The 102,375-nt window shown below is 45.4% G+C and carries 98 protein-coding genes, 2 tRNA genes and 1 pseudogene; 65 read left to right on the top strand and 36 right to left on the bottom strand.

Features of this window, described 5'->3' with window-relative positions:
- Positions 1-144: 144 nt before the first annotated feature.
- From MSG38_RS12050 to lolB, 6 genes are all read right to left on the bottom strand, one after another.
- Positions 145-221 (bottom strand) — tRNA-Met (locus tag MSG38_RS12050).
- Between the two features lie 280 nt (positions 222-501).
- Positions 502-1,593, bottom strand: coding sequence for a redox-regulated ATPase YchF (ychF, locus tag MSG38_RS12045; RefSeq protein WP_010439159.1), 1,092 nt, complete (start codon positions 1,591-1,593; stop codon positions 502-504).
- A gap of 10 nt (positions 1,594-1,603) precedes the next feature.
- Positions 1,604-2,194, bottom strand: a complete 591-nt coding sequence (pth, locus tag MSG38_RS12040; protein ID WP_004739815.1) for an aminoacyl-tRNA hydrolase — start codon at positions 2,192-2,194, stop codon at positions 1,604-1,606.
- Positions 2,195-2,402: 208 nt separating this feature from the next.
- Positions 2,403-3,347 carry a ribose-phosphate pyrophosphokinase gene (locus MSG38_RS12035; RefSeq protein WP_004739814.1) on the bottom strand — a complete coding sequence of 315 codons (945 nt, stop codon included), beginning with the start codon at positions 3,345-3,347 and terminating at the stop codon, positions 2,403-2,405.
- Between the two features lie 27 nt (positions 3,348-3,374).
- Positions 3,375-4,250 carry a 4-(cytidine 5'-diphospho)-2-C-methyl-D-erythritol kinase gene (gene ispE / locus MSG38_RS12030; protein ID WP_248401926.1) on the bottom strand — a complete coding sequence of 292 codons (876 nt, stop codon included), beginning with the start codon at positions 4,248-4,250 and terminating at the stop codon, positions 3,375-3,377.
- Positions 4,247-4,894, bottom strand: coding sequence for a lipoprotein insertase outer membrane protein LolB (gene lolB, locus MSG38_RS12025; protein ID WP_248401925.1), 648 nt, complete (start codon positions 4,892-4,894; stop codon positions 4,247-4,249). The genes ispE and lolB overlap by 4 nt, the downstream gene beginning before the upstream one ends.
- A gap of 160 nt (positions 4,895-5,054) precedes the next feature.
- On the opposite strand from lolB, the gene hemA reads away from it, so the two are divergent.
- The 8 genes from hemA to ybaK all read left to right on the top strand — a co-directional run bounded on the left by hemA (position 5,055) and on the right by ybaK (position 13,279).
- The gene (gene hemA / locus MSG38_RS12020; protein WP_248401924.1) at positions 5,055-6,314 is read left to right on the top strand and encodes a glutamyl-tRNA reductase; all 1,260 of its coding nucleotides are present in this window, start codon (positions 5,055-5,057) and stop codon (positions 6,312-6,314) included.
- A 28-nt stretch (positions 6,315-6,342) separates the two neighbouring features.
- Entirely contained in the window at positions 6,343-7,431 is a 1,089-nt protein-coding gene (gene prfA, locus MSG38_RS12015) for a peptide chain release factor 1 (protein ID WP_019821589.1), read from the top strand.
- Positions 7,432-7,436: 5 nt separating this feature from the next.
- On the top strand, positions 7,437-8,297 hold the full coding sequence (gene prmC / locus MSG38_RS12010; protein WP_248401923.1) for a peptide chain release factor N(5)-glutamine methyltransferase: 861 nt from the start codon (positions 7,437-7,439) through the stop codon (positions 8,295-8,297).
- A 173-nt stretch (positions 8,298-8,470) separates the two neighbouring features.
- On the top strand, positions 8,471-8,854 hold the full coding sequence (locus MSG38_RS12005; RefSeq protein ID WP_009848726.1) for a SirB2 family protein: 384 nt from the start codon (positions 8,471-8,473) through the stop codon (positions 8,852-8,854).
- Between the two features lie 27 nt (positions 8,855-8,881).
- Positions 8,882-9,691 (top strand): SirB1 family protein, encoded by an 810-nt coding sequence (locus tag MSG38_RS12000; RefSeq protein WP_248401922.1) that lies wholly within the window; start codon positions 8,882-8,884, stop codon positions 9,689-9,691.
- 22 nt (positions 9,692-9,713) lie between these two features.
- On the top strand, positions 9,714-10,568 hold the full coding sequence (kdsA, locus tag MSG38_RS11995; protein ID WP_017069619.1) for a 3-deoxy-8-phosphooctulonate synthase: 855 nt from the start codon (positions 9,714-9,716) through the stop codon (positions 10,566-10,568).
- Positions 10,569-11,025: 457 nt separating this feature from the next.
- Entirely contained in the window at positions 11,026-12,687 is a 1,662-nt protein-coding gene (ushA, locus tag MSG38_RS11990) for a bifunctional UDP-sugar hydrolase/5'-nucleotidase UshA (RefSeq protein WP_248401921.1), read from the top strand.
- Positions 12,688-12,805: 118 nt separating this feature from the next.
- On the top strand, positions 12,806-13,279 hold the full coding sequence (gene ybaK, locus MSG38_RS11985; protein WP_248401920.1) for a Cys-tRNA(Pro) deacylase: 474 nt from the start codon (positions 12,806-12,808) through the stop codon (positions 13,277-13,279).
- A 106-nt stretch (positions 13,280-13,385) separates the two neighbouring features.
- On the opposite strand, the gene rluF is transcribed toward ybaK, so the two are convergent.
- The 3 genes from rluF to MSG38_RS11970 all read right to left on the bottom strand — a co-directional run bounded on the left by rluF (position 13,386) and on the right by MSG38_RS11970 (position 15,588).
- Positions 13,386-14,519 (bottom strand): 23S rRNA pseudouridine(2604) synthase RluF, encoded by a 1,134-nt coding sequence (rluF, locus tag MSG38_RS11980; RefSeq protein ID WP_248337274.1) that lies wholly within the window; start codon positions 14,517-14,519, stop codon positions 13,386-13,388.
- A gap of 176 nt (positions 14,520-14,695) precedes the next feature.
- Positions 14,696-15,277, bottom strand: a complete 582-nt coding sequence (smrA, locus tag MSG38_RS11975) for a DNA endonuclease SmrA (protein WP_017076135.1) — start codon at positions 15,275-15,277, stop codon at positions 14,696-14,698.
- 170 nt (positions 15,278-15,447) lie between these two features.
- Complete coding sequence (locus MSG38_RS11970; protein WP_017062321.1) at positions 15,448-15,588, bottom strand: DUF3149 domain-containing protein; 141 nt, start codon at positions 15,586-15,588, stop codon at positions 15,448-15,450.
- 255 nt (positions 15,589-15,843) lie between these two features.
- Here MSG38_RS11970 and MSG38_RS11965 point away from each other — a divergent pair.
- A tRNA-Pro gene (locus MSG38_RS11965) sits at positions 15,844-15,920 on the top strand.
- 393 nt (positions 15,921-16,313) lie between these two features.
- Here MSG38_RS11965 and MSG38_RS11960 read toward each other — a convergent pair.
- Both MSG38_RS11960 and MSG38_RS11955 read right to left on the bottom strand, forming a co-directional pair.
- A complete protein-coding gene (locus MSG38_RS11960) occupies positions 16,314-16,736 on the bottom strand; it encodes a hypothetical protein (RefSeq protein WP_050633625.1) in 423 nt (140 codons plus the stop codon).
- A 122-nt stretch (positions 16,737-16,858) separates the two neighbouring features.
- Entirely contained in the window at positions 16,859-17,746 is an 888-nt protein-coding gene (locus MSG38_RS11955) for a TraB/GumN family protein (RefSeq protein WP_248401919.1), read from the bottom strand.
- Between the two features lie 406 nt (positions 17,747-18,152).
- Here MSG38_RS11955 and MSG38_RS11950 point away from each other — a divergent pair, with 406 nt between their 5' ends.
- Together MSG38_RS11950 and MSG38_RS11945 are read left to right on the top strand one after the other, a co-directional pair.
- Positions 18,153-20,804: a beta-N-acetylhexosaminidase gene (locus tag MSG38_RS11950; RefSeq protein ID WP_050646263.1), complete on the top strand. Its 2,652-nt coding sequence runs from the start codon at positions 18,153-18,155 to the stop codon at positions 20,802-20,804.
- A gap of 536 nt (positions 20,805-21,340) precedes the next feature.
- Positions 21,341-21,997 carry an oligogalacturonate-specific porin KdgM family protein gene (locus MSG38_RS11945; RefSeq protein WP_086714017.1) on the top strand — a complete coding sequence of 219 codons (657 nt, stop codon included), beginning with the start codon at positions 21,341-21,343 and terminating at the stop codon, positions 21,995-21,997.
- A 246-nt stretch (positions 21,998-22,243) separates the two neighbouring features.
- Here MSG38_RS11945 and MSG38_RS11940 read toward each other — a convergent pair whose 3' ends face one another.
- Positions 22,244-22,684 carry a DUF411 domain-containing protein gene (locus MSG38_RS11940; RefSeq protein ID WP_017060536.1) on the bottom strand — a complete coding sequence of 147 codons (441 nt, stop codon included), beginning with the start codon at positions 22,682-22,684 and terminating at the stop codon, positions 22,244-22,246.
- Positions 22,674-25,481, bottom strand: a complete 2,808-nt coding sequence (locus tag MSG38_RS11935) for a heavy metal translocating P-type ATPase (RefSeq protein WP_248401918.1) — start codon at positions 25,479-25,481, stop codon at positions 22,674-22,676. Before MSG38_RS11935 ends, MSG38_RS11940 begins: the two co-directional genes overlap by 11 nt.
- Before the next feature lie 288 nt (positions 25,482-25,769).
- Between MSG38_RS11935 and gltX the strand changes: the two genes are divergently transcribed.
- Positions 25,770-27,197 carry a glutamate--tRNA ligase gene (gene gltX / locus MSG38_RS11930; RefSeq protein WP_017069020.1) on the top strand — a complete coding sequence of 476 codons (1,428 nt, stop codon included), beginning with the start codon at positions 25,770-25,772 and terminating at the stop codon, positions 27,195-27,197.
- A gap of 89 nt (positions 27,198-27,286) precedes the next feature.
- Here the strand turns inward: gltX and MSG38_RS11925 are convergent, their stop codons facing one another.
- From MSG38_RS11925 to MSG38_RS11840, 18 genes are all read right to left on the bottom strand, one after another.
- Positions 27,287-27,751 carry an Sbal_3080 family lipoprotein gene (locus MSG38_RS11925; protein WP_048609587.1) on the bottom strand — a complete coding sequence of 155 codons (465 nt, stop codon included), beginning with the start codon at positions 27,749-27,751 and terminating at the stop codon, positions 27,287-27,289.
- 8 nt (positions 27,752-27,759) lie between these two features.
- Positions 27,760-28,983 carry a beta-ketoacyl-ACP synthase gene (locus MSG38_RS11920; protein WP_048611281.1) on the bottom strand — a complete coding sequence of 408 codons (1,224 nt, stop codon included), beginning with the start codon at positions 28,981-28,983 and terminating at the stop codon, positions 27,760-27,762.
- Entirely contained in the window at positions 28,980-29,705 is a 726-nt protein-coding gene (locus tag MSG38_RS11915; RefSeq protein WP_248369630.1) for a 3-ketoacyl-ACP reductase FabG2, read from the bottom strand. The genes MSG38_RS11920 and MSG38_RS11915 overlap by 4 nt, the downstream gene beginning before the upstream one ends.
- Complete coding sequence (locus MSG38_RS11910; protein WP_248369628.1) at positions 29,702-30,166, bottom strand: hotdog family protein; 465 nt, start codon at positions 30,164-30,166, stop codon at positions 29,702-29,704. The genes MSG38_RS11915 and MSG38_RS11910 overlap by 4 nt, the downstream gene beginning before the upstream one ends.
- Positions 30,159-31,358 carry a beta-ketoacyl-[acyl-carrier-protein] synthase family protein gene (locus tag MSG38_RS11905; protein ID WP_248369626.1) on the bottom strand — a complete coding sequence of 400 codons (1,200 nt, stop codon included), beginning with the start codon at positions 31,356-31,358 and terminating at the stop codon, positions 30,159-30,161. Before MSG38_RS11905 ends, MSG38_RS11910 begins: the two co-directional genes overlap by 8 nt.
- 5 nt (positions 31,359-31,363) lie before the next feature.
- Positions 31,364-31,987 (bottom strand): DUF3261 domain-containing protein, encoded by a 624-nt coding sequence (locus MSG38_RS11900; protein WP_248369624.1) that lies wholly within the window; start codon positions 31,985-31,987, stop codon positions 31,364-31,366.
- A complete protein-coding gene (locus MSG38_RS11895) occupies positions 31,984-34,356 on the bottom strand; it encodes an MMPL family transporter (RefSeq protein ID WP_248401917.1) in 2,373 nt (790 codons plus the stop codon). Before MSG38_RS11895 ends, MSG38_RS11900 begins: the two co-directional genes overlap by 4 nt.
- On the bottom strand, positions 34,328-35,014 hold the full coding sequence (locus MSG38_RS11890; protein ID WP_248401916.1) for an outer membrane lipoprotein carrier protein LolA: 687 nt from the start codon (positions 35,012-35,014) through the stop codon (positions 34,328-34,330). Before MSG38_RS11890 ends, MSG38_RS11895 begins: the two co-directional genes overlap by 29 nt.
- Positions 35,001-35,528, bottom strand: coding sequence for an acyl-CoA thioesterase (locus MSG38_RS11885; protein ID WP_248401915.1), 528 nt, complete (start codon positions 35,526-35,528; stop codon positions 35,001-35,003). The genes MSG38_RS11890 and MSG38_RS11885 overlap by 14 nt, the downstream gene beginning before the upstream one ends.
- A 55-nt stretch (positions 35,529-35,583) precedes the next feature.
- Positions 35,584-37,131: an aromatic amino acid ammonia-lyase gene (locus MSG38_RS11880; RefSeq protein WP_248401914.1), complete on the bottom strand. Its 1,548-nt coding sequence runs from the start codon at positions 37,129-37,131 to the stop codon at positions 35,584-35,586.
- Complete coding sequence (locus tag MSG38_RS11875; protein WP_248401913.1) at positions 37,109-38,911, bottom strand: glycosyltransferase family 2 protein; 1,803 nt, start codon at positions 38,909-38,911, stop codon at positions 37,109-37,111. Before MSG38_RS11875 ends, MSG38_RS11880 begins: the two co-directional genes overlap by 23 nt.
- Positions 38,904-39,266 (bottom strand): 3-hydroxyacyl-ACP dehydratase, encoded by a 363-nt coding sequence (locus MSG38_RS11870; protein WP_248401912.1) that lies wholly within the window; start codon positions 39,264-39,266, stop codon positions 38,904-38,906. The genes MSG38_RS11875 and MSG38_RS11870 overlap by 8 nt, the downstream gene beginning before the upstream one ends.
- Positions 39,267-39,355: 89 nt before the next feature.
- Positions 39,356-40,744 (bottom strand): AMP-binding protein, encoded by a 1,389-nt coding sequence (locus MSG38_RS11865; protein ID WP_248401911.1) that lies wholly within the window; start codon positions 40,742-40,744, stop codon positions 39,356-39,358.
- 6 nt (positions 40,745-40,750) lie between these two features.
- On the bottom strand, positions 40,751-41,308 hold the full coding sequence (locus tag MSG38_RS11860) for a septation protein IspZ (RefSeq protein WP_248401910.1): 558 nt from the start codon (positions 41,306-41,308) through the stop codon (positions 40,751-40,753).
- Entirely contained in the window at positions 41,308-41,565 is a 258-nt protein-coding gene (locus MSG38_RS11855) for an acyl carrier protein (RefSeq protein ID WP_102449223.1), read from the bottom strand. Before MSG38_RS11855 ends, MSG38_RS11860 begins: the two co-directional genes overlap by 1 nt.
- A gap of 10 nt (positions 41,566-41,575) precedes the next feature.
- On the bottom strand, positions 41,576-41,836 hold the full coding sequence (locus tag MSG38_RS11850; RefSeq protein ID WP_004736154.1) for a phosphopantetheine-binding protein: 261 nt from the start codon (positions 41,834-41,836) through the stop codon (positions 41,576-41,578).
- A 105-nt stretch (positions 41,837-41,941) separates the two neighbouring features.
- The gene (locus MSG38_RS11845) at positions 41,942-42,712 is read right to left on the bottom strand and encodes a lysophospholipid acyltransferase family protein (protein ID WP_248401909.1); all 771 of its coding nucleotides are present in this window, start codon (positions 42,710-42,712) and stop codon (positions 41,942-41,944) included.
- Positions 42,709-43,458 (bottom strand): beta-ketoacyl synthase chain length factor, encoded by a 750-nt coding sequence (locus tag MSG38_RS11840; RefSeq protein ID WP_248401908.1) that lies wholly within the window; start codon positions 43,456-43,458, stop codon positions 42,709-42,711. Before MSG38_RS11840 ends, MSG38_RS11845 begins: the two co-directional genes overlap by 4 nt.
- Before the next feature lie 72 nt (positions 43,459-43,530).
- On the opposite strand from MSG38_RS11840, the gene MSG38_RS11835 reads away from it, so the two are divergent.
- The 3 genes from MSG38_RS11835 to MSG38_RS11825 are packed head-to-tail and all read left to right on the top strand — an operon-like array spanning position 43,531 to position 46,288.
- Complete coding sequence (locus MSG38_RS11835) at positions 43,531-43,920, top strand: hypothetical protein (RefSeq protein WP_017084503.1); 390 nt, start codon at positions 43,531-43,533, stop codon at positions 43,918-43,920.
- 28 nt (positions 43,921-43,948) lie between these two features.
- Complete coding sequence (locus tag MSG38_RS11830) at positions 43,949-45,022, top strand: methyltransferase (protein ID WP_108111600.1); 1,074 nt, start codon at positions 43,949-43,951, stop codon at positions 45,020-45,022.
- Positions 45,023-45,046: 24 nt separating this feature from the next.
- Positions 45,047-46,288, top strand: a complete 1,242-nt coding sequence (locus MSG38_RS11825; RefSeq protein ID WP_248401907.1) for an NAD(P)/FAD-dependent oxidoreductase — start codon at positions 45,047-45,049, stop codon at positions 46,286-46,288.
- Positions 46,289-46,416: 128 nt separating this feature from the next.
- On the opposite strand, the gene MSG38_RS11820 is transcribed toward MSG38_RS11825, so the two are convergent.
- Together MSG38_RS11820 and MSG38_RS11815 are read right to left on the bottom strand one after the other, a co-directional pair.
- Entirely contained in the window at positions 46,417-46,923 is a 507-nt protein-coding gene (locus tag MSG38_RS11820; RefSeq protein WP_048611319.1) for a hypothetical protein, read from the bottom strand.
- A 139-nt stretch (positions 46,924-47,062) separates the two neighbouring features.
- Complete coding sequence (locus MSG38_RS11815; protein WP_048615749.1) at positions 47,063-48,196, bottom strand: flagellar assembly protein FlgT; 1,134 nt, start codon at positions 48,194-48,196, stop codon at positions 47,063-47,065.
- Between the two features lie 192 nt (positions 48,197-48,388).
- Here MSG38_RS11815 and MSG38_RS11810 point away from each other — a divergent pair, with 192 nt between their 5' ends.
- Both MSG38_RS11810 and flgP read left to right on the top strand, forming a co-directional pair.
- Positions 48,389-49,024: a FlgO family outer membrane protein gene (locus MSG38_RS11810; protein WP_017064137.1), complete on the top strand. Its 636-nt coding sequence runs from the start codon at positions 48,389-48,391 to the stop codon at positions 49,022-49,024.
- 9 nt (positions 49,025-49,033) lie between these two features.
- Positions 49,034-49,465 carry a flagellar assembly lipoprotein FlgP gene (gene flgP / locus MSG38_RS11805; protein WP_017062265.1) on the top strand — a complete coding sequence of 144 codons (432 nt, stop codon included), beginning with the start codon at positions 49,034-49,036 and terminating at the stop codon, positions 49,463-49,465.
- A gap of 319 nt (positions 49,466-49,784) precedes the next feature.
- Here flgP and flgN read toward each other — a convergent pair whose 3' ends face one another.
- The 3 genes from flgN to flgA all read right to left on the bottom strand — a co-directional run bounded on the left by flgN (position 49,785) and on the right by flgA (position 51,519).
- On the bottom strand, positions 49,785-50,210 hold the full coding sequence (gene flgN / locus MSG38_RS11800; RefSeq protein ID WP_017064136.1) for a flagellar export chaperone FlgN: 426 nt from the start codon (positions 50,208-50,210) through the stop codon (positions 49,785-49,787).
- A gap of 66 nt (positions 50,211-50,276) precedes the next feature.
- Positions 50,277-50,594: a flagellar biosynthesis anti-sigma factor FlgM gene (gene flgM, locus MSG38_RS11795; RefSeq protein WP_017062263.1), complete on the bottom strand. Its 318-nt coding sequence runs from the start codon at positions 50,592-50,594 to the stop codon at positions 50,277-50,279.
- A gap of 178 nt (positions 50,595-50,772) precedes the next feature.
- Positions 50,773-51,519 (bottom strand): flagellar basal body P-ring formation chaperone FlgA, encoded by a 747-nt coding sequence (gene flgA, locus MSG38_RS11790; RefSeq protein WP_048611324.1) that lies wholly within the window; start codon positions 51,517-51,519, stop codon positions 50,773-50,775.
- A 77-nt stretch (positions 51,520-51,596) separates the two neighbouring features.
- Here flgA and MSG38_RS11785 point away from each other — a divergent pair, with 77 nt between their 5' ends.
- From MSG38_RS11785 to MSG38_RS11550, 48 genes and pseudogenes are all read left to right on the top strand, one after another.
- On the top strand, positions 51,597-52,523 hold the full coding sequence (locus MSG38_RS11785) for a chemotaxis protein CheV (RefSeq protein ID WP_019825285.1): 927 nt from the start codon (positions 51,597-51,599) through the stop codon (positions 52,521-52,523).
- A gap of 11 nt (positions 52,524-52,534) precedes the next feature.
- Positions 52,535-53,362 carry a protein-glutamate O-methyltransferase gene (locus tag MSG38_RS11780; RefSeq protein WP_004736174.1) on the top strand — a complete coding sequence of 276 codons (828 nt, stop codon included), beginning with the start codon at positions 52,535-52,537 and terminating at the stop codon, positions 53,360-53,362.
- 255 nt (positions 53,363-53,617) lie between these two features.
- The gene (gene flgB / locus MSG38_RS11775; protein WP_004736175.1) at positions 53,618-54,013 is read left to right on the top strand and encodes a flagellar basal body rod protein FlgB; all 396 of its coding nucleotides are present in this window, start codon (positions 53,618-53,620) and stop codon (positions 54,011-54,013) included.
- Positions 54,014-54,017: 4 nt separating this feature from the next.
- Positions 54,018-54,431, top strand: coding sequence for a flagellar basal body rod protein FlgC (gene flgC / locus MSG38_RS11770; protein ID WP_017631739.1), 414 nt, complete (start codon positions 54,018-54,020; stop codon positions 54,429-54,431).
- Positions 54,432-54,448: 17 nt separating this feature from the next.
- The gene (flgD, locus tag MSG38_RS11765; RefSeq protein WP_010439286.1) at positions 54,449-55,162 is read left to right on the top strand and encodes a flagellar hook assembly protein FlgD; all 714 of its coding nucleotides are present in this window, start codon (positions 54,449-54,451) and stop codon (positions 55,160-55,162) included.
- Positions 55,163-55,211: 49 nt separating this feature from the next.
- On the top strand, positions 55,212-56,516 hold the full coding sequence (gene flgE / locus MSG38_RS11760; RefSeq protein ID WP_017062260.1) for a flagellar hook protein FlgE: 1,305 nt from the start codon (positions 55,212-55,214) through the stop codon (positions 56,514-56,516).
- 253 nt (positions 56,517-56,769) lie between these two features.
- A complete protein-coding gene (locus MSG38_RS11755; protein WP_019825277.1) occupies positions 56,770-57,519 on the top strand; it encodes a flagellar basal body rod protein FlgF in 750 nt (249 codons plus the stop codon).
- A gap of 21 nt (positions 57,520-57,540) precedes the next feature.
- Positions 57,541-58,329, top strand: coding sequence for a flagellar basal-body rod protein FlgG (gene flgG, locus MSG38_RS11750; RefSeq protein ID WP_017062259.1), 789 nt, complete (start codon positions 57,541-57,543; stop codon positions 58,327-58,329).
- 88 nt (positions 58,330-58,417) lie between these two features.
- Positions 58,418-59,194: a flagellar basal body L-ring protein FlgH gene (gene flgH, locus MSG38_RS11745; RefSeq protein ID WP_017064132.1), complete on the top strand. Its 777-nt coding sequence runs from the start codon at positions 58,418-58,420 to the stop codon at positions 59,192-59,194.
- Positions 59,195-59,288: 94 nt separating this feature from the next.
- Entirely contained in the window at positions 59,289-60,380 is a 1,092-nt protein-coding gene (locus tag MSG38_RS11740; protein WP_048615751.1) for a flagellar basal body P-ring protein FlgI, read from the top strand.
- 11 nt (positions 60,381-60,391) lie between these two features.
- Positions 60,392-61,333, top strand: coding sequence for a flagellar assembly peptidoglycan hydrolase FlgJ (gene flgJ, locus MSG38_RS11735; RefSeq protein WP_059021215.1), 942 nt, complete (start codon positions 60,392-60,394; stop codon positions 61,331-61,333).
- A gap of 209 nt (positions 61,334-61,542) precedes the next feature.
- A complete protein-coding gene (gene flgK / locus MSG38_RS11730; RefSeq protein WP_048609562.1) occupies positions 61,543-63,423 on the top strand; it encodes a flagellar hook-associated protein FlgK in 1,881 nt (626 codons plus the stop codon).
- A 9-nt stretch (positions 63,424-63,432) separates the two neighbouring features.
- Positions 63,433-64,623 (top strand): flagellar hook-associated protein FlgL, encoded by a 1,191-nt coding sequence (gene flgL / locus MSG38_RS11725; RefSeq protein WP_248401906.1) that lies wholly within the window; start codon positions 63,433-63,435, stop codon positions 64,621-64,623.
- Positions 64,624-65,046: 423 nt separating this feature from the next.
- Positions 65,047-66,183 carry a flagellin gene (locus tag MSG38_RS11720; RefSeq protein WP_086774084.1) on the top strand — a complete coding sequence of 379 codons (1,137 nt, stop codon included), beginning with the start codon at positions 65,047-65,049 and terminating at the stop codon, positions 66,181-66,183.
- A 648-nt stretch (positions 66,184-66,831) separates the two neighbouring features.
- Positions 66,832-67,965, top strand: coding sequence for a flagellin (locus tag MSG38_RS11715; RefSeq protein ID WP_048606522.1), 1,134 nt, complete (start codon positions 66,832-66,834; stop codon positions 67,963-67,965).
- 646 nt (positions 67,966-68,611) lie between these two features.
- Entirely contained in the window at positions 68,612-69,742 is a 1,131-nt protein-coding gene (locus MSG38_RS11710) for a flagellin (RefSeq protein ID WP_048607820.1), read from the top strand.
- 81 nt (positions 69,743-69,823) lie between these two features.
- A complete protein-coding gene (gene flaG, locus MSG38_RS11705; RefSeq protein ID WP_248401905.1) occupies positions 69,824-70,249 on the top strand; it encodes a flagellar protein FlaG in 426 nt (141 codons plus the stop codon).
- A 22-nt stretch (positions 70,250-70,271) separates the two neighbouring features.
- Positions 70,272-72,299: a flagellar filament capping protein FliD gene (gene fliD, locus MSG38_RS11700; RefSeq protein WP_248401904.1), complete on the top strand. Its 2,028-nt coding sequence runs from the start codon at positions 70,272-70,274 to the stop codon at positions 72,297-72,299.
- Between the two features lie 3 nt (positions 72,300-72,302).
- Positions 72,303-72,608 (top strand): flagellar protein FliT, encoded by a 306-nt coding sequence (locus tag MSG38_RS11695; protein WP_248401903.1) that lies wholly within the window; start codon positions 72,303-72,305, stop codon positions 72,606-72,608.
- Positions 72,609-72,620: 12 nt separating this feature from the next.
- Positions 72,621-73,031 carry a flagellar export chaperone FliS gene (gene fliS, locus MSG38_RS11690; protein ID WP_004736194.1) on the top strand — a complete coding sequence of 137 codons (411 nt, stop codon included), beginning with the start codon at positions 72,621-72,623 and terminating at the stop codon, positions 73,029-73,031.
- Between the two features lie 228 nt (positions 73,032-73,259).
- Positions 73,260-74,726: a sigma-54 dependent transcriptional regulator gene (locus tag MSG38_RS11685; RefSeq protein WP_017064122.1), complete on the top strand. Its 1,467-nt coding sequence runs from the start codon at positions 73,260-73,262 to the stop codon at positions 74,724-74,726.
- Between the two features lie 184 nt (positions 74,727-74,910).
- A complete protein-coding gene (locus tag MSG38_RS11680) occupies positions 74,911-75,951 on the top strand; it encodes an ATP-binding protein (protein WP_048616105.1) in 1,041 nt (346 codons plus the stop codon).
- Positions 75,952-75,984: 33 nt separating this feature from the next.
- Positions 75,985-77,394, top strand: coding sequence for a sigma-54 dependent transcriptional regulator (locus MSG38_RS11675; protein ID WP_017060685.1), 1,410 nt, complete (start codon positions 75,985-75,987; stop codon positions 77,392-77,394).
- A 132-nt stretch (positions 77,395-77,526) separates the two neighbouring features.
- On the top strand, positions 77,527-77,838 hold the full coding sequence (fliE, locus tag MSG38_RS11670; protein ID WP_017060684.1) for a flagellar hook-basal body complex protein FliE: 312 nt from the start codon (positions 77,527-77,529) through the stop codon (positions 77,836-77,838).
- Positions 77,839-77,854: 16 nt separating this feature from the next.
- The gene (gene fliF, locus MSG38_RS11665) at positions 77,855-79,597 is read left to right on the top strand and encodes a flagellar basal-body MS-ring/collar protein FliF (RefSeq protein WP_017060683.1); all 1,743 of its coding nucleotides are present in this window, start codon (positions 77,855-77,857) and stop codon (positions 79,595-79,597) included.
- Positions 79,590-80,651 (top strand): flagellar motor switch protein FliG, encoded by a 1,062-nt coding sequence (gene fliG, locus MSG38_RS11660; protein ID WP_017060682.1) that lies wholly within the window; start codon positions 79,590-79,592, stop codon positions 80,649-80,651. The genes fliF and fliG overlap by 8 nt, the downstream gene beginning before the upstream one ends.
- 125 nt (positions 80,652-80,776) lie before the next feature.
- A complete protein-coding gene (gene fliH, locus MSG38_RS11655; protein WP_017060681.1) occupies positions 80,777-81,577 on the top strand; it encodes a flagellar assembly protein FliH in 801 nt (266 codons plus the stop codon).
- The gene (gene fliI / locus MSG38_RS11650) at positions 81,577-82,896 is read left to right on the top strand and encodes a flagellar protein export ATPase FliI (protein WP_017060680.1); all 1,320 of its coding nucleotides are present in this window, start codon (positions 81,577-81,579) and stop codon (positions 82,894-82,896) included. Before fliH ends, fliI begins: the two co-directional genes overlap by 1 nt.
- A 19-nt stretch (positions 82,897-82,915) precedes the next feature.
- Positions 82,916-83,353 carry a flagellar export protein FliJ gene (fliJ, locus tag MSG38_RS11645; RefSeq protein WP_061039271.1) on the top strand — a complete coding sequence of 146 codons (438 nt, stop codon included), beginning with the start codon at positions 82,916-82,918 and terminating at the stop codon, positions 83,351-83,353.
- Positions 83,354-83,535: 182 nt separating this feature from the next.
- Positions 83,536-85,665, top strand: a complete 2,130-nt coding sequence (locus MSG38_RS11640; RefSeq protein ID WP_248401902.1) for a flagellar hook-length control protein FliK — start codon at positions 83,536-83,538, stop codon at positions 85,663-85,665.
- Between the two features lie 70 nt (positions 85,666-85,735).
- On the top strand, positions 85,736-86,224 hold the full coding sequence (fliL, locus tag MSG38_RS11635) for a flagellar basal body-associated protein FliL (protein WP_050621056.1): 489 nt from the start codon (positions 85,736-85,738) through the stop codon (positions 86,222-86,224).
- Positions 86,225-86,231: 7 nt separating this feature from the next.
- Complete coding sequence (fliM, locus tag MSG38_RS11630) at positions 86,232-87,275, top strand: flagellar motor switch protein FliM (RefSeq protein ID WP_017631770.1); 1,044 nt, start codon at positions 86,232-86,234, stop codon at positions 87,273-87,275.
- A 29-nt stretch (positions 87,276-87,304) separates the two neighbouring features.
- Complete coding sequence (gene fliN / locus MSG38_RS11625; RefSeq protein ID WP_004739851.1) at positions 87,305-87,715, top strand: flagellar motor switch protein FliN; 411 nt, start codon at positions 87,305-87,307, stop codon at positions 87,713-87,715.
- Positions 87,715-88,155 carry a flagellar biosynthetic protein FliO gene (gene fliO / locus MSG38_RS11620; RefSeq protein WP_102250119.1) on the top strand — a complete coding sequence of 147 codons (441 nt, stop codon included), beginning with the start codon at positions 87,715-87,717 and terminating at the stop codon, positions 88,153-88,155. The genes fliN and fliO overlap by 1 nt, the downstream gene beginning before the upstream one ends.
- Positions 88,142-89,071, top strand: coding sequence for a flagellar type III secretion system pore protein FliP (gene fliP, locus MSG38_RS11615; RefSeq protein ID WP_081090241.1), 930 nt, complete (start codon positions 88,142-88,144; stop codon positions 89,069-89,071). Before fliO ends, fliP begins: the two co-directional genes overlap by 14 nt.
- Positions 89,072-89,082: 11 nt before the next feature.
- Positions 89,083-89,352 carry a flagellar biosynthesis protein FliQ gene (gene fliQ, locus MSG38_RS11610; protein ID WP_029235191.1) on the top strand — a complete coding sequence of 90 codons (270 nt, stop codon included), beginning with the start codon at positions 89,083-89,085 and terminating at the stop codon, positions 89,350-89,352.
- A gap of 6 nt (positions 89,353-89,358) precedes the next feature.
- Complete coding sequence (fliR, locus tag MSG38_RS11605; protein WP_017060672.1) at positions 89,359-90,141, top strand: flagellar biosynthetic protein FliR; 783 nt, start codon at positions 89,359-89,361, stop codon at positions 90,139-90,141.
- A gap of 9 nt (positions 90,142-90,150) precedes the next feature.
- A complete protein-coding gene (gene flhB, locus MSG38_RS11600; protein ID WP_017060671.1) occupies positions 90,151-91,281 on the top strand; it encodes a flagellar biosynthesis protein FlhB in 1,131 nt (376 codons plus the stop codon).
- A 210-nt stretch (positions 91,282-91,491) separates the two neighbouring features.
- The gene (gene flhA / locus MSG38_RS11595) at positions 91,492-93,591 is read left to right on the top strand and encodes a flagellar biosynthesis protein FlhA (RefSeq protein WP_050652154.1); all 2,100 of its coding nucleotides are present in this window, start codon (positions 91,492-91,494) and stop codon (positions 93,589-93,591) included.
- Positions 93,592-93,618: 27 nt separating this feature from the next.
- Positions 93,619-95,172, top strand: coding sequence for a flagellar biosynthesis protein FlhF (flhF, locus tag MSG38_RS11590; RefSeq protein ID WP_048616094.1), 1,554 nt, complete (start codon positions 93,619-93,621; stop codon positions 95,170-95,172).
- 13 nt (positions 95,173-95,185) lie between these two features.
- Positions 95,186-96,073: a MinD/ParA family protein gene (locus tag MSG38_RS11585; RefSeq protein WP_017060668.1), complete on the top strand. Its 888-nt coding sequence runs from the start codon at positions 95,186-95,188 to the stop codon at positions 96,071-96,073.
- Positions 96,066-96,800 (top strand): RNA polymerase sigma factor FliA, encoded by a 735-nt coding sequence (locus tag MSG38_RS11580; protein ID WP_017060667.1) that lies wholly within the window; start codon positions 96,066-96,068, stop codon positions 96,798-96,800. The genes MSG38_RS11585 and MSG38_RS11580 overlap by 8 nt, the downstream gene beginning before the upstream one ends.
- Positions 96,801-96,842: 42 nt before the next feature.
- Entirely contained in the window at positions 96,843-97,211 is a 369-nt protein-coding gene (cheY, locus tag MSG38_RS11575) for a chemotaxis response regulator CheY (RefSeq protein WP_016767062.1), read from the top strand.
- A 105-nt stretch (positions 97,212-97,316) separates the two neighbouring features.
- A complete protein-coding gene (locus tag MSG38_RS11570) occupies positions 97,317-98,048 on the top strand; it encodes a protein phosphatase CheZ (RefSeq protein WP_248401901.1) in 732 nt (243 codons plus the stop codon).
- Between the two features lie 9 nt (positions 98,049-98,057).
- Positions 98,058-100,244, top strand: coding sequence for a chemotaxis protein CheA (locus MSG38_RS11565; RefSeq protein WP_248401900.1), 2,187 nt, complete (start codon positions 98,058-98,060; stop codon positions 100,242-100,244).
- Positions 100,245-100,257: 13 nt separating this feature from the next.
- A complete protein-coding gene (locus tag MSG38_RS11560; RefSeq protein WP_248401899.1) occupies positions 100,258-101,370 on the top strand; it encodes a chemotaxis response regulator protein-glutamate methylesterase in 1,113 nt (370 codons plus the stop codon).
- A gap of 10 nt (positions 101,371-101,380) precedes the next feature.
- The gene (locus tag MSG38_RS11555; RefSeq protein ID WP_017064111.1) at positions 101,381-102,163 is read left to right on the top strand and encodes a ParA family protein; all 783 of its coding nucleotides are present in this window, start codon (positions 101,381-101,383) and stop codon (positions 102,161-102,163) included.
- Positions 102,150-102,375 (top strand): annotated as a pseudogene (locus MSG38_RS11550) (chemotaxis protein CheW); the annotation flags it as partial. The gene MSG38_RS11555 and the pseudogene MSG38_RS11550, both read left to right, overlap by 14 nt.

The following is a 102,375-nucleotide window of genomic DNA, read 5'->3' as shown; positions in this document are numbered from 1 at the left end:
TCGGAGAGACTTGAACTCTCACACCTCTCGGCGCCAGAACCTAAATCTGGTGCGTCTACCAATTCCGCCACGACCGCTTTACTTTCCTAAAAACTCTTGTCGTTAATAAACATGTGTTTAATAACAAACAAAGTGCTTAGGAAATGGTGGCTACTGCGGGATTTGAACCTGCGACCCCATCATTATGAGTGATGTGCTCTAACCAACTGAGCTAAGTAGCCATTTCCAAATTGTCGTCCATTTCGAGACGTTGCCGCTTCGTTGTGAACGGGGCGCATTATGCGTAGTTGAGCGAAACCCGTCAACTTTTTTTTTGAATAAATCGCGAATAAACATCTGTTCGGTTTCTTTTTAGGCAAAGAGGCGTATTTGTCGACAAAAAATAGCTCTAAAAGGCGATATATATAGGAAGTTAAGTTTTTGATGAGGGGCAATTTAGAAACGAGAAAAACAAAAAGGCCAGTGAATTCACTGGCCTTTTTTCTAGATGTTTAATCAGAATTATACGTTGAAGCGGAAGTGAACAACGTCACCATCTTTAACGATGTATTCTTTACCTTCAAGGCGCCATTTACCTGCGTCTTTCGCACCGCTCTCACCGTTAAATTCGATGAAGTGATCGAATCCAACAACTTCAGCACGGATGAAACCTTTCTCGAAGTCTGTGTGGATCTTACCCGCTGCTTGTGGCGCAGTTGCACCTACAGGGATTGTCCAAGCGCGAACTTCTTTAACGCCAGCTGTGAAGTAAGTTTGAAGAGTCAGTAGTTCGTAACCAGAACGGATCACTCGGTTAAGACCTGGTTCTTCGATACCCATATCGGCTAGGAACTCTTCGCGATCTTCGTCATCAAGCTCTGAAAGCTCAGATTCGATTGCTGCACAAACGGCAACAACTACGTTGTTTTCGTTTTCTGCGTATTCGCGAACAGCGTCTAGGTATGGGTTATTTTCAAAACCATCTTCTGCAACGTTTGCGATGTACATTGTTGGCTTAAGCGTTAGGAAGTTTAGGTAGCCGATTGCTGCCGCTTCTTCTTTGCCAAGTTCAACAGTACGCGCCATACCACCTTCAGTTAGAACTGGAAGTAGCTTTTCTAGTACAGTGATTTCGAATTTAGCGTCTTTGTCGCCGCCTTTTGCTTTCTTCGCGTTACGTTGAATTGCACGCTCACAGCTGTCTAAGTCAGCCAATGCAAGTTCAAGGTTGATCACTTCGATATCTTCGATTGGAGATACTTTGCCAGCAACGTGAACAATGTTTTCATTTTCAAAGCAGCGTACAACGTGACCGATAGCGTCAGTTTCACGGATGTTAGCTAGGAATTTGTTACCAAGACCTTCACCTTTAGATGCGCCAGCTACTAGGCCCGCGATATCTACGAATTCCATTGTCGTTGGAAGGATCTTCTGTGGATTAACAATTTTTGCTAATGCATCTAAGCGTAGATCTGGAACCGGAACGATACCTGTGTTTGGTTCGATCGTACAAAATGGAAAGTTTGCTGCTTCGATGCCTGCTTTAGTCAGTGCGTTAAACAGAGTTGACTTACCAACGTTTGGTAGACCAACGATGCCACATTTAAAACCCATGATATAAACCTTATTCTGCTTTGAACGTATGTAAGCGATTTTGTGCTTTTGGTAGGCCATCTTTTAATAAGATGTCTAGGCTGCGAACCGATTCGTCAACGACGGCCTCGATACACTCTTGCTCTTTTTGAGGAGCTTTGCCTAATACATAACCTGCAACTTTATCTTTGTGTCCTGGATGGCCAATGCCTAATCTAAGACGATAGAATTCTTTATTGTTACCCTGTTTGCTGATGATGTCTTTCAGACCATTATGTCCACCATGACCACCGCCTTTTTTAAACTTTCCAATACCAGGAGGCAGATCTAACTCATCGTGAGCGACCATGATCTCTTCTGGTTTAATTTGGTAGAACTTTGCTAAGGCTGCAACTGCTTTGCCTGACAAGTTCATAAAAGTCGTTGGGATCAGCAAACGAAGATCTTCACCGTGAACCATGATACGACCCGTTAGGCCAAAGAACTTTGGTTCGTTCTTTAGTGTCACGTTATGTACACGCGCTAATTCTTCAACTACCCAAGCGCCCGCATTGTGGCGAGTTTTGGCGTATTCTGGACCTGGATTAGCCAGTCCAACGAGAAGTTTTATTTGTTGGCTCAAGGTATGGATCTCTCTTGGGATTTCAAAAAGCGCCGTATGATATCACAGTTTATGAAAAAGGTGCGAGCTAGCTTATAGCTGCGCGATTATTCCTGTTTGTGATAACTAACAGTGCAATATTACTCAGACATAAAAAAAGCACTTCATTGAATGAAGTGCTTAATGTTTTTCTCTCGTGTGTTCCTAAAGCAAAGCTATTGGGCTTTGATTAGTTGAACATCGCTGAGATTGATTCTTCGTTGCTGATACGACGAATCGCTTCAGCAAGCATGCGAGAAAGGCTAAGTGTTGTCACTTTACCAGTCGCAGCCATCTCTGGAGATAGAGAGATAGAATCCGTTACGATAACTTGGTCTAGAACAGAGTTCTTGATGTTGTTCGCAGCAGTACCAGAGAAAACAGCGTGAGTTGCGTAAGCGAATACACGCTTAGCACCGCGCTCTTTAAGCGCTTCAGCTGCTTTACATAGTGTGCCACCCGTATCGATCATGTCATCAACGATAACACAGTCACGGCCTTCAACATCACCGATTAGGTTCATTACTTCAGAAACGTTAGCACGTGGACGACGCTTATCAACGATAGCGATGTCAACATCACCTAGCGCTTTAGCCGTTGCACGAGCACGTACAACACCACCAAGGTCTGGAGAAACCACTACTGGGTTTTCTAGGCCACGGTTAGCCATGTCTTCTAGAAGAACTGGAGTGCCGAAGATGTTATCAACAGGTACATCGAAGAAGCCTTGGATTTGCTCTGCGTGTAGGTCGATAGTAAGAACGCGGTCAACGCCAACGTTAGAAAGGAAGTCTGCAACAACTTTTGCAGTAATTGGCACACGAGCAGAACGTACACGACGATCTTGACGGGCATAACCGAAGTAAGGGATTACAGCAGTAATACGGCCAGCAGAAGCACGGCGCATTGCGTCAATCATTACCACCAATTCCATAAGGTTGTCATTGGTTGGTGCACAAGTTGATTGAATCAGGAATACATCGCTACCACGAACGTTTTCATTGATTTGAACAGCGACTTCGCCATCAGAAAAACGGTCTACAGTAGCATCGCCAAGAGAGATGTATAGACGATCAGCAATACGTTGGGCTAGTTCAGGTGTTGCGTTACCAGCAAATAGCTTCATATCAGGCACGGTGGAAACCTCGGGTTGCGTCCAGTTTTAAATAGATTGTGGGTGGGCTGATTGGTATTCAGCCAAAGTTTCTTTTAAAGGAGAAATGTTTCTTCCTTTCGCTACGAAAGCGGAAACTGTGTCAGGCAGTTGTTCTCGCACCAATTCGGCTTCTTTTTTGCTGTTAAATTCAGCAAAAACGCACGAACCTGTGCCAGTCAATCTCGACGGCGCGTATTGTAGCAGCCATGAAAGTTGCTTATCAACCTCTGGGTACAGCATTCGCACAATTTTTTCGCAATCGTTTACGTATTCTTGCTCTAGAAGCGTTGATAGCGCTCGCTTTGGCGTGTTTCGAGTTAATTCTGAATGTGTGAATATGTCTACAGTTGCTATGCTCACTTGAGGCTTAACCACAAGATACCATTTTTCATCCGGATTAGCGGGCTGTAGCTGTTCTCCAACCCCTTCAGCAAAGGAGGCGTGGCCTCGAACGAAGACAGGAACGTCAGCACCAAGCTTCAAACCGATCTCGGCGAGTTGATCATCCGATAGGTTGAGTTGCCATAAATAATTCAGAGCGACCAATACGGTTGCTGCATTTGAAGAGCCTCCGCCAATACCGCCACCCATAGGCAGTACTTTCTTGAGTTCAATATCGGCACCGAAAGAGGTTGAGGTATATTGCTGTAGTGCAGTAGCGGCTTTCCAGATCAGGTTGTCTTCAAGTGCTACCCCAGGAATTTCTGGTGTGATTGTTATCGAGTTAGTTTCTGAGTTTGCGGTCACCGTCAGTTCATCACCAAAATCGACAAACTGAAATAAAGTTTGAAGTTCGTGATAGCCATTGTCACGTCGACCAGTGATATAGAGAAATAAATTCAGTTTAGCCGGAGAAGGCCAATGGGTTGGCGTTGTTATCATTTTTTCAGTGTCCACTTCGAAACTACAATGTTGATTTTGTTATTGTCTTGCTTGAATGACAATCGAGTAGGGAGTGGGATTGTCTCTACTTTTTCGCTGTCTTCATCCGATAGTTGCTTACTCGGCATCTCTGTATTGCGATAGTTAGCAAAACTCAGTGTCCATAGTTGGTTGCTGACTTGTTTGGTGAGAGATTCAAGCGTGTTGGTGGTGTTCAATTGGTAGCTATCGGCTTGGTCTGGAATGCCAAGGAACCATTGTGGCAGATGATCAATAGGGATCTGTAAGCCTGTCAGCTGCTCAACCAAGACCGAAGCACTCGCATGAGTAAATACTTGATCATCATAGGTCACGACTTTTGCACCCGATGGATTTATGGTTAGGTTTAATGCAGTTTGACCGAGAAAAGTCGTAAGCCTTAATTGACTTTGATTTGGTGAATGCTTCCAAATGAAATTTAGGCTTTGGCGTTGCTCTGGGGAAATGTAAGCGAGCTTGCCTGAGGCTTGATAGTTTTCTATGCGTAAAAGCCGATCTTGGTGACTTTGCCATTCAACGCTGGTTGGTTGTTCTGGGATAGACGAGCAACCTACCATAATTATGGCCATAAAAATAACAGACGCGATTTTGAGAAGCTTGCTCATATTTGCTCACAACTTGTTCAAATTTATCTAAAAAACGCTTCAACTATAGCATTGAATTCACGAAGTCAGGAAAACAAATCCCGCTTGCTCTTTAAATAGAGCCATGCATCAAGTAAAATTCGCCCCTTGTTTCCATTCCCTGATCGAGAACTTCTGATACATGTCTTTGCTTGCCGTAGGTATCAATCACAATACAGCGTCGGTTGAATTGCGAGAAAAAGTCGCTTTTGGTCCAGATAAATTATCTGAGGCACTCAAGCAACTTAACGCAAATGCACACGTAAATGGAAGTGTCATACTTTCTACCTGTAATCGAACTGAATTGTATTGTGACGTCAAAGGCGTGGCAAAAAACAAGCTCATCGATTGGTTGTCAGTTTTCCATCAAGTGAGCCCTGAAGAGCTAAAACCGAGCATTTATATCCATGAAGAGCAGGCGGCGATTAAACACTTAATGCGCGTAGCTTGTGGCTTGGACTCTTTAGTATTGGGTGAACCACAGATCTTAGGTCAGGTGAAGCAAGCTTATACAGACTCGCGAGAGAGCAAATCTGTTGATGCTTCAATGGAAAAGCTGTTCCAGAAATCATTCTCTGTCGCGAAGCGTGTTCGAACTGAAACGGAGATCGGCGGAAGCGCGGTTTCGGTTGCTTACGCAGCTTGTACGTTAGCCAAGCACATCTTTGAGTCGATTGCCGATTCAACTGTGTTATTGGTGGGTGCGGGTGAAACCATTGAGTTGGTGGCTAAGCATCTTTCAGCGAATGGCTGTACCAAGATGATTGTGGCTAACCGAACTCGTGAGCGTGCTTTAGGGCTGGCTGAAGAGTTTGGTGCTGAAGTGATCAGCCTCAATGAGATCCCTGATCACCTGCATCGAGCGGATATCGTAATCAGCTCAACCGCAAGTCCGTTACCTATCATTGGTAAAGGCATGGTGGAAACTGCACTGAAAACAAGAAAACATCAACCTATGTTGCTGGTTGATATTGCGGTTCCGCGTGATGTGGAATCTCAGGTCGGCGAATTAAACGACGCCTACCTTTATTCAGTGGATGATCTGCAGTCGATTGTTGATGGCAACATTGAACAGCGCAAAGTGGAAGCGATTCAAGCGGAAGCAATCGTTAGCGAAGAAAGTGCGGCATTCATGAGTTGGATGCGTTCACTGCAAGCTGTAGACAGTATTCGTGACTACCGTAAATCGGCCAACGAAATCCGAGAAGAATTATTAGGTAAGAGTTTACAATCACTTGCTGCTGGCGGTGACCCTGAGAAAGTCTTACTTGAGCTAAGTAATAAGCTCACAAACAAATTGATCCATGCTCCAACGCGCGCACTTCAAAGTGCAGCTGAGCAAGGAGAACCTGCAAAATTAATGGTCATTAGACAGAGTTTGGGCTTAGAAAACCCTCAATAATATTAGACCTCCAACAGAATAAGACATTATGAAAGCCTCGATTCTAGTAAAGCTTGAAACACTTGTTGAACGCTATGAAGAAGTTCAACATCTACTTGGTGATCCAGATGTAATCGGGAATCAAGACAAATTCCGTGCACTTTCTAAAGAGTACTCTCAACTAGAAGAAGTGACGGCTTGCTTCCAGTCATACCAGCAAGCTCAAGAAGATTTAGAAGCTGCTGAAGAGATGGCAAACGAAGATGACGCTGAAATGCGTGAAATGGCTCAAGACGAAATCAAAGACGCAAAAGCGGCGATTGAACGTTTGACTGATGAGCTACAGATTCTTCTGATTCCAAAAGATCCAAACGATGAGCGTAACTGTTTCCTTGAAATCCGTGCAGGCGCGGGTGGTGATGAAGCGGGTATCTTCGCGGGCAACCTGTTCCGTATGTACTCTAAGTTTGCTGAGAAGAAAGGTTGGCGCGTTGAAATCATGAGTAGCAATGCTTCTGAGCAAGGCGGCTACAAAGAGATGATCGCTAAGGTTAGTGGCGACGCTGTTTACGGCACAATGAAGTTTGAGTCAGGCGGTCACCGTGTACAACGTGTGCCTGAAACTGAATCTCAAGGCCGTGTTCACACGTCAGCATGTACGGTTGCGGTTATGCCGGAAATCCCAGAAGCGGATCTTCCAGAAATCAAAGCGGGCGACCTTAAAATTGATACTTTCCGTGCATCAGGCGCGGGTGGTCAGCACGTTAACACCACGGATTCAGCAATCCGTATTACTCACTTACCAACGGGTACAGTAGTAGAGTGTCAGGACGAACGTTCTCAGCATAAAAACAAAGCGAAAGCGATGGCTGTTCTTGCTGCGCGTATTGTTCAAGCAGAAGAAGAGCGACGCGCGGCAGCGGTTTCTGATACACGTCGTAACCTACTAGGTTCGGGTGACCGTAGTGACCGTATTCGTACGTACAACTACCCACAAGGTCGTGTTTCTGATCACCGTATCAACCTTACAATTTACCGTCTTAACGAAGTACTTGAAGGTGACATGCAAAGCTTGCTTGATCCTGTACTTCAAGAGCACCAAGCCGATCAGCTTGCTGCACTTGCAGAGAACAACTAAACAGTATGCAGTCAGCATATACGGTTGAAAGTGCTTTAAAAGCAGCAATCGTAAAGCTTCAAGAGGGTGATAACACATCACCCTCTATTGATGCCGCGGTACTGCTTTGTCACGCCTTAGATAAACCAAGATCTTACCTACTGACTTGGCCTGAGAAGCATCTCACCTCTGAGCAAGAGTCTGAATTCAATGCCCTTCTAAAACGTCGCTTAACCGGTGAGCCTGTGGCTTACATTATCGGTGAGCGTGAGTTTTGGTCACTGCCGTTAAAAGTTTCCCCTTCTACATTAATCCCACGCCCAGATACCGAGCGTTTGGTTGAGGTAGCTTTAGATAAAACCTATGGCAAGCAAGGCGCGATTCTCGATTTAGGGACAGGTACAGGTGCTATCGCGTTAGCATTGGCGTCTGAGATGCCGAATCGACAGGTAACGGGTATTGATCTTCGCCCTGAAGCACAGCTACTTGCTACAGAGAATGCACAACGTCTCAACATCACCAATGCGACTTTTTTGCATGGTAGTTGGTTTGAGCCTTTGAGCTCTGAAGACGTTGTGAAATTCTCTCTGATTATTTCTAACCCGCCATACATTGAGAAGAATGATCCTCATTTGTCTCAAGGTGATGTGCGTTTTGAGCCTATCACAGCACTGGTTGCTGAAGAGAAAGGGCTTGCAGATATCCGATACATTTCTGAAAACGCTCGCGGCTTTTTGGAAAATGAAGGCTGGTTGGCATTTGAACACGGTTACGACCAAGGTTTGGCAGTACGTGAGATTATGCAGGCGCTCGGTTATCTCGATGTTGTCACAGAGAAAGATTACGGTGGTAATGACCGAGTGACATTGGGTCGTTACTGTTCATAGTTAGTGATTGTTAATCGTCTTGTGAGCAATGGATGATGAACTTGCTAAATTGATACCTTTAACTCGACAATACATTTAACTCGGTAATGCATTTAACGAAGAAATACAGGGCATTAACGGGTATTGTGAGGCTCGTGTTAACGAAAGCACATATAAAAATATAAAGGAATACCATGTACGAAGGTCTAAAACATTTTCACCTATTAACGATTGCTATAAGTGCGCTACTTCTTTCGATTCGTTTCGCTCTTATGATGGCTAACTCACCTAAGCTTAAGCATCCTTTCTTGCAGCGTTTCCCTCATATCAATGACTCGTTGCTATTGCTATCGGGTATTGGTTTGATTTTCATCACTGGCTTTATTCCATTCACACCAGCAGCACCATGGTTAACCGAAAAACTAACTTGTGTTATGGCTTACATCGCATTAGGTTTCTTTGCGCTTAAGCTAGGTAAAAACAAGCTACTGAGAGTATTCTCTTTCTTTGGTGCGCTTGGCTGGTTAGCGATGGCAGGCAAAATCGCAATGACCAAGACACCAACATTTTTCGGTTAATTATCTCCTTATTTCGGTTAACTATCTATGTACGAATTTTTTGATGAAGACTTTGACCAGCTAGAGTTAGCTGAAGGTGCATTGATCTTAAATAAAGCGATTAACCCAGAAACTCAAGACAGTTGGTCAGAGCAAGAGCTGGCGAGATTGTTAAAAGACGCCGAGTTTGCTCTGGTTAATGAAACCGATGAACAGCAGAAGTTTGAATCTTTTATTCGACTATTTTTTTATGAATGGGGCTTTGCTGGCGATAAAGATGCGTATTTTTCTTCGGAAAACGCGTTCATCGATAAAGTGCTTGAGAGAAGGAAAGGCATTCCAGTGAGTCTGGGGGCGATCTTTCTTTTTCTAAGTCGCAAGCTAGGCTTTCCTGTAGAGGGCGTCTCTTTTCCGACTCAATTCTTACTTAAAGTAAGCTGGTACGGGCAAGCTGCAGCCTATATTAATCCTTATAACGGTGAGTACGTTGGCGAACAAACGTTGCGAGCATGGTTAATTGGACATGATGGCCCATTAGCTAAGGTGAAACCTGAGCACCTAGAAGTCGCCGACCACCCAACAATTATTGGTAAGTGGTTAGCCCTGCTCAAGAGTGCACTGCTGCGAGAAGAGCGTTATACGCTTGCATTGAAGTGTACCGATCTTGCGTTAACGTTTGTGCCGGATGATCCGTATGAAATCCGTGACCGCGGCTTTATTTATCAGCAGCTAGACTGTCACCAAGTGGCCGCAACCGATTATCAATATTTTATCGACCAATGCCCAGATGACCCTGCATCTGAGTTACTGAAATCTCAAGTGAACGTCATGAACGAAAAGACAGTGGTTGTTCACTAATTAATAATTATTTAGAGAGAATATGATGGAACAAAAAACAGTTCACATTGGCGATATGCCAATCGCAAACGACAAGCCATTTACGCTATTTGCAGGCATGAATGTTCTTGAATCTCGTGATCTTGCTATGCAGATCTGTGAGCACTATGTAAAAGTAACCGAGAAGCTGGGCATCCCTTACGTATTTAAGGCGTCTTTTGATAAAGCGAACCGCAGCTCAGTTCATTCATACCGTGGTCCAGGTATGGAAGAGGGTCTTAAAATCTTCCAAGAGCTGAAAGACACTTTCGGCGTGAAGATCATTACTGATATCCACACAGAAGCTCAAGCTCAGCCTGTTGCGGATGTGGTTGATGTAATCCAACTACCTGCATTCCTAGCTCGTCAAACTGATCTTGTTGAAGCAATGGCTAAGACTGGCGCAGTAATCAACGTGAAGAAGCCTCAGTTCATGAGCCCGAACCAAGTTGGCAACATCGTTGATAAGTTCGCTGAGTGCGGTAACGACAACATCATCCTTTGTGAGCGTGGCGCTTGCATGGGTTACGACAACCTAGTCGTTGATATGCTTGGCTTTGGCGTAATGAAGAAGTCTTCAAACGGTAGCCCAATCATCTTTGACGTGACGCACTCTCTACAAATGCGTGACCCATCAGGTGCTGCATCTGGCGGTCGCCGTGAGCAAACGGTTGAACTTGCTAAAGCGGGCCTGGCGACAGGTATTGCGGGTCTGTTCATTGAAGCTCACCCGAACCCAGACCAAGCTCGTTGTGATGGCCCATCTGCGCTACCTCTAGACAAACTAGAGCCGTTCTTGAAGCAGATGAAAGCACTTGATGACCTTATCAAAGGCTTTGAGCACATCGATATTAAATAATCGAACTGCATATAATTAACAGCCGGCACAAACGCCGGCTTTTTTGTACCTATAGATAAGCGAGTTGCGGTTACGTTGATATCTTCAAACCAGTCAATTCACTAGTTGTTATATTATAACGTATCAATCAAGGCTTTGATAAATAGCATAAATTCAACGAAGGTCACTTTCGGGGATGTTGAATTGAGCCAATCACAAATAATCTAAAAAATTATGAAAACGTTTGCCTGTGATCACTTATTTGCTCAAATGCAACTTTGCCGCTTTGTTACACACTCGATAGGAGATTAAGGTGATCTATCCTACATAAATATGAAATCACTCTGTTAGGTTTACCGTCTTAATTTAAACTACTTCATGTTTTACTAACTTATAACGATGTTTCCTTAGCGGGCATTTGTTGAGTTTGAGTGATAAAAAAGCAGTGGATTCCCCTAAAAAGTTCAAAGGTATGACAATGAAGCAACGCCTTATTCTAAAGACAGCACTAAGTGCTGCAATCCTAGCTACTCTAGCTGGGTGTGCGTCTCAATCAGCTCATGATTGGAACCAAAACGAAACTTACAAGCTAACGATTCTTCACACAAACGATAACCATGGTCGTTTCTGGCAGAATAAATACGGCGAATACGGCATGTCTGCGCGTAAAACGCTAGTTGACCAACTTCGTTCAGAAGTTGAAGCAGAAGGCGGTAGCGTGTTGCTTCTATCTGGCGGTGACATCAACACGGGTGTTCCAGAGTCAGACCTTCAGGACGCAGAACCTGATTTTAAAGGTATGAACAAAATTGGTTACGATGCAATGGCATTGGGTAACCACGAGTTTGATAACTCTTTAGACGTACTAGAAAAGCAGATCGATTGGGCTAATTTCCCGATGCTATCTGCGAACATCTACGATAAAGCGACAGGCGAACGTAAGTTCCAAGCTTACGAGATGTTCGAAAAGCAAGGCATCAAGATTGCGGTTATTGGTTTAACAACGGAAGATACCCAAAAGATTGGTAACCCTGAATTTATCGCAGGCATCGACTTCCGTGATCCTAAAGAAGAAGCGAAGAAGCTAATCGCTGAACTTAAAGAAACAGAAAAACCTGATCTAATTTTTGCTGTGACTCATATGGGTCACTACGAAAACGGTCAACGTGGTGTCAATGCTCCGGGTGATGTCGCACTTGCTCGTTACCTAAACGAAGGCGACCTAGACATGATCGTTGGTGGTCACTCTCAAGAGCCTGTATGTATGGAAGGCCCTAACGTTGCGAAGAAAAACTTCAAGCCGGGTGATGAGTGTAAGCCTGACGTACAGAACGGTACCTACATCGTTCAAGCTCACGAGTGGGGCAAGTACGTAGGTCGTGCTGATTACGAATTCCGTAACGGCGAACTAGAAATGGTGAGCTACGACCTGATTCCAGTTAACCTTAAGAAGAAAGTTAAGATTGACGGTAAGAAGCAACGTGTTCTTATTCAAGATGAAATCGCACAAGACCCAGAACTACTTGAATTCCTACGTCCTTTCCAAGAGCAAGGTCAAGCTCAGCTAGAAGTTCAAATCGCTGAGACAAATGGCAAGCTTGAAGGCGATCGTAACGTCGTTCGTTTCCAACAAACCAACCTAGGTCGTTTGATTGCGACTTCTCACATGGAGCGTGCAAAAGCAGACTTCGCTGTGATGAACTCTGGTGGCGTTCGTGACTCAATTGAAGCCGGTAATGTCACTTACAAAGATGTACTAACAGTACAACCTTTTGCAAACATTCTGACTTACACAGACATGACGGGTAAAGAAGTTCTAGATTACCTAAATGTAGTGGCGACTAAACCAATCGATTCTGGTGCTTACGCTCAGTTTGCTGGTATCTCAATGACAGTAGCGAACGGTGAAGTATCGAATGTATTCATCGGTGGCAAACAGCTTCGTCTAGACGAAACATACCGTTTCACAGTACCAAGCTTTAACGCTGCTGGTGGTGACGGTTACCCTAAATTGTCTGACCACCCAGGTTACGTAAATACTGGTTTTGTTGATGCTGAAGTACTGAAAGAGTACCTAGAAGCAAACAGCCCGGTTGACGTAAACAAGTACGCGCCTTCAGGCCAAATGGTTTACAAGTAATTGAATCCAAGCAATTGTATCAATAGGTGTTAAATTAGATTGACTCTAGCACCATGATAAATTTAACTAAAGCGACGCCTCGGCGTCGCTTTTTGTTTATCTATCGTTTGGATTTGTTATGACCCCTGCAATCAATCTCGCCAAGAAAAAGAAAATCGCTCATAGCGTGCATCAGTATCATCATGATGCGAATAATACGAACTATGGTTTAGAAGCCGTTGAAGCGCTTGGTCAAGATCCCAAACGTGTATTCAAAACGCTGTTGTTCTGCTTGAATGGTGTGGCGAAAGATTTGGCGGTTGCCGTTATTCCTGTCGACCAGAAGCTAAATCTAAAGCTGGCAGCAAAAGCGGCGAAAGGCAAAAAAGCAGAGATGGCTGATCCAGAGATTGCTCAGAAAACCACGGGTTATGTCGTGGGGGGAATTAGTCCGCTTGGTCAGAAGAAAGCACTGCCTACCTTTGTTCATTCCAGTGCGATAGATTTTGAAACGATATGTGTGAGTGCAGGTAAGCGTGGGCTAGAGATTGAACTCGACCCAAAAGACTTAACGCTACTGACTCGCGGCCAGTTTGCCGATCTATGTTTATAGATTGTCGTTGTCATTATGATAAAACTATCGAATGACTAACAAAAACGCCCGCTAGACTAATCTAGCGGGCGTTTTTATATCGAGTGTCTCGTCTTACTGATTCAGACTACTTCTTCAGACCTAAAGTACCACCAACACGCTTTGGTGCAGGTTTGTTCGGTCTGTTTGAATCTTGGCTGCGGTTTGCCGGCTTACCGCTTCTACGATCGGTATTATCGCGATCTGTGCGATTGCGATCCGAACGGTTTCTATCTGAATTAGAACGCTCTGAACGAGAGTTCGATTTCCAGTTTTCGGTATTACCACCGCTTTCACTGTTCGATGAATTGCGGCCACGCTTTGAGTTAGGTGCATGACGGAATTCATCCGCATTGTTACCGCGGTAAGTGCGAGTACGGTTCTCGTTTTGATTACGGCGCGCTGTTGAAGCTTGGTTCTCTTCACGGCTATCAAAAAGTTTCGCGTCAGTCGCTTTGCGAATGCGTTGACCTTTCGCGTTCATTTTTGACGCATCTTCCGTACTTACTGAGCCTTCACACATCGCTAAAATTTCAGTGATCTCTTCGTCGCTCAGGTAGCGCCATTTGCCGTTAGGAATACCGTCTAGTGAGATATTCATAATACGAACACGACGCAGTTTAAATACTTCATAACCGAGCGCTTCACACATACGGCGAATTTGGCGGTTAAGGCCTTGTGTTAGCGTAATTCGGAATGAGAATTTGGTCTCTTTCTCTACTTTACATGGCAAAGTGACTGTATCGAGAATGTGAACGCCAGCGCCCATTTGCTTCAAGAATTCCGTCGTAATCGGCTTATCTACACGCACCACGTATTCTTTCTCGTGGTTGTTACCTGCACGTAGGATCTTGTTTACGATGTCGCCATCGTTGGTCAAGAAGATAAGGCCATCAGAAGGCTTATCTAGACGACCAATCGGGAAAATACGTTTGTGGTGTCCGATAAAGTCGACGATGTTGCCAGGAATATCACGCTCAGTCGTACAGGTGATACCTGTTGGTTTATTAAGAGCAATGTAAATCGGCTTCTCTTTTGAGCGAACAGGCTTATTGTCGATCTCAACATCATCACCAGGCAAGACTTTAGTACCCATTTCAGGGATCTTACCGTTAATAGTAACTCGGCCTGCATCAATGAGTTTATCGGCTTCGCGGCGTGAGCAAAAACCAGTTTCACTGATGTATTTATTAAGGCGTTTAGCTTGGGATTCTTGTGACATGATATTCTCTTAGCGTTTCACAACGGAAATATAGATAAACAAAAAGCAACCTTTGGATAGTTGCTTTGAGTTGGAATTCGTTAACTGAGGCAATTTTAGCACTTGGAGTGAGTCTAGGCACGAAATATCGATCTTGATGCAAAATCGTTACTAGTCCATTTATCTATCTCAACCTATTAACTGGTGCGCTTTTGATGGCGCTCTCTGTTCTCTAGCTTTTTCTCATTACTCTTTCTGAGCATGACATAGACTGCGCCCGTACCACCATGAAATTGCTGAGCAGAATGAACACATTGCACGTCGTTGATTTGTGTTAGCCAATTGGCTACGTAACTTTTCATCATTGCAGGTGGGTTCGAACGTTCACCCTTACCGTGAACAATGATGACGGTACGAACATCCATTCTTAAACACTGACGCAAAAATGAAAGCACTTCGTTACGTGCGTCTTTCAGTGTTTTCCTATGAAGGTCGAGCTTGGCTTGAATAGGGTATTTGCCTAGGCGCAGCTTTTTGTATACGCCTTCTTGTACACCGTCTTTTTTATAAGCAATGACATCGTCTGGCTTGATCATTGGCGAGTAATCTAATGATAAGTAGTCTTTCTCGTCGTCAGACAGCCACATAGCGGCTTCACGCTTAGCAAGGTGAGATTCTGTGACTCGGTGTACTTTCTGGTGTTCAGCGGTGTCATGGTCGATACGTTTAACATCGCCCATCATTTCTTGGAATAGATCTAGGTCGTCATCATGAGACATAGTGTGTATCTCAAGTTGGAGAAGGATAGGGTAAGTATACCTAAGTTGAGGCTGGGTTTAAAAATGAAAAAACCGGAGAAGACAATAAGTCTGCTCCGGTGCAAAGCGTTTTGACACTTACTTACAAAGTAAAAGAATACTTAAAAGTAAATGATTTAGGCTGAGCGATTCTAGTGAGGAGATTTTTCAGTCATAACTTTGTAGATGAAGAAGCCTCCATAAAACATCATGAGACCCAGAGCCCCGAAGATTACTATCATTGAAGATAGTCCCACCGCATTACCAAATAGGAGATCTAGCCAAAAGTCCATGTGTATACCTCAAAGTTATATGACACGGGTTAGTGTATTAACTGGTGTTATCAATTCACTGATCTGGATCAATCCTGTTTCATAAGTTAAATACTTGTTGGTAATTGTGTGTTTTTCGTCACATCAAGCGTGTTGTTGTATGTCTTTTGTTCGAACGATTCGAATTCACAATAAATATGAGAAAAAGCGCTTGCGGATAAATTTAGAATCCGTATCATACGCTCCATCGACAGGCAATCAGCCAGTTAGATATCTCGGTGAATAGCGCAGCTTGGTAGCGCATCTGGTTTGGGACCAGAGGGTCGGGGGTTCGAATCCCTCTTCACCGACCACATTAAAGAAAGCCGTAGCAGAAATGCTACGGCTTTTTTGCATTTTAATCTGGTTTAGAACATGAGGATGGGGCTGGAATGCCAGTCCAATCGAATCCCTCTCACCGGCCACATTAAGAAAGCCTGCTCATTGAGCAGGCTTTCGTCGTTTCAGGACATGAGAGATGGGATTGGAACCTAGGTGGGGTTCGCCTGATGTTCAAAATAAGCTCTTCACAGCCACATTGCAAAAAGCCGTAGCACTCTTTGTAATAGAAGGGGCTACGGATTTTTTGCGTTCTGGTATATGTGCCACTCATTAGAGCGACGAAGGAGTGAGTAGAGAATCTATTGTTGTTCTAAACACCTTGTTTAGAGACAAGGATTGAGCCAATAAGCCAGTCCTAAAATTATTTACTTAACATCACACGTAATATCTTTTATCGGTGTTTCCGAGGTAACAAAACAAACATACGCTTCCGCTGGCTTATTCGGGCCTATTCGAATGTAACCTGCCTTTACTTCATCTTCATCAAACGTCACCGAGTGAGAGTTTCCCGTTTGGTTGTCGTAAAAGTTTGCTTCAAAATTGTTGTTCATTTGGCTTGCGATACGGTTTCGTGTTGTAGAGGTTGTGAACGTAATATTGGCGCAGCGCATCGGTGGTTTCTCAGTAATCAAAAACTGTCCGCTTTCTTTATCTAATACACCGCCTTTGGTATCCGGTTGTATGTCTATCGCCTGAAACTGTTCGATGGTGCATGTTTCTTTGGCTGAGGCTATTGAGGGCATCAGCATCGTGAGGGCTAAAGGGAAAGCAAAAAGTACTGGTTTCATTAGAACAACGCCATAGGTAAAAAGAGCGAAAGATAATAGCACCGCAATGGTGCTATTAAATGTAAAGATTCTGTTATTAAGGAAATGCTTTTATAACGAAAACAAAATGAGGTTGAGCATCGTTAGCTTTTGGGGCTAGCCTCAAATTGACATTGGGCTGGTTGGCTTTGTGATTGCTGGATGACACTGAAGCCTTCCTTTTCTAATAACTGTATAAGGTTACCTTCTCCAATTAGGTGTAAGGTGCCAACTACTATCAAGTAGCTACCTTTAGTCTTAAGCTTCCAATCATTGGAGGATAGTTTGTTTACCCAATCTATGTTGCGATCGGTTAAGAATGCTTTCTCAAGTTCAGGCGACATCTCTGATAGCTCTGAGAAGGCTTCCAGCTTCGCTAAATCACCCGCTTTCCAGCTTTCAATCAGGCAATGAACCACGCGATCAGTTTGGTCAAATTCTTCAAGGCTACTGACTAACCACTCTTTACCGTCGTCCTTTTGTTTTGTCATCAGGTCTATTTGGAATTGTAGTGGCTCTAAACTGATAACCGGAACATCTTGGATAGTCGCTTTGTTCGCTAGCGTCGCATCAACGCCGCTGGCGGAGCCATAACCAAGGTTTTTTAACTGCTGCATTTGTATGGAGAGAGAAGTCGCCCAAGGCGGTGAGCTAAGCAGTTGTTGCGTTGGCATGCCCAATGATTTTGAGATGTCGGTTAATAATTGCAGCTGTTCTGCGTTGAGTACATCGGCAGTTGTGAGTTTGTTGTGGGGATATACAACGCCATCAGACTTTCTGATATCCGTTTCGATAACTAACCCATCACTGTTTTTTAGCGCGTCGGTGATCGCCGAAGGAAGGGGGTACATACTCTCGTCTCCAACGTGCACAGAACCTAAGATAGTGAGTGTCAGATCCTCCTTTTTTGCTTGCCAATAAAGGGGCTCGGCGACCGCTTGTCTAGCTGAAAAAGCGAGAACGAATAAAACCATGTACCAGAGTGGGCGCAAAGGGGGGCTCCTTAAGGAAGTATTAAACTCGTTAAAATCGATTTTGACGGTGTTTTTTAACGGTTTTTTTTGAGAACGATGTCACGTTGTTTGTACGAAAAGTATAACAACCCGAACAAACTCTTAAACCTTTCTCTCTATCAACGACACGATTTTATGAAATCCTTTAAAAAGATTGTGATTCAATTCTCAATTTTTACGTCAAAATAAAACTGACGGAAGTGCCGTTAATCCTAACTTAATGATTTTTATATAATTAATTTTGTCGCTGATTTTGAGATTTGAAGCTGATCACTTTATTTGCTTGATTTAATTCACGGTAAAAAATAAGCCCATATAGTTTAGCTAACTTTCGAAGCGCTCCAATTTGCTTCTTACTCAATTTTTAAATTTATGGGTGAATACGATGTTGAAGAGAAACTTACTATCTGTAGCGGTACTGGCTGGTTTGGCGGGTTGTGCTGTGACACAAGCACCAGAGCAAAAGGTGGTGAATGCACTGGCTGATAACCTTGATGTGCAATATGAAATCTTGACGAACCACGGTGCAAACGAAGGCATGGCTTGTCAGGATTTAGGCGCAGAGTGGGCATCATGTAATAAAGTGAACATGACGTTAACTAACGATGGTGAAGCGATTGATTCAAAAGACTGGACCATCTACTTCCACAGTATTCGCCTTATCTTAGATGTTGATAATGAGCAGTTTAAAATCACTCGCGTAACCGGCGACTTACACAAGCTTGAACCAACAGAAAAGTTCGATGGTTTTGCAGCGGGTGAAGAAGTGATTCTTCCATTAACCAGTGAATACTGGCAACTGTTTGAAACCGACTTTATGCCGGGTGCATTTGTAACGGCACCAAACGCAGAACCTAAGATGATCGCTTCATTGAATACGGAAGATGTCGCGTCGTTCGTAACCGGTTTAGAAGGAAACAACCTAAAGCGTACACCTGATGACAACAACGTAATGGCGACTGCTGTTACGCGTTTCGAAAAGAATGCGGATCTAGCAACGCAAGACGTATCAACTACTTTACTACCAACGCCAATGTCGGTAGAAGCCGGTGAAGGTTCAGTTAGCATTGCTGGTGGTATTGCCCTACCTAAAGACGCATTCGACGCTGAGCAATTCGCAGCAATTGAAGAACGTGCAGATGTGGTAAACGTAGATGTGAGTGGCGACCTACCTGTGAGTGTCGCTGTTGTTCCTACTCAGTTTACGGGTGATTTAGCGAAATCTGGCGCTTATGAACTAAGTATCTCGGAAGAGGGGATTGCAATTAAAGCGTTTGATAAAACTGGCGCTTTCTACGCAGTTCAGTCTATTTTTGGCCTAATAGACAGTCAGAACGCTGAATCATTACCACAACTGTCGATCCAAGATGCGCCACGCTTTGATTACCGTGGTGTGATGGTGGATGTTGCTCGAAACTTCCACTCAAAAGATGCCATCCTAGCAACGCTAGATCAAATGGCAGCCTACAAGATGAACAAACTGCACCTTCACTTAACAGATGATGAAGGTTGGCGTTTAGAAATCCCAGGTTTACCAGAGCTAACGGATGTAGGGTCTAATCGTTGTTTCGATTTGGAAGAGCAAAGCTGTTTACTGCCTCAGCTAGGTTCAGGTCCAACAACAGACAACTTCGGCTCTGGTTTCTTTAGTAAAGCGGATTACGTCGAGATCTTAAGCTACGCAAAAGCGCGCAGCATCGAAGTTATCCCAGAGATTGATATGCCAGCACACGCTCGTTCTGCTGTGGTATCAATGGAAGCACGTTACACTCGCCTAATGGCGGAAGGTAAAGAAGCGGAAGCGAACGAATACCGTCTGATGGATCCACAAGATACATCGAACGTGACGACTGTTCAGTTCTACGATAAGCAGAGCTTCATTAACCCATGTATGGAATCGTCGACTCACTTTGTTGATAAAGTGATCTCTGAAGTGGCAGCAATGCACCAAGAAGCGGGTGTTCCGCTAACGACTTGGCACTTTGGTGGCGATGAAGCGAAAAACATTAAGTTAGGCGCTGGCTTACAAGATATTAATGCAGAAGACAAAGTGGCATGGAAAGGTAACATTGATTTATCTAAGCAAGATAAGCCGTTCCAACAATCTCCACAATGTCAGAAATTAATTGCTGACGGTACAGTAAGCGATTTCGGTCACCTGCCAAGCCACTTTGCAGAAGAGGTGTCTAAGATTGTTGCTGAGAAGGGCATTCCACACTTCCAAGCGTGGCAAGATGGCCTGAAATACAGCGAAGGTGAAGAAGCATTTGCAACAGAAAGTACGCGCGTTAACTTCTGGGATGTTCTTTACTGGGGCGGCACTTCATCCGTTTACGACTGGTCAGCGAAAGGTTATGACGTAATTGTTTCTAACCCAGATTACGTATACATGGATATGCCATACGAAGTAGACGCAGCAGAACGTGGTTACTACTGGGCAACGCGTGCAACCGACACTCGTAAGATGTTTGGTTTTGCTCCAGAGAACATGCCACAAAACGCAGAAACATCTCTAGACCGTGACGGCAATGGCTTCAGTGGTAAAGGTGAGATTGAAGCGAAACCTTTCTACGGTTTGTCAGCTCAGCTTTGGTCTGAAACAGTACGTACCGATGAGCAGTATGAATACATGGTATTCCCACGCGTTCTTGCTGCAGCTGAGCGAGCATGGCACCGAGCGGATTGGGAAAACGACTACAAAGTGGGCGTTGAGTACTCTCAAGATACTGACTTAGTGAATAAGCAGGCTCTAAACAGTGACTTTAATCGTTTCGCGAATATTGTTGGCCAACGTGAGCTGGCTAAGCTTGAAAAGGCGGGTATCGATTACCGACTGCCAGTTCCGGGTGCAAAAGTGGTTGATGGCAAGCTTGCAATGAACGTTCAATTCCCAGGCGTAGAGCTTCAATACTCAGCAGATGGTGAAAACTGGCTAACGTATGATGAGCAACAACGTCCATCGGTTTCTGGTGAAACTTACATCCGCTCTATCTCTGAAAGTGGCGAGAAAGTAAGTCGAGTGACTTCGGTAAAATAATCGATAAGCAACATTAATAGAAAAGCTCCCTAGCTATTGTCTTATTCAGATAAAAGTGGGAGCTTTTTTTTCGTCCAAACTAAGTTAGGCACTTCTCTTAAGCTGAAACATATGGAAATACTCTTTGTTTATATCGTCAACAATGCACATAAGGTGAGTTCCATCGCAAAAGTGACGCGCTTCTCATTATTCTCTTCAAAAAATAAGTCCCCCATAAAAAACTCTAAATCAAGTGTGATTGAACTAACTTATTCTAATTTCGCAGCGTGAAATAATGTGATCTGGATCTGTACGTTTTTTCGTCTTGAGTTTTTTATCAATTTTTATGTTTTTAAGTGCATGATTTTAAAGTGTTAAATAACTTGTTCTTTTTTGATAGTGAGAGAGATCACTCTGCCCATTCTTTTATTTTTAAACGCGAATTAATTCGAGCAACATAGATTTCATGCCAGGGAGGCTACCAACTACTCAAGCGGTGAAGGTGAATGATGTACCGAAGATGTGCCGCTGAAAAAATTAAACTAAGGCAGTTTACTATGAAAAAAATTATCGCTCTAAGTGCTCTTTCTCTTGCTTTCGCTTCTAGTGCTTTTGCTGGTTCTTCTTACGTTACAGGTAACGTTCAATTTCACTCTGATTTCCAACCAAACGCTACGTCTACTCTAGAAGCTGGCCACACGTTTGATTCTGGTACAACGCTACTAACAGAGTTCGATGGTATCTCTCTTGGTAAGTACGATGATGATGCTCTGCAAGATAACAACATTGGTAATTCACCATACATTACTTTAGGTGTTGAGCAGATGTACAACATCAATGACAACCTATGGGTTGCTGCTGGTTATCACCACCTACTAAACAACGGTGAGACTGTTCAGTACCGTCCACTAGTTAAGATTGGTTACAACTTCGATAACGGTATCTCAATCAGCAACCGTACTCGTTACCACGCTATGGAAGACAGCAAAGCTGACGATCAAACTCGTTTTGACAACCGTATCGGTTATGCAGTAAACGCTGAGCTAGCTCTAAGCTACAACAACGTATACGTAATCAGCGATGCTGATAACACAATGGACCACGAGCTTCGTGCGACATGGACTCGTCAAGGCGTTCAACCTTACTTTGAGTACCGTAACCAAGCTGACAACGCTAACAACGCATTCGTATTCGGTGCTTCTTACGGCTTCTAAGCTGATTCGCTTGGCTGCTTAGTCGCTTAGATTATTAGCTGAGTGAACTTCTTTGCTAAATAGCTTGCTAGCTAATTAGCGAGAGGAACATAGCGGTACTAACAGCCCGGTTGGTGCCGCGACAAGATTTGCTTTACTGTCCAAAAGCAAAGAGCCTAGCAAGTAAACCACAGTCTTGGGTTTACTGAATGCTAGGCTCTATTTTTATGACTTCTTTTTATTGCTGTGTGTTGGTCTGTTTAGGTTTTATTTTCCGTTGTAGTGACGGTATTCAAACACCTGACCTTTTTCATTAAACGCATACACAGAATACTCGTCTTTCTTATCGCCATACTCCATGCCTGGCGAACCCATTGGCATACCCGGAACCGCTAAACCAATCGCATTACGTGGTGGGTTTTCTAGAAAGGCTTTAATGTCATCTGCTGGAATGTGTCCTTCAAATACGTAACCGTCGATCTCAGCAGTGTGGCAAGAGGCTAGCTCTTGTGTGACCCCTAGCTTTTGCTTGATTGGGTTCATATCATCGTGGAGTTTCTCTGTAACATCGAACCCAGCATCTCGCATATGTTCAGTCCATTCTGTGCAGCAGCCGCAGTATGGAGATTTGTGGTTTAGAACATCAGTAGCTAAAGCTTGTCCTGAGATTGCAGCGAGTGCAGTAAGAGTCATAATTTTACGAATCATGGTTAACCTCATGAATATGGTTTTTATTAATATTAGAATGAGTTGGTTTGAACAATCTCAGCCTGTTGGCATTGCTTACTACAGTAATTGACGACATCGCCATCGCTGCCCCTGCAACTACTGGACTAAGCAGAAATCCGAAAAATGGGTAAAGCACACCGGCTGCGATAGGAATACCAAGCGAGTTGTAGATGAAGGCTCCAAATAGGTTTTGCTTCATATTTCTCACGGTCGCTTGAGATAGCTCGATCGCGTTGCTTACTGATAATGGCGATGAGTTGAGTAGCGTCATTTGCGCACTTTCAATCGCGACATCACTGCCACTGCCCATTGCGATTCCTATATCCGCTTGAGCAAGAGCGGGTGCATCGTTAATACCGTCTCCGACCATGGCAACACTCTTATATTGCTGTTGAAGCTGAACAATATGTTGAGCTTTCTGCTCTGGAAGCACTTCCGAGATAACCTCGTCGATACCGACGCTTTTACCTATTGCTTGAGCTACAGAGTCGTTGTCGCCCGTTAATAGCACAGTGTGAATTCCGGCGGATTTTAGTTGAGCTATCGCCTGTTTGCTATCTATTTTTAACGCGTCTGAAATGCCCAATATGCCTTCCAGTTTTTGGTCAATCACAATGAAAATAGGCGTCCACGCTTGCGAGCGGCAAAGCTCGATGAAATCCGCGCCAATCTCTGTATTGATACCTAATTGGGTGAGGTACTTAAGCGAGCCAACTTGCACGTTCTTGCCGTTAATTGTTGCTTGAACCCCAAGCCCTCGTTGGTTTTCAAATTCGCTATGTGGGAGTACTGAAACTTCCAAGCTCTCTGCATATTGGCAAACGGCTTTGGCAAGTGGGTGCTCAGATCCTACTTCTACTGAATAAGCATAAGCCAGTAACTCTTGCTCCGTTAGATTAGCGTAAAACGCCTGTTGAACGGTTGGTTTGCCTTGGGTCAATGTCCCTGTTTTGTCAAACACAACAGCATCGATCTTGCTGGCAGACTGCAATACATCCGCATCTTTAATAAGAACGCCAAACTCAGCCGCTTTACCTACGCCAACAGTAATCGAAAGCGGTGTGGCTAGGCCTAATGCACATGGACAAGCGATGATCAGCACTGTGGTCGATACCACTAACATGTAACTGGCGCTTGGTTGTGGACCTACAAAAAACCAAATTAGGGCGGCAACCGCTGCGATTGCGACCACAACCGGAACAAAAACGGCTGAGATAGAATCGGCAAGCTTGGCGATTGCTGGTTTACTGCTTTGCGCTTGGCGAACCATTTGAATGATTCTAGCCAGCATGGTGCTTGATCCAATCCCAGTCGCTTCAATAATTAAACTACCATCACCATTAATGGTGCCCGCTGAAACGCCATCATTAGTTGATTTAACGTTGGGCAGTGGTTCACCGGTCAGCATCGACTCATCGATATAAGATTCACCTGAGACTACGACACCATCAACCGGCACTTTTTCTCCGGGTTTTACTCGTACCTGCATACCGACTTGAATGGCTTCTACGGCAATGGTTTGCTCTTTGCCATCGACCATAACCACGGCTTTTTGAGGCTGTAAATTAATCAGTGCCTGTAGAGACTTTGTGGTGCGAGCTTTGGCTTTGGCTTCAATGTAGTGCCCTAAAGAAATAAGGCCGACAATCATTGCACTTGCTTCAAAATAGACATGACGCGATGGTTCTGGGAACCATGATGGAATCAGTACAACCAGCATTGAATAGAACCATGCCGCACCTGTACCTAGAGCGACTAAGGTATCCATGGTCGCACGCTTATGCATGAGAGACTGCCAAGCATTCGTGAAGAAGCTACGACCTGAGGTAGCAAGCAGTATCAAACAAACGACACCAATCAATCCCCAAGCCAGTTGATCGTTAAATGTGGCAATGGTCATGCTGCCACCGAACACGCCCCATGCCATCAGTGGAGCACCGATCACCAATGCACTTACTGAGTTTCTAAGGAAGGCTTGTTGAGTACGAAGTTGCTGTTCTTGTTGTTTTTGCTGTTGAGTCGCCGCATCGTCGACAAACTCAGCGCCATAACCAGCAGCTTTCACCGATTCTATTAGAGCGTTTTCAATGATGTCTCTTGTTTGAGAGGTGAAAACCAAGGCTGTCTGCTCTGCGAGGTTGATCTGCGCTTGGTCGACAAACTCATTCTTTTTCAGCGCTTTCTCTACCGAAGAAACACAACTCGCACAGGTCATTCCCTCAAGAACAAGGTGATAGGTATATTGGCTAGCTGTGGTTTTATCTTCAGCATCTTCAATCTTTTTATCTGCTTGTTCGTTTTCTGAATCTGATAAAAGGTTATTGGCTTCAGAGTAGGGAGTTGCGTGATAACCCACACTTTCGATCAGCTCAATAAGCTCGGATTCTGAAAGTAGAGTAACCAACGACAATTCATCTTTGGTGACTTCTAGATTTGAGGCTTGATCGGTTTGTTGAAGCGCTTGAGTAAGCTTGTTCACGCACTTACCACAGCTGAGCCCTGATAATGAAAGGTGCAGCGAATTACCCATTGAATAACCAAGGGTTGCTAACTGTTCATTGAGCTCAACATAACTAAAAGGTGTCGAAATATCGATGTACGTCGGCGATATGTCATTGATCGTCGTATTGTCGAGATCATCAAACAGTGTGCGAACTTTCTTCGCACACCCCATGCAATTTAGGCCGTTGAGCGCAGTTGTGTAATGGTTCATATCGATACTCCAATTCTCATCTAGCCCTAACATAAACCTTCCCGTAAGGGTAAGGTCAAACATAAATTCAAAAATTCAATATTTGTTGGAATATTGAGTGGTGGAATGGATGAGGTTTATCGCGAGCGTGGCGAGAATTTATCTTTTTAGAGCATATGACATGGACTTGAGCTATTGGTTTTCTCCTTCTACGATAGCTTTCGTACAAGATCAGCACATTAATCATTCACTACTGATTGTAGATTTAAGCGGTGGTGATAAAATAGCGCCCAAAATTTAGTGATATTTGTCTGTTACAGACTTTGTAATGGCGAGCACTAAAAGAATCACCTACATAATCAAGGTATTTAAATGACGGTTAAAACTCGTTTTGCTCCTAGCCCAACTGGCTATCTTCACGTTGGTGGTGCACGTACTGCACTTTACTCTTGGCTATTCGCTAAGAACCAAGGTGGTGAATTCGTTCTACGTATCGAAGACACGGACCTTGAGCGTAACTCTCAAGAAGCGGTTGATGCAATTCTAGAAGGCATGCAATGGATGGGTATGGAATGGGATGAAGGTCCTTACTACCAATCTAAGCGTTTTGACCGTTACAACGAAATGGTTGATAAGCTACTTGCTGAAGACAAAGCATTCAAATGCTACGCGTCTAAAGAACTGCTTGATGAAATTCGTGCAGAGCAAGAAGAAAACAAAGAGATGGCTCGTTACGATGCTAACCACCCTAAAATTGTTGCAGCAAACGAAGCAGCAAAAGAAGGTGATGCATGCGTTATCCGTTTCCGTAACCCTAAAGAAGGCAGCGTAGTATTTGATGACCAAATCCGTGGTCGCATTGAAATCGCGAACAGCCAACTTGATGACCTGATCATTCGTCGTACAGACGGTGCACCAACATACAACTTCGTAGTGGTAGTGGATGACTGGGATATGGGTATTACACACGTTGTTCGTGGTGAAGACCACATTAACAACACACCTCGTCAAATCAACATCTATGAAGCACTAGGCGCACCAGTTCCAACTTTCGCTCACTGTGCAATGATTCTTGGTGATGACGGTGCGAAACTTTCTAAGCGTCACGGTGCTGTTTCTGTAATGCAATACCGCGACGAAGGTTACCTACCAAATGCACTAAACAACTACCTAGTTCGTTTAGGCTGGTCTCACGGTGACCAAGAGATCTTCTCTCAAGAAGAGATGATTGAATTCTTCAGCCTGAACGCTATCAGCAAGTCTGCTTCTGCATTCAACACTGACAAGCTACTTTGGTTGAACAACCACTACATCAAGACTTCTGAGCCTGAGTACGTTGCTAAATACCTGCAATGGCACCTAGACGCACAGAAGATCGATACAACAAACGGCCCGGCTATCACTGAAGTGATCAAGCTAGTTGGCGAGCGTTGTAACACGCTTATCGAACTTGCTGAGCAATCTCGTTATTTCTACGAAGATTTCTCTGAGTTTGAAGCTGGCGCAGCGAAGAAGCACCTACGTGGTGTTGCTAAAGGCCCACTAGAGCTTGCTCTTGCTAAGGTTGAAGCACTTGAAGATTTCACTACTGCAAACATCAAAGATGGTGTGATTGCAGCAGTATGTGAAGAGCTAGAGATCGGCATGGGTAAAATCGGTATGCCACTTCGCGTAGCAGTAACAGGCGGCGGTCAGTCTCCTTCTGTTGATGCAGTGATGGAGCTTGTTGGTAAAGAGCGCGTAATCGCTCGCATCAAGATGGCTCTTGAGTTCATCGCTGAGCGTGAAGCTAACGCTTAATTGAGCGATTGCTAGAATCAAAAAAGGGTCAGTAACTTGGTTACTGACCCTTTTTATTTTTCTAGAGTTTTACTATCTGAACGATTTCGTTAGAGCTTGTCGTCGGCAATCATTTGAGTCGCTTGCGCGGCTGTTTTCTTATCGAACAAGATGTCCATCATCGCTTTGATGCGTTCCATATCGTCACCAAACTTAGAAAAGTTTCCGCTGTTTGGCGCTTTGAATTCGACATTGCCTACGCGCTGTTGATCTTGATAAGCCGAGATCTTAGCGTCTGCCACAAAGGTTCTGAAATCCCAACTCCAACGAGAGACATAATCAAGCGTGATGTCCTCAGGATTATGTTCTGAGCCGTCGGCAACGACTTTACATTTGACCTGATTATTCAGACACCAGTCGAGCATGGAATCGAGGAAAACCGCACGAGTTTTCTCGTCTTCAACAATCGTTACTTGTTCAATTGTATTTGCTTCTGGTAGTGCGTTTCCTGAATATTTCGGAGCACTACAACCTGCGAGTAAAACGACAACAGCAGCAACTAACCAGTTTTTCATTATCTATCCTAGATTTTTTTGAAGATGATTGAAGTGTTGATTCCACCAAAAGCGAAGTTGTTGCTCATCAGATATTCAACGTCCAATTCGCGACCTGAGCCAGTGATGTAATCGAGCTTGCCGCACTGTTCGTCGATATTCTCAAGATTCAATGTTGGGCTGAACCAACCTGAATGCATCATCTCTAGGCTTAACCAAGCTTCAATCGCACCACACGCGCCAAGCGTATGACCAAAGTAGCTTTTCAATGAGCTGATTGGCACTTCACCAAAAATGTTCGCGGTCGCGTTACTTTCTGCAATATCGCCTTTTTCAGTCGCCGTTCCGTGCGCAGATACATAGCCAATCTTTTCAGCCGGAAGTTGCGCATCTTTCAAAGCTTTTTCCATACAAATTTGCATGGTTTCCATCTGAGGTTGTGTCACATGAGCGGCATCGCAGTTGCTGGCAAAGCCGATGATCTCAGCGTAGATCTTTGCGCCACGAGCCACAGCATGTTCATACTCTTCAAGAACAAGCGTGCCAGCGCCTTCACCGATAACAAGGCCATCGCGCCCACTGTCGTAAGGGCTAGGAGATTTTTTTGGTGTGTCGTTTTTTAAACTGGTAGCAAAAAGGGTATCGAAAACGGCAGACTCAGTTGGGCATAGCTCTTCACCACCACCGGCAACCATCACGGTTTGGTAGCCGTGCTTAATCGCTTCATAGGCATAACCAATCGCTTGGCTTCCTGAAGTACACGCACTGCTGGTGGGAATCACGCGTCCACGCAGACCGAAGAACAGACCCACGTTTACCGCGGCTGTGTGTGGCATCATTTGAACGTAAGTGGTTGCTGTGATTGCTCGTGTCGACTTCTCATTCAACATCACACCAAACGCACCAACGGCATCAGTACTGCCGGTTGAAGAGCCGTAAGCAATACCGGTTTCACCATTGGTTAAAATATCGTGGCCAATCAGTCCTGCTTGCTCTAATGCATTTTCTGTCGCTACGGTGGCTAGGCGGGATACTCGTCCCATGCCACGCACTTGTTTACGCTTATAGTGTTTTGGCAGTTGGAAGTCATCAATAGGCGCAGCAAGCTTAGTGTTGAGACCATCGTATTGTTCAAAGCTTGGCATATATTGGGTGGCATTTTCACAGGCTTTTAGTTTCGGCTCGATCTGCTGCCAGTCGTTACCAAAGGCAGTAACACCAGACATGCCAGTTACAACAACGCGGCGGGTCATACTAAGCCTCCATTAACTGAAATCACTTGGCGAGTCACGTAGCCTGCAATATCAGACATTAGGTAGCTGACTAGGCCGGCCACTTCTTCTGGCTCGCCCATGCGACGTAGCGGGACTTGAGGAAGAGCATGATCTTTCACGTGCTCGTCAACCATGCCGGTATCGATTAAGCCAGGAGCGACACAGTTTACCGTGATCTTGCGTTTTGCGAGTTCTAGAGCCAGAGACTTAGTCGCGCCAATCACGCCGGCTTTAGCTGCTGCGTAGTTGGTTTGACCGCGGTTGCCCATGATGCCCGATACCGACGCCAGAGTGACGATACGACCGCCTTTGCGTTTCTGAACCATAGGCATCACACACGGGTGGAGCACATTGTAGAAGCTGTCGAGGTTGGTATGAATCACGCCGTCCCACTCTTCTTCTGTCATGGCTGGAAATGCGGTGTCACGAGTAATGCCGGCGTTGTTCACAACACCATAGTAAGCGCCATGTTCAGCGATATCAGACTCAAGCTTTTCGCGACACTCGCCGCGGTTACCGATATCAAATTGGATAAGACGACCTGCGCCACCCAGTTCGATGATCGACTGCAGCGTCTCTTCAGCACCTTGCTTGTCACTCATGTAATGAACGGCGATTTCAAATCCGTCTTTCGCGAGTTGAATAGCGATCGCTTTACCAATGCCTTTGCTGGCACCAGTGACTAAAACCTGACGGCTCATGATGGGCTCCTAGTTTTCATTTCTTGTAATTTTTGTTCGGTCGGCACGTAGACATTGAGTTGGCATTGAGCCACTAACTCGCCTTGGTCTTCGACTCTAGCGGTAAACACGGCCATGCCGCTGTCTTCCATTAGTTGATCGGCGTAGATATCAAGGGTCTGACCTTGAGTAAATTCATCACACAGTGACTTGTAACGGCGAGAACCGAGTAAGAAACCGATTGGGGGAGTGGTGCCGTTTTTTAGTGCGTGGTATCCAGACCACGCAGCAACAGACTGCGCCATAAACTCAATACCGACATACGCTGGTACGGTTTGAGATTCGGCATTAAAGAACAGGTTATGAGCACCAATATCGACCTGACAGTGAATCGACAACGCCTCTACGTTGATAGCACGATCGATTAATATCATCGGATCATCGTGTGGGAGAAGTTGTTCTACAGAAGGGATATCAGTCATTTACTACACCAAAAATCAGGCTAATGTTGTTGCCACCAAAAGCGAAAGAGTTGCTTAAGATGTTCTTTACTTTAAGTTTCTGGGAACAGTTTACCAAATCAATCTCAATATCTTCAGCTTTATCCTGACATTTTTGTAAGGGAAGCGGTAAGTCATATTTTAAAATATGCCATGCTATTGCAGCCTCTATTGCACTTGCGGCGCCAAGAGTATGCCCGGTAAGAGGCTTGGTGGAACTGACGGGAACCTTGTTTGCAAAAATACGATGGATGGCTTTGCTTTCCATTGAATCATTGAGTGGAGTTGCGGTGCCATGAGCATTGATATAACCGATGTCTTCAGCTTGTAACTGAGCAGAATCTAACGCTTTTCTCATCGCTTGCTCAGCGCCGTTCCCTTCAGGGTGGGGCGCTGAAATATGGTGTGCATCAGAGCTATCGCCACAGCCTAACAAGGCAATGTTCGACGTGTTTGGGGTTGTATTAACACCGACCAGCTTTGCCTTGCTGAGCAACATAAATGCCGCCGCTTCGCCGATGTTAATACCATCTCGGGTTGCACTAAATGGCTTACAATGTGTTGTTGAAAGAGCTTCTAGGCCATGAAAACCGTTGAGTGTCAGCTTACATAAAGTATCGACGCCACCGACTAACACGGCATCAGCTATGCCTGAATCTAGCAAACGTTGCGCAGTGAGAAACACACGACCACTGGACGAGCAAGCCGTTGAGACCGCATAGCTTGGCCCGGTTAATGAGCAATATTGACTAACAAACTCAGAGGTGTTTCCTAGCTCTTGTTTTGAGTAGTGATAATGCTCGGGAAAAGAACCTTGGTCGAGTTTGTGCTTAAAAGCGGCCTCACCGTCGGAAATTCCCGAAGTACTGGTGCCGATAACTACTGCAATTCTATCTGCGCCAAACTGAGATTTTGCTTGCTCGATAGAATCTTCGATTTGATTAAGAGCCGACAGCGCCAGTTGATTGTTGCGAGTGGCGTATCGCGTAAGATCTGAAGGAATCGGTGGCAGTTCACCCGCGATTTGACCAACGACAGTATGTTTACCATCGTTCAGCATATCGTTCACTTCGACCATATTTGATTCACGCTCGTCTTTCAGGCAGCCATGAATGTCCGCAATCTCTGAACCTAGCGCTGAGTGGAAACCACAGTCTTGGATGTAAATAGGCATAGTGTTCAACTCTTACTTGGGTTGTCGACAATCGTTGAGTTCAACGTTTGTATGGTGATGGTGTAGCCTTGGATTAGATGTTTGAAAACAATCTCTCCAGATGTCTTTGGTTCGCCGACTTTTGCTTGGTATTCAATACTAATGATGGCTTGTTGTTTGTCGTCAAAAACGGTTCTTGTTTTGTCGGTATCGACTAGGTGCCAACCTATGCTTTGTAAAGGTTGCGCCCATGCGTCTGCTGGCCATAAGGTCAGCATTAAATTAAAAAGCACCTGTTCGGGTTGCGGTAAAGTCGCGCCAAGGCCAGATAGAACTTGTGAGTCGATCACTTGATTCTGGTATTGCAGCGATAGAATACGCGTACCCCAAGAGGAGAAGCCCGCCAAAACCACTTTATCCGCTGTGACTTCGACTTGAACAGGCAGCTGTTGTGTGTCGGTTTCCCACGTAGCGCTAATCAGCTGACTGGCAGTGAGGGAGTACCCTAGTTCAGCTGGCATTGGTAGTGCTAGCTCGGTGTCATTGTCGATAGACACACTGGCACCACTCGGCTGCTGAGAAACCATCGAGCAGGCAGTGAGTAGAATACCCACTAGTGTGGCGAAGGTTACCTTTAATGTCTTGATCATCTAAAAGCCTCTCGAGAGGTTGGGCGTTCTACGCTTTTACTACTGTTGATCGCGAGCGGAGAAAGTAGCCACGCGACAAAGATCCCGGTCAGAACCGTTACCCCAAAGCTATGAATGGCATGAGTCTGACTCAACGATAATAAGCCAAATGAGAGTAGCGTCGTGAGGCCAGACAAGGTAATCGCTAATAAGGTGCTTAGTGATTTCTTCTGCTCAGCAAAGAACAAGGTGTAGTCGATGCCAATCCCTAAAATCAGAATCAAGCCCAGCAGATTAAACAGGTTCAACGTGGAACCTAAAATACCCGTGACCGCTAAGCCTGCCACTCCGGCAATCAATGAAGGCAGCAGCATTAATAGGCTTTGCTTCACACCGTAACGCCAACCTAAAACCATTCCAATAGCGGCTAACGCTATCAATAATAACTCTGTGATTTTGACTCTGTATTCCGCAAAGAGAGCGGAGATTTCATCGGCTTTATTAAGGTATTTAACACCTTGTTGCTGAGCAAAGTTTGAATCGAGCCATTGAGAGAATAGTTCTGAATTTGTGACGTCTTTGATCAAAATGACTGACGCCGCTTGTCCGTCGATCGGCTTTAACCAAAGTGGTCGAACGGGTTCTGACACCGGTGACTCCAAAAATCCAGATACCGTGATGGGTGCGAATTTTGGTAGTTGTGGAAAAGTAGACCAACCTAGCGTGCTTTGTAATATATGGCTTTGTTGACCATAGAGCTGCTCAACTAACTGATAGTTATCATGTTGTTCTTGCTCACTTAGCAACTGTTGATTGATGCTGCGATACCCAGAGATAGCTTGGCTATCGACTAGAGAATCTAAGCTTGTGGTGATTTCTGCCAGTTTTTTGAGTAGCTTTTGGTCGCTGTTGGCAGTCACCAAAAGCATATTTTGACCACTGCCTAATCCTGAGATTTCAGTAATGGCTTGCTCTTGCTGTTTGAGTTGCTCTGGCATCGCCTGAAGTTGGCGAATATCGTCGTCGTAGCGAATTTGACTGAGTGATATCAGGCTCAAGACTGTCACAGTTAACGGTAAGCCAATTTTAAATTTTTGGTTGCTCCAGAGGCTTAACCAAGTATGCCAAAGTTTCGACAGGGGAAGAGGCCGCTCTTGGCTTGGTTTTGCCGCTAAAACCGGATACCAACACACCACACTGGCGTAAGCTGCAATCAGCCCAATCGACGAAAACAGAGCAAGTTGTTGCAATCCCGGGAAAGGCGCGACCAGCAAACCTAAGTAGCCAATCAAACTAGTAATCAGACCCAAGGTGATCGCAATGAGAATGTGCTTCAAGCCTTTGTCACTTTGCCATTTACTTCCAGCTGCCAAGCGGTCAGTCAGGTAGTGAAAGGAGTAATCGATCGACACGCCAATCAAGCTGGCACCGAACACCAAACTAAACAGGTGAACCTTGCCGAAGATAGCGACGGTGCTTGCCAGCGCAACCAATAATCCAGTACTGATTGAGAGCAAAGATAAGGCAAGTGGTAGGGCACTACGAAACGTCAGCCACACCAATAAAATAACACCGGCCAATGAGCCCAAGCCAATGGTACTGATTTCTGATTTCGCACTTTCGGTACCGTAATTGGCATAGAACACCACACCAGTATGCTGTACTTTGACGCCAAACTGCTTTTCGACTTCGCGCTCAATTGAATCAAGATCGGGAAGTTGTTCTTGAATCGCCAAGCTATAAGGTGAACCCGCCAGAGTCGCCGTGACCAAAATATGAGTTTGGTCATTAGATTGAGCGGTGAGGTATCCCTCTTTCAGAACAAAATTACTTGATTGAACGCCAACGGCACTGATGTAGTCGCGAAATAGTAGAAATGGGTCCATCGACAGTTCGGCTGCAGTGATGCCTGAGAACGGATTGTACAGAGACTGAATGACGTATTGAGCTCGCGAATCCGGCGAGTGGGTCAGCGTCTCTTTTTGTTGTTGGGTCAGCAGTTGAGCTCGGTGACGAAAATAGAAATCGCTCCACTGGCTTTGGGTGCTGGCGTTGATCTTGCCTTGAACTTGCTTAAACAGAGTTGGCTGACTTGAAAAGGCTCTTTGGTTGAGAGCTTTTTCAAAAGCGTCGGTCGCCATCATGGCTTGGTCAACGTCGGGGGCGCTGATGATAAACACCACCTGCTCGCTCATCGAGCTGGATATCTGCTGAAAGGCTTGCTCGACCATTGGGTCTTGCTGGTTTTCTGGCAGTAACTTTAGGATGTTGCTTTCAATCGGTACCGATGAAGAAAAAGCGAATTGTTTTATCAACAATCCGCTAAATAGCATGACGACAACAAGCCAAACAAGGGCAAGACTAGAGTTGGAATTGTTGCGCTTCAGCATCTGATAATACTTCCGGTAGATGGCTTAACTGACTAAATTCGATCACCGTGCTGTCTCCACGAATCTCTCTCAGTTCAATGCGTTCAATATCATTTTGACCTTGCAGAGTAATGGCTTCAAATACCGCATTCATCGGCGCATTTTTAGGCTTTAGAGTGAGTGTCCAAGATTTATTCTCTACATTTTCATCAGAGCTTGTGGCAGTTGCTGGCTCAAAATCGAGTGCGAACTGTTCCTGAAGTTTTTGCGTATCCCCATGAAACACAGATAAGAAGATATGGCTGAAATAAAACGCCATTGGGTTTTCTTTATCGGTAATGATTTTAGCAGGTTGATCGGCAAACCTTTGGCTCAGTTTGTTATCGGTGAGCACCAAGCTCACAGGAAAGGGGGTAGCTTGTGTCCAAAGCAAACCGTTCGACTTATCTAACAGGAAAGTACCTTGTGATGTTAGAGGTTGGGCGAACATTTCCATGTTGCGCGTTTGGGTGAACTCACCACGCACTATGTTGTTTGCGTTTAATACTGTTTGCAGATCTGAAATAGAGCCGACGGTTGCTGAACTTTCGTTAGCAATAACAAAGCTACTCGCCATCACAGAGGCAAGACCTAGTAGTGCGATGCTGATTTGCTTACGTCCGCGCTTAAACAGACTCATGTTTCACCTGCTGTGTGTTAGATACTTGAGATGGGCCGGATTGTTGGTCGCTTGGCTGCTGCTCAGTTGATTGGGATAAGCAGCCAAATTGATGCCAGTGCTCGACTTTATCGGTAAACACTTTCGGCGAAGCGAAGCACATCTCTTGCTCTTCAATAGTCACTGCAACCTGCATGGTGTGAGCGCGTGTCATGCGAGCACCTGTGTTGGCATCGTGAATTTCGTAGTCAACACGCAGGCGGTTTTCCCATTCAGTTAACTTAGCCGATACTTTTATCTGATGATTAAACGGTATCGCTTTGATGTACTTTACGCGCGTATCGATGATCGGCCACATGTAGCCTGAATCCTTCATCTCATGGTAGTTGTACTCAATCTTATCCATCATGATGCGCCTAACTTCTTCAAAAAATCGGAAGTAGTTGCCATGATAGATCACGCCCATCGGATCGGCATCTTGGAATGAGGTGATAAGCGTCACCTCAGATTGTAATGGATGAAGAATTTCAGACATAAATCGCTCTCAACAATATTGCGTAAAGGGTGGCTACTTTATGAAGTTAGCTACTTTATGAGTAAAGTGACCAGTGCTGACTTTGAATACGAGCAATGAAGTGGCGCAGATCGCCTTCAAGTGGTCGATCTTCAACGATAAATTCAAACTCTTTAAGCACTTCGTCGCGAATATGCTTTAGGTTCTCACTCATGTGGTGCTCATCAAGCTCATTGTGGCGTTTACGAAGCTCAAGCGCTTGTGTACCCGCCAGAAGTGATGCTGCCGCCACTTGTTCAGTCAGTTCAAGCACACGCAGACAATCACGAGCCGCAATGGTGCCCATGCTGACTTTGTCTTGGTTGTGACACTCTGTTGAACGAGAGAACACGCTTGCTGGCATGGTGTGTTTCAATGCTTCTGCTGTCCAAGCTGAAACACCAATCTGTACTGCTTTGAAGCCGTGATTAATCGGTTTACGTTCGCCTTCAGCGCCCGTTAGGTTAAATGGCAAGCCGTTATTGAACTTGTAGTCCATCAGCTGCGCCATTTGGCGATCAAGTAGGTCAGCAAGGTTGGCTACGGCAGTTTTTAGCGTATCCATTGCCATTGCGATATGGCCACCATAGAAGTGTCCACCGTGCAGTACGCGCTCATTGTCGCCATCGATAATTGGGTTATCGTTAGCGCTGTTTAGCTCGTTCTCAATCATTTGGCGTAGCCAAGGTAGTGAGTCTTGAACCACACCAATCACATGTGGAGCACAACGCAGAGAGTAACGATCTTGTAGGCGATCACTGTTGCGTGGCGGGCGATCCGCTTGTAAGTCATCACGTAGCCATGCAGCAACTTGCTGTTGACCCGGATGAGGCTTCACTGCAAACAGCGCTTCATCGAAGTGAAAATCATTGCCGTGCATACCCACAGATACCATTGCGGTGATCTTAGTTGATAGCTGAGCTAGGTATTCCGCACGCTTGTAGGCGATACAAGCCAAAGCCGTCATTACTGACGTGCCATTCATCAATGCCAAGCCTTCTTTTGGCTTAAGCTTGATAGGGCTAATGCCTAATTCTTTGTAGACGTCACTGGTTGGGCGAACTTCGCCTTTGTAAATAACATCGCGCTCGCCGATTAGGGCTGCAGCCAAGTAAGAGAGAGGCGTTAAGTCGCCACTGGCACCGACAGAGCCTTCTTGAGGAATACGCGGTGATATGTCTTGGTTAATCAGAGTAACGATTTGGTTGAGCAAATCATGAGTAACACCAGAAACACCTTGTGACAGCGAGCACAGACGTGTTGCAAGGACTGCGCGAGCTTGTTCGTGAGACAGTATTTCACCTAAGCCACAACCGTGGAAGCGTGTTAGATGCAGTGGTAATTCATCAACAAGGTTTGATGGAATCGCAACGGTACATGAATCACCGTAGCCCGTTGTTACACCATAAATTACGCCTTCTTCTTTTAGTAGGCGTTCTAAGAAAGCGACACCACGGTCGATCTTAGATGTGAATGCTTCACTTGAGTTCATCGAGGCTTTTGCGCCTTGTGAGATAGCGACAACATCCTCAATCGTGAGGCGTTCGGCACCAAAGGTGATGCTATTTGGATTCTTTTTCGTCATGGTGCTTGCTCAATGTCCAAAAATTAAAAAAGTTGTACCACTGAAGCGGTGCTTTCAGTGTGTAGTGCTGAAGTCGGTCTGCGTATTTCTGTACGACTTGCTGTAAAGATTGTTTGCGAGTCTTTCTTGGTAGTTCTATCTTGTCGCTAAAATGCTCAAAATAGACATTAAAATGCGGCTTGGATTGTGAGTCGTCACGTAGTCCAAATAATAGAAATACTGGCGCTTTGAGAACCGAGGCTAACATAAATGGCCCCTGAGGGAAGGGCGCTTCCTTCCCCAAGAACTCAGCCCATACAGAGCGACTCTCTTTGCTGGTGGAGGTTCTATCGCCAACAATCACAATCCACTCACCTTGTTCCAGTTTCTGTTGCAACAAGATTGCGGTATCAGGCCCCATTGATGTCACCTGAATCAGGTTTAGATCAGACTGAGGATTGACCGCTTTCATTACGGAATTAAAACGTTCGGCGTGTTCTGTAAAAACCAGCGCGTTGATTTTGATGTTCGAGTGTCTGCGACCCAAAGCTCGACACAGTTCAATATTACCAAGGTGAGAGCCAAGGATTAGCACACCTTGCTTATTTGCGACCATGCTCTCGAATTGGTCTTGGCCATGAATCGTCAAGTTATCTACCGAGAAATCGCCTTTCCATGCCGCTAACTTGTCGAGCATAGTATGGCCAAACGAGAGCAGATGGTTATAACTGGTTAATTCAGCGGGTAACTCAATATTCTGTTGTTCAGCGTATGCCTTAAGTTGAAATAGGTACTGTTCTGAGGCGTTTCGTGCACGCTTACCCGTTAGATGGTAGTAACGCATCACACCACGCAAAATCAGGTTGAATACACTGCGACCTAACAGGGTGTAAATGGCTAGTAACAGCTTGATGCCAAGTACGGTGCCGCGTTCTTGAGTACGAGACCAATGGGGCTGCTCTGATTCGTTGTTTGATCCAGCCCGGGAATCTTGGTTTTGACCATCTTCAGCAGACGTTGATTTGAAATGGCGAGCAATCAGCTTTGGTGCTCTTGGCAACATGCCAAAGAACAATCGCGTGTGCATCCAGCTGATTTTTACGTTGTCCCACAGCGCATCGAAATGAGAGATGCCGTTTTCAGGGTAGATAACGCGAGTTTCAACGAAGTCGATGTCGCAGCCTTCCCAATACAGTCGAACCAGAATCTCGATATCGAAGTCCATTCTCGAACCAACATCGTACTTATTCAACACTGTTTGAGTTTGGTTGATCGGATACGCTCTAAAGCCACACATGCTGTCTTTAATTGATAGAGATAGGGTTTCTATCCATACCCAAATGTGTGTCGCGTAGCGCCCGTAGAGCCTTGCCTTGGGCACGCTCTCGTCATAAACAGGCTGACCTGATATCAAGCGCATCGGCTTAGCTTGCGAAGCTTGGATTAATGCGGGTAGTGCTTCAAGGTCGTGTTGACCGTCAGCATCAATCTGTATGGCATGACTAAAGCCGAGCTCTTGCGCTTGCTTGATGCCAGCTTTTACAGCGCCGCCTTTGCCTTGGTTCTGTTCGAGCGTTACCAAAGTTACGCTTGGGCTATCGGCAAGGGGAGCCAGAAACTGCTTAGTCGCGAGTTCACTGCCATCGTCAACGATGATGATCGGCAATTCAAAATGATGGAGCGAAGAAACCACCGCAGGCATGGTTGCGCCATGGTTAAAGCACGGAATCAGAAAGCAAGCGTTATAGCTGCTCTCTTTAAGTCGGTGCTGAGAAGTAGCCTCGAGCGGAGCGCTATTCACTTTTCTCTCCCAGCTTCATTTTTCCTGAAGAGTGGGTTTGTTCACCCTTGTTCGAGGTGTAGCTGAAGCTTAATTTATCTTTGTCAGCATCCCACTTGAGTGACAGCTGTATGGTCGAGTCGGGCAGGATAGGCTCTTGGAATTTGATGACTTCCATGCCTTTAAAGTAACCAGGGACACTCAGCTCTTGAACTGCATAGTGAAGTGCCCAATCAATCTGTGTGACGCCCGGAAGAATAGGGAAACTCTTGAAGTGCCCCTTAAAATCGGTGATGTCTCCAGTAACATGGAGTGTCAGGGTCGATTCATTCTCTGCAGTGTCAACAGCAATGATGTTTGGCTTTCTCTTATCCATAGCGTGTGCTTAGAATCCTTGGGCTGAAAATGGGTGTTCTGACAAAAATATAAAAAGATAAACTCAGTGTAAAACACGATAAGCGATTTCTATGATTTTACGAGCTGCTCTATGTGAGAAGTTAATCGCTTGCCTTGGCTGTTGAGGGGAATCTCATCAACCACACGATACTTTCTCGGGATGGCGATTGGCTCTAACCATTTTCTGAGTTCTGAACGCAGCATCAACCAGAACTTGCCTCTGCTCATGGTCGCGAGTGTCGCTTGGCCTTCGTCTGATAATACCAAAACCGACGCCAAGATTAAGCGTTCAGGCTCTTCAAATGGAATCACCACGCATTCACTTATCCAAGGCAGTTGCTCTAGTCGCTTTTCGACTTCAACCAGTGATACTCGTTTTTCTTCTATCTTGATCACTCGGTCGGTTCGGCCTTTCAATATGAATTGATTATCCGAGACCATTTCGCACTCATCGGCGGTTTGATACCAGTTGTTTTTGTCGATGTACGGCGACAATAACTTAATGCAATTCTCACTGTTGAGACTAGCCTCAATACAGTCAAAAAGTTGCCAAGGTGTTTGAGCGCTCTCTTGCTGACGAAATGCGATACCGCCGGTTTCTGTGCTGCCAAACACTTCAATCGGTAAATGACCAAGCAGGCTACGTGATTGGTGAGCAGACTCAGTCGGTAATGGGCCACCAGAAGAGAACACACCAGCAAGCTGAGCAGATTTTGTTTCGTGCTTTAATCGTTTGAGCAGAGCTGGGCTACTTATCAAAACACAGTTTTTATTGGCGTGAGACAAGATCTGTTCAGGGTACTCAAGGTTGTTTCGAGCAAATGGAACACCAGAACAGAGCGGCCATAAGATTCGAAACAACAGACCATAGATATGTTGGTGCGAGACCGTGCTGTGAACTTGTTTTCCCTTCAGCATTCCGCCCCAGTTCTTATCTAGCTGAGCTGTCTCAATGTCTAGGTGTTCTAATGTTTTATTGATTGCCTTGGGTGTGCCGCTTGAACCTGAAGTAAACAGGGTCAATTGGATGGCTGCCAAATCAATGGTCGCAAGATTATCGATTAGAGGTTGTTTTGACTCCGTGCTTGAGTCCAATAAGTTTTGGATATTGCGAACGTCACTAACCTCAACTTCACCAATCGAGTCATCAACTAACAGGCAATCAAAATGTTCACTCAATTCCGCAAGCGCACAGGGCTGGTAGTTGCCCGGCAAGATGATGTGTTTTTGGCTGACGGCACATGCCAAAAAGGCCACCGAAAATAGGTAGCTGTCTTGGGTGCAAATCGCAACTCGTTGAAAAGGGGGTGAAGATAAAAGCTGTACGAGTTGAGATAAGTCGTCGTTAAATGTTTGCCACGTAATCTCGCTATTGTCATCAAAGCAGACAATCGATTCAGGGGCTCTTGTTTGGCTGAGAAGTTCAGACAACGAGATGTAAGATACGGTTTGTGTCATAACAATTTAACTCTGACGAATGCGCTGTCTTACTATCCACTCTCCTGCAAAGAGTAACCCTGCGAATAAATAGCTGAGTAAGCCATTGTATAGGGTCCATATTTCAAGAGGTTGGAAGCAGGTATAAAGGGCAATAGAGCCATTGATAACAAAGAACAAACACCAAACTTTGGTGACTTTTCGTGTGTAACCAATGCCACTTTGCGGAAGTTCAGGCTCTTGGAATCGAGCAAGACGCTCGATAATCGTTTGCGGTTGCCAAAGGCTTGAAGCGAACACAACCAACATACAAACGTTAACGATGACCGGATAATAGGTTAACCAGCCATGCTGCTTGAAGGTTAATCCTAATGCCAGCAGAACAATCCCGGCACTACCACTGATCCAAGCTAGGTGTTTTAGCTCTTTGATTTTAGCCTGACCGCCAGTAAAAATGCGGACAGCAAAGATAGCGGCCAAGGCAATACCAACGGTTTGTAGGCCAAACTTGTTGAGTCCAAAGTAAACCGCTATTGGATAAGTGAAAAGTATGATTGCCGACAGTAAAGTCAGCAGAGGACGCATTATGCGTCCTTCAATAGTTCAACCACAGACTCTACAACGTCATTAACGGTGCGTACTGCTTTGAACTCTTCAGGCTTGATCTTCTTACCTGTTACGTTCTGTAGGTGAACGACCAAATCAACCGCATCAATGCTGTCTAGGTCTAGATCAAGATAAAGATGAGCTTCAGGCGTGATATCTTCAGCTTCAAGCTCGAACAGCTCAATAAGCGCATCTTTAACCTGGTTGTATACTTCTTGTTGGTTCGCTTGTGTCATAAAGATCTGTCTAGTTGTTCGTTTGAGAGGAGATGTAGTTCGCTAGGTTTTCAACCGATGCAAAATGCTGGCGAGTGTTTGAATCGTCGGCATCGATAACGATGTTGTACTTCTTCTTGATAGCAAGACCAAGCTCTAGCGCATCAATAGAGTCTAATCCAAGTCCATCACCAAATAGTGGAGCTTCCGTTTCAATCTCATCAATACTCATGTCTTCAAGGTTCAATGCGTCGATGATCAGTTGTTTCAGTTCGTTGTGTAATGTTTCCACTTTGGCCTACTTAATGCTTTATCTGAATGCTGCTTTAAGGGGGCGATTCTACATTATGCGATGTATTTTCGAAATGCTGATATCGCCAGTTGCTTTATTGATGAGCTAAATGCTTTCTTCGGAAGGGAAAATAGAGTGTGCAAGGTGATGATTAAGGCGCCTTGCTGCCGAAGTTAAGTTATTTGAATTCTCAATAAATGGTGCGACTTCTATTTTACCTTTCACCGCGATATGAAAAAAGGGTTTCGTCGCAGGAACTTGATACCATTTTTTCTCTTTCGTTAAGAATGTCGGAGAAACCGTAATATGAATCACGCGTAAATCGGTTTGTGTTCGCGTGGCTATTTGTGCCGCCCCACGTTGTAATGATGGTTCAATTCCGGGCGTTGTGCGAGTTCCTTCGGGAAAAACCAACAGCACATTGCCACGTGAGAAACGTTCTTCGCAGCGTTCTAAAAGATCGTCAGGAGCTTGGTTGGGTATATAGCCCGCCGCTTTGACAATCCTTTTCATAAAAGGGTTTTCCCAAATTGCGGCCTTAACGAGGCAGTCACATTGAGGAAGTTGAGAAGCGATCAGCACATAGTCGATTAAGCTAGGGTGATTGGCGACGATGATGCAGTTACGATCTTCACGTAATAGATCCGCGCCATCAATTCGGTAATCAATCGCGCCGGTGAACTTCATGATTTGGCAAAAAGCATTGAAGGAGAAACGAATCAGTCGCTGAACTTTGAGCTCTCTTTCAATGGTATTGGGTGTCGTTATTGCAATAGAAGGTAAGATTAAGAAGCTTAATACTAAGCCTCCCAGCCCAAAGGTGGTAAAGCAGAATCCTGTCGCAAACACTCGCCAATATTGGTCTAACTTGCTCATTGCTGTGTTCCTGTCTTGGCGTTATTTATCCACGACCAAGTTTGGTGCTTGCCAGCAAGAGTCCACTTATTTGTACCCAATAAGATATGTTGGAGCGTTTGTAGCCCTTGTGGTAACCCGGAAGATGCTTGGTTGGGTTCTACTGTTCTAGTAATAGAGTATTCACCGCCAGTCGTGAGCACTAAGCCCAGAGCATAATCAGCATAGTGTTGTGTTTCGTATTCTTGGTAAAGCTCAGGCAGCGGTTGGTCAAAGTCGATGACTAAGACACGATGCGATGGGTATTGGTGAAGATAAAGGTAAGCTTCAATCAGGGCGTTATGAAAGGTATCTTGCCCAGCAGCGATAGAGGTCAGTGGAATCGGCGCTTTTGCGGCAATCGTTGTGAGACCAGCAGCGGTATTGTGCACCGACTGCGAGAACGCCATTGGTGAGGCGTCATCACCTTCTAAGATTGATTGAATCAATGTGGCAGTTCGGTGCAGCTCACCATGTCGGCTGGCAAAAACCAGAAAATCAACCGAGGTGTCTTTTAATAGAGTCAATGCGGTTTGGACGGCAAGCTTACTTTGCAGGCTCATTCGGCGACGCATCATCGGCGGGATGGCTTTAAATTCAGTTGAGCCATCTTGTGGCCAATCTAAATTTGTACTCCATGTTTGCCATTCGGCAACGGAATTGAGCCCCGCAGAATTTGCAGACCATTTCTCAATATTAAACGACATTAATTGGGATTGATTTGACATAGAGTATTGATTTGCTTTGGGTCTAACTAAATACTATGCGTGCTTATAAATAAACACAGGTAAGGAATTTAAATGAAATTACTAAAAATAGCCGTTTCAATGTTATTCATATTCGTTCTTGCAGGGTGTGGACGTGTCCAACCTGTAATGAATGTTGAGGATACTCCAGTTGCACTTAATCTTCAAAGTAAACAGGTGAAATCAGCTATTTATGAGTCTGCTGAAAACCGAGGCTGGTTGGTTTCAGAAATAAAGCCTGGCTTGATCCGTGCAGAACTGTATGTTCGTTCACACCATGCTGTGATTGAAATTCCTTATAGTGACAAGTTTTACTCTATTCTTTACGTTGAATCAGAGAATTTGAAGTACGACGATGGTGAAATACACCGTAATTACAACCGTTGGGTTAATAACTTAAACGTTGATATTAAACGTAAGCTTGCACAAATGGCAGCTGAGTAATCCTCTATTATTTAAAGTTAGGTTTTTCGTGTCGGAATATAAATTAGATCCATTCAACGCATTAGAAGCAAAAACAGAAGCGCAGAAATTGTCTTTCGCTCCCATTGTTTTTCATACTGCCCGTACACTTCGTGATTTAGGTATCTTGAAAGCGTTAGATGACGCGGGTAATGATGGTTTACCTGCAGAGACTCTTTCGGAAATAACGGGTGTATCTGAGTACGGCGTAAAAGTTCTGCTTGATATGGCGTTAAGTGCTCATATTGTTACTTGGGACAAACCTAACTATAAAATGGCCAACCTTGGTTTTTACCTTCTGCACGATGGTATGACCAACGCAAACATGGATTTCACAGCCGATGTTTGTTACGCAGCGATGATGCATCTAACCGAAGCGATTGAAGAAGGCACACCTGCCGGCCTGAAAGAACTGGGTGATTGGGAAACCATTTACCAAGGCTTGTCTCAATTGCCAGAAAAAGCCAAAGAGAGTTGGTTTAAGTTCGATCACTTCTATTCGGACCGTTCGTTCCCTGTTTTGCTTGAGAAAGTCTTCAGCAAGAAACCTAAATCGCTGGTGGATATCGGTGGTAACACCGGTAAGTGGGCAATGCAGTGCTGCAACCATGACTCCGACGTTGAGGTTACGATTGTTGATTTGCCACAGCAACTAGAAATGGCAATGGCAAACGCGACACAACATGGCCATCGAGACCGAGTGACTCCATTCCCAGCCAACATGCTCGACAAACAACAAGCGTTGCCGACGGGTGCGGATGTGTGGTGGATGAGCCAGTTTCTTGATTGCTTCTCGCCAATGGAGATTCTGAGTATATTAAAGCGTGTTCGCTCTCATATGTCAGAAGAGGCGACTGTCTATATCCTTGAACTGTTTTGGGATGCACAGAAATACGATGCGGCTTCTTATAGCTTAAACGCGACGTCTCTCTACTTTACCTGTTTGGCAAATGGCAACAGCCGTTTTTACCGCAGTGAAGATTTCTTAGAGATCGTTGAAGAAGCGGGCTTTGAAGTGGTAACTCGTACCGACGACATTGGTCTTGGTCACACGCTTCTTGAATTGAAAGCTGGCGCGCAATAAAAATAACAAACATGGCTTAAATTAATGAAAAAACTGTCAACTCAAGTAGTGATCATCGGAGCTGGGCCATCAGGGTCTATTGCTGCGTCTTTGCTTCATAAAAAAGGCATCGATGTTCGAGTGATTGAAAAGAGCGTTTTCCCGCGCTTTTCTATTGGTGAAAGCCTATTACCCGCTTGTATGGAAGTGATTGAACAGGCTGGGATGACTGATGCAGTAATCAACGCCAACTTCCAATACAAAGATGGCGCAGCCTTTCGTAAGAATGGTGTGTACACGGCGTTCAATTTTGAAGATAAGTTCTCTTCTGGCCCAGGAACAACGTTTCAGGTTCAGCGAGGTGCCTTTGATAAGGTTTTGGCAGATACGGCTGAGTCGCAGGGTGTCAGCATTGATTATCAGCATGAGTTGATGGGCATTAATTTCACCGACGACAGTACCATTTTAGATGTGCAAGAGTTGGGTGGAGAGCCCTATCAGATAGAAGCGCAATACGTTTTAGATGGCAGTGGCTTCGGCCGAGTGCTACCGAAAATGCTTAACTTGGAAGAGCCGTCATCACTTCCGCCACGCAAAGCTATTTTTACGCACATTAACGATCATATTGCAGAGGTTGATACCAACCTTGAATATGACCGCAATAAAATCTTGATCTCGGTGCACCCAACTAATCCTGATGTTTGGTATTGGTTGATCCCGTTTAGTAACGGTGTCTCTTCGTTTGGTGTGGTAGGTGAACCTCAGTTCTTTGAATCCTACCCAGAAGATAAGATAGCTGCCATTAAACAGCTAGCGACAGAAGAGCCGGGCTTAGCCGAAATTCTGGCAAATGCCGAATATCCAAACCCTGCAGGTGAAATTGGTGGCTATTCTGCCAATGTAAAACATCTGGCGACGGATAAGTACGCGTTGCTTGGCAATGCTGGTGAGTTCCTTGACCCGGTATTTTCATCCGGCGTGACGATTGCTATGAAGTCGGCTCAGTTTGCGGTGGAGTGTGTTGAAAAGCAGCTCAATGGTGAACAAGTCGATTGGGAGCGCGATTATGCCGATCCGTTGATGGTGGGCGTAAACACCTTTAGGACGTATGTTGAGGGGTGGTACTCAGGTACTTTGCAGGATGTGATTTTTTATCAAGATCCAAACCCAAAGATTAAGCAGATGGTGTGCTCAATTCTGGCGGGTTACGCATGGGATCAAGCCAACCCTTATGTGAAAGAGTCTAAGCGCCGACTCACGACATTGGCAGAGATATGCCGAAGCTAGATGGTCGATTTAGCGTGTGGATAAAATGCTAAAGCGCTAGGTGACTAATCTAAAAATAAAAACAGCCGCAATGTGCGGCTGTTTTTGTATGTGAACAATATGGGAAATCAACCTAATTGCACTCCAGGCTACTTCAGGTCGATGCTGTTCAATCGTCCCATAAAGACAAGCAGATCAATCACGTCTTTGTGGGCATCAAGCAGGGCGCGTTTAGTTTGGCTATAGGCGGCAAGTCTGCCGTGCTTTCTGATGGAACACACCTTAGTTTTGTATTTGTAGTCGCCGTTTTCTGAGAATACACGCCACTTAGCGATGTAACACTCGTCGCGGTGTTCAGGATCACTCTGAGTTGGATTTGGCTTAAATACAATTTTGGGTTCTAGACTATGAGGTAGACGCGTCATCAGGTAGGGCTCTTTGAGGACTTTGGGCCAAAACTTACCCCAAAGCTGTCTGCCCAGTTCATCTCTTAATTTAATGGTTTTCTTCAGTGCTTTGTCTTCACCCATACGAACAAAACCGACCGACCGATGCAACACCGTATCTTCGGGAGTATGGATGTGGATCTTAAAAGCGGTTTTACCTTTCGAGATAAAGCGGTAACCGGTAGCACCAATTAGATTATTCTGACTCATAGTTTGCTAAGTGATGATTATGTTATTAATAAGATTACGCCAAATACTGCAAAACCGAAACTAATACCCATGAAAAAAATAAAGCCTTAACAAAAGTGCTAAGGCTTTATTAGAAACTATGAGACGGGCGTGTCGCTAACTACATGATTTTCTGCATCACATCACCAATTTGAATGCTTCCTGCAAGGCTTGGTTGGTCGATAGTTAGTTCTGCTTCGTTTTCATAAACGCGAGAAACCGTCAGCGTGATGTCGCTTTGAGATACCTTATTACGTGGTAAACCGCGTTGGTCGATAAACGAACCGGTGTGCCATAGCTGCAGCTTGTCACCTTGTTGAACACCATGCATTCGACCTAAATCAATGGTCACAGTGTTACCAAATACTGCAGCCACCTCTGGAAGTGTGATCTTACATGACACTTCAGATTCTAAGTCCAACATAATATTGCGGCTAACACGCAGCATCATACTGCCGTAGGTTGATGCCCAGAAACGAGCACTGCGGGTGTCCACTTCACTGGTCTTAGCAAATGGCCACTTTGCCACTTCACGATAGCTACGGTTGTAAACCTGATGACCTGTTTTACCATCGAAGACTTGCATCTCTAACGCAAACTGGCGATTGATGATGTCGTCTTTCAAAAGCTTGGATTCGATGGTCGCAGTTAAATCGGTAATGTCACCACCAATGATGTACTGCGCGCCAGTGTCTTGGGCGATCATCTTGATCACCTCTGGTCGACGCTTGTCGATATCGTAATTGGTCGTGCCAACGGAAACAAAGCTGCGAGACTCTTGCGCCAGCTGTCGATCCACGACATGGCCAAAATCATCACCAATGTTATAGATTCTTCCCATTACAGCTTGCTGAGGGGAGGTCACATCAATGTTACCGACCAAAAATGTCTTCTTGTATTGGCTCTCATGGCAAGCATTTGCCGAAGGATAGATATCGATCCTTGCTGTGATCATTATATTGCCACTGCGCTTTTTCTCTTTTTCTACCAAGATGTAGCGCACTTCATGATTGGTAAATTGAAACTCTTTCTTGTTTGCGTCGAGGTAGGGCGTGAGGTTGGCAATGCTACCAATGTCGGCTCCTGAGAACTGGATCGCTTTATATACCGCGTCTTCCAAAGCATGGACCCTTGCGGCGCTCTCTGACGATACGATGGCTGCGGTACCGGTAACTTCATACCAAGAGGCATGAGCACTGAAGCTTATGGTTATCAGTGAACTTATTGAAAATAAGTAAGAAATTATTTTTTTCATCTATTCGTTACCAGTTGGGTATAAATATTGCTTAACAAATAACTATAAGCTTGAAGCTGACTTAAGTGCGTTTTTCTTAATCTGAACCATTAATGAAAAGCAAAGACTGTTCCAACATTGTAATCCATTGAAAAGAATAATGGTGAGAACATATTGGAACAGGGAGCACTAAACCTATCTGGAGATAAGAGAATGAAAAAATGGCTCGTAGTAATGAGTGTCATGTTGTTGACCTCATGCGCTTATTCGCCAATCTATAACGGCAAGTCTGAATATTCAGGCAGTCAGTTTATGTTGATGGATAGCCCTCGTCATACCATGGATTTCTTCGTGGAAAGTATGACCGAAGATCTGATCATTTCGAATACGAGTATCTCAGCAAGAACTCCGATAGCGATTACGTCGTTTGTTGACCTGCAACACATGGACACAACGAACTGGCTAGGAAACTCGGTATCAGAAGGTTTCATTCATCAGTTTCAGCGTCGTGGCTTCAAGGTTGTTGATTTCAAAACAACAGGTTCTATTCAAGTGACCCACCAGGGGGATTTTGCGTTAAGCCGCGATTGGAAAGACTTAGCTCAAGAACAAGACGTACAGTACGTACTGACAGGCACTATGCTTCGCCAAGAAGGTGGTGTGTTAGTCAATGCTCGTGTAGTTGGCATGCAAACTCGCATTGTCGTGGCGACGGCACAAGGCTTCTTGCCTGCAGACCGTATTGGTCGTGACCTAGATACTCTAAACAGTATTCGAACTCAAGATGGCGTTATTATTCGTTCTGATCCAACGATCAGCCAGCCTTATACTGTTATTCTTCGCCCTTAGGAGTTCGAGATGAAGAAGTTAATATTTGTTGTTGCTGCTTTACTGCTTGTTGGCTGTCAGCCACTGCAAAACATGAGGCCAGACGACTACTTGGTTGCCGTTGGCTACGCGAGTATCAGTGAGCAGAAGGGACGTAACGATGAAGAAAGACGTATCCGTGCGATGAGAGCTTCCAAGATCGACGCCTATCGTGAACTTGCTGAACAAGTCTATGGTATGCGAGTGAGTGGTCGCGCAGAGCTGGAAGATCAACGCCTTGGTACAGAACGTACTTCTGGTGCGGTTGATGGTGTAATCCGCGGTGCAGAAGTGGTACGCAGCTACCCAGTGGGCGACAGCTATGTAACAGAGCTTCAGCTTGATATCCGTAAGATGGAACAGCTACGTAATTACGGTGAAGTTCAGCCTGTACCTGAAAAGAGACAACAAACGTTGTTCTAGCCTAATGATCATCTAGTTATAGGATTATCCAGTTATATTGGCTGCTCTCGTTTTCCAGATGGCGTATCGGCAACTAATAACTGATATGAATCATAAGCGGCAAGTATGAAAATACTTGCCGCTTTTTTGTATTTATTAATTCGTTCGGCACATTTACCGATCTAGTAGGAGCTTTGACGGATATCATGCTAAGGATAAGCTGAGACACAGATACAGATACAGACACAGATACAGATACAGATACAGACACAGATACAGACACAGATACAGGTACGAGCAGGAAGGTGACTAAAGATATTATTGAAGACAGGGGGCTTAATTATGCTTTTACGTTGGTTCCCAGCGTAGAAATCGTATGCGTTTGACCACCGGCATTGTAGGTCATGCCAATTTTCCCGTGGCTTTGCTGCATCATATTGCTGAGTTTTTTGAAGCTAAGGTGCGCTCGATTCAAGGCTTCGCCATTCACAAGGTTCGCTTGCTGGCAATCGTGCACTATGGACTGGATCTTAGTGACTAACTGAGCAAGTTCAGGATTCTCGGTCAGCTCTGAGATATTGGTATGGGCTGCGATTCGCTGATCGGTTGATCTTAGTTGTTCAACTAGGACCACTTTTTCTTTGGCGATTCGCTCAATATCGTTTGATTGTCGGCTCGTAATAGCGGTTTTCTCTGAACTTAATAATTCAGATAAGGCTTTGGCATTTTGAAGTTGGAAATTAACTAAATCTGCTAGTGCCGCCATAACGTAAACCTATTTATAACCTCGTGTGCTTTAAGACAATCACTTCAATCAAAAGTGAGTGCTAACTTAAAGACCTTTTAATTCATCTTCGAACTTGATCATGTTGTCTGCCAGTTTTTCTGGATCGACAGTGTATGAACCGTTCGCAATTGCTTCTTTGATCGCTGCTACTTTCACAGAATCAAAGCTTGGCTGTGCTGCCATATCTTGGTGGAGCTGACCAATCGCTTTGCCTTGTTGGCTAAGTGAAACCGCATCTTTGCTTGCTGGTGATTTAGTTGATACATCAGAGCGTGATGCCTCAGAACTAGAATCAGAGCGTACTGCTGATCGGTTAGTGGTCGTTAGGGTTTGCCCTGAACGAATATTATCAATGCCTGCCATAGTTAAGCCTTTTTCTTCAAAAATGGGAACCTGTACAGTCAATATCGACCAAGGGTTCGAATACTTTAGCAATTTTTAGCTCAATAGTCGAAAAGGGACCAAACACCGCAGCCGTTATATTTGGCGTTAGAATTGAGAGTGAAATCGCTAACGATACCGTCAATTTAGAAGTAAAGAGTTAAAAGTAAACCGTGACTTCAGACATGCTGGTAACAATCCCTTCAATTATACGCTGTGATTTATCATTTTTCACTCTTACTTGATCACCCATAGAGCCATCGGTAAGCGCAGTTCCTTTGGTGGTAATGGTCATGCCACCTTTTACTGCCTGTATGATAACCTTCTCGTTTCGGCACACGACACAGATATCACCTCTTTCTACAACATCGCCCGGTCTTAGGTTCTTTTTTACCTTAGCGCCGATGACCTGATGTGGAGCTGTGAAACCTTGGCGACGAAACTTGTTAAGAGAAATCATAGCTGTGGTGACATCGTATTGACCGACGATTTCGCCTCTCGCGATTGAGCGAGTGGTGGTGACAAGAGGCACCGACATCGAAAGGCGAACGGGTACATAAACTCGCCACTCATCAGGAACGCATTGCACTAAAACCGTAATGCTGCTGCGGGTATTGGTGGTCGTTGAAGCGCTGGTCTCTAAAGGCACTGGGCAGTCTGTCGCTTTGATTCTTGAGTCAACATTTGCTGAATTAACAAAGAGTTCGCCACCTTGTGGCTGCTCAACCGTATCAAGGATATGTTGCTCCGCTGCAGACTGAATCATCTCAATTTGTTCTGGGGTCGCAGCTTGTACAAAAAAACTAAACAATATTGATAAAATGCCGATAAACTTAGCGACAGTTTTAAAAGTAGCTCTACACATTGCTATAGAAAGAGGTGGCAAATTTGATTTATAATACGTCATTCCGTTTCTCTGGTGGTCCGTAGCCTGCAGTAGACTAACACTTTTTATACAAAAAAGTTTGATATGGAGATGAGCTCATGACGGGTATTCTTGATTCGGTGAATCAGCGTACGCAACTCGTCGGTCAAAACCGATTAGAATTACTAACCTTTCGCCTAATGGGGCGTCAGCGTTACGGCATTAATGTCTTTAAAGTAAAAGAAGTGCTTCAATGCCCTAAGCTGACAAAGATGCCAAACTTGAACCCACTGGTTAAAGGTGTAGCACACATTCGTGGCCAAACGATCTCTGTGATCGACTTGAGCTTAGCGATTGGTGGCCGTCCTACAACGGATGTTGAAAAGTGTTTTGTGGTTATCTCTGAGTTTAACCGAACCATTCAAGGTTTCTTGGTAAGTTCAGTTGAGCGCATTATTAACATGCACTGGGAATCGATTCTTCCGCCGCCAGATGGCGCAGGTAGAGCTAACTACCTGACAGCGGTAACCAACATTGATAATGAATTGGTAGAAATTCTTGATGTTGAGAAGATCCTTGCAGAAATTTCTCCTGTTGATGAAACAATGGACAGCAAGATTGCTGAAGATATTGCGAAAGTAGAACAAGAGAAAGAACTGGTTCGCCGCATCTTGATTGCTGATGACTCGACCGTTGCTCGTAAGCAGGTTCAGCGTGCTATTGAGTCGATTGGTTTTGAAGTTATCTCGGTGAAGGATGGTAAAGAAGCCTATGAGAAGCTGATGCAGATGTCATCAGAAGGCAGTATTTACGATCAGATTTCATTGGTGATTTCTGATATCGAAATGCCAGAAATGGATGGATACACGCTGACTGCCGAGATTCGTCGTCACGCCGAACTTAAAGATTTATACGTAATTTTACACTCATCGTTGAGTGGTGTATTTAACCAAGCCATGGTTGAGCGTGTTGGAGCTAACTCCTTCATCGCTAAATTCAACCCGGATGAGCTTGGTGCAGCGGTAAAAGCTGCGTTAACTAACTAAAAGAGACATTAATGACTGCTATAACAATAAGTGATCAAGAGTATCGCGATTTCAGCCGTTTCTTAGAATCTCAATGTGGCATTGTATTAGGTGACAGCAAGCAGTATTTAGTGCGCAGTCGTCTAAGCCCATTAGTAACGAAGTTTAAGTTAGCTTCGTTATCTGATTTGTTGAGAGATGTAGTAACAGGTCGAAACCGTGAGCTGCGTGTGGCTGCTGTCGATGCCATGACGACGAACGAGACACTTTGGTTCCGTGATACTTACCCGTTTGCTGTGCTGGCGGATAAGCTTCTACCGGAAATAGCGGCAAATAAACGTCCTATTAAGATTTGGTCTGCGGCAAGCTCTTCAGGCCAAGAAGCATACTCAATGGCAATGACGATTCTTGAAACTCAAGCTCGTAAGCCGGGTATGCTGCCAAATGTATCGATTACCGCAACTGACATCTCAGCAAGTATGTTGGATATGTGCCGAACTGGCGCTTACGACAACCTTGCATTGGGACGTGGACTTTCTCCAGAGCGCCGTCGTACTTTCTTTGAAGATGCGGGCGATGGCCGTATGAAAGTGAAAGATAACGTCAAGCGCATGGTGAACTTCCGCCCTCAGAACCTGATGGACAGCTATGCATTGTTAGGCAAGTTCGACATCATTTTCTGTCGTAACGTGCTGATTTACTTCTCGCCTGATATGAAGTCAAAGGTACTTAACCAGATGGCAAATAGCCTGAACCCTGGTGGTTACTTACTATTGGGTGCGTCTGAATCGTTAACAGGCTTAACCGATCGTTTTGAAATGGTTCGCTGTAATCCAGGCATCATCTACAAATTAAAGTAACGAACGGCACCTATATTAGGTGTAACGTTACCGTATAAATTTAAAACCCAGCCAAGTGCTGGGTTTTCTTTTTCCTGCTTAAGCTATATCTTTAAGTCAGAGTGACATTCCAATTTACTCTAATTTTTGGCTTGTATATTGCAAGTTTACCCACGAGTAACCTGTAAAAGCATTGATAGACCGCCTTGTTTTAAAAGTTGGTATATATATTGCTTTGGTTATTTCATAACAGTCAGTTCTTGAGTTGAGGTTTACATGGCTATTTCTTTTGACAATGCTTTGGGCATTCACCAGCACACAGTTGGTGTACGTGAGCGTAACGCTGAGGTGCTTTCCACCAATATCGCGCAAGCAAACACGCCTGGGTATAAAGCAAAGGGATTAGACTTTAAGAAATCACTACAAGCGGCAAGTTCTGGGGCAAGCATTGGTCTTAGCCGTACAGATGGTCGGCACATTTCTGCCTCAACAACGGTGAACGGGGAAACGAAGTATCGAATTCCTACACAACCTGATACAGGAGATGGCAACACGGTTGATTTGGATTTGGAAAGAAACCTTTTCATGCAAAACCAAATTAGGCATCAAGCTTCTCTCGACTTCCTAGGAAGTAAGTTCAAGAATTTAACTAAAGCGATTAAAGGGGAATAATTAGATGAGCTTATTTAATGTATTCAATGTGACTGGTTCTGCGATGAGTGCTGAATCTGTTCGTCTAAATACGACCTCGAGCAACCTTGCGAACGCGGACAGTGTAAGTAGTTCTGCTGAAGAAACTTACAAGGCTCGCCACGCAGTGTTCGGCGCTGAGTTAAATCGAGCACGCAACAGTGACCACACTGTGCCTGTGAAAGTATTAGGTATTGTAGAAAGCGATAAGCCGCTGAGCGCGGAGTACAACCCGGACCACCCATTAGCGAATAACGAAGGCTACATCTACAAGCCTAACGTAAACGTTATGGAAGAGATGGCAAACATGATTTCGGCATCACGTGCGTACCAAACGAACGTACAGGTTGCTGACTCGAGTAAACAAATGCTGCTGCGTACGCTGCAGATGGGTCAATAAGGATAAGGAGGTAGCACATGGCTGGAATCAACAACAATGTTGGTCAAAGCGGCTTGTCCTATGTTGACCAGCTGAAGAGTCTTCAAGATGGCGCTAAAAAGCCCGACGAAACAACAGGTAAGCAGGATCTTAAACAAGAAGACTTCTTATCTTTGTTGACTAAGCAATTAGCACAACAAGACCCTTTCAAGCCGGTTAGCAATGACCAGATGATTGCGCAAATGGCTTCATTTGCGACCGTAGATGGCATTGGAAAAATGAATACACAGTTTGAAAGCTTGAATTCATCAATGACCTCTAACCAAGCACTTCAGGCATCTTCTTTGGTTGGCCGTGATGTATTGGTTCCTGGTGCGGCAGGTGTAAAACCCGGTGATGGCGGTATGGCGGCAATGGTTAAGCTTCCTCAGGCAATGGACAATGTAATGGTCCGTGTTGAGAACGAAGTTGGCCAATTGGTTCGCACATTTGATATCGGCTCTAAACCATCTGGTGATACACGTGTTGAATGGGACGGAAAAGACGAAGACGGTAACCCATTGCCGGCCGGTAAATACAACGTGAAAGCGTCGGGTTTGCTGGATGGCGAGAACACAGAGTTCCAAGTTTCCAGTTATGCGAACGTGAACAGTGTGCTTCTTGGTAAGGGCGATGGCAACGTACTACTCAATCTGGCTGGTTTCACATCGCCAGTACGACTTGCTGAAGTACTAGAAGTTGGTAAAGCGTAGCTCTTTATTGAGTGACTATGCTAGCTAGATAGATTAGGAGAATAATGGAATGTCATATGTAGCTTTAAGCGGCCTATCCGCTGCACAATTAGACCTGAATACAACCAGTAACAACATTGCGAACGCAAACACATTTGGCTTTAAAGAGTCTCGTGCCGAGTTCGGTGATGTTTACTCAAGCTCGTTGTTCACTAACGCAAAAACGACTGCTGGTGGTGGTGCGCAAGCTAGCCAAGTGGCGCAACAGTTCCACGAAGGTTCAAGTATTTATACGAACAACCCAATGGACTTACGTGTAAGTGGTACAGGTTTCTTTGCAGTATCGAAAGACCGCATGGTGCCAGAGATTAACGAATTAACGCGTAATGGTGCATTTCACCTAAACAAAGACAACTACATGGTTACCGCTAACGATGAGTTTCTTTTAGGTTACGATGTTGATCCAAACTCGGGTGAAGTTCTTTCTTACGCGCCAAAGCCTCTCGACATACCAGCTGAGTTTGGTAAGCCAAAACAGACAGAAAACATTGAAGTAGGGGTTAACCTTCCTGCAAACGGTGATCTTAAAGACCCGGCTGCATTTAACTTCAAAGATGCTGATACTTATAACCGTGCAACGTCTTCGACGGTATACGATTCTATGGGTCAGTCTTACAAGTTAACGACTTACTACCTCAAAGATCAGACTCAACCAAACACTTGGCAAACGTACTACACCATGTCAGATGAGAACGGTGAAAAGCCGGTCAACATTACTGGTGGTGATGCGACGAATGCACAAGGTCATGTTGGTCACACAATGAAGTTCAACAATGACGGTACGTTAGCAAGCCTGAACAATGGCCAGCCGATTAACTCGGAACCACTGGGTGCTGGTGCGAACCCTATTGACTTGAACGGTGCTGATCCAACTCAAGTGCTTAAGTTTGGTTTAGATTCTTCAACTCAGTTTGCCGCTCCGTTTGAATTGACTAAGTTTGATGAAGATGGCGCGACAACAGGTTTCTTAACAAAAATCGATTTCGATGAGTACGGCAGTGTTCTAGGTACTTACTCAAATGGTGAAAACGTGATGCTTGGCCGTGTAGGCTTGGTTCGTGTACCAAATGAGCAAGGTCTGGATAAGAAAGGCGGTACTCAATGGGATTCTACCAACGACTCTGGTGACAAGATCTGGGGTGAATCGAACAAAGGTTCATTTGGTAGCATCAACAACGGCTCGCTAGAGCAGTCGAACATCGATATGACTCAAGAACTGGTTGATTTGATTTCTGCTCAACGTAACTTCCAAGCGAACTCGCGTTCTCTAGAAGTACACAACCAACTGCAACAGAATATTCTTCAGATTCGTTAATCGTTTCGAGCGTTTGAATCATCTGCGAATACCCTATTCAATGTTATTGAATTGGGTATTGTTGTTTGTCTTCTTATTTGCCGCCCTTATTGCCGCACGGTAATGCCACTGGCAACAATTCTTCCTCAATGATCCTTTAATGATCACCCCTCTTTGTTTGTTTTCTATTTAAATTATTGATAAATAACAGTTAAAAATATTGGCACAGTGTTTGCTTTGTAAGCTCTAGAAGATGATTTTTTGGAGCAAAATTATGGATCGCGCACTGTTTCTTGCCATGAGTGGCGCAAAGCAAAATATGCAGGCTTTGCAGCTACGTGCAAACAACCTTGCCAACGTGAGTACAACGGGTTTCCGTGCTGATTTAGCACAAGCACGTTCAATGCAAGCGTATGGTGAAGGCATGCCTACTCGTGTTTTCAGCATGACAGAGCGTCCTGGTCATAATTTTGCGCAAGGTAGCGTGGTTACCACTGGCCGAGATCTCGATGTTACCGTTCAAGGTGATGGCTGGATTTCAGTGATGGATAACACCGGCCGCGAAGGTTTAACGCGTAACGGTAACCTTAAGGTTGATCAAAACGGTCTGCTAACTAATGCAAGTGGCCATTTGGTACTAGGTGAGAACGATGCGCCAATCACACTTCCTATCCCAATCAGTAAAGTAGAAATTGGTACTGACGGTACGATTTCGGTGATTCCTCAAGGCGCTCCAGCTGAAGAATTGGCCGTCGTTGATCGTATAAAGCTTGTGCGTCCAGACAACCAAAGTTTGTTTAAAGACACGAATGGTCTATTCCGTTCGAAAAACCCAGATCAGGCATACGAAGCAGATGCAGCGGTAACGCTGCTAAAAGGTGCTATCGAAGGCAGTAACGTAAATGCCGTAGGTGAAATGACCAGCTTAATTGACTTACAACGTCAATTTGAAATGCAGGTCAAGATGATGAGCACAGCAGAGGAAATGGACAAGTCGTCTGATTCACTGCTTCGTATGAGCTAATAGAATTTAAAGGACATTGCTATGCATCCAGCATTATGGGTAAGTAAAACGGGTTTAGACGCCCAACAAACCAATATCTCAACGATTTCGAACAACCTTGCCAACGCCTCGACTATTGGCTTTAAAAAGAGCCGCGCGGTATTTGAAGATCTGTTCTACCAGAATATTAATCAACCGGGTGGTCAATCATCTCAGAATACTGAGCTGCCAAGTGGTTTGATGCTGGGTGCGGGTTCTAAGGTAGTGGCAACTCAAAAAGTGCATACTCACGGTAACGCACAAACGACGTCTAACAGCCTAGACATGATGATTGAAGGCGACGGTTTCTTCCAAGTTGAAATGCCAGACGGTGAAACAGGTTACAGCCGCAATGGTCAGTTCACACTGAACGGTGAAGGCGCGATCGTAACGTCGGGCCAAGGTTATCCTCTACAACCAGAAATTGTGATTCCTGAAGACGCGATCTCAGTAACGGTTGGTAACGACGGTGAAGTATCTGTTCGTCTACGTGGTGAGCAAAACAACGTCGTGGTTGGTCAAATTACCATTACTGACTTTGTAAACCCAGGTGGTCTAGAGCCAGTAGGTCAAAACCTTTACTTGCCAACTGGCGCGAGTGGCGACCCACAAGAGGGTGTACCGGGTTTTGATGGCCTAGGTAACATCCGCCAATCGATGCTAGAAACATCGAACGTAAACGTAACCGAAGAGCTGGTAAACATGATTGAAGCTCAGCGTGTATACGAAATGAACTCGAAAGTTATCTCGTCAGTAGACAAGATGATGAGCTTTGTTAACCAACAGCTGTAATTGGTTTATTCGCCGTTTACTTTTTTAATTAATCGATCTGTTTTTGCTAATTGACCCATTTACCACTGCCTGCTGAGAGTATATCGCCATGAAACGTATTTTTTGTTTAGCTTTGTTTATGTCTATGTCGGGGTGTGCTGTTCTGGACCCGATCGAGACTCCGGCAGAAGAAAATGCAACCACAGTGGTTGATGCTGTTGAAGGTGATAAGTCGGCTCAAGAGAGCTCAGGCATTATCGACACGCTTCGTGGGCGAACCGATCCAATTGCCGGTGACCCTGCATGGGCACCAATCAACCCAAAGCAGAAACCAGAGCATTACGCAGCGGCAACGGGCTCTTTGTTCAATGTGAACCACATTGGCAGCATGTATGACGATTCAAAACCGCGTGGTATTGGTGACATCATTACAGTGGCGCTAGATGAGAATACTCGAGCGACCAAAAAAGCCAACGCAGACATGTCTAAGTCGAATGATGCATCGATGGAGCCACTGGCTGTTGGCGGTCAAGAGCTAACTATAGACAAGTACAACTTCTCTTATGACCTGAGCAACACCAATACCTTTGCGGGTGATGCGTCAGCCAACCAAAGTAACAGCATCAGCGGCTACATTACCGTTGAAGTCATCGAAGTATTAGCCAATGGTAACCTAGTGGTTCGTGGTGAAAAGTGGATGACACTGAATACGGGCGATGAGTACATCCGCCTAAGCGGTACCATCCGTCCAGACGATATTGACTTCGAAAATACCATCGCTTCAAACCGCGTTTCTAACGCACGAATTCAGTACTCAGGGACTGGCGTGCAGAAAGATATGCAAGAGCCTGGATTCTTGGCACGATTCTTTAATGTATCACTGTAGAGCTTGAGAGGGTGTCGACATACTGACAGCCGCGATCACGCAGCCGAATTTAGCTAAGCTATTATAAATCAAAGCAATACAGACAGGTTACTCAATGAAAAAACTAACACTCGTACTATTCGGCATGCTATTTCTTGCCACCAGTGCCCATGCTGCGCGCATCAAAGACGTGGCAAAAGTGGCGGGTGTTCGTAGTAACCAACTTGTCGGTTATGGTTTGGTGACTGGTTTGCCGGGTACCGGTGAGACAACTCCCTTTACCGATCAAACGTTTAACGCGATGCTGCAAAATTTTGGCATTCAATTGCCGCCCGGCACTAAGCCAAAAACCAAAAACGTAGCGGCAGTAATTGTTACCGCTGAACTTCCGGCATTCTCTAAGCAAGGCCAGGAAGTTGACGTAACAGTGTCTTCTATCGGTTCAGCAAAAAGCCTTCGTGGTGGTACCTTGCTACAGACCTTCCTGAAAGGTCTAGACGGTCAAGTGTATGCGGTCGCGCAAGGTAACTTAGTGGTAAGTGGCTTTAGTGCGCAAGGTAACGACGGTTCCAAGATTGTCGGTAACAACCCTAACGTGGGTATCATCTCTAGCGGTGCAACAGTAGAACAAGAGATCCCAACCCCATTCGGCCGTGGCGACTACATCACCTTTAACCTAATTCAATCTGATTTCACAACGGCTCAGCGTTTGGCTGATGCGGTTAACAACTTCCTAGGTCCACAGATGGCGTCTGCGGTAGACGCGACGTCTGTAAAAGTTCGCGCTCCTCGAGAAATCAGCCAACGCGTGGCTTTCCTGTCGGCAGTCGAAAACATTGAATTTGATCCTGCAGAGGGCTCTGCAAAAATCATTGTTAACTCCCGCACCGGGACCATTGTAGTTGGTAAGCACGTTCGTCTAAGAGCGGCGGCGGTAACCCACGGTGGTATGACGGTCGCAATCAAAGAAAACCTCAACGTAAGCCAGCCGAATGCATTCTCAGGAGGCCAAACGGTAGTGGTTCCTGATTCAGATATCGAAATCACGGAAGGCGATGGCAAGATGTTCAAATTTGAACCTGGCCTAACGCTGGACGATTTGGTCCGCGCAGTCAATGAAGTGGGCGCTGCACCTTCTGATTTAATGGCAATCCTTCAAGCACTGAAACAAGCGGGTGCGATTGAAGGCCAGTTGATCATTATCTAAGGGGGCAAAGCATGATTAAGAATAACAATGACATCGGCTTTATTCACGATATCGGCAGTCTAGACCGCCTTCGTCAACAAGCGGTAAACGGTGAAGAAGGCAGCGAGAAAGAAGCATTAACCGCTGCGGCAAAACAGTTTGAATCGATTTTTACCTCGATGTTGTTTAAGTCGATGCGCGATGCGAACTCGAGCTTTAAGTCGGATATGTTGAACAGCCAGAATGAGCAGTTCTATCGTCAGATGCAAGATGACCAAATGGCAAGTGAGTTGAGCGCTTCAGGTTCGTTAGGTCTTGCGGATATGATCGTAGCTCAGCTAAGCGCAGGCCAAGCAAGCGATGCCTCTGAAGAGAAGGTTCGCAGTGAAGGCTTTGATGCTTCATTGCAAAGACCACAATACTCAGGCCGTTCGGAAGAGCGAGCGTCAGACGTTCAATCAGCGCAAGCTATGTCAGCAACAGATATGTCAGCAGCAAAACAGCCAGTATCCTTTGATTCTCCAGAATCGTTTGTGACTTCAATGAAGCCTTACGCTGAAAAAGCGGCAAGTGCGCTTGGTGTGGACTCGTCTCTACTATTGGCACAAGCAGCTCTTGAAACGGGTTGGGGTTCTAAAATGATTAAGAACTCTTTGGGCAACAGTAACAACCTATTCAACATCAAAGCAGACAGAAGTTGGAAGGGTGATAAGGTTGCTACGCAGACGCTTGAGTTCCATGGTAAAACTGCGGTTAAAGAGTCCGCATCTTTCCGTTCTTACTCAAACTTTGAAGATAGCTTTAACGACTATGTGAAGTTCTTGAACGAAAACCCAAGATACGAAACGGCATTGCAGCATCAAGGCAACTCAGAGAATTTCATCAAAGGTATTCACCAAGCAGGTTACGCAACCGACCCTAACTATGCAGACAAGGTCTTGCGAGTGAAAGCCAAGATTGACGAGATGAACTAGCGTTATTGAATGTACTCGGGAGCTTGCCATTGGCAGGCTCTTTTCTTATCTGCCACCTCAAAGTTTGCTGCGAAACCCCTAGTTATCTCCTTACACTTTAATAAATTATTGTCTTTTAGCTCTCTGCTATCCCTATTGGCACATATATTGCTTTTTAAACTAGTAGTTAATCAGTTTATCCTGATTTTGTTAAGTTTTTTGGGGGCATTATGGCGTCGGATCTTCTGAATGTAGGGGCACAAAGTGTTCTTACTGCTCAGAGACAGCTAAACACCACAGGTCATAACATTTCTAACGCCAACACAGAGGGTTATAGCCGCCAATCTGTGATTCAAGGTGTGAATGACCCGCGTCAGTACGGTGGCCAAAGCTACGGTATGGGTGTGCATGTGGAAAATGTTCGCCGCTCTTGGGACCAATTTGCCGTCAACGAACTTAACTTATCGACAACCAATGCCGCCAATAAAGGCGACACAGAAGCGAACCTCGATATGCTGTCGAGTATGCTGTCATCGGTTGCTTCGAAGAAGATTCCAGAAAACCTTAATGAATGGTTTGATTCGGTTAAAACATTAGCCGATACACCGAATGATGTAGGTGCTCGAAAAGTTGTACTAGAAAAGGCTGGACTACTCAGCAAGACGTTAAATGAATTCCATGAAACGGTTCGTCAACAGTCTGATTCTACGAATAAAAAACTAGATATGGGTATCGAGCGAGTTAATCAACTTGCGTACGAGATCCGTGATGTTCAGCGTTTAATGATGCGAACTCCTGGCCCTCACAATGACCTACGAGATCAGCATGAAAAGTTGATTAATGAGCTTTCTGGTTACACCAAAGTAACGGTGACACCACGCTCAAATGCCGAAGGGTTTAATGTCCATATTGGTAATGGCCATACCTTGGTCTCTGGTAGTGAAGCAAGCCAATTAAAAATGGTTGATGGTTTACCCGATGCACATCAGCGCCGCCTAGCAATTGTTGAAGGTAAGTCTTTAAAACCGATCACCAGCAGTGATATCGACGGAAAAATCGGCGCCATGCTAGACATGCGTGACGAACATATCCCGGCAATCATGGATGAGCTTGGTCGTTTGGCGACCGCGTTTTCATATGAGGTCAATAGTCTTCAAGAACAAGGTTTGGATCTTAACGGCAACGTAGGTAAGGACCTGTTTACCGACGTGAACTCAGAGCTGGTGGCAAAATCTCGTGTCACGGCTAGCGGACAATCGAAAGCCGATGTTGCGGTATACATTGATGATACTTCTGCCTTAAAAGGCGGTGAGTATGGCCTGAAATATGATGGCAGTGATTATGTCGTGACTAAGCCGAACGGTGAGACCGTTAAGATGGCGACCGACTCTAGCGGTAGTGCTTTTTATCTTGATGGCATGCGAGTGGAAGTACGTAATCCTCCTGAACTAGGAGAGAAGCTGTTACTGCGTCCAACGCGCAATTTTGCTGCTCAAATACAGATGGAAACCAAAGACCCGAAAGACATTGCTGCGCAAAGTTATGAGGCATCGACCACGTTTGCCAAGGGTACAGCGGGATTCAAAATCCTAGAAGCAGGTCAACTGCGTGAGTTTGAAGTGATTGTCTCACCAAAAGGTGAGCAGTTTGCTGTGACGGATCCGAAGGGTAACATTTTAATGCAGCCTCAACCGTATCCGCCACAAGGGCCAGTGACCATCAACGGTACAACGTTTGAGCTCACACCCGGCGCGGTGGCAAACGATAAGTTTACGGCAAACCTTGTCCCATCAGAAGGTGACAACGGTAACCTGCGTAAGCTGCAAGATCTTCAAACAGGAAAGCTGTTGAATGATGGTGAGTCTACGATTTTAGACCTTTACCACAACTTGAATACTAATACGGGCTTGAAGTCTTCAACGGCAAATCGCTTGAGTGATATTGCGACGTTAGAAAAACAGTCGGCTCAAGAACGTATAGCTTCTATCTCGGGAGTAAATCTCGATGAAGAAGCGGCAAATATGATGAAATTTCAGCAAGCGTATATGGCTTCTTCACGCATCATGCAAGCAGCCAATGACACGTTTAATACTATTTTGGCTCTGAGGTAGGAAGTATAAATGTTGAATCGTATTTCTAGCTTCCATAACTATCAGTCAGTACAAAATGACTTGCGCCGCCAAGAGAACAAGGTGCATCACAACCAAGCGCAACTCGCTTCTGGTAAGAAGCTGCAGTCGCCGAGTGATGACCCGTTAGCGACGCACTATTTGCAAAACATCGGTCAACAATCAGAGCAGCTTAAGCAATATGTAGATGCGATTACTTTGGTCAGAAACCGTCTTGAGCATCATGAGGTATTGGTTTCTAACACTGAAGGCTTTGCTGATGAAGCAAAACGAACCGTGATGGAAATGATCAACGGTGCGCTTTCTCCTGAAGACCGTTTAGCGAAAAAGCGTGAGATCCAAGAGCTAGCGAATAACTTCCTGCACTTAGCCAACTCTCAAGATGAGTCGGGTAACTATACATTCGCGGGCACTAAGCCGAAGAATCAGCCTTTCTTTCGAGATAACGAAGGGAATGTGACGTATCAAGGTGATGACTACCAACGCAAGATGCGTGTGGCAAGCAGCTTTGAAATGGCGATGAATGATCCTGGCAGTAAGATGTTTATGGAAATAGACAACCCGTTCGGTGATTACGAGCCCCAATATGAGCTTGAACCTGCTTCTGAATTGCTTTTGGAACGTGCGACGAACTCAGCTGAAGATGGGTCAACGTATAAAGTAACGTTCGTTGATATGCAGACAGGAAATTATGCTTATCAACTTGAAAAAGATGGCGCAGTGGTCGCTGCGGAAGATTTTGATCCTTCGACGGGCATTGTCTACGAAGGTCTGAATATTCAACTTAAAGGTCAGATCACGAAAGGTGACTCGATCACCTTAGAGCCGAGAGAGACATTTTCTATCTTTGATACGTTTAAAGAGGCGGCTGAACAGGCTGAAAATCCAGTATCGGATGCATCGGCTACGGCGAAATTGCATCAAGTAACCGAAGAGTTCCATGCTGCGTTTATTCATTTAACCAAGGCAAGAACCGATGTTGGTGCTCGTTTAAGTACTCTGGATATTCAAGAGCAACAACATGAAGATTTTAAGTTGTCTTTAGCGAAAGCAAAAAGCAACTTTGAAGACTTGGATTACTCGAAAGCGATCATTGAGTTCAATGAAAACTCTCGAGCACTACAAGCTTCTCAACAAGCGTTTGGTAAAACCAAAGACCTGACCTTGTTTAATTATATTTGATAATTAATCAGTATTTAGTGGTGAACTAACACTCACCATTGAAGTTAGATTCTTTGCCATATGTGCTATGCCGTATGCGCGAATCACTTCAACCTTTGCCGTTTTTTTATACAGGATATCATCTGTTTGAGAATAGCGGCAAAAAGCGGCAATGGGCGAATGAAGATACTTTTTGTTCCCCAAGCCAGTTAAACCAAATCGAGTTAAGTTTTAATTTAAGTTATTGATTTTATGTATATTAAAAATTAATCAAAACAGTATTAAACTTGGCATATAACTTGTATCTGTGTTGGTCATAAAATGATTTATACAGATCTTAAACCCTGCATAGGGTTTAGCGAGTAATACACGGTCAGTGCTTATCCATATGAGAGTAAAGCTGGCCGCTTCGCAGAAACTTTGCGAACTCATAAGGAGAGCAAAATGGCTATCAATGTAAGCACTAACGTATCTGCTATGACAGCACAGCGTTACCTGAACAAAGCATCTAATGACTTAGCGACTTCTATGGAGCGTTTGTCATCGGGTCACAAGATCAACAGCGCAAAAGATGATGCAGCGGGTCTGCAAATCTCGAACCGCTTGACAGCTCAATCTCGTGGTCTTGATGTAGCAATGCGTAATGCCAATGACGGTATTTCAATTGCTCAAACCGCAGAAGGCGCGATGAACGAATCAACCAACGTATTACAACGTATGCGTGACCTAGCGATTCAATCATCAAACGGCACTAACTCTCCGGCGGAGCGTACGGCACTGAACGAAGAGTCAATGGCACTTCAAGATGAGCTTAACCGTATCGCTGAGACAACGTCTTTTGGTGGCCGTCGTCTATTGAACGGTTCATTTGGTGAAGCATCGTTCCAGATTGGTTCTAACTCTGGTGAAGCGATGATCATGGCTCTGACGAGCATTCGTGCCGATGACTTCCGCATGGGTGGTACAACGTTTGATTCTGAAAACGGCAAAGACAAGAGCTGGGAAGTGCCTGCACAAGCTCGCGATCTTAAGTTCGAATTCAGAACCAAAGCGGGTGAAGACATTGTTTTAGACATCAATACCAAAGCGGGCGATGATATCGAAGAGCTTGCGACTTACATTAATGGTCAGTCTGACCTTGTGAACGCATCGGTTACTGATGATGGTCGCATTCAATTGTTCGTTGCTGAGCCTGACCTTGAAGGGGCTATGTCTATCTCTGGTGGTCTAGCGTCTGAGCTAGGTATTAAGAGTGAAGGCCGCGCAACCTCTGTTCAAGATGTTAGCTTAACCAGCGTTGCGGGTTCACAGAACGCAATCAGCGTGATTGATTCTGCAATGAAGTACGTGGATTCACAGCGTGCTGATTTGGGTGCAAAACAGAACCGTCTAAGCCACAGTATTAATAACTTGGCAAACGTACAAGAGAACGTAGACGCTTCAAACAGCCGAATCAAAGATACGGACTTTGCGAAAGAGACGACGCAAATGACCAAATCACAAATTCTGCAACAAGCAGGTACTTCAATACTTGCTCAAGCAAAACAGTTGCCTAACTCTGCGATGTCACTATTGCAATAGTTATTGGTTGAACTTGCTGCTCGTGTTCAGACGTGAGCCATGCAGCAAGGGAAACTGGCAAGCATACTTACTATTGAGTGTTTAGCTCTCTCATCTCTCACCTGCTATCCATTTTTACAGTAAGAATGCAACGGCAAGTCGGAAATGTGTTCATTTCTCGATGATCTCCACACAGGCTCTGACGCGCCAACTAGCCCCGGTTCTCTCAAAGGAAAAGGGGCTTTTTCCTTTCTGTATTTCTTGTTTTTGCAATTTATTTTCCTGCGAATTTTCTCGCTCTACCTTTCTCAAATCTCTATTTGACGGTTCTTCTTCACTACAAATAATGTCATCTATTACACAAGATCTGCCTAAGCCAGAGATCTTTGGCGATTGATCATTTCTCCACCTTGAGCCATTTAGACTGCGATTCGTACATTTTTTGAACAGGCTAAGATCTTTTTCCAATTGAAATCTATCGCTGCATTAGAAAATGATGAGAATTAAGCTTTTGATAAATAATAAATTAATAATTTTTTTGTGGTTTTTTGAAAGTTTTTCTAAAGCTTCTGATTTTCGCGCCGTTATTAAAAGTAACTTTGAGAGAACTACTTGGTTTTCCGAGACGTCGGAAACCGCTATACCGGAAAATCAATTGGAGAAATCACCATGGCAGTGAATGTAAATACAAACGTTTCAGCGATGACAGCGCAACGTTACCTAAACAACGCAAACAGCGCACAACAAACATCAATGGAGCGTCTAGCTTCAGGCTCAAAAATCAACAGCGCAAAAGATGACGCTGCGGGCCTACAAATCTCGAACCGTTTGAACGTTCAGAGCCGCGGCCTTGATGTTGCTGTACGTAACGCGAACGACGGTATCTCAATTGCACAAACTGCTGAAGGTGCAATGAACGAGACAACTAACATCCTGCAACGTATGCGTGATTTGTCTCTACAATCTTCAAACGGCTCAAACTCAAAATCTGAGCGTGTAGCGATTCAAGAAGAAGTAACAGCACTGAACGACGAACTAAACCGTATCGCGGAAACGACGTCTTTTGGTGGTAACAAGCTGCTTAACGGTACTCATGGTACTAAATCATTCCAAATCGGTGCGGACAACGGTGAAGCGGTAATGCTTCAACTGAAAGACATGCGCTCTGATAACGCTCAGATGGGTGGTAAGAGCTACCAAACTGAGAACGCGAAAGATAAAGATTGGAACGTTCAAGCAGGCTCTAACGACCTAAAAATGTCGTTCACTGATAACTTCGGTCAAGCCCAAGAAATCGACATCAGCGCAAAAGCGGGTGACGACATCGAAGAGCTAGCAACTTACATCAATGGTCAACAAGACTCTGTTAAAGCGTCTGTAACTGAAGACGGTAAGCTACAAATGTTTACTGGTAACAACAAAGTTGAAGGCGAAGTAGCATTCTCTGGCAGCCTTGCTGGTGAACTAGGCATGCAACCTGGCAAAGATGTAACGGTTGATACTATCGACGTAACATCAGTTGGCGGCGCACAAGAATCTGTAGCAGTAATCGATGCGGCACTTAAGTACGTAGACAGCCACCGTGCTGAACTGGGTGCTTTCCAAAACCGTTTCGACCACGCTATCAGCAACTTAGACAACATTAACGAGAACGTTAACGCATCTAAGAGCCGTATTAAAGATACCGATTTCGCGAAAGAAACGACTCAGATGACTAAGTCTCAGATCCTTTCTCAAGCTTCAAGCTCGATTCTTGCTCAAGCGAAGCAAGCTCCGAACTCGGCACTTAGCCTACTAGGTTAATCGATTGAAAGGCCACGTTGACTATGTGTTGTTGATCATAAGCGTTAACGTTAGGCTTCCACAAATTAGCTCGTGGTGAGAGATGAGCGCTAAACAGACCCAGCTTCGGCTGGGTTTTTTATTGCCTGTAATTTGGCGAAGGTGTATTTGAAAAAGTGCAATGTTGGTAAGCAGGAGCAAAAGCGAGATTCCCTATCGCGTTCGTTCCTCCCTGTAGGGAATGACGGGGTTGGGTTGTGGAGACTGTATAGCTGCTTTGGCAAGGTTAGATCGAGTAAATAATTACTCAGATTTAAACAATAGTTTTCAATCGTCATTCCAGAACCGAGTAGAACGAGGTATCAGGGATCTGCTTTGGTTTTTATGTGCAAGTCGACACTTATAAATGAGCGAGGATAAGAAACTTTAACGAATGCTGCTCTATTAATTGAAGGCTGATCACACTTTTCTTTGTTGTTGAAAAGAATACGAAAAAAATCGCATTTTTTATTAAAGCTTCTAATTAAGGGGCCGTTAAAGGGATTGAGAGAAATGATATGTACCAATGTAAGGTGAGAGAGACAGTGGTGCATAAACAAATTGACATGTATTTGTGTGAGGTGAGAGTCACATAAGTGCATTAAAAAATGCCTAAAGGAGATCAACTATGGCGATTAATGTAAACACTAATGTGTCTGCAATGACGGCTCAGCGCTACCTGAATAGCGCGGCTGAAGGTACTCAAAAATCAATGGAGCGTTTGTCTTCTGGCTATAAAATCAATAGCGCAAAAGATGATGCTGCAGGCCTACAAATCTCTAACCGCTTAACGTCGCAAAGCCGTGGCCTAGATATGGCTGTGAAAAACGCGAATGACGGTATCTCTATTGCACAGACAGCTGAAGGTGCAATGAATGAGTCAACCAACATTCTGCAACGTATGCGTGACCTTTCTCTTCAATCTTCAAATGGTTCAAACAGCAAATCTGAACGTGTTGCGATCCAAGAAGAAGTATCTGCTCTAAACACAGAACTTAACCGTATTGCTGAGACGACCTCTTTTGGTGGTAACAGGCTTCTTAACGGTACTTACGGTAGCCAATCTTTCCAAATCGGCGCAGACTCCGGTGAAGCTGTAATCCTTTCTATGAGCAACATGCGTACTGACACTCAAGACATGGGTGGCAAGAGCTACGGCGTAGAAGAAGGCAAAGATGCTTCTTGGCGTGTAGGTGCTGGTGCTGATCTAACGATTAAGTACAATGATAAGTTTGGTGAAGCTCAAGAGTTGTCTATTTCTGCGAAAGAAGGCAACGATATCGAAGAGCTAGCAACTTACATCAATGGTCAAAGCCAAGACGTTAAAGCGTCTGTGGGTGAAGGCGGCAAACTGCAACTTTTCGCTTCAAGCCAAAAAGTTGAAGGTGATGTTGAGTTTGGCGGCAGCCTTGCGGGCGAACTAGGTATCGGTGCTGGTAAAGACGTTACCGTTAACGATATCGACGTAACTTCTGTTGCAGGTGCAAACGAAGCAGTATCTATCATTGATGGTGCTCTAAAATCTGTTGATAGCCAACGTGCTTCTTTAGGTGCTTTCCAAAACCGTTTTGACCACGCAATCAGCAACTTAGACAACATCAACGAAAACGTTAATGCGTCTAAGAGCCGTATCAAAGATACCGATTACGCGAAAGAAACAACGGCTATGACGAAGTCTCAAATCCTACAACAGGCGAGTACTTCTATCCTAGCTCAAGCAAAACAGTCACCATCAGCAGCTCTAAGCTTATTGGGCTAAACTTACCTCGGTAAGTAGCGGTAAACTCTACTCTGGGTAGAGTTTTACTGTTTGGCTCATAAAGGAGGGAGGGAGAGTGTTATGGAAATATCATCCAACGCATCGAACATCCAGCCTTATGGCTCACCTAATGGCATTAAAATTGCAAGCGATGAAGGTAGTAGTGCGTCGAGTATTTCGCGACTAAAAGAAGCAACATCTTATGACAAGGTAGAGCAATCGAAAGAGGAAGCTACCGAAGCAGCGATTCAATTAGCTCAACATAGACAAGAGTTAAATGATGAAGAGCGAGTCAAAATGGTGGAGAAGGTAAACGAGTTTATCTCCTCTCTCAATAAAGGTGTGGCGTTTAAGGTCGATGAAGAATCTGGGAGAGATGTGGTTACCATTTATGAGACCACAACCGGTGATATTATTCGCCAGATCCCTGATGAAGAAATGCTTGAAATTCTAAGACGCCTAGCAGCCCAAAACTCGAATAGTCGAATATTTGAGGTGAAGGTTTAAGTCGTATTATTGAGGTGATTTAATGAGTTTTGGCCCAATGGGGATTTCGTCTGGCATGGATATCAATTCCATGGTCAGCAAAATTGTTGATTCGGAGCGTGTACCTAAACAGCAACGAATCGACAATGAACGAACGCGAATCGATACCAGCATTAGTGCCTATGGAAGACTCAGAGAATCCCTTGATTCGATGAAAAACCTGATGTCAAACTTTCGTCAGGAAAAAGCTTTTGCTGTGCGAACAGTCGAAAGTACCGATGAAGGTCTTGTCTCTGCAACCGCGACTACCGAAGCGATCGCTGGCAAATATGCCATCGATGTGTTGCAGCTTGCCCAAAGCCATAAAGTGGCTTCTGATGTACTGTCAGAGGACATGAAATTTGGCCCAGGTAAGCTGCAGGTTTCGCTTGGTGATGACAGCTTTGATGTGCAAGTTGGCGACAGATCGAGACTTATCGAAGTTGTTCGTAGTATCAACGGTGCAGATAGCAACCCAGGCGTTCGTGCATCTATTATCAACGATGTCGAAGGTCCAAGACTTATTATTGCCTCGAACCAGTCTGGTTCAGATCAGCAGATCAGCATTAATGTTGAGTCAGATGCTGCCAATCCCTTAAAAAAACTCGAATACAAAACGCTTGAAGAACGTGTTAAAGCGCTAGAGAAAGCGCGCGTTGCTGCTCAAGATATTCTAGCTCTAACCCCCGCAGGAAAAGCCGTCGAACTCATCGATGAAGTGATCGCTAGCGATGACCCAAATGCGAATGAAACACTCGATAAAGATGGTAATATCATCCCAGCAGCCCAAACCGATTCTACTTCAGATGTTGACGGAGACTCTCAAAGTCTCAGCTACGGTGAGCAAGCCGCAGCCGACGGCCAAGCTGCCCTAGACGCAGCTCAAGCGGCAAAGTCGGTGATGCCTGAAGATAATATCCCTGGCTGGACTGAAACCGCGTCAGGTACGCTTTTAGATTCTTACTACACACCAGAACTTGAGCTTGATGAAAAAGCGATAGAGAAGGCACCCGATGTGCCGGGGTGGTCAAATGCTGCCTCAGGTACTCTGACCGATTCATACGTGACACCGAAAGAAGCCCAACAAAAGCTTGAGGCTGAGCAAGCGCGTATCGAAGAGAAGATCTCACAAGAAAAAGCGGAGTTGGCTGAGAAAGTTCAAAAAGGCGAACTCACCGCAGAACAAGCCAAGAAAATTGAGCGTGCTAAATTAGAACCTGAAGAGCGTGAGCTTTTAGAGAAGGTCGATAAAGCGCAAGCAGACCTTGAACAAGCACAGCAATCTTTTGATACCTATAGTGGTATGACTGAAGTTCAGGCTGGCCAAGATTCTATGGTTGTCCTAGATGGTGTTGCTCAGCTCTCTAGTAATAACAATGTGATTGAAGATGCCGTTGAAGGTATTGATATTACGGTGAAAGGAAAAACGCCAAAAGATAAGCCGCCGGCAGAAATTGGTGTGGAGTACGACCGTAACAGTGTTCGCCAAGATATCGAATCCTTTGTGAGCTCTTATAACCAATTCTATCAAGTGTCGAAAGACCTCGCGGGTGTTGATCCAACAACCGGTCAAAAAGGCCCGCTTTCTGGTGACAGTACAGTGCGTAACGCCGACTCTAGACTGAAAGGGGTGTTCTCATCAAGTATCGAAGGTGCGCCAGACAACCTTAAGTCTTTGACTGAATTCGGTATCACCACCACAAGACAAGGCTCGCTAGAAATCAACTACGACATGCTTGATCGTCAACTCAACAACAACTTCGATAAGTTGGGTGAGTTCTTTGGTGGCAATAACGGTTTCGCCAAAAAAGTGGAAGATGCGATTCAAGGTATCACAGGTATTACGGGTTCAATCCGTACTAGAGAGAAGAGCTTGGTCGAGCAAAACTACCGCTTGGTTGATGACCAAAGCGCGCTCGACCGCCGTATGGACAGCCTAGAGAGCCGTACCCACTCTAAATTCACAGCCATGCAAGATGCGACCAGTAAGATGCAATCTCAGCTGGGCAGTATGATGAATGCGTTGGGCTAATAGATGAATAGCCAGCTACAAGAGCTTTGTGAACTCGATCAACTAATTATCTCTAAACTGGAATTTAGTGAAATTAATGCTGAAGAAATAGCGCAGCTTGTCGATAACAGAGAACAGTTATTGCAAAACGCGCTTCAAATAATCGACTCACATCCCGACGTTAAGCAAAGTTCTGAATGGTTTGAAGCCATTACCAGAACCAGAAAATTAGTCGAATTGATGCAGTCTGAGACGAGTCGAGTAGGTAAAACCCTGCACAAATACCGTCACGGTGCTAAATCAGTTCAACAATACAAAAAGTTTTTATAGAAGAGGTTTACTATGCGCGGTTCTTTACAGGCATATAAAAAGGTATCAGTGGATAGTCAGCTAACGGCTGCCTCACCGCATAAGATTGTTCAAATGCTAATGGCCGGTGCTATTGAGCGTTTGATTCAAGGTAAAGCGGCAATGCAAGCAGGCAATATCCCAGTGAAAGGTGAGCGACTTGGTAAGGCTCTAGATATCATTATTAGCCTACGTAGTTGCCTATCTATGGACGATGGTGGCGATATTGCGAAAAACCTAGATCAACTTTATGAGTTCATGATCACGCAAATTTCTGCGGCAAATCACAAAAATGACCCACAGCCTATTGATGATGTTATCGATATTATTCGCGAAATTAAGAGCGCTTGGGACCAAATTCCGAACGAATATCACAACTTGACGTCCGCTGACGTAGGTATTTAAAGAAAAATTGCAGTTTTAACCAATCTCATATCCCTTAATTGGTTGGTTGCCTTATTTTTTTAATCAAATAAAATAGAAGCCATTAGATAGCCTAATGGCTTTTTTCGTTGCTGATTTCCTAAATTTGTCCACGTAGACCGTAATCGTTGATACTTTTCACTGTTTTATAGACTACGTTGCTCACCGTTTTTCCGCATCGCACCAAAATAAAGGCAATAATTCCTACTTATGCAAGGTTTGGCAAAACTGCTTGTCGTCGACGATAACGCTCAAGATCGTCACAATTTAAGCACAATATTAGAGTTTGTAGGAGAGAGCTGCGAAGTAATCAGCTCTGAACAAGCACGTAAAGTTGATTGGTCACTACAGTGGGCCGGCTGCATTATTGGCACCATTAAAGGTAAAGGCTTCAACGCATTACTGAATGAGAAGCTTGTTCACGCCAATCACATCCCTTTACTGGTGATTGGCAAAAACAATCACCCGGTTGACGAGTTGACTAACTATGTTGGTGAGCTTGAACTTCCTCTTAACTACCCGCAATTAAGTGATGCATTAAGACACTGTAAAGATTTCTTAGGCCGCAAAGGTGTTCAAGTTGTGTCTTCGGCACGCAAGAACACACTGTTTCGCAGCCTAGTAGGACAAAGTGCTGGCATTCAAGAAGTACGTCACTTAATTGAACAAGTCTCTTCTACGGAAGCGAACGTGCTGATTCTTGGTGAATCTGGTACAGGCAAAGAAGTCGTAGCGCGTAACATTCACTATCACTCTAAACGTCGTTCAGGGCCTTTTGTTCCTGTAAACTGTGGCGCGATTCCACCTGATTTGCTTGAAAGTGAACTGTTTGGTCATGAGAAGGGCGCATTTACTGGGGCGATTACCGCACGTAAAGGCCGTTTTGAATTGGCTGAAGGTGGCACACTGTTTCTTGATGAAATTGGCGATATGCCGATGGCTATGCAAGTTAAACTGCTACGAGTACTGCAAGAACGATGCTTTGAGCGTGTAGGTGGCAACAGCACCATACAAGCTGATGTTCGAGTGATTGCGGCAACGCACCGCAACCTTGAAGATATGATCGACGATGATTCGTTCCGTGAAGACCTTTACTACCGCTTGAATGTATTCCCGATTGAAATGCCTGCGCTTCAAGATCGCAAAGAGGACATTCCACTGTTGCTTCAAGAGCTGATGACTCGAATGGAAGCGGAAGGCAGCATGCCTATCTGTTTCACGGCTCGTGCTATCAACTCTTTGATGGAGCATTACTGGCCAGGTAACGTTCGTGAACTAGCGAACCTGGTTGAACGAATGGTTATCTTGTATCCAAACAGCTTGGTTGATGTGAATCACCTGCCAACTAAATATCGATACAGCGATATCCCTGAGTTCCAGCCAGAGTTTAATAGTTTTGGATCTGAAGAGGAGCAAGAGCGTGATGCACTCGCTGACTTATTCTCAGAAGATTTCAGCTTTGATCAGCAAGATGATATTGCCGACAATGCCAATGCTCCTCAAGAGTTACCGCCAGAAGGGGTTAACTTGAAAGAGCTCCTCGCGGATATGGAAGTGAATATGATCAATCAAGCGTTGGAAGCGCAGGGCGGTATTGTTGCTCGTGCTGCTGACATGCTTGGAATGCGTAGAACCACTCTGGTTGAAAAAATGCGTAAATATAACTTGCAGCGCTAGTGCCCAGTTTTCGATGAAAACGAAAAACTAGCACACACTTTTTAGCTATTTGGTAACTCTAGCTAAGTGAACAGATAAACCATAGTCGAGTTGTTGCTTGCTTAACTATGTGATAAATATAGCAAATAGCCTGACTCGTGTTGTACGTCTCAGGCTGTTTTAGTATTTGAGGCAAATTTTTGACATGCACGTATCTAACGAACCAGAAAATCAATCACACCTAGATTCTGTTGAACAACAGGTTGAGCGCTATAAGCAAGTACTCGACGTGATGCCAGCAGGGGTCATCTTGTTAGATACACACGGCGAAGTGAGAGAAGCGAACCCTGAAGCGCACCGTATTCTTGGTGTTGAGTTGGTTGGCGAGAAGTGGTTTTCAGTGATTCAAAGTGCCTTCGACCCAAAAGACGATGACGGTCATGAGATCTCATTGAAGAATGGGCGAAAAGTACGTTTGGCGATTTCAGCCTCTACCACGGGTCAGCTGATTTTGATTACCGATTTGACCGAGACCCGACTCTTGCAGTCTCGCGTGAGTGATCTTCAGCGTTTGTCTTCATTAGGCAGAATGGTGGCCTCGCTTGCCCATCAGGTGCGAACGCCGCTTTCAAGTGCGATGCTGTATGCATCAAATCTTGCCGCGCCAAACCTGCCGCCGGCAACAAAAACGCGTTTTCAATCTAAGCTTATGGATAGATTACATGACTTAGAGAAGCAAGTGAATGACATGCTGTTGTTTGCCAAAGGTGGTGACAACAAAGTAGTTAAGCCATTTACAGTGTCTGAATTGATCACCGAATTTCACCCTATGGTGGAAGCGGCATTGAAAACCAACCAGATTGATTATTGCCAGGAAGTTGAAGGCGAACAGACTCAAATGTTTGGCAACGCCAACGCTATCGCCTCAGCGTTAAGCAACCTAGTGTTGAATGCGGTTCAAATTGCGGGCAAGGAATCGCAGATCGATGTGTTTTTTAGGCCCGTAAACGGCGAGCTTAAGATATCAGTGCAAGACAGTGGTCCCGGCGTACCGAAAGAGCTTCAAGGTAAAATTATGGAACCCTTCTTTACCACTCGTTCGCAAGGTACAGGTCTAGGCTTAGCGGTTGTACAAATGGTATGTCGAGCACATGAAGGCCGACTGGAATTGATATCAGAAGAAGGCGACGGCGCATGCTTTACCATGTGTCTACCGCTTGAAAGAAGTGCTTCTTCTGAAGACTAATAAGTTTTAACTGAATTTACACTGGAGAATCCTATGGCTCAAAGCAAAGTGTTAATCGTCGAAGATGATGAAGGTCTACGCGAAGCCCTTGTCGACACTCTCGCGCTTGCTGGCTATGAATGGCTGGAAGCGGATTGTGCGGAAGATGCTCTGGTCAAATTAAAATCGAACTCCGTTGATATTGTCGTATCTGACGTGCAGATGGCGGGCATGGGTGGCTTGGCGCTATTGAGAAACATCAAGCAGCATTGGCCAAATTTGCCGGTATTGCTAATGACAGCGTACGCCAACATCGAAGATGCCGTTGCTGCAATGAAAGAGGGCGCTATCGACTACATGGCAAAGCCATTTGCGCCGGAAGTACTGCTCAACATGGTCAGCCGTTATGCGCCTGTAAAGTCGGACGACAATGGCGACGCTATCGTTGCTGATGAAAAAAGTATCAAGCTAATGATGCTGGCTGATAAAGTTGCGAAAACCGATGCCAATGTCATGGTGTTAGGCCCGAGTGGTTCTGGTAAAGAGGTGATGTCTCGCTACATTCACAATGCCTCTAGCCGAAAAGATGGCCCGTTTGTCGCGATTAATTGCGCGGCGATACCTGACAACATGTTAGAAGCGACTCTGTTTGGCTATGAAAAAGGTGCATTTACTGGCGCTATTCAAGCTTGCCCGGGGAAATTCGAGCAAGCACAGGGCGGTACGATTCTGTTGGATGAGATCAGTGAGATGGATCTTAGCCTACAAGCCAAACTACTGCGTGTTTTGCAAGAGCGCGAAGTTGAGCGATTAGGTAGCCGTAAGAGCATCAAATTGGATGTTCGTGTATTAGCGACCAGTAACCGTGACCTTAAACAGTATGTTTCTGAAGGGAATTTCCGTGAGGATTTATACTACCGCTTGAATGTATTCCCAATTTCTTGGCCACCACTGTGTGAGCGTAAAGGCGATATTGAGCCTTTAGCCAAACACCTAGTGGAGCGTCATTGCACCAAACTTGGTATGCCTGTACCGGTTATGTCAGCGCAAGCGATCAGCAAACTAGTCAATTATCCGTGGCCGGGCAATGTTCGCGAATTAGACAATGTGGTACAGCGTGCGTTAATATTGAGCGAACAAGAGAACATCTCTGGTGAGCATATCCTTCTTGAAGGTGTCGATTGGCAAGACGCAAGCAGCCTACAACAAATCGTCGAAGGCAGTGACGTAGCTGCGCCAGAAATCAAGCCTATTGCTGAAGCAAACCCAATCAATAAAATCGCGGCTAGCAGCGAAGGGTTAGGTAATGAGCTTAGAGATCAAGAGTATGCGATCATTCTTGAAACCCTGATTGCATGTAATGGTCGACGCAAAGATATGGCTGAAAAACTGGGCATTAGCCCTCGTACACTGCGTTACAAATTGGCTAAAATGCGCGATGCTGGAATAGATATCCCAAACTGAGGATAGATTAGTAGTGTCAGCTTTCTGACTAGTGTAATACGATATCTAGTCAATTTAATGTGTGGCACGCTAATTGCTCTGTCAATAATATAGCTAAATAGATGGTCATAATTTTGACTCCTGAGGTAGTAGATGAGAATAGATGGTTTACAAGGCGAAATGCAGGCGATGATGGTCGAAGCTGCCAGCGCGCGTCCCGCAGCAACGGGGCAAGCGGTCGGTGCAGATTTTGGCAACATGCTGACTAACGCCATCAATAATGTGAACTCATTACAAAAGACCTCAGGTGATCTTCAAGCTCGTTTTGATAGTGGCGACCAAAGCGTATCCCTATCGGACGTGATGATTGCTCGTAATAAATCTAGTGTGGCTTTTGAGGCGACGATCCAAATTAGAAATAAATTGGTCGAATCGTACAAAGAGCTGATGAATATGCCGGTATAAGTTGGGTAGTTAAATAGTGGCAGATAATAGTCAAACAACAGATTTAACCGTAAGCGATAGCAACGACCACGCACTGATTGCAGGCTCTGAGCTAGACGGAGAAGGGCAAAATCCCGATCTAGGTGAACGCAGTTCATCGAAGTTCGATATGGCTGTCGGTGATCTCGATTTACTTCGCCAGGTCGTCTTAGTCCTTTCTATCTCTATCTGTGTAGCGCTGATTGTGATGCTGTTTTTCTGGGTGAAAGAGCCAGAAATGCGTCCATTAGGGGCTTACGAAACAGAAGAATTGATCCCCGTTCTTGATTACTTAGATCTGCAAAAGATCGATTACACGCTTGAAGGCAATACCATCTCAGTACCGGCGAGTGAGTACAACTCATTGAAGCTTAATATGGTACGAGCGGGTTTGAACCAAGAGCGAAACGCGGGTGATGACATCCTCATGCAAGACATGGGTTTTGGTGTATCACAACGCTTAGAGCAAGAACGCCTTAAATTAAGTCGTGAAAGACAACTTGCCAAAGCCATTGAGCAGATGAAACAGGTGCGTAAAGCTCAGGTTTTATTGGCCCTGCCGAAGCAGAGTGTTTTTGTACGTCATAATCAAGAAGCTTCCGCTTCCGTATTCCTAACCCTCAAAACCGGTACTAATCTCAAGCAGCAAGAAGTTGATTCTGTTGTGGATATGGTGGCAAGTGCTGTTCCGGGAATGAAGACCTCACGTATTACGGTGACCGATCAGCATGGCCGATTGTTGAGCTCAGGCTCTCAAGACCCTATGTCAGCGGCGCGTCGTAAAGAACACGAGTTAGAGCGCAATCAAGAACAAGCGCTGCGTGAAAAAATTGACTCTATCCTGATTCCTATTCTTGGGTTTGGTAACTACACCGCTCAGGTTGATATCCAGCTCGATTTCAGTGCTGTGGAGCAAACCAGAAAACGTTTTGATCCGAACACACCAGCGACTCGAAGTGAATACACCTTAGAAGATTACAACAATGGCAATACGGTGGCGGGTATTCCGGGTGCGTTGAGTAACCAGCCTCCAGCGGATGCCTCAATTCCACAAGATGTGGCTCAGATGAAAGACGGCGCGATGACAGGCCAAGGCTCTGTTCACAAAGAAGCGACCCGAAACTTTGAGCTAGACACCACCATCAGTCATGAACGTAAACAGAGCGGCACGGTTAATCGCCAGACGGTTTCTGTTGCGATCAAAGACCGTCAATCCTTGAACCCAGATACGGGTGAAGTGGTTCATACTCCGATCCCGGCGAGCGAGATCAATGCGATTCGCCAAGTATTGATTGGTACGGTGGGCTTTGATGAAACTCGTGGTGATTTGCTCAACGTATTAAGCATGCAGTTTGCACCTCAAGTAACAGATGTTGTTGCTGATGTACCAATCTGGGAGCATCCAAACTTCAATGATTGGGTTCGTTGGTTTGCAAGTGCGTTGGTTATTATTGTGGTGGTGTTGGTACTTGTTCGCCCTGCAATGAAGAAACTGCTTAACCCAGCAGCAGACAACGATGAACAGATGTACGGCCCTGATGGTATGCCAATTGGTGCCGACGGCGAAACCAGCTTAATTGGTGGTGATATTGAAGGTGGTGAGCTGTTTGAATTTGGTTCAAGCATCGACTTACCAAACCTTCATAAAGACGAGGACGTGCTGAAAGCAGTACGTGCACTTGTAGCGAATGAACCAGAGCTAGCAGCTCAAGTAGTTAAGAATTGGATGGTAGATGGCTAACGAAATAGTTCCACAACAAACTGAAGGCGGTGAAGTGCTTGATGTCTCTAGCGTGGATATCGGCTCTATCTCAGGCGATGAGCGCGCTGCGATCTTGTTGCTCAGTTTAAATGAAGAAGACGCTGCTGGTATTATTCGTCACCTAGAGCCAAAGCAGGTTCAGCGTGTGGGTAGTGCGATGGCGCGAGCTACAGACCTATCCCAAGAGAAAGTAGGCGCAGTGCACCGTGCTTTCTTAGATGATATTCAGAAGTACACCAACATTGGTATGGGCAGTGAAGACTTCATGCGTAATGCGTTAGTTGCTGCTCTGGGTGAAGACAAGGCAAACAATCTTGTTGACCAAATCCTTCTCGGCACAGGTTCGAAAGGTTTGGATTCGCTTAAGTGGATGGATCCTCGTCAGGTGGCGAGCATTATCATCAACGAGCACCCTCAAATTCAAACCATTGTTTTGTCGTACCTCGATGCCGATCAATCGGCTGAGATCTTGTCTCAGTTCCCAGAGCGAGTTCGTCTGGATCTGATGATGCGTATTGCCAACCTTGAAGAAGTTCAACCTTCGGCGCTTGCTGAACTGAACGAAATCATGGAGAAACAGTTCGCGGGTCAAGCGGGTGCTCAAGCAGCTAAAATTGGTGGCCTGAAAGCCGCGGCTGAGATCATGAACTACATGGATAACAACGTGGAAGGCGTCTTGATGGATCAAATCCGTGACCAAGACGAAGACATGGCAACGCAGATTCAAGATCTGATGTTTGTCTTTGAAAACCTTATTGAAGTTGATGACCAAGGTGTTCAACGTCTACTACGTGATGTTCCACAAGACATTCTACAGAAAGCACTTAAAGGTGCCGATGAAGGTCTACGTGAGAAGATCTTCAAGAACATGTCTAAACGTGCTGCCGATATGATGAGAGACGATATTGAGGCGATGCCGCCAGTCAAAGTCTCTGATGTTGAAGCGGCTCAGAAAGAGATTTTGGGTATCGCGAGGAAGATGGCAGACAGTGGCGAAATTATGCTGTCTGGTGGCGCCGACGAGTTCCTTTAATACAGAAACCTCAAAAGCCCCACACTGTTGGGGCTTTTCTTTATCCAATCTCGAACCACAGATTAACTCAGTTTAACTGCTTGAATTCACAATACAGTTAAGCTCACTCATAGATAGGTACTGATATGTCAGGTGATAGAAAACGCGGCTTCCTTCGCCCTGAAGAAGATAATACGGTTGCCCAACCTCAGAAATGGGGGCTGCCTGACTACACCTCTGACGTGAGCAAACAAGCCAAAGAAACCGCTTTTAACTACGACCCTAGTTGGATGCCAACGGTTGAAGAAGCCATTGAAGATGAAGAGCTGGTTCTGACTGAAGAGCAAATCGAGCTGATTAAACAAGGTGCTTATCAGGAAGGACTGCATCAAGGCCAAGAGGCGGGCTTTAAGCAAGGTTATGAAAAAGGCAAAGAAGAAGGTTTTGCCGCGGGTCACGAAGAAGGCAACGAAGCCGGCAAGCTTGAAGGCGTAACCGCGGGTCAAGAATACATTCAACAACAAGTCGCCGTCTTCATGGGACTGGCAAACCAGTTCGCTCAACCATTAGAGCTGATGAACGCTCAGGTGGAGAAGCAATTGGTCGACATGGTGCTTACCATGGTCAAAGAAGTGGTTCATGTTGAAGTGCAAACCAACCCACAAATCATATTAGATACCGTTAAAGAATCGGTAGAGTCGTTGCCGATCTCTGGTCACGCAATCACATTGAAGCTTAACCCAGAAGATGTGGCGATCATTCGCTCTGCGTATGGTGAAACTGAGTTGGATTGCCGTAATTGGACGCTGGTCGCAGAGCCAGCACTCAACCGTGGTGATGTACAAATTGAAGCGGGTGAGTCGAGCGTTAACTACCGCATGGAAGATCGCGTGAAAAACGTCATTCAAAACTTCTGTGGCGCAAACCGTCACCAGGGTCATGAGTAATGCTTGAATTAGCGAACCGTCTCAGTCAATACAAAGTCGAAGGACTAAAATCGCGACCGATTGCCTCAGGTAAGTTAGTACGTGTTGTTGGCTTAACCCTTGAAGCGACCGGCTGTAAAGCGCCAATCGGCAGTTTGTGTTTAGTGGAAACCATGTCTGGTCAGATGGAAGCCGAAGTCGTCGGTTTCTCTGGTGATAACCTATTTTTGATGCCGAGTGAGCAAATCACCGGGATCTTACCTGGCGCTCGTGTCACACCAATGACTACTGAAAGTGGTATCCCTGTCGGAATGGAACTGCTCGGTCGAGTGATTGACGGCGTCGGTAATCCACTCGACGGGTTAGGTCCAATCTATACCGAGCAACGCGCTTCCTTTAATGCTGAGCCAATCAACCCGTTAGCTCGTAAACCGATTTCTGAACCACTCGATGTCGGCTTGAAAGCCATTAATGGTTTGCTAACCGTGGGTAAAGGGCAACGTATCGGCCTGTTTGCAGGTTCTGGTGTGGGTAAGTCGGTCACGCTTGGGATGATGACTCGAGGCACTACTGCGCAAGTGGTTGTTGTTGGCTTAATCGGTGAGCGTGGACGAGAAGTTAAAGAGTTTATTGAAGAAATTCTTGGTGAAGATGGCCGTAAGCGTTCGGTTGTTGTGGCCGCTCCTGCGGACTCATCACCATTGATGCGCTTAAAAGGCTGTCAAACTGCCCTAGCTGTCGCCGAGTATTTCCGCGACCAAGGCTTAGATGTTCTGCTACTCATGGATTCATTGACCCGTTTTGCTCAGGCTCAGCGTGAAATTGCTCTGTCTGTGGGTGAGCCGCCAGCAACCAAAGGTTATCCGCCATCAGTCTTCGCTAAGCTTCCAGCGCTGGTGGAACGAGCAGGTAACGGCAATGATGAACAAGGTTCTATCACGGCTTTCTTTACCGTGTTAACCGAAGGTGATGACTTACAAGATCCGATTGCGGATGCGTCGCGAGCGATTCTCGATGGTCACGTTGTGTTATCGCGTGAAATGGCCGATGCGGGTCACTACCCAGCGATTGATGTCGAGAAATCCGTCAGTCGTGTTATGCCGCAAATTACCACTGAAGAACATGTCTTGATGTCGAAAGCGGTAAGGCAAGTGCTGTCTATCTGCCGTAAAAACCAAGATTTGGTTTCGATTGGAGCTTACAAACCAGGAACGGATCCAGCAATCGATAGTGCCTTCACGTTGAAGCCAAAACTGGATGAGTATTTGCAGCAGAAGATGAAAGAGACCGTCCCATACGACATGTGCGTCAACATGTTGAAGCATGTATTGGGTGGCTAACGAGTGAATAAGATTAGTCATGGATAACGCATTAGAATTTTTGCTCGACCAAGCCAAAGATCAAGAGAACCAAGCTGTACTTGCGCTCAACAAAGCGAACTCTGAGCTGCAAGGTTACTATGAGCAAGTTGCGCAGATTGAAAAGTATCGACTGGATTACTGTCAGCAGCTCGTTGACCGCGGCAAGGCTGGTTTAACGGCGAGCCAATATGGTCACTTGAACCGCTTCTTAACTCAGTTGGATGAGACATTATCCAAACAGAGAGAAGCCGAGCACCACTTTAAAAATCAAGTCGATAACTGCCAAAACTACTGGATGGAGTTACGCAAAAAACGTAAATCTTACGAGTGGTTGATGGAGAAAAAGCAGAAAGAAAAAGCAAAGATGCAAGATCGAAGAGAACAAAAGCAAATGGATGAGTTCTCGACTCTGTTATACAGCCGAAAGAAGATGTGATCCTAAGCCACGAATGACGTAGGTGCTGTTCTTGATATTGTGAAAACCGAACTTATAGGCATGTTTCTTGCTCCGTTTTATATAAAATTGCGCGTTATGCCCACCAAAGGCATGAAAAGCATCCGACTTTCTTTTTGTTGCCTGATTCATGGCAGCAAAGCTAGTAGATAGAGCTTGTATATATGAATGTTAGCCTTTCCTCAAATTCAGCGACCAACAAAACGTCATCGTTGTTGGACACCGGTTCTGCCTCTTCCAAGGTAGAAGAAACCGGCGACTCTAAAGGTTTCTTTGAGTCCTTTAAAGAAGCGCTTGGCTTTGAAGAAAGTGGCAGTAAAGCCGCAGAAAAAGACACAGAAAGCACCACGAAACCTGATACTAAACAGGCCTCTACCGAAGGTGAAGCGTCAGCCAAAACGAACAAAGGTGATTCCGCTGAATCAAAGGCTACTGACGAAGTGAGCGAAGCGCAAAGCAAGCAAGTAGCTTCAGAAGTAGAAGGCGAGAAAGCTGCTGATAAAACATCAGCAGAGGCTGCGTCTGGATCTGAGGCTCAGCTCAAAGCCAATTCGGGCACTGATAGCACTGTCGCTGATAAAACTGTCGAAGATAAGGCAAATGGTAAAGATGCGCAGGCTACGACTAACGATTCTAAAGAACAGGTTGCTCAATCCCAAACTCAGGGTTCATCAACGGTAGATGGTGCTACGCAGGCATCGCAAGCCAATGCAGCGATGAGTGAAGGTAATAAATTGCTTGGTCAATTGGACGAGGCAAACAAAACTCTAAATCAAGCGCCAAACGGCAAAGGCTTGCCTCAGCAAGGTCAGGCAGATCAAGCCCAAGGTAATATCACCGGTGCTTCTGTTGCAGGAGCTTCCGTTACCGATAAGGCGACACAACAAGCTAAGGCTGAAAATCAAGAGAAGAGCCTTGAAGTCGATTCTGAAATCGCTGTACTTACCGGAGGTAAGGGTGTTTCTCAGCTGACTGATGCTGAAATTCGACAGTTAATGGATAAAGGCGTCACTCCAGAACAAATTGAAGCCAGTATGAGCCGAGAGCTGAGCCAAAAGAATGCTGCTAGTGCGGTTACTGCCGATCAGAGCCAAGCATTGTCAGCCGCGGATATTGAACTGGCAAAGCAAGTAGATGCCCATACCAAAGCGCTAAACCAATTGAATGGACAAATCGAATCAGAGCAGTCTGTTGTCGATAGCTTGCTTGAGAAGCAACAAAGTGGTGCTAAGTTGACGGTTGATGAGCAAGCCGCTTTGGCTAAAGCGACCTCTAACCTAGACTTATTGAATCAACAGCTCACTAACGTTCAACAGCAAGCAACGGCTTTGCTAAGTCAAGCTCCGGCTGTGAACAGCGCGCCCGGTGAACCCGCTGCTATTGATTGGGATAATACGGATTCAAGCGAAATTAAAGCCTTAGCAGCGGCTGCATCAACAGCCGCTGTAGCGACGGCGGCACAACAAGTGTCAGCGCAGGCCGCTTCTCAATCAGCAAACAATGCTCTTACGGATAAGGCGGCAATGCTGCACGCCAATAATGCACATGCAGCCCAACAGGCCGCAGCTCAACAAGCTAATGTGGCTTCACCTCAGCAGCAAGCAACGTTGGATCCAGCTTTAACCGCGCAAGGAATGGCGATGAATGCAACGCCAGCTGCCACAAAAGCAGGCTCGACTGATACGCTTCTTAAAGCGGGCGCCGGTGCAGCAGCACTGTCTGGTTTGGGTAAAGCGGGTGCTAAAGAAGATTCTAAAGATTCAACCTTTGCTCAGCAGATCGCTTCTGCGGCTGGTGCACAAGGTACAGCCACGGTGGGTTCAGCACCCACGCGAGCTGAAATTCAAGCTGCTCAACAAGCGCCTTTACAGCTCACCAAAGAGCTAGCCAATGAGCAGGTCGCGGAAAAAGTCCAAATGATGATGTCTAAGAACCTCAAGAACTTGGACATTCGTCTCGACCCACCAGAGCTAGGTCAGATGAAAATCCGCATGACCATGAATAATGACGTGGCAAACGTGCACTTTACGGTGAGTAATCAGCAAGCGAGAGATGTGATTGAACAAACCTTACCTCGCTTGAGAGAGATGCTTGCTCAACAAGGTCTGCAGCTTGCCGATTCGTCTGTTCAACAACAGAACTCCGGTCAGGGACAAGATAGATACAACAATGGTGAGCAACAATCCGGCGCTAACCGCACAAATGATACGCAAGGTGATGAAAACCTTGATAGTGGCAGCAATCTTGAATTGAATGTCGCATCAAAGCGTGATGGAATTAGTTATTATGCCTAATATCAGGCTAAGAACGCTTAGTTAATAGAAAAAACCAGTTAATCGAAAGAACAGGAAGTTAGAGTAAAGTATGGCAGAAGAACAAGATGCACCTAAAGGGAAGAGCAAGCTCCTTATAATCATTATAGCCGTAGTCGTGTTACTGCTTGGTATAGGTGGTGCGTTGTACTTTTTCTTAGGTTCTGACGATAGCGCCTCTGAATCTCAGTCTCAGCCAGCAACTGCTGTGGTCGCGGTAGAGCCTGTTATGTATGTTAATATTCCTCAGCCCTTCTTGTTTAATGTGACAGGTGACAAAAAAGATCGCCTAGTTCAGATAAAAGCACAGCTCATGGTACGTGGCAGTAAGAATGAAGACCTAGCTCGTTACCACTCTCCACTTGTAGAAAGTACGCTACTGGCCACGTTTGCCTCGGCAACGGTCGATCAATTGCGCTCACCTACTGGACGAGTTGAACTGCGTGACAAGGCAACAGAAGATATTAAAGCAAGCCTGGCTCAAGCTGTTGGCCAGCCTGTGATTGAAAAAGTGCTATTCACTGACTTCGTAATTCAATAGGTAATTTGTGACCGATTTATTAAGCCAAGACGAAATTGATGCGCTGTTACATGGCGTTGATGATGTTGAAGAAGTTGAAGATGTCTTAGAAACCGAAAATGACAATGCGGTCAATTTCGACTTCTCATCTCAAGATCGAATCGTCCGTGGTCGAATGCCGACCCTTGAACTTATTAACGAGCGTTTCGCACGTCATATGCGTATCAGCTTGTTTAATATGTTACGTAAAACGGCTGAAGTGTCGATCAACGGCGTACAAATGATGAAGTTTGGTGAGTACCAAAACACATTGTATGTACCCACCAGTTTAAACATGGTTCGTTTCCGTCCACTGAAAGGTACGGCACTCATCACCATGGAAGCTCGTCTGGTTTTCATTCTCGTAGAGAACTTTTTTGGCGGTGATGGTCGTTTCCACGCCAAGATTGAAGGTCGTGAATTCACGCCTACTGAAAGACGAATCATTCAGTTACTGCTGAAAATTGTTTTTGAAGATTACAAAGAAGCTTGGTCTCCTGTGATGGGGGTTGAGTTTGAATACTTGGATTCTGAAGTGAACCCAAGTATGGCGAACATTGTGAGCCCAACCGAAGTGATTGTTGTGAGTTCGTTCCACATTGAAGTGGATGGCGGTGGTGGTGACTTCCACGTTGTCATGCCATATTCCATGGTTGAGCCGATCCGTGAACTGCTTGATGCGGGTGTTCAATCAGACAAGATGGAAACCGATGTTCGTTGGAGTACCGCACTGCGTGATGAAATCATGGATGTGCCTGTCAATTTCCGTGTGAACTTGCTAGAGCAAGACATCTCCCTTCGTGACCTGATGGAGCTGCGCCCTGGTGACGTTATCCCAATGAACATGCCTGAGCACGCAACCATGTTTGTCGAAGAACTGCCGACTTATCGTGTGAAAATGGGACGTTCTGGTGAGAAGCTTGCAGTACAGATTTCGGAAAAAATTCAAAGACCCCATGTGGTTAAAACTGATCTCGCTTTTCTAGGTAAAGACTTAATGTCTGAACTCGAAAACAGCGATGATGACGAATAGAAAAATAGATAAAAGTATAGGAATTGGTAATGGAACCTAGTGAAGATCAAAAGCTAGCAGACGAATGGGCTGCAGCACTTGGTGAAGATCCTTCTGCGCCGTCAATTGATGTTGATGATGTGCTTGCGGCACCACTTGATGAGCTAACCGATTCATCGTCTCCGATTTCTGAAGATGAGCGTCGTAAGCTGGATACCATTATGGATATTCCAGTGACTATTTCGATGGAAGTTGGCCGTTCTCAGATCAGTATCCGAAACTTACTTCAATTGAACCAAGGTTCGGTTGTTGAGCTTGATCGAATCGCTGGTGAGTCATTAGACGTGATGGTCAACGGAACTCTGATTGCTCATGGAGAAGTGGTTGTGGTGAATGACAAATTTGGTATTCGTTTGACAGATGTTATTAGTCAAACAGAACGAATTAAGAAGTTGCGTTAATGAGCTTTTTGTCTCAAAGACTGGCGGGCTCTTCTCTCGGAATGACAGGTTTGTTTCGCAGAGTCTTGGGAGTAGGGCTACTTGCTACTCCTTCTATTGCCTTTGCGGCAACGCCTCCTTCTCTCGATTTAGCGACCACTTTTGGGTCGCTAATTTTCGTTATAGCCTTCATTTTATTTATTGCTTGGCTACTGAAGCGAATGCAAGTGCCTGCGATGTCGAATCAACAAGGTTTGGCTATTATTAGGCAAATCCCTGTTGGTACTAAAGAGCGCATCGCTATTGTGCAAGCGGGTGATGAACAGTTCTTGGTAGGGATTACCACACAATCGATTCAGCTGATCTCTAAGCTCGATAAACCTCTTACTCAGGAGATGCTGGAAAAAAGTACATTTTCAAGTCAGCTTTCCCAGCTAATAAAAAAAGATGCAAACAAGTAACGGACTTTTGAACTCCTCTTACTTTCACCAAGCCGGAGCTTTCCGAACGGTGAAAGTGTGGTTGGTTCAGCTTATTCTCCTATGCTCAATCGTATTCAGTGTGTCGGTATTTGCACAAGCTGAAGACGGTACCGTCATTCCTGCGAATACTGCTGGTTCGGAATCGGTCACTATCAGCACGATGGAACAAGACCAAGCCAAATCGACAACCATGACCACGGGCAGTTTGACTGGCAATGGTGGCGGCATACCTGCCTTTACCATGACAACCAATGCCAATGGCGGTGAAGACTACTCGATTAACCTGCAAATTCTCGCGTTAATGACCATGCTTGGCTTCTTGCCGGCGATGGTGATTTTGATGACATCGTTCACTCGTATTGTGGTTGTGATGTCTATCTTGCGTCAGGCGATGGGTCTACAACAAACACCGTCTAACCAAGTCATTATTGGTATCGCGATATTCTTGACCTTCTTCATTATGTCGCCAGTGATTAATCAAGTTAACGAACAAGCAGTTCAGCCTTATCTAAATGAACAGATATCGGCACGACAGGCATTTGATGTTGCCCAAGAGCCGATTAAGTCCTTCATGCTCAAGCAGACTCGAATCAAAGACCTCGAAACCTTTGTCGAGATTTCTGGCGCGGAAGTGACTAACCCTGAAGATGTTTCGATGGCGGTTCTGATTCCAGCGTTTATCACCTCAGAATTAAAAACGGCTTTCCAAATCGGCTTTATGCTGTTCTTGCCGTTCCTAATCATCGACTTGGTGGTGGCATCGGTATTGATGGCTATGGGTATGATGATGTTGTCACCGATGATTGTATCGCTGCCGTTTAAGTTGATGCTGTTTGTTCTTGTTGATGGCTGGAACTTGATACTCTCCACACTCGCCGGCAGTTTTGCCTTGTAGCTGGGGGAATAATGAATCCTGAAATATTCGTAGAGTTGTTCCGAGATGCCCTTTGGATGGTACTAATCATGGTTTGCGCCATCATTATTCCTAGCCTGCTGATCGGTTTGGTTGTGGCTGTTTTCCAAGCTGCGACCTCAATCAACGAACAAACACTGAGTTTCCTGCCGCGTTTGATCGTAACTTTGTTGGCGTTGATGCTATTCGCACACTGGATGACCCAGATGATGATGGAGTTCTTTTTTGAGCTCATCGAACGCTTGCCGCAAGTTCTGTATTAAACCGATATGGAATACCCAACGAGCCTTGTACTAGAGTGGTTAGCCAATTATTTTTGGCCATACACTCGCATCTCAGCGATGCTGATGGTGATGACGGTAACAGGGGCACGTTTCGTGTCGCCGCGTATTCGTCTGTATTTAGGCTTGGCGATCACTTTTGCGGTGATGCCTGCGATTCCGGCCGTTCCAAAAGAGATTGAACTTCTGTCCTTTCAAGGCTTCCTGACTGTCTTTGAGCAAATCGTGATTGGCGTGGCCATGGGCTTTGTTACCCAGTTCATGATTCAAACCTTTGTTATGCTGGGTCAGATCCTCGGTATGCAATCGAGCTTGGGCTTCGCTTCAATGGTCGACCCGGCTAACGGGCAAAACACGCCGGTACTTGGTCAGCTGTTCATGCTGCTAGCGACCATGTTCTTCTTGGCGACCGATGGTCACTTGAAAATGCTGCAGCTGGTGGTGTTTAGTTTTAAGACCTTGCCGATTGGCAGTGGCTCTCTAACCTCTGTGGATTTTCGAGAGCTCGCGTTGTGGCTCGGTATCATGTTCAAAACGGCATTGGCGATGTCCTTGTCGGGCATTATCGCGCTGTTAACAATTAACTTGTCGTTTGGTGTAATGACGCGTGCGGCACCTCAGTTAAACATCTTTTCTTTGGGTTTTGCATTTGCGCTACTCGTGGGTCTGTTACTTTGTTGGTACATCCTTGGCGGCTTGTATAGTCACTATGAGCTATTCTGGATGCAGGGCGAACAACAGATATGTCGTCTAATCCGGTTAGATTGCTAGGAGACTGAAATGGCAGAGTCAGACGGTCAAGAACGCACAGAAGACGCCACGCCCAAACGCTTGCAACAGGCCAAAGAGAAAGGGCAGGTTGCAAGGTCAAAAGAGCTAGCGTCAGCATCGGTACTAATTGTTGGTGCGATTGCATTAATGTGGTTTGGCGAATCGATGGCGAAGGCTTTGTTCGAGGCGATGCAACGCCTGTTCTCTTTGAGTCGCGACGAGATCTTTGACACCAATAAGCTGCTTGAAATAGCTGGTGGCGCACTGGTGAACCTGCTTTTTCCGCTGTTTTTGATACTGATAACCTTGTTTGTTGCTGCCGTCATCGGCGCTGCGGGTGTCGGTGGGATTAACTTCTCAATGCAAGCGGCGATGCCAAAGGCGTCTAAGCTCAACCCACTCAGTGGTATCAAGCGTATGTTTGGCCTGCAAAGTTGGGTTGAACTGCTCAAGTCTATTCTTAAAGTAGCGCTCGTATCGGGGATGGCGATTTATCTGATTCAAGCCTCTCAGCATGATTTAATGCAGCTGAGTATGGATGTGTACCCGCAGAACATCTTTCATGCCTTGGATATCTTGCTCAATTTCATCCTGTTGATCAGCTGCTCACTGCTGATTGTGGTGGCGATTGATATCCCGTTCCAGATCTGGCAACACGCCGATCAATTGAAGATGACCAAACAAGAAGTCAAAGACGAATTCAAAGACACTGAAGGTAAGCCGGAAGTGAAAGGCCGAATTCGTATGCTTCAAAGGGAAGCGGCTCAGCGTCGCATGATGGCTGATGTCCCTCAAGCGGATGTGATTGTGACCAACCCGGAACACTTTTCAGTGGCGCTGCGCTACAAGCAGAATCAAGACAAAGCACCAATTGTGGTTGCTAAAGGTGTCGACCACATGGCGATGAAGATCCGAGAGATTGCGCGTGCAAACGACATCTATATCGTTCCAGCGCCGCCATTGGCGAGGGCGCTTTATCACACCACGGAGCTAGAACAACAAATTCCTGACGGTCTGTTTACGGCAGTTGCACAAGTGCTTGCATATGTTTTCCAGCTTAAACAGTACCGAAAACGAGGTGGTGAGCGACCAAAACTGCAAGATTCCAATATGCCGATCCCACCTGATTTACGTCATTAGATCAATTGCTTGAGCTCTGCGTGATGAACCCTGATAATAGCGAGCTAGCTAATCTTCCTTTTATAGAGGTGATGGCGATAATTTGACGTGAGATGTTGGTACAGTGTTTGCTGTAGTAGCCTGAACATTATAAGCCCATAGCAAACAGCCCTGACTAAGACCTAATCCACTTGTTCAGAGAGCTACAACATAGCGAAACTGTCTAGATTTATGAAATTCTCCCTGCCTTTTGCGGACAAGCTACCTAAAATCCCTAACCGTGCCATGCCTGCGATTGGTGCACCTGTTATGGTACTTACAACGCTTGCTATGGTGGTGTTGCCCATTCCGGCTTTCTTGTTGGATATGTTCTTCACCTTCAACATTGCACTGTCTATGGTTGTGCTATTGGTATCGGTTTATACCCGCAGGCCTTTAGATTTTGCTGCATTCCCGACCGTCTTGCTGATTGCGACTCTACTTCGATTAGCCTTGAACGTTGCTTCGACACGTGTGGTATTGCTCCATGGTCACGAAGGTGGCGACGCGGCTGGTAATGTGATTGAAGCCTTCGGTAACGTGGTTATCGGTGGTAACTATGCGGTAGGTCTAGTGGTGTTCTTGATTCTTATGATCATCAACTTCATGGTTGTAACCAAAGGTGCGGGTCGTATCTCGGAAGTAAGCGCGCGTTTCACGTTAGACGCCTTACCGGGTAAACAGATGGCAATCGATGCCGACCTGAATGCAGGTTTGATCGACCAAGACCAGGCACGTCTGAGACGTTTTGAAGTAACCAAAGAAGCTGACTTCTACGGTTCGATGGACGGTGCTTCTAAGTTTGTTAAAGGCGATGCGATCGCTGGTATCTTAATCTTATTCATCAACATCATTGGTGGCTTGAGCATTGGTATGGCTCAGTTTGACCTTGGTTTTGGCGAAGCAATCGAAATCTATACACTACTGACTATCGGTGATGGTCTGGTAGCACAAATTCCGTCTCTATTATTGTCGATCGCAGCTGCAATGATGGTAACGCGTCAAAACACCGATGAAGATATGGGCGAGCAACTTGTCTTCCAAATGTTCGACAACCCTAAAGCCCTCATGATCACCGCCGCCATCCTTGGCATCATGGGTATTGTTCCGGGTATGCCACATTTCTCGTTCTTGAGCCTTGCCATCGTTGCAGGAGCAGGGGCGTATTACATCGATAAAAAGAACAAGAAGAAGGCGGAAGAACCTAACCTTCCGGCGACGGTTGAAGCTAATGGAGAAGTTGGCTCTCAGAAGGAGCTTTCTTGGGATGATGTTCAACCTGTTGATATTATTGGTTTAGAAGTGGGTTACCGTTTGATTCCTTTGGTTGACAGAGACCAAGGCGGGGAGCTGCTTGAACGCGTTAAAGGTGTACGTAAGAAGCTGTCTCAAGACTTTGGTTTCTTGATCCCAGCGGTACACATTCGCGATAACCTAGAACTGACCCCAAACAGCTACCGTATTACCCTGATGGGTGTTGCGGTGGGTGAAGCTGAGATTAAGCCAGATATGGAACTTGCGATTAACCCGGGCCAAGTCTATGGCATGATCGATGGCGAGCCGACGATTGACCCTGCCTTTGGCCTCGAAGCGGTTTGGATTCGTGAAGAGCAGCGTGAACACGCCCAAGCTCTAGGTTATACCGTTGTAGATTCTTCTACAGTACTGGCGACACACCTTAGCCAGCTGCTAACCAACAACGCATCGCAGCTCATTGGCCACGAAGAAGTTCAGAACTTACTTGAGATGCTCAGCCGCTCAACACCTAAGCTGGTGGAAGGTTTTGTACCGGATCAATTGCAGTTGGGTGTGGTCGTGAAAGTGCTCCAGAACCTGTTGAATGAAGCCATTCCAATTCGTGACATTCGAACCATAGTCCAAACTTTGTCGGAGTATTCAGGTAAGAGTCAAGAACCTGACATACTTACTGCGGCGGTTCGTATCTCATTGAAACGACTAATTGTTCAAGAAATCAATGGTATAGAACCAGAATTGCCAGTGATAACTTTGATTCCGGAGCTGGAACAAATCTTGCATCAAACCATGCAGGCATCCGGCGGAGAATCTGCTGGTATTGAACCTGGTTTAGCCGAACGTTTACAGACCTCCCTCAGCCACGCTACACAAGAGCAAGAGCTGAAAGGGGAGCCCGCGGTACTATTGACCTCTGGCGTGTTGCGTTCGACTCTGGCTAAGTTCGTGAAGAACACGATCCCAAGCTTGCGAGTCTTGTCTTACCAAGAAATACCGGACGAAAAGCAGATACGTATAGTACAAGCTGTTGGTAATTAAGCCGCCTAATTAGAACGGATAATCGAATTGAAAATTAAACGATTTTTTGCAAAAGATATGCGAACGGCTCTGCTCCAAGTTAAAGAAGAACTTGGTTCAGAAGCGGTGATCATGTCTAACAAAAAGGTCGCAGGTGGCGTGGAAATTGTTGCCGCTATTGATGGCGAATCCAGCCCGTCGACAGCGAGCCAGAGATTAAATAAACCTCAGCAGCCTGCACAAAGCCAATATACGCAAATGGCCGCGCCCGCAGCTCCTGCAGGGCGACGTCAATTAGATGATGACAAGGTTAGCCTACAGTCTAATGCTGAAGGTGGACGCTCAATGACCAAGCGCTTTGCGAACATGCTAAAGCAATACAGTCATGGCGCCGATGATGAGCCACAGCATCGTGCTGAAAATGAAGATTCATTGTCAGCATTGCTCAATCGCCAATCAAGCACGGGTCATAAGCCTCAGAGTCAAAGCAATTTGCAGTCTCATGGCCATCAGCAATCTCACGGTAACCAACAGTCTCACGGCAATCTTGATTCAGCATTTGCTCGTGAAACGGGTTTGTCTAAGTTGATTGCTGAAGACCGCAGAGTAGAGCGCCCGGCACCTCGCTTGGATCCGACCCGTTATGATCGTGGTCGAGAGAATACTCAATCCAAAGGCTCTGATACTGAAATGGAAACGATGCGCGAAGAGATGACCTCAATTCGTCGTCTGTTAGAACATCAAGTTTCCGGGTTAATGTGGCAAGAAGTTGAGCGTCGTGAACCGCTCAGAGCGATGCTTATTAAGCGCCTTGAGCGTATGGGTGTATCTGCAGAGCTTGCCGATCAAATGGCCTGCTACATTCCTGAAGATACTAAACCTGCACGTGCGTGGAAGGCTTTGTTAGCTCTGGTTGCTGACCAAATCTCCGTTACACAAAAAGATATTTTAAAACGCGGCGGTATTGTGGCTCTACTTGGCCCAACCGGCGTGGGTAAAACAACGACTGTTGCAAAGCTAGCTGCACGTGCTGCCATGGAATATGGCGCTGATAACGTCGCACTAGTGACAACTGACACATATCGTATAGGTGCACATGAGCAGTTATCGATCTACGGTCGAATTATGGGTTGTCCTGTAAGAGTTGCTAAAGATTCTAGCGAACTGGCCGATGTAATATATCAGTTACGTAATCGTCGCCTGATTCTGGTCGATACTGCAGGCATGGGACAACGAGATGTTCGCCTATCTGAGCAGTTAGACACATTGATGCAAGAGAGTGGTTCCGTTATCAACAGCTACCTTGTGTTGCCTGCAACCGCGCAACGCAAAGTACTGCAAGAAACAATTGAACACTTTAGAAGAATCCCGTTGTCGGGATGCATCATGACTAAGCTGGATGAATCCCTAAGTCTAGGTGAATTCATCAGTGTCGTAATACAAAATGCATTACCAGTTGCTTACATAGCAAATGGTCAACGAGTTCCTGAAGATATCGTTATAGCTCAGCCAAAGTACATGATTGCTAAGGCTAATGAGCTATTAGAAAAATCTACAGAGAATGAACCTCATTACTGGAATAGCGATTCTGAAGGGCTCTAGGCGGCGGATAAATATGAATGAAAATATGATACATGATCAAGCTAGCGGCCTCCGTCGCTTAACCAAGCCTTCACTCACAAAAGTTATCGCTGTAACCGGTGGTAAGGGAGGCGTTGGTAAATCTAATGTGACGTTAGGTATGGCTATTTGCATGGCGCGCCAAGGCAAAAAAGTTATGGTGCTAGATGCCGATTTAGGACTAGCTAACGTCGATATCATGCTGGGTATTCGTTCTAAACGAAACCTTGGGCATGTGTTGGCAGGCGAATGTGAACTTAAGGATGCGATTGTCGAAGGGCCGCACGGAATTAAAATTATTCCAGCGACATCGGGCACTCAAAGCATGACTGAACTTTCACACGCACAGCATGCTGGTTTGATTCGCGCATTCGGTTCGCTTGAAGACGAGATGGATATCTTGTTGGTTGATACTGCAGCCGGTATTTCGGACATGGTGATCAGCTTCTCAAGAGCGGCGCAAGACGTGGTTGTCGTGGTATGTGATGAACCTACCTCGATCACGGATGCATATGCTTTGATTAAGCTTTTAAGCAGAGAACACCAAGTTCAGCGATTCAAAGTTGTTGCAAATATGGTCAGAAGCTACCGCGAAGGCCGAGAATTATTTGCAAAGTTGACTTTGGTCACAGAGCGCTTCTTGAATGTGAGCCTCGAACTCGTAGCATGTATTCCTTTAGATGATAAAGTACGTCAATCAGTCAAGAGACAGAAAATCGTAGTCGATGCGTTTCCTCGCTCTCCAGCTGCATTGGCAATCAGCTCTTTGGCTAACAAAGCATTGACCTGGCCAATACCAAAAACACCAAGTGGACACTTGGAGTTCTTTGTTGAAAGGCTGCTGAATCGTACTGAATTTATAGAGGAACCATTTGGTGAATAAAGCGCTTACTTACGACCAACACGCTAATCACAATAGCCAACAGGCTTTTTTTGAGAAGTACTCTGTGTTGGTTAAACGTATCGCTCATCACTTGTTGGGGCGATTGCCGCCTAATGTATTGGTTGATGACTTAATTCAAGCCGGCATGATCGGCTTGATTGAAGCGCAACAAAACTATGATGGTACCAAAGGCGCAAGCTTTGAGACGTATGCTGGTATTCGAATTCGCGGGGCAATGTTGGATGACATTCGCCGTGGGGATTGGGTACCGAGATCGGTTCATAAAAACAATCGAGAAATCAGCAGTGCAATTGCGGAATTAGAGGGTATCCTCAACCGCGACCCGAGTGATGCCGAAGTGGCAAAACACATGGGGCTCAGTTTAGAGCAGTATCACAGTGCTTTAACTGACATTAATTGCTCAAGGCTGGTTGGAATCGAAGATTTAGGCGTCTCAGATGATGTAATATCTCCGAATGAAGACTCTCAAGATAATACGCCTTTTCAAGGGGTTGCTGATGAGTCATTCCGCCAAGCTTTGATCGATTCGATAAAACAACTTCCGGAAAGGGAAGGCCTTGTGCTTTCGCTTTATTACGACGAAGAACTCAATTTAAAAGAGATTGGGGAAGTGTTAGGTGTCAGCGAATCTCGTGTCAGCCAAATACTGAGCCAATCTATGCAGCGTTTACGCACTAAGTTAAGTGCTTGGACACAGAACGACTAACAACACTGATCCTATTCAGTGGAGGCTAATTTGAACAAAAACATGAAAATTCTCATTGTTGATGATTTTTCAACGATGCGCCGAATTGTTAAAAACCTACTTCGCGACTTAGGTTTCAACAACACTCAAGAAGCAGATGATGGCTTGACCGCGTTACCTATGCTGAAAAAAGGCGAATTTGATTTCGTGGTAACTGACTGGAACATGCCAGGCATGCAAGGGATTGACCTGCTTAAACACATTCGCGCAGACGCAGAACTTAAGCACCTTCCTGTGCTTATGATCACAGCAGAAGCGAAGCGTGAGCAGATCATCGAAGCAGCGCAAGCGGGTGTTAATGGTTACATTGTGAAGCCTTTCACTGCTGCAACGTTGAAAGAGAAACTTGATAAGATTTTTGATCGCTTATAAGCATCAATAAATTTAGGCACTTCTAGGTAAACACTGGCTGATAAGTTATCTGTTTATCTCGATAGCCTAAGCGCACAAAGTATGCGGAGTAAGGCCGAATTCAGGATGATTTCATTAGAACAAGCAAAAAAATTAGTAGAGCTGCTTGAGAGCGATGAGCAGCAAAATGCTGATTCTCTTGTGAGAAGCATTTATGAAGATAACTTTAGTCTTCAAGACAATCCAATGCTTCAAGAAATAGGAAGTCTGACACGCGACCTCCATGACTCTTTGACTCAATTCAATTTCGATGAACGCATCAGCGTTATCGCAAATGATGAAATCCCTGACGCAAGGGATCGCCTTCAGTATGTCATTGATAAAACGGAAGTTGCGGCAAACAAGACGATGGACGCTGTTGATCGCTGTATGCCAATCGCAGACAACCTACACGAGTGTTTACTTCAAGTAAGGCCTCAATGGAATGAACTGATGCATGGCCGCATTGAGCTGGCACAATTTAAAGCTTTATGTCACCGCATTGATGGATTGCTTGTCCAAGTAGAAGGCGACAGTACTGAACTACGCGGACAATTGACTGAAATCTTGATGGCTCAGGATTTCCAAGATTTAACTGGGCAGATAATTAGCAAAGTTATTACCTTGGTGAATGAGGTGGAAGGACGTTTGGTCGAGATTCTCACGGTATTCGGTGCGAATCAAAAAGAGCCAACTCCAGAGTCAGAGAAGAAAGCATCGATTGCGCCTGAAGGTCCAATTATGAACCCAGAAGAGCGCGAAGACGCTGTCGCATCTCAAGATGAAGTCGACGATTTGTTATCCAGTCTTGGATTTTAAAGGTAACGTATGAGCTACGATTTAGACGAAGATATTCTTCAGGACTTTTTAGTCGAAGCAGGAGAGATCCTTGAACTCCTATCAGAACAACTGGTAGAGCTTGAGAATAACCCTGACGACAAAGACCTATTAAATGCTATTTTCCGTGGTTTCCATACAGTAAAAGGTGGTGCTGGTTTCCTAGCATTAACTGAGCTGGTGGATACTTGTCATGGTGCTGAGAATGTGTTCGACATTCTACGAAACGGCCAACGCAGCGTAACATCAGGTTTGATGGATACCATGCTGCAGGCGCTAGATACAGTTAATGTACAGTTTCGCGCCGTGCAAGATCAGGAACCTTTAGTACCAGCTGACCAATCTTTATTGGATGAACTTCACCGTCTCTGCAAACCAGAGTCTGCGGATGAAGTGGCACCAGTAGAAGCGCCTGCACCTATTATCCCTGAACCTGTAGTTGTAGCGCCCGAGCCTGTTATTGCTCCGGAACCTGCTGCTGAAAGCTCAAACATCAATGCATCTTCAGTCGATGACATCTCTGAAGATGAGTTTGAACGCCTACTTGATGAGCTTCACGGTAAAGGTGGTTCACCAACAGCGCCTTCTGCACCAGCACCCGCTGCACCTCAGCCTGTTGCTGACAGTGGTGATATTACTGATGACGAATTTGAAAAGTTATTAGATGAACTGCACGGCGCGGGTAAGAGCCCGACAGCGGCAAGTTCAACGCCTCCTCCTCCGCCAGCGCCTCCTGCAGCACCTGTTTCGGCGATGTCTGAAGGCGATGATCTGATGACTGACGAAGAGTTCGAGAAGTTACTTGACCAACTACATGGCTCAGGTAATGGACCTTCGATTGAAGAGTTGGATGCCGCGACTAAGCCAGCACAAGTTAAGGCAGTAGCACCTCAAGCCGCGCCTAAACCTCAACCAGCCGCGCCAGTTGCCGTTAAAGCTGAGCCAAAACCGAGCGCTCCAGCAAAAGCTGAAGTTAAAGCGCCGGCGAAGAAGCAGCAAGCTGAAGCGACAGTTCGCGTTGATACATCAACACTGGACACCATCATGAACATGGTGGGTGAACTGGTATTGGTGCGTAACCGACTAGTTAGCCTTGGCCTTAACAGCAACGACGAAGAAATGTCGAAAGCTGTCTCTAACTTAGATGTTGTTACTGCAGATCTACAAGGTGCAGTAATGAAGACTCGTATGCAGCCGATCAAGAAAGTATTTGGTCGCTTCCCACGAGTTGTCCGTGACCTTGCTCGTAGCTTGAAGAAAGACATCGTTCTTGAAATGCGTGGAGAAGAAACGGATCTTGATAAAAACTTAGTAGAAGCACTTGCTGATCCCCTGATTCACTTGGTGAGAAACTCTGTCGACCATGGTATTGAAATGCCGGACGACCGTGTTGCAGCAGGTAAATCTAGAACGGGTAAAGTGATTCTGTCTGCCTCTCAAGAAGGTGACCACATTGAGCTAGCTATCGTTGATGACGGTGGCGGTATGGACCCAGATAAGCTTCGTGCTATCGCGGTTAAACGTGGCCTGATGGATGAAGATGCAGCGTCTCGCTTATCAAATAAAGAGTGTTTCAACCTGATTTTTGCTCCTGGCTTCTCAAGCAAAGAGCAGATCTCGGATATCTCTGGTCGTGGTGTGGGTATGGACGTTGTGAAAACAGCGATCAACACACTGAACGGCTCTATTGATATTGATTCAGAAATGGGACAGGGCACCAAGATCACCATCAAGGTTCCACTAACCCTAGCGATTCTACCAACCTTGATGGTCGGTGTTGCGGGTCACCCATTTGCATTGCCATTGGCATCGGTTAACGAGATCTTCCACCTGGATTTAAGCCGCACAAACGTGGTTGATGGTCAGCTGACGATCATCGTTCGCGATAAATCTATTCCGTTGTTCTACTTGCAAAACTGGCTTGCACCTAAAGCGGGTATTGTTGAACTGCGCAAAGGACACGGCCATGTTGTTATCGTGCAACTTGGTAGCCAACGTGTTGGTTTTGTTGTCGATACGCTTATCGGTCAAGAAGAAGTCGTGATCAAGCCGCTTGATAAGCTTCTGCAAGGCACGCCAGGAATGGCAGGCGCGACAATTACAAGTGACGGACACATTGCATTGATTCTAGATGTGCCGGACTTGTTGAAGCAGTACGCAGCTGCGTCAAGAATTTAATTTAAGGATAAATATGGCGATTAAAGTATTAGTCGTTGATGATTCGAGTTTTTTTCGTCGTCGCGTTAGCGAGATCATCAACTCAGAGGCTCGCCTAGAAGTCATTGATGTTGCAGTAAACGGTAAAGAAGCCGTTGAGAAAGCGAAACAGCTAAGACCTGACGTAATCACGATGGACATTGAAATGCCTGTCATGGACGGCATCACTGCCGTTCGTGAGATCATGGCCGCGTCTCCAACGCCTATTTTGATGTTTTCATCGTTAACGCATGATGGAGCGAGAGCAACGTTAGATGCGTTAGATGCAGGTGCTCTCGACTTCTTACCTAAGAAGTTTGAAGACATTGCACGTAACCGTGATGATGCGGTTGCGTTACTTCAACAGCGTGTGATTCAGATTGCAGCGAAGCGTGCTTTTATGCGCCGCGCTCCAATTACACCAAGAGCGAGCGCGACGGCATCAACTGCAACGGCATTACGCCAACCGGTTTCTGCCGCTCCAGCCGCTAGACCTGCTGCTTCTGCTGCGAAATTCAGAGCCTCTGGTAAAAAGTATCAGTTAACAGCGATCGGTACGTCGACTGGCGGCCCTGTTGCTCTACAGAAGATTTTGACTCGCATCCCTGCCAACTATCCACATCCGATTGTGTTAGTTCAGCATATGCCTGCAACATTCACCGCTGCTTTTGCAAGTCGATTGAACACCTTGTGTAAGATTGAAGTTCGCGAAGCGCAAGACGGTGATGTGTTAAAACCTGGCGTGGCGTATCTTGCTCCAGGTGGTAAACAGATGATGGTTGATGGCCGCGCAGGGTCTGCACGTCTAAGAATTATCGATGGCGGCGACCGCATGAACTACAAGCCTTGTGTGGATGTCACATTCGGCTCTGCAGCGAAGATCTACGGTGACAAAGTCTTGTCTATGATACTGACCGGTATGGGCGCAGATGGTCGAGAAGGTTCGCGTATGTTGAAAACTGCGGGCTCGACGATTTGGGCACAAGACGAAGATAGTTGTGTTGTATATGGTATGCCTCAAGCTGTAGCAAAAGCTGGCATTTCTACTGAAGACCTCCCTCTAGACCGCATCGCGGAAAGGATCTTGGTTGAAGTTGGGTTAGCTTAGGTAAATCGAAATGATTGTTTGGAGTGTTGCAAACCAAAAAGGTGGTGTTGGTAAAACGACCACGACCGTGACTCTAGCAGGTTTACTTGCGTTGAAGGGTCACCGTGTTCTGTTGGTTGATACTGACCCACATGCATCACTGACCACCTATCTGGGGTACGACTCAGATACGGTGGAATCGAGCCTGTTTGATCTGTTCCAGTTGCGTGAGTTTAACGCGCAGACGGTAAGACCTTTGCTTCTACAAACGGAAGTCGAAGGTATCGATATTATCCCTGCGCATATGTCTTTGGCGACATTAGACCGTGTAATGGGAAATCGAAGCGGCATGGGGTTGATCTTGAAGCGTGCTTTAGCCGCTTTGAAAGACGACTATGACTATGTATTGATTGATTGCCCGCCAATTCTGGGTGTGATGATGGTCAATGCATTGGCTGCAAGCGATCGTATATTGATTCCGGTACAGACTGAGTTTTTGGCGATGAAGGGCTTAGAGCGCATGATTCGCACTTTGACCATCATGCAGAAGTCTCGCAAAACACCGTTTAAGGTGACGATTGTCCCAACGATGTACGACAAGCGAACCAAAGCCTCACTGCAAACATTAACGCAGCTCAAAGATGATTACCCAAACCAAGTTTGGACGTCTGCTGTGCCGATTGATACCAAGTTTCGAGATGCGAGCCTAAAGCGCTTGCCAGCCTCTCATTTTGCATCGGGTAGCCGTGGTGTATTTGCTTATAAACAGTTGCTTATTTATCTCGAAAGGTTGGCGATAAATGAGCGCGAATAAAGAATCAACATTGGCGCAGCCAAGTCTCTCCAGTGAACAAGCACTGGATGATTATTTTACTGCGTTGTTAGGTGATGAAAGCTTTGAATCTGACGATTTTTTTGTTGACGAGTCGAGCGACGAATCACAACCTGAAGAGCCAGAGCCAGAGCCAGAGCCAGAGCCAGAGCCAGAGCCAGAGCCAGAGCCAGAGCCAGAGCCAGAGCCAGAGC

The organism is Vibrio sp. 1CM24A (genome assembly GCF_023161725.1).
GTDB classification, from domain to species: domain Bacteria; phylum Pseudomonadota; class Gammaproteobacteria; order Enterobacterales; family Vibrionaceae; genus Vibrio; species Vibrio coralliirubri.
This window is presented reverse-complemented; position numbering and strand designations above follow the sequence as displayed.

What these genes read in the sequence shown, in the direction of transcription:
- ychF (WP_010439159.1), bottom strand. Translation starts at nt 1,593, where the DNA reads ATGGGTTTTAAATGTGGCATCGTTGGTCTACCAAACGTTGGTAAGTCA.
- ispE (WP_248401926.1), bottom strand. Translation starts at nt 4,250, where the DNA reads ATGATAACAACGCCAACCCATTGGCCTTCTCCGGCTAAACTGAATTTA.
- lolB (WP_248401925.1), bottom strand. Translation starts at nt 4,894, where the DNA reads ATGAGCAAGCTTCTCAAAATCGCGTCTGTTATTTTTATGGCCATAATT.
- hemA (WP_248401924.1), top strand. Translation starts at nt 5,055, where the DNA reads ATGTCTTTGCTTGCCGTAGGTATCAATCACAATACAGCGTCGGTTGAA.
- prfA (WP_019821589.1), top strand. Translation starts at nt 6,343, where the DNA reads ATGAAAGCCTCGATTCTAGTAAAGCTTGAAACACTTGTTGAACGCTAT.
- prmC (WP_248401923.1), top strand. Translation starts at nt 7,437, where the DNA reads ATGCAGTCAGCATATACGGTTGAAAGTGCTTTAAAAGCAGCAATCGTA.
- MSG38_RS12005 (WP_009848726.1), top strand. Translation starts at nt 8,471, where the DNA reads ATGTACGAAGGTCTAAAACATTTTCACCTATTAACGATTGCTATAAGT.
- MSG38_RS12000 (WP_248401922.1), top strand. Translation starts at nt 8,882, where the DNA reads ATGTACGAATTTTTTGATGAAGACTTTGACCAGCTAGAGTTAGCTGAA.
- kdsA (WP_017069619.1), top strand. Translation starts at nt 9,714, where the DNA reads ATGATGGAACAAAAAACAGTTCACATTGGCGATATGCCAATCGCAAAC.
- ushA (WP_248401921.1), top strand. Translation starts at nt 11,026, where the DNA reads ATGAAGCAACGCCTTATTCTAAAGACAGCACTAAGTGCTGCAATCCTA.
- ybaK (WP_248401920.1), top strand. Translation starts at nt 12,806, where the DNA reads ATGACCCCTGCAATCAATCTCGCCAAGAAAAAGAAAATCGCTCATAGC.
- rluF (WP_248337274.1), bottom strand. Translation starts at nt 14,519, where the DNA reads ATGTCACAAGAATCCCAAGCTAAACGCCTTAATAAATACATCAGTGAA.
- smrA (WP_017076135.1), bottom strand. Translation starts at nt 15,277, where the DNA reads ATGTCTCATGATGACGACCTAGATCTATTCCAAGAAATGATGGGCGAT.
- MSG38_RS11970 (WP_017062321.1), bottom strand. Translation starts at nt 15,588, where the DNA reads ATGGACTTTTGGCTAGATCTCCTATTTGGTAATGCGGTGGGACTATCT.
- MSG38_RS11960 (WP_050633625.1), bottom strand. Translation starts at nt 16,736, where the DNA reads ATGAAACCAGTACTTTTTGCTTTCCCTTTAGCCCTCACGATGCTGATG.
- MSG38_RS11950 (WP_050646263.1), top strand. Translation starts at nt 18,153, where the DNA reads ATGTTGAAGAGAAACTTACTATCTGTAGCGGTACTGGCTGGTTTGGCG.
- MSG38_RS11945 (WP_086714017.1), top strand. Translation starts at nt 21,341, where the DNA reads ATGAAAAAAATTATCGCTCTAAGTGCTCTTTCTCTTGCTTTCGCTTCT.
- MSG38_RS11940 (WP_017060536.1), bottom strand. Translation starts at nt 22,684, where the DNA reads ATGATTCGTAAAATTATGACTCTTACTGCACTCGCTGCAATCTCAGGA.
- MSG38_RS11935 (WP_248401918.1), bottom strand. Translation starts at nt 25,481, where the DNA reads ATGTTTGACCTTACCCTTACGGGAAGGTTTATGTTAGGGCTAGATGAG.
- gltX (WP_017069020.1), top strand. Translation starts at nt 25,770, where the DNA reads ATGACGGTTAAAACTCGTTTTGCTCCTAGCCCAACTGGCTATCTTCAC.
- MSG38_RS11925 (WP_048609587.1), bottom strand. Translation starts at nt 27,751, where the DNA reads ATGAAAAACTGGTTAGTTGCTGCTGTTGTCGTTTTACTCGCAGGTTGT.
- MSG38_RS11920 (WP_048611281.1), bottom strand. Translation starts at nt 28,983, where the DNA reads ATGACCCGCCGCGTTGTTGTAACTGGCATGTCTGGTGTTACTGCCTTT.
- MSG38_RS11915 (WP_248369630.1), bottom strand. Translation starts at nt 29,705, where the DNA reads ATGAGCCGTCAGGTTTTAGTCACTGGTGCCAGCAAAGGCATTGGTAAA.
- MSG38_RS11910 (WP_248369628.1), bottom strand. Translation starts at nt 30,166, where the DNA reads ATGACTGATATCCCTTCTGTAGAACAACTTCTCCCACACGATGATCCG.
- MSG38_RS11905 (WP_248369626.1), bottom strand. Translation starts at nt 31,358, where the DNA reads ATGCCTATTTACATCCAAGACTGTGGTTTCCACTCAGCGCTAGGTTCA.
- MSG38_RS11900 (WP_248369624.1), bottom strand. Translation starts at nt 31,987, where the DNA reads ATGATCAAGACATTAAAGGTAACCTTCGCCACACTAGTGGGTATTCTA.
- MSG38_RS11895 (WP_248401917.1), bottom strand. Translation starts at nt 34,356, where the DNA reads ATGCTGAAGCGCAACAATTCCAACTCTAGTCTTGCCCTTGTTTGGCTT.
- MSG38_RS11890 (WP_248401916.1), bottom strand. Translation starts at nt 35,014, where the DNA reads ATGAGTCTGTTTAAGCGCGGACGTAAGCAAATCAGCATCGCACTACTA.
- MSG38_RS11885 (WP_248401915.1), bottom strand. Translation starts at nt 35,528, where the DNA reads ATGTCTGAAATTCTTCATCCATTACAATCTGAGGTGACGCTTATCACC.
- MSG38_RS11880 (WP_248401914.1), bottom strand. Translation starts at nt 37,131, where the DNA reads ATGACGAAAAAGAATCCAAATAGCATCACCTTTGGTGCCGAACGCCTC.
- MSG38_RS11870 (WP_248401912.1), bottom strand. Translation starts at nt 39,266, where the DNA reads ATGGATAAGAGAAAGCCAAACATCATTGCTGTTGACACTGCAGAGAAT.
- MSG38_RS11865 (WP_248401911.1), bottom strand. Translation starts at nt 40,744, where the DNA reads ATGACACAAACCGTATCTTACATCTCGTTGTCTGAACTTCTCAGCCAA.
- MSG38_RS11860 (WP_248401910.1), bottom strand. Translation starts at nt 41,308, where the DNA reads ATGCGTCCTCTGCTGACTTTACTGTCGGCAATCATACTTTTCACTTAT.
- MSG38_RS11855 (WP_102449223.1), bottom strand. Translation starts at nt 41,565, where the DNA reads ATGACACAAGCGAACCAACAAGAAGTATACAACCAGGTTAAAGATGCG.
- MSG38_RS11845 (WP_248401909.1), bottom strand. Translation starts at nt 42,712, where the DNA reads ATGAGCAAGTTAGACCAATATTGGCGAGTGTTTGCGACAGGATTCTGC.
- MSG38_RS11840 (WP_248401908.1), bottom strand. Translation starts at nt 43,458, where the DNA reads ATGTCAAATCAATCCCAATTAATGTCGTTTAATATTGAGAAATGGTCT.
- MSG38_RS11835 (WP_017084503.1), top strand. Translation starts at nt 43,531, where the DNA reads ATGAAATTACTAAAAATAGCCGTTTCAATGTTATTCATATTCGTTCTT.
- MSG38_RS11825 (WP_248401907.1), top strand. Translation starts at nt 45,047, where the DNA reads ATGAAAAAACTGTCAACTCAAGTAGTGATCATCGGAGCTGGGCCATCA.
- MSG38_RS11820 (WP_048611319.1), bottom strand. Translation starts at nt 46,923, where the DNA reads ATGAGTCAGAATAATCTAATTGGTGCTACCGGTTACCGCTTTATCTCG.
- MSG38_RS11815 (WP_048615749.1), bottom strand. Translation starts at nt 48,196, where the DNA reads ATGAAAAAAATAATTTCTTACTTATTTTCAATAAGTTCACTGATAACC.
- MSG38_RS11810 (WP_017064137.1), top strand. Translation starts at nt 48,389, where the DNA reads ATGAAAAAATGGCTCGTAGTAATGAGTGTCATGTTGTTGACCTCATGC.
- flgP (WP_017062265.1), top strand. Translation starts at nt 49,034, where the DNA reads ATGAAGAAGTTAATATTTGTTGTTGCTGCTTTACTGCTTGTTGGCTGT.
- flgN (WP_017064136.1), bottom strand. Translation starts at nt 50,210, where the DNA reads ATGGCGGCACTAGCAGATTTAGTTAATTTCCAACTTCAAAATGCCAAA.
- flgM (WP_017062263.1), bottom strand. Translation starts at nt 50,594, where the DNA reads ATGGCAGGCATTGATAATATTCGTTCAGGGCAAACCCTAACGACCACT.
- flgA (WP_048611324.1), bottom strand. Translation starts at nt 51,519, where the DNA reads ATGACGTATTATAAATCAAATTTGCCACCTCTTTCTATAGCAATGTGT.
- MSG38_RS11785 (WP_019825285.1), top strand. Translation starts at nt 51,597, where the DNA reads ATGACGGGTATTCTTGATTCGGTGAATCAGCGTACGCAACTCGTCGGT.
- MSG38_RS11780 (WP_004736174.1), top strand. Translation starts at nt 52,535, where the DNA reads ATGACTGCTATAACAATAAGTGATCAAGAGTATCGCGATTTCAGCCGT.
- flgB (WP_004736175.1), top strand. Translation starts at nt 53,618, where the DNA reads ATGGCTATTTCTTTTGACAATGCTTTGGGCATTCACCAGCACACAGTT.
- flgC (WP_017631739.1), top strand. Translation starts at nt 54,018, where the DNA reads ATGAGCTTATTTAATGTATTCAATGTGACTGGTTCTGCGATGAGTGCT.
- flgD (WP_010439286.1), top strand. Translation starts at nt 54,449, where the DNA reads ATGGCTGGAATCAACAACAATGTTGGTCAAAGCGGCTTGTCCTATGTT.
- flgE (WP_017062260.1), top strand. Translation starts at nt 55,212, where the DNA reads ATGTCATATGTAGCTTTAAGCGGCCTATCCGCTGCACAATTAGACCTG.
- MSG38_RS11755 (WP_019825277.1), top strand. Translation starts at nt 56,770, where the DNA reads ATGGATCGCGCACTGTTTCTTGCCATGAGTGGCGCAAAGCAAAATATG.
- flgG (WP_017062259.1), top strand. Translation starts at nt 57,541, where the DNA reads ATGCATCCAGCATTATGGGTAAGTAAAACGGGTTTAGACGCCCAACAA.
- flgH (WP_017064132.1), top strand. Translation starts at nt 58,418, where the DNA reads ATGAAACGTATTTTTTGTTTAGCTTTGTTTATGTCTATGTCGGGGTGT.
- MSG38_RS11740 (WP_048615751.1), top strand. Translation starts at nt 59,289, where the DNA reads ATGAAAAAACTAACACTCGTACTATTCGGCATGCTATTTCTTGCCACC.
- flgJ (WP_059021215.1), top strand. Translation starts at nt 60,392, where the DNA reads ATGATTAAGAATAACAATGACATCGGCTTTATTCACGATATCGGCAGT.
- flgK (WP_048609562.1), top strand. Translation starts at nt 61,543, where the DNA reads ATGGCGTCGGATCTTCTGAATGTAGGGGCACAAAGTGTTCTTACTGCT.
- flgL (WP_248401906.1), top strand. Translation starts at nt 63,433, where the DNA reads ATGTTGAATCGTATTTCTAGCTTCCATAACTATCAGTCAGTACAAAAT.
- MSG38_RS11720 (WP_086774084.1), top strand. Translation starts at nt 65,047, where the DNA reads ATGGCTATCAATGTAAGCACTAACGTATCTGCTATGACAGCACAGCGT.
- MSG38_RS11715 (WP_048606522.1), top strand. Translation starts at nt 66,832, where the DNA reads ATGGCAGTGAATGTAAATACAAACGTTTCAGCGATGACAGCGCAACGT.
- MSG38_RS11710 (WP_048607820.1), top strand. Translation starts at nt 68,612, where the DNA reads ATGGCGATTAATGTAAACACTAATGTGTCTGCAATGACGGCTCAGCGC.
- flaG (WP_248401905.1), top strand. Translation starts at nt 69,824, where the DNA reads ATGGAAATATCATCCAACGCATCGAACATCCAGCCTTATGGCTCACCT.
- fliD (WP_248401904.1), top strand. Translation starts at nt 70,272, where the DNA reads ATGAGTTTTGGCCCAATGGGGATTTCGTCTGGCATGGATATCAATTCC.
- MSG38_RS11695 (WP_248401903.1), top strand. Translation starts at nt 72,303, where the DNA reads ATGAATAGCCAGCTACAAGAGCTTTGTGAACTCGATCAACTAATTATC.
- fliS (WP_004736194.1), top strand. Translation starts at nt 72,621, where the DNA reads ATGCGCGGTTCTTTACAGGCATATAAAAAGGTATCAGTGGATAGTCAG.
- MSG38_RS11685 (WP_017064122.1), top strand. Translation starts at nt 73,260, where the DNA reads ATGCAAGGTTTGGCAAAACTGCTTGTCGTCGACGATAACGCTCAAGAT.
- MSG38_RS11680 (WP_048616105.1), top strand. Translation starts at nt 74,911, where the DNA reads ATGCACGTATCTAACGAACCAGAAAATCAATCACACCTAGATTCTGTT.
- MSG38_RS11675 (WP_017060685.1), top strand. Translation starts at nt 75,985, where the DNA reads ATGGCTCAAAGCAAAGTGTTAATCGTCGAAGATGATGAAGGTCTACGC.
- fliE (WP_017060684.1), top strand. Translation starts at nt 77,527, where the DNA reads ATGAGAATAGATGGTTTACAAGGCGAAATGCAGGCGATGATGGTCGAA.
- fliG (WP_017060682.1), top strand. Translation starts at nt 79,590, where the DNA reads ATGGCTAACGAAATAGTTCCACAACAAACTGAAGGCGGTGAAGTGCTT.
- fliH (WP_017060681.1), top strand. Translation starts at nt 80,777, where the DNA reads ATGTCAGGTGATAGAAAACGCGGCTTCCTTCGCCCTGAAGAAGATAAT.
- fliI (WP_017060680.1), top strand. Translation starts at nt 81,577, where the DNA reads ATGCTTGAATTAGCGAACCGTCTCAGTCAATACAAAGTCGAAGGACTA.
- fliJ (WP_061039271.1), top strand. Translation starts at nt 82,916, where the DNA reads ATGGATAACGCATTAGAATTTTTGCTCGACCAAGCCAAAGATCAAGAG.
- MSG38_RS11640 (WP_248401902.1), top strand. Translation starts at nt 83,536, where the DNA reads ATGAATGTTAGCCTTTCCTCAAATTCAGCGACCAACAAAACGTCATCG.
- fliL (WP_050621056.1), top strand. Translation starts at nt 85,736, where the DNA reads ATGGCAGAAGAACAAGATGCACCTAAAGGGAAGAGCAAGCTCCTTATA.
- fliN (WP_004739851.1), top strand. Translation starts at nt 87,305, where the DNA reads ATGGAACCTAGTGAAGATCAAAAGCTAGCAGACGAATGGGCTGCAGCA.
- fliO (WP_102250119.1), top strand. Translation starts at nt 87,715, where the DNA reads ATGAGCTTTTTGTCTCAAAGACTGGCGGGCTCTTCTCTCGGAATGACA.
- fliP (WP_081090241.1), top strand. Translation starts at nt 88,142, where the DNA reads ATGCAAACAAGTAACGGACTTTTGAACTCCTCTTACTTTCACCAAGCC.
- fliQ (WP_029235191.1), top strand. Translation starts at nt 89,083, where the DNA reads ATGAATCCTGAAATATTCGTAGAGTTGTTCCGAGATGCCCTTTGGATG.
- fliR (WP_017060672.1), top strand. Translation starts at nt 89,359, where the DNA reads ATGGAATACCCAACGAGCCTTGTACTAGAGTGGTTAGCCAATTATTTT.
- flhB (WP_017060671.1), top strand. Translation starts at nt 90,151, where the DNA reads ATGGCAGAGTCAGACGGTCAAGAACGCACAGAAGACGCCACGCCCAAA.
- flhA (WP_050652154.1), top strand. Translation starts at nt 91,492, where the DNA reads ATGAAATTCTCCCTGCCTTTTGCGGACAAGCTACCTAAAATCCCTAAC.
- MSG38_RS11585 (WP_017060668.1), top strand. Translation starts at nt 95,186, where the DNA reads ATGAATGAAAATATGATACATGATCAAGCTAGCGGCCTCCGTCGCTTA.
- cheY (WP_016767062.1), top strand. Translation starts at nt 96,843, where the DNA reads ATGAAAATTCTCATTGTTGATGATTTTTCAACGATGCGCCGAATTGTT.
- MSG38_RS11570 (WP_248401901.1), top strand. Translation starts at nt 97,317, where the DNA reads ATGATTTCATTAGAACAAGCAAAAAAATTAGTAGAGCTGCTTGAGAGC.
- MSG38_RS11565 (WP_248401900.1), top strand. Translation starts at nt 98,058, where the DNA reads ATGAGCTACGATTTAGACGAAGATATTCTTCAGGACTTTTTAGTCGAA.
- MSG38_RS11560 (WP_248401899.1), top strand. Translation starts at nt 100,258, where the DNA reads ATGGCGATTAAAGTATTAGTCGTTGATGATTCGAGTTTTTTTCGTCGT.
- MSG38_RS11555 (WP_017064111.1), top strand. Translation starts at nt 101,381, where the DNA reads ATGATTGTTTGGAGTGTTGCAAACCAAAAAGGTGGTGTTGGTAAAACG.